The following is a 113,230-nucleotide window of genomic DNA, read 5'->3' as shown; positions in this document are numbered from 1 at the left end:
CCGATGGCACCGGGGTCCTCGCCGCCATGGCCGGCATCGATGGCGATGACGATGTCGCGCTTGCTGCTGGGCACCGCCGGCAGCTTCACCGCCGGCAGTGTCGGCGAAACAGGGGCTGCGGGCGTCGCCGCCGTGGCGGTGACCGGAGGCTCGGCGGGCCTGGATGCGGCGCTGCCCTGGTCGAACAGATCGACCACCAGGCGATGGCCGTACTGCTGATTGGGCGTCAGGCTGAAGCTCTTCGGCGACACCGGCGCATGCAGATCGACCACCACCCGCAGCGTATTGGCGTCGTGCTGCCCGGCGCGCAACGCGGCCACCGGCGTGTTCTTCAGCGGCAACTGATCGAGCCGGGCCTTGAGCGCGGCATCCGTGACATCGATGACCAGGCGATCCGGCGCGGTGAGGGTGAAGACCTTGTGCTCGACCGGCCCGGACAGGTCGAACACCAGGCGGGTGTTGTCCGGCGCACGCCACAGGCGCACGCTCTGCACATCGCTGGCGGCGAAGAGGTCCGCCGCCATGAGCGACAGCGCCAGACCACCAACCAGGGCGCGAATGCGCATACCCAACCCCATGTTATTCATAGCTCTCCATCGGTCAGGGCGGCACACCAGGCATCGCCCCGCGCGGTGTGGGGCGACAGGCGCAGCGTACGGCCGGCCTCATGCGGCGTAATGGTAATGTCCATATCGGCCTTTGGCAAAATGCCGACCCCGCGCTCCGGCCATTCCACCAGACACAGCGCATCCCCTTCGAAATAGTCGCGGATGCCGAGAAATTCCAGCTCCTGCGGATCGACCAGCCGGTAGAGGTCGAAATGGAACACGCGCAGGGCGTCGATCTCGTAGGGCTCGACCAGGGTGAAGGTCGGGCTCTTGACCTTGCCCTCATGACCGAAACCGCGAATCAGCCCGCGCGACAGCGTGGTCTTGCCGGCACCGAGATCGCCATGCAGATAGATCACGCCGCGACCACCGGTCGCCCGGGCGATGCGCGCGCCCACGGCCAGCATCCTTGCCTCGTCTTCGGCGTACAGTGTCACTTCAGGCATGGCGACTGCTCCTCGAGCAACTGACGGATCAGCGGAATCAGATCACTGGCGGCCAACCCACGGCCCTGGCTGCCGAGCCGCTCACCCGCCGCAGCGTGCAGCCAGACCGCCAGACAGGCGGCATCGAAAGGAATCAGGCCCTGCGCCAGCAGCGCACCGACGACACCGGCCAGCACGTCGCCGAGGCCGGCGCTGGCCATCGCCGGATGACCGCGATCGCACAGCGCCAGCCGGCCGTCGGGCTCGGCGATCAGCGTGCCGGCGCCCTTGAGCAGCGCCACGCAGGCGTAGCGCCTGGCCAACTCACGCACCGCGGTCGGACGATCGGCCTGGACCTCGGCCGTGGAACACTGCAGCAGCCGCGCGGCCTCGCCCGGATGCGGTGTGATCACGCAGCCGGACGGCAGTTCGACGCCGCCGCCCGCCAGCAGGTTCAACGCATCGGCGTCCCACACCTGTGGCACCTCGCGCTGCGCCGCCAGCGAAAGCAGGCTGCGCCCCCAGGGCGCCTGGCCCAGACCAGGACCAACCACCAGAACGTCGGCGCGCTCCACCAGCGCCGTGAGGCCGTAGGTCGACTCGACGCCGTGGCACATGATTTCCGGACGCCGCACCAGCGACGCCGTGACATGCTCCGGCCGGGTCGCCAGCGTCACCATGCCGGCGCCGCAGCGCAGCGCCGCTTCGGCACTGAGCAACGCGGCGCCGCCAGTGCCGAGATCGCCGCCGATCACCAGCACCTGGCCGAAGCTGCCCTTGTGGGCCACCGGCGAACGCGGCGCGACGCGGGCCAGGGATGGCCGGTCGAGACGCACAGCCTCGCTTTCGACCTGCGCAACGACCTGCGGATCGGCCTGCAGATCGTCGAACACCCGCGCGCCCGCCCGATCCGGCCCCTCGCCGGTGAACAGGCCGAGCTTGAGGCCGATGAAGGTCACGCTGAGCTCGGCACGCACGGCCTGGCCCAGCACCCGCCCGGTATTGGCGCAGAGACCGGACGGCAGGTCGATCGCCAATACCGGCAGGCCGCTTTCGTTGATCGCGGCGATGGCGCCGGCATAGGGCTCGCGTACCTCGCCGCTGATGCCGGTACCCAGCAGCGCATCCACCAGCACGCCCTGCAGCGTCGCATCCGCGCGCCAGGGCTCGATACGCACGCCGCAATCGCGCGCCTCGGCGAAGGCCCGCGCGGCATCGCCCTGCAACGCCTGCGGATCGCCCACACTCAGTACCGCCACCTGCCAGCCGGCACGCCGGGCCAGCGCCGCGACCAGGTAGCCGTCGCCGGCGTTGTTGCCGCGTCCGGCCAGTACCGTGAGCGCAGCGGCCTGCGGCCAGCGCCGCCGCAGCGCGCGCCAGGCGGCATGGGCGGCGCGCTGCATCAGTTCGAAACCGGGCGTGCCGGCGGCGATCAGGCGGGCATCGAGTTCGCGCACCTGGGCGGCGGTATACAGGGCGACGGGCAGGGAGTCGGTCATCGGGGCAGGCATCATCGCGGCGGAATGTCTGGCAGAATTATACGCACCCGCCCGCCAAGCCGCTCTCCGATGTCCAGTCCCGTTCTCGATCCATCCGCCCTCGCCCAGTCCATCAAGAAGTGGGGCCGCGAGCTGGGCTTCCAGCAGGTCGGCATCGGCGGTGTCGAGCTGGGCGAGCACGCGGCGCACCTCGAACGCTGGCTGGCGGCCGGCTACCAGGGCGAGATGGATTACATGGCCGCCCACGGCAGCAAGCGTTCGCGGCCGGACCAACTGGTGCCTGGCACCCTGCGGGTGATCTCGCTGCGCATGGACTACCTGCCCGGCGACACCGGCATGACCCGGCGCCTGGTCGAACCGGAGAAGGCCTACGTGTCGCGCTACGCCCTCGGCCGCGACTATCACAAGCTGATCCGCAAGCGCCTGCAGCAACTGGCCGATCGCATCCAGCAGGTGGTCGGCCCGTTCGGCTTCCGCGCCTTCGTCGACAGCGCGCCGGTGCTGGAGAAAGCCGTGGCCCAGCAGGCCGGGCTCGGCTGGATCGGCAAGAACACCCTGCTGCTCAACCGCCAGGCCGGCAGTTGGTTCTTCCTCGGCGAGCTGTTCGTCGACATCGCCCTGCCGGTCGACGAGCCCACCGCGCGCGAGCACTGCGGCAGCTGCCACGCCTGCCTGGAGGCCTGCCCCACCGGCGCCTTCGTCGGCGAACGACTGCTGGATGCGCGCAAGTGCATCTCCTACCTGACCATCGAACTCAAGGGGCCGATTCCCGTCGAGCTGCGCGCGCCGATGGGCAACCGCGTGTTCGGTTGCGACGATTGCCAGATCGTCTGCCCGTGGAACCGCTTCGCCCGCCCCACCGAGCAGGCCGACTTCCGGCCGCGCCACAGCCTGGACAACGCCGAACTGGCCGCGCTGTTTCGCTGGAGCGAGGAGGAATTCCTCAGCCGCACAGAAGGCTCGCCGCTGCGCCGCGCCGGTTACGAACGCTGGCTGCGCAACCTGGCGGTGGGCCTGGGCAATGCGCCGTCGAGCATTCCCGTACTGGAGGCACTGCGGGCACGCCGCGACGATCCGTCGGCGCTGGTGCGTGAACACGTCGAATGGGCGCTGGCGCAACATGAGCGACGGCGCCCGGGCGCCGTCGAAGCCTGAATCGTCTCAGACCACCGGCACCGGATCGGCACCTACGAGCGCCCGCAACTCCTCGGCTTCCAGGGTTTCCTGCTGCAGCAGACGCTGCGCGCAGCGCTCCAGCAGCTCGCGGCGCGCCTGCAACAAGCCGAGGCTGCGCTGGAAGGCGGACTGCACCAGTTCCTGCACCTCCTCGTCGATGGCCGTCGCGGTGCTCTCGGCGTAGTCATGCTGCGGCTTGAGGCCGAGCATCGCCTCGTTGCCGAGGTAGGAATTGGGCTCGCGCTCCAGCGCCAGGTGGCCGAGCCGCTTGGACATACCGTAGCGGGTGACCATGGCGCGGGCGATGTCGGTGACCTTGGCCAGGTCGTCGGCGGCACCGGTGGACAGGTGGGCGAACACCAGCCATTCGGCGGCACGCCCGCCGAGCAGCACGGCCATCTTGTTCTCCAGCTCGTCGCGGGTCATCAGGAAGCGGTCCTCGATCGGTCGCTGGATGGTGTAGCCCAGCGCGCCCATGCCGCGCGGGATGATCGAGACCTTGTGCACCGGGTCGACGCCCGGCAGCGCCATGGCCACCAGCGCATGGCCCATCTCGTGGTAGGCGACGATCTCGCGCTCGCGGGGGTTGAGCAGGCGGTTGCGCTTCTCCAGGCCGGCGATGATGCGCTCGATGGCCGAGGTGAAGTCCTCCATCGCCACCGCCTCGGCATTGCGCCGGGTCGCCAGCAGGGTCGCCTCGTTGACCAGGTTGGCCAGGTCGGCGCCGGTGAAACCGGGGGTCAGCGCGGCGATCGCCTGCGGATCGACGTCGCTGCCGAGCCTGGCTTTCTTCAGATGCACCGCGAGGATCTGCACGCGGCCAATCTTGTCCGGCCGGTCCACCAGCACCTGGCGGTCGAAGCGGCCGGCGCGCAGCAGCGCCGGGTCGAGGATTTCCGGGCGGTTGGTGGCGGCCAGCAGCACCAGGCCGCTGGAAGTGTCGAAGCCGTCCATCTCCACCAGCAGTTGGTTGAGGGTCTGCTCCTTCTCGTCGTGCCCGCCGGACAGCGGCCCGGCACCACGGGCGCGGCCGAGGGCGTCCAGTTCGTCGATGAAGATGATCGCCGGCGCCTGGGCGCGGGCCTGCTCGAACAGGTCGCGGACCCGCGCGGCCCCGACGCCGACGAACATCTCGACGAACTCGGAACCGGAAATGGAGAAGAACGGCACCTTCGCCTCGCCAGCCACGGCGCGGGCCAGCAGGGTCTTGCCGGTGCCGGGCGGACCGACCAGCAGCACGCCCTTGGGCATGCGCCCGCCGAGGCGGCCGTAGGTCTGCGGATCGCGCAGGAATTCGATGATTTCCTTCAGTTCGTCCTTGGCCTCGTCGACCCCGGCGACGTCGGCGAAGGTCACCTTCATGTCGGTCTCGACGTAGACCCGCGCCTTGCTCTTGCCGATCTGCATCATCCCGCCGCCGCCCAGGCCGCTGCCGATGCGCCGCAGCAGGAACAGCCAGATACCGAAGAACAGCGCCGCCGGGATGACCCAGGACAGCAGGTCGCGCACCAGCGTGCTCTCAACCTTGCCGGTGTAGCGCACCGGGTATTGCTGCAGATGCTCGGCCAGTTGCGGCTCGACGCGATTGGCGACGAAGCGCCGCTGGCCGCCCGGCAGCGGCTCCTTGAGCGTGCCCTCGATGCGCCGTTCGGTGATCGCCAGCTCGTCGACGCGCCCTTCTTTCAGGTGCTGTTCGAATTCGCTGTAGGGGATGGTCGCCACCTCCTGCTGTACCGACAGCAGATACTGAAGGCCGAGGAACACCACGATGGCGATCATCCAGTAATTGATATGGAATTGGGCTCGGTCTTTCACACCTGTTCTCCTTGTGGCGCAGACGCTGACTATGCCTGTTGTGCGAAGGCCCGGCCTGGACCCAGATCAGTTATGCCGCATTCGGGCGCGGTTCAGAGGCCGCCACGTACGCCGAGCCCGACACCCAACTCCGCCGCCACGGCAAAGGGCAACAGTAGGCTATCCAGCAGGGCGCTGGCAGGCAGATCCAGTGCCGGGTACTTCGGCGCCAGAGCACCGAAGCGCTCCAGCGGGCAGCAGCCACCGTTGAGGCTGTACCAGTCCAGCCGGGTGCCGGAATAGATGATCGGCGCACCGGGCTTGGCCGCATCCAGCGTGCGCACGCTGGCGCAGCCGCCCAGCAGGCCCAGGACGAGCAGAAGCAACAGGGCTCTGCCGATCATCTCACTCGTCACTGACGATATGGTGCTCGCCCCAGCGCGGCAGCATGTCCTGCGGGATATCGAGCAGGTTGAGGATGCGTGCGACGACGAAATCCACCAGATCATCGAGGGTCTGCGGCTGGTGGTAGAAACCGGGCGAGGCCGGCAGGATCACCGCCCCCAGGTTCGACAGCTTGAGCATGTTCTCCAGGTGGATGCTCGAATAGGGCGCCTCGCGCGGCACCAGGATCAGCTGGCGGCGCTCCTTGAGGGTGACATCGGCCGCACGCTCGATCAGGTTGTTGCAGGCGCCACAGGCGATCGCCGACAGCGTGCCGGTGGAACAGGGCACCACCACCATGGCCGTCGGCGCGCCGGAGCCGGAGGCCGGCGGCGCCATCCAGTCCTCCTTGGCGAACACGCGGATCTGCCCCGCCGCCGCGCCGGTGTATTCACACAGGAACGCCTGCATCGCCTGGGGCTTGGCCGGCAGCACCACGTCGGTCTCGGTGGCCATCACCAGTTGCGCCGCCTTGGAGATCAGGAAGTGCACCTCGCGGTCTTCCTGGATCAGGCAATCGAGCAGGCGCAGCCCGTATTGCGCGCCGGAGGCGCCGGTCATGGCCAAAGTGATGCGTTCCGGTCCGCTCATGAATTTGCTCCCAAAGCTGCTGCGCTTGCTTATGCCGCGTTGAAACCTTACTCGAAATGCTCACTTGCACCAGCAAGCTCCGCTTTCTCGCAAGGTTTCGCCTTGCCTAAGCTTCGCTCGCGACGCTTTGAAAACAAATTCGCCGTATGCCGAATTCTCGTAGGGTGGAAAACCGCGAAGCGTTTTCCACCGCCGCAACCATACGCGTGGAAAAGCCTTCGGCGTTTTCCACCCTACGCCAGGGCCTCGGCCAGCTTGCCGTGCAAGCCGCCGAAGCCGCCGTTGCTCATGATCACCACCTGAGTGCCGGGCGCGGCCTGGGATTTCACCCGTTCAATGATCGCCTCCAGCGAATCGCACACCGTGGTGACGACCGGCGAATCCGCCACCGCCGCGGCCAGGTCCCAGCCCAAACTGGCCGGTGCATACCAGATCGCCTGGTCGACCAGCGCGACGGATTCGGCCAGGCCCTCGCGGTGCGCGCCGAGCTTCATCGAATTGGAACGCGGCTCGATCACGGCGATGATCGGCGCATCGCCCACCTGCTTGCGCAGGCCGTCGAGGGTGGTGGCGATGGCCGTCGGATGATGGGCGAAGTCGTCATAGAGGGTCACGCCGTTGACCTCGGCGACCTTTTCCATGCGCCGCTTGACGCTGCGAAACTCGCTCAGCGCCTCGGCGCCCTGCTTCGGCAAGACGCCGACATGGCGCGCCGCCGCCAGGGTCGCCAGCGCATTGTTGACGTTGTGCCGGCCGGTCAACTGCCAGTCGACCACACCCTGCACTTCGCCCTCGAAAATCACCTCGAAACGCGAGCCGTCCTCGCTGAGCAACTTCGCCTGCCACTGCCCGTCTTCGCCAGTGGTCTGCACCGGCGTCCAGCAGCCCATGCCGATCACACGCTTGAGCGCGGCTTCCGACTGGGGATGAATGATCAGCCCCTCGCCCGGCACGGTACGCACCAGATGATGGAACTGCCGCTCGATGGCGGCGAGATCAGGGAAAATATCTGCGTGATCGAACTCCAGATTATTGAGGATGGCGGTGCGCGGGCGGTAATGGACGAACTTGCTGCGCTTGTCGAAGAAGGCGCTGTCGTACTCGTCGGCCTCGACCACGAAGAACGGCGTCTCGCCCAGGCGCGCGGAGATGCCGAAGTTCTGCGGCACGCCGCCGATGAGAAAGCCCGGACTCATGCCGGCATGTTCCAGTACCCAGGCCAGCATGCTGCTGGTGGTGGTCTTGCCGTGGGTGCCTGCCGCGGCGAGCACCCAGCGGCCCTGCAGCACATGGTCGGCCAGCCATTGCGGGCCGGAGACATAGGGCAGGCCCTTGTTCAGCACGTACTCCACCGCCGGATTGCCGCGCGACAGCGCATTGCCGATCACCACCAGGTCCGGCGCCGGCTCCATGTGCGCCGGATCAAAGCCCTGCATCAGCTCGATGCCCTGGGCTTCGAGCTGAGTGCTCATCGGCGGATAGACGTTGGCATCGGAACCGGTGACGTGATGGCCGAGCGCCTTGGCGAGCACCGCCAGCGAACCCATGAAGGTGCCGCAGATGCCGAGAATGTGGATGTGCATGGATGACCTCTGAATGCCTCATGACCAAGCCCTGAACGACCATTCTGCGCGGGTCGGCGGGCCTGACGACTGCGCCGCAGATTAGCACAGCGCAGCGCTGCCGATCGCCGCTCCTGCGGCCCTGGCGACGTCCCCGCCAGACGAATGCAGGTCGCACGCCACACGTCGCTTGGCTCGCCGACCAACGGGCCTTGATCTACGCTGAATCCACGGCAGTCCGACCACGATTACAAGACCGGAGACTCATCATGCGTTACGCCCATCCCGGCACCGAAGGTGCCAAGGTTTCCTTCAAGACCCGCTACGGCAACTATATCGGCGGCGAGTTCGTCGAGCCGGTCAGCGGCCAGTACTTCACCAACACCTCGCCGGTCAACGGCCAGCCCATCGCCGAATTCCCGCGCTCCGATGCCGCCGACATCGAGAAGGCGCTGGACGCCGCCCATGCGGCCGCCGACGCCTGGGGCAAGACCAGCGTGCAGGCGCGCTCGCTGATCCTGCTGCAGATCGCCGACCGCATCGAGCAGAACCTGGAGAAACTCGCGATCACCGAAACCTGGGACAACGGCAAGGCCGTGCGCGAGACGCTGAACGCCGACATCCCGCTGGCGGCCGACCATTTCCGCTATTTCGCCGGCTGCATCCGCGCCCAGGAGGGCACCAGTGCCGAGATCGACGAGCACACCGCGGCCTACCACTTCCACGAGCCGCTGGGCGTGGTCGGGCAGATCATCCCGTGGAACTTCCCGATCCTGATGGCCGCCTGGAAGCTCGCCCCGGCGCTGGCGGCCGGCAACTGCGTGGTGCTCAAGCCCGCCGAGCAGACCCCGCTGGGCATCAGCGTGCTGCTGGAAATCATCGGCGACCTGCTGCCGCCCGGCGTGCTCAACGTCGTGCAGGGCTATGGCCGCGAGGCCGGCGAAGCCCTGGCCAGCAGCAAGCGCATCGCCAAGATCGCCTTCACCGGTTCGACCCCGGTGGGCTCGCACATCATGAAGCGCGCTGCCGAAAGCATCATCCCAAGCACCGTGGAGCTGGGCGGCAAGAGCCCGAACATCTACTTCGAGGACATCATGCAGGCCGAGCCGACCTTCATCGAGAAGGCTGCCGAAGGGCTGGTGCTGGGCTTCTTCAACCAGGGCGAGGTCTGTACCTGCCCGTCGCGGGCACTGGTGCAGGAGTCGATCTACGCCCCCTTCATGGAAGCGGTGATGGCGAAGGTCGCGCAGATCAAGCGCGGCGATCCGCTGGACACCGACACCATGGTCGGCGCACAGGCCAGCCAGCAGCAGTTCGACAAGATCATGTCCTACCTCGAGATCGCCAAGCAGGAAGGCGCCGAGGTGCTGACCGGAGGCGCCGCCGAGAAGCTCGAGGGCTCGCTGGCGACCGGCTACTACATCCAGCCGACATTGCTCAAGGGCACCAACCAGATGCGCGTGTTCCAGGAGGAGATCTTCGGCCCGGTGATCGGCGTCACCACCTTCAAGGACGAGGCCGAGGCGCTGGCCATCGCCAACGACACCGAGTACGGCCTGGGTGCCGGCGTCTGGACCCGCGACATCAACCGCGCCTACCGCATGGGCCGGGCGATCAAGGCCGGCCGGGTGTGGACCAACTGCTACCACCTGTACCCGGCCCATGCGGCGTTCGGCGGCTACAAGAAATCCGGCGTCGGCCGCGAGACCCACAAGATGATCCTCGACCACTACCAACAGACCAAGAACCTGCTGGTCAGCTACGACATCAATCCATTGGGGTTCTTCTAGCCCACGGCCGGCGCAACACCGGCGTTGCCGTTCGGTTCGGACGGCAACGCGGCATCGTGGTGGTGCCGGCCGGGGATGCGCGGCGCCGCGCTGGTGCAGCGTCCGCATCCCCGGCAGGGGCCGCCCCGCAAACGACGCCAGGAGGACGCAGGGCACAGGGTTTGCTTGGACAATCGGCACTGTATCGACGGAGGTCGCGATGGCCCGCTTTACCCATAGTGTCGGCGGCACCACCTGGCGCTTCGACAGCCTGCGCGAACTGCTGGCCAAGGCCAGCCCGGCGCGCTCCGGCGACTGCCTGGCCGGCATCGCCGCCGGCAGCGATGCCGAGCGCGTGGCGGCGCAGATGTGCCTGGCCGAGGTGCCGCTCAGGCGCTTCCTCGACGAGGCGCTGATTCCCTACGAAACCGACGAGGTGACCCGCCTCATCATCGACAGCCACGACGCGGCCGCCTTCGCCCCGGTCAGTCACCTCACCGTGGGCGACTTTCGCAACTGGCTGCTCGGCGACGCGGCGGACGAAACGACGCTGGCCGCCCTGGCGCCGGGGCTGACGCCGGAGATGGTCGCCGCGGTGTCCAAGCTCATGCGCGTGCAGGACCTGATCCTGGTCGCGCAGAAGGTCCGCGTGGTCACCCGCTTTCGCAACACCATCGGCCTGCGCGGGCGGATGTCCACTCGCCTGCAGCCCAACCACCCGACCGACGACGGCGCCGGCATCGCCGCGAGCATCCTCGACGGCCTGCTCTACGGCAACGGCGACGCGGTGATCGGCATCAACCCGGCCACCGACAACACCCAGGGCATCTGCGAGCTGCTGAAGATGCTCGACGCCATCATCCAGCGCTACGCGATCCCGACCCAGGCCTGCATCCTCACCCACGTCACCACCTCCATCGCGGCGATCGAACGCGGCGCGCCGGTGGACCTGGTGTTCCAGTCCATCGCCGGCAGCGAGGCGGCCAACGCCAGCTTCGGCATCAGCCTGGCGACCCTGCAGGAAGGCTACGAGGCCGGGCTTTCGCAGCGGCGCGGCACCCTGGGTGACAACCTCATGTACTTCGAGACCGGCCAGGGCAGCGCGCTGTCGGCCAACGCCCACCACGGCGTCGACCAGCAGACCTGCGAGGCCCGCGCCTATGCGGTAGCGCGGCGCTTCAAGCCGCTCTTGGTCAATACCGTGGTCGGCTTCATCGGCCCGGAGTACCTCTACAACGGCAAGCAGATCATCCGCGCCGGACTGGAGGACCACTTCTGCGGCAAGCTGCTCGGCGTGCCCATGGGCTGCGACATCTGCTACACCAATCACGCCGAAGCCGACCAGGACGACATGGACATGTTGCTGACCCTGCTGGGCACGGCCGGCATCAACTTCATCATGGGCATCCCCGGCTCGGACGACGTGATGCTCAACTACCAGACCACCTCCTTCCACGACGCGCTATACGTGCGCCAGGTGCTCGGCCTCAGGCCCGCGCCGGAATTCGAGCAATGGCTGGCGAAGATGGACATCCTGCGCCAGGACGGCAACCGCCTGCGGCTCGGCCGGGAACTGCCCGAACCCTTCCGCCGGGCGTTGGAGCGGCTGGCGTGAGGTATGGAATGAAAGCGATCCGGATTCGCGCCCACCACCCAATCGGCGCACCGCACTCCGTAGGTTGGGTTGAGGAGCGGAGCGACGAAGCCCAACTCGCGCCAGTGCGCCGCCTGTGCATCGCCCTGTTGGGCTTCGCTGCGCTCAACCCAACCTACGCGGCTGCATCGAAAGAGGCGAGATTCGCGCTGATCGCCAGAGCGGTGGAAAACGCTGCGCGCTTTTCCACCCTACGCCGACGCCCCCACGGCAGCCCGTAGGGAGGAAAACGACCGCAGCTCTTTTCCACGCGGATGACCGTCCACACGACCCACCCTTGCAGGAGCGAGCCTGCTCGCGAACGAAGCACTGCACTTCGCCAGCAAGCCGGCTCCTACACCAGGCACCGAGGCCAGCATGAACGAACGGACGCCCGCCACCGAAAATCCCTGGCAGCACCTGCGCCAGCTCACCCCGGCGCGCATCGCCCTCGGCCGGGCCGGCAGCAGCCTGCCCACCGGGGCGCAACTGGACTTCCAGTTCGCCCATGCCCAGGCGCGCGACGCCGTGCACTTGCCGCTCGATTGCGCGGCGCTGGCCGGCGAACTGCAGCGGCACGATCTGCAATGCCTGCATCTGCACAGCGCCGCCGTCGATAGGCAGACCTATCTGCAGCGGCCGGACCTGGGCCGGCGCCTGGACGAAACCAGCGCCACGGTGCTCGACGCGCGTGCCGGAGAGGGCTGTGACCTCGCTCTGGTGATCGCCGACGGCCTGTCCGCCCTCGCCGTGCAGCGCCATGCGCTGCCGATGAGTCTGAAGATCGCCGAACACTGCCGCGCCGAAGGCTGGTCGCTCGGCCCGATCGCCCTCGTCGAGCAGGGCCGGGTCGCCGTCGCCGACGAGATCGGCCAGCGGCTCGGGGCACGCATGGCGGTGATCCTGCTGGGCGAGCGCCCCGGGCTCAGTTCGCCGGACAGCCTCGGCCTGTACTTCACCTGGGCGCCGCAGGTCGGTCGCCACGATGCGCAGCGCAACTGCATCTCCAACATCCGCCCCGAGGGCCTGAGCTACAACCTGGCCGCCCACCGCCTGCTCTACCTCATGCGCGAGGCCTGCCGCCGCCAGCTCTCCGGCGTGCAACTCAAGGACGAGGCCGAGGTGCCGACGCTGGACGGCGAGCCCCGCGCCGGCAACTTCCTGCTGGGCTGAAGCATGGCGAACAGGCCGTAGGAGCCGGCTTGCGGGCGATCCGTGCGGCTATCACCAGCAAGGCCTCGGCACCCCTCTGCGGCTACAAAAAGCCTCATCCGCATCGATCGACCCGCGGCGAGGACAGGCGCTGTTGCCGCCGGCGGGCGCTGCGCTTACTGTGTGGCCCTCCCGGCTGGAACCTCGCCCATGTGGTCTTTACGCGCCTGGCAACGCAAACGCATCCTCGCCCGCTTCCCCGTCGAGCCCGAACTGTGGCAAGCGGTGTTCGACAGCCTGCCAATCCTCGACGGCCTCGACGACCGCGAACTCACGCGCCTGCGCGAACGCAGCATCCTGTTCTTGCACGACAAGCGCCTGACCGCGCTGCCCGGCGTGGAGTTGCAGCCAGCCGATCGGCTGCGCCTGGCGCTGCAGGCCCAGCTGCCGCTGCTGCATCTGCCCGATTTCGGCTGGTACCAGGGCTTCCACGAGATCGTGCTCTACCCGGACGACTTCCGCAGCCCGCAGAAGCACCGTGACGCCAGCGGCGTAGTGCATGAATGGGACGCCGAGCACAGCGGCGAAGCCTGGCTGCAGGGCCCGGTGATCCTCGCCTGGCCCGGCGTGCAGGAAAGCGGTGGCTGGGAAGGCTACAACCTGGTGATCCACGAGCTGGCGCACAAGCTGGACATGCTGGGCGGTGACGCCAACGGCCTGCCGCCGCTGCACCGCGACATGCGCATCGACGCCTGGGCCAGCGCCATGCAGAGCGCCTACGACAGCCTGAACGCTACGCTGGATGCCGACCCCGGGGCGCAGACGCCGATCGACCCCTACGCCGCCGAAGACCCGGCCGAATTCTTCGCCGTCACCAGCGAATACTTCTTCAGCGCACCGGACCTGCTACACGCCGCCCACCCCGAGGTGTACCGGCAGCTCGCCGCATTCTATCGGCAGGACCCGCTCGCCCGCCTGCAGCGGCTGCAGGCCGAACATGCGGATTACAGGGAACCTGCCTGAGCCGGCGCCGTCGAAGCCGGCGTGGCAATGCAGGCGCCAATGCGCCTATAATCGCGCCCACTTTTTCTGCCCCAAGGCCGCGCTGGCCGATCACGGAGCCCATCGTTCATGAGCTACAGCAAAGTCCCGGCCGGCAAAGACCTGCCGAACGACATCTACGTCGCCATCGAGATCCCGGCCAACCATGCGCCGATCAAGTACGAAATCGATCACGACACCGACTGCCTGTTCGTCGACCGCTTCATGGCCACCCCGATGTTCTACCCGGCCAACTACGGCTTCATCCCGCACACCCTGGCCGACGACGGCGACCCGCTGGACGTGCTGGTGGTGACCCCCTACCCGGTCGCCCCGGGTTCGGTCATCCGCTGCCGTCCGGTCGGCGTGCTGAACATGACCGACGAAGCCGGCGGCGACGCCAAGCTGATCGCCGTCCCGCACGACAAGCTGAGCCAGCTGTACGTGGACGTGAAGGAATACACCGACCTGCCGACCCTGCTGCTGGAGCAGATCAAGCACTTCTTCGAGAACTACAAGGATCTCGAGAAGGGCAAGTGGGTCAAGGTCGAAGGCTGGGGCAACGCCGACGAAGCCCGCGCAGCGATCACCAAGGCGGTTGCGGCCTACCAGAAGTAAGCCAACGCCACCCCCTGAAAGCCGGCCACAAGCCGGCTTTTTTGTAGGCGCTGTCCCAATTGCGTGTTGCTCGAATGTCGAGGTGTTCTGAGCGCCCGTAGGAGCGGGCCGTGCCCGCGAAGCTTTGCGCGCTGGAATATTCGCGGGCATGGCCCGCTCCTACAGGGGGACGTCTATCCGCAACAGCCAGCTCAGACATAGCCTTTTGGTACCCCAGCAATGTGCCGAAAATATCGCCACTGCTGCTACGATTTCGGCACCGGCTACGCCTCGCTGGCCTACCTGCCGCGCTTTCGCGTCGGCGGCATCAAGATCGATCGCAAATTCGTCGCCGGCCTGCCGGACAGCGAACAGTCGGTCGCCCTGGCGCGCGGCATCCTGACCATGGCCAGCCATCTCGGCCTGCACGGGGTCGCCGAAGGCGTCGAGACCGAGCGGCAGGCGGCCTTCTGCGGCTCAATGGCTGCCCCAGCCTACGCCCGTCCGCTGCCCGCCGAACAATGCCGCTGGCGCGCCGGGGCCCGCTGTCGGTCAACCTGCAGTTGCCGCTGCACGGCTGAGCCGGGCACGCCTTGAGGCAACCGCACGATACTAGCCGAACGGCGCACTAGCCGTAACGCAACGGCTTAGATACCCTGCATCTTTTTGGTGCAGGCTTACCAATGTTCGAGATTCTGCTGCTGGTCTCCGCCGGTTTTGCCGCCGGCGGAATGAATGCCCTGGCCGGTGGCGGCACGTTCTTCTCCTTCCCCGCACTGCTCGCCATCGGCCTGCCGCCGGTGACCGCCAATGCCACCAATGCCGTGGCACTGTGGCCGGCGAGCCTCGCCGGTGCCTGGGCCGCGCGCTCCAGCCTGCGCCCCCTCGGGCCGTATCTCGTGCCACTGCTGCTGGCGGGCCTGGCCGGCGGCCTGCTCGGCGGCCTGGCGTTGCTGGCCGGCGGCGACGACCTGTTCAGCCTGCTGATTCCCTGGTTGCTGCTGCTGGCCACCGCGCTGTTTGCCGCCAGCCCCAGGCTCAGCCGCTGGCTGGCGGCGCGGCGCAAGGAGGAAAGCGCGGTGCCGCCCCATTCGGCGGGCTCGATGACGGCCCATGGACTGGTGTCGATCTACGGCGGCTATTTCGGCGCCGGCATGGGCATCCTGCAGCTGGCGGCGTTCTCCATCGAGGGCCATCAGCTGGTGCGCGCCAATGCGCTGAAGAACCTGATCTCGGCGGTGATCTACAGCGTTGCCAGCGTCACCTTCATCGTCGCCGGTCGGGTCAGCTGGTACGAGTTGCTGATCCTGCTCGGCGGTGCCACCCTCGGCGGCTATGCCGGTGGCGCGCTGAGCCGGAAACTGCCGGCCGCCTGGCTGCGCGCCTTCGTCATCCTGGTCGGCAGCGGCATGACCCTCTATTACTTCCGGGCCACCTACGCCGGCTGAACGCACTGCTGGTGGCGAACCTGGTGGCTGCGCCGGGCCTTCTTTGCTAATGTCGCGCCCGTTTCAGACTCGCCGCACACGACAGGTTCCCGCCATGGCCCGCAAGAAAGCCGCTCTCGATTTCGAACAATCCCTCGCCGAGCTCCAGCAACTGGTGGAGCGCCTGGAAAGCGGCGAGCTGTCGCTGGAAGACTCGCTGACCTGCTTCGAGCAGGGCATCGGCCTGACCCGCGACTGCCAGGCGGCATTGAGCCAGGCCGAGCAGAAGGTGCAGATCCTGCTCGAACGCGACGGCACGCTGCAGGAAGCGCCCTTCGAAACGGATCCCGAAGCATGACGATCGGCGATTACCAGAGAAGCTGCCAGCAGCGCGTCGACAGCCGCCTCGAGGCCCTCTTCGTACCGCCGCACGCGCAGCTCGAACGTCTCTACCAGGCGATGCGCTACAGCGTGATGAACGGCGGCAAGCGGGTGCGCCCGCTGCTGGTCTACGCCGCCAACGAAGCACTGGGCGGCGACAAGGCCCAGGCTGACGGCGCGGCCTGCGCGGTGGAGCTGATCCACGCCTATTCACTGGTGCACGACGACCTGCCGGCGATGGACGACGACGACCTGCGCCGCGGCCAGCCGACCACCCACAAGGCTTTCGACGAGGCCTGTGCGATTCTCGCCGGCGATGGCCTGCAGAGCCTGGCCTTCGACGTCCTCGCGGCGCCGCAGCTCAACCCCGCGGACCCGCTGCTGCGCCTGCGGATGTTCGGCGTCCTGGCCCGCGCCGCCGGCCCCGCGGGCATGGTCGGCGGCCAGGCCATCGACCTCGGCTCGGTGGGCCGCAAGCTCGACCGCGCGGCGCTGGAACTGATGCACCGGCACAAGACCGGCGCCCTGATCGAAGCCAGCGTGCAGCTCGGCGCCCTCTCCAGCGGCCATGCCGATGCCGGTAGCCTCGCCTCGCTGAGCCAGTATGCCCAGGCCGTCGGCCTGGCCTTCCAGGTGCAGGACGACATCCTCGACGTGGAAAGCGACACCGCCACCCTCGGCAAGCACCAGGGCGCCGACATCGCCCGCGACAAGCCCACCTACCCTGCCCTGCTCGGCATGGAGGCGGCCAAGGCCTATGCGCTGGAGCTGCACGACCTGGCGCTGGACGCGTTGCGCCCGTTCGCTGTCGCCGCCGAGCCGCTGCGCGAGCTGGCGCGCTATATCGTCGAACGGCGCAACTGATCTCCGTTCGGCAGGCGCCACCTGCTTCTTGTAGGAGCGGGCCATGCCCGCGATGTTCTTGTGTGGCCGAGGTTCGCGAGCATGGCTCGCTCCTACAGGAGATCGCACGCGCTTGCAGCTTCGTAGGGCGGGTTGCAACCCGCCTTGCCTGCGATCGCCGCGGGAGCGCGTCCCCCACCAGGCCCGACCGGAACGAACGGCAGCGCGCTGGACGCAGGGTCGTTCTTATCGCAGGGCCCTTCGGGTAAACTGCCGCTCTTTTTTCACAAAAACGATTCGCCCGATGCCCAAGACGTTCCATGAGATTCCTCGGGTACGCCCCGCAACGCCCCTCCTTGACCGTGCGGCCACGCCCGAGCAACTGCGCCGGCTGGGCGAGGCGGAACTCGAAGAGCTCGCCAACGAACTGCGCCAGGACCTGCTGTTCAGCGTCGGCCAGTCCGGCGGCCACTTCGGTGCCGGCCTCGGCGTGATCGAGCTGACCATCGCCCTGCATTACGTCTACGACACCCCGGACGACCGCCTGGTCTGGGACGTCGGCCATCAGGCCTATCCGCACAAGATCCTCACCGGCCGCCGTGCGCGCATGGCCAGCCTGCGCCAGAAGGACGGCCTGGCCGCCTTCCCGCGGCGCAGCGAGAGCGAATACGACACCTTCGGCGTCGGCCACTCCAGCACCTCGATCAGCGCCGCCCTGGGGATGGCCATTGCCGCCCGCCAGAAGGGCGAGAAGCGCAAGTCCATCGCAGTGATCGGCGACGGCGCGCTGACCGCCGGCATGGCCTTCGAGGCGCTCAACCACGCCCCGGAAGTCGGCGCCGACATGCTGGTGGTGCTCAACGACAACGACATGTCGATCTCGCGCAACGTCGGCGGCCTGTCCAACTACCTGGCCAAGATCCTCTCCAGCCGCACCTATTCGAGCATGCGCGAGGGCAGCAAGAAGATCCTCTCGCGCCTGCCGGGCGCCTGGGAAATCGCCCGCCGCACCGAGGAATACGCCAAGGGCATGCTGGTGCCCGGCACCCTGTTCGAGGAGCTCGGCTGGAACTACATCGGCCCCATCGACGGCCACGACCTGCCGACGCTGATCGCCACCCTGCGCAACATGCGCGACCTCGACGGCCCGCAGTTCCTCCACGTGGTGACCAAGAAGGGCAAGGGCTTCGCCCCGGCCGAGGCCGACCCGATCACCTGGCACGCCATCAGCAAGCTGGAGCCGGTGGATGCGCCGGCCGCGCCGAAGAAGGCCGCGGGGCCGAAATACTCCAACGTGTTCGGCCAGTGGCTGTGCGACATGGCCGAGGCCGATCCGCGCCTGACCGGCATCACCCCGGCGATGAAGGAAGGCTCGGACCTGGTGGCCTTCAGCGAGCGCTTCCCGCAGCGCTACTTCGACGTCGCCATCGCCGAGCAGCATGCCGTGACGCTGGCCGCCGGCATGGCCTGCGAAGGGCTCAAGCCGGTGGTGGCGATCTACTCGACCTTCCTCCAGCGCGCCTACGACCAACTGATTCACGACGTCGCGGTGCAGAACCTCGACGTGCTGTTCGCCATCGACCGCGCCGGGCTGGTCGGCGAAGACGGCCCGACCCACGCCGGCAGCTTCGACCTCTCCTACCTGCGCTGCATCCCCGGCATGCTGGTGATGACCCCCAGCGACGAGAACGAGATGCGCCGCATGCTCACCACCGGCTACCAGTTCGAAGGCCCGGCGGCGGTGCGCTACCCGCGTGGCAGCGGGCCGAACGCCCGTATCGAGCCCGGCCTCGCGCCGCTGGAAATCGGCAAGGCGCTGACGCGCCGCCAGGGCACCAAGGTCGCGCTGCTGGTGTTCGGCGTGCAGTTGGCCGAGGCGCTGCAGGTTGGCCAGACGCTGGATGCCACGGTGGTCGACATGCGCTTCGTCAAGCCGCTGGACGAGGCGCTGCTGCGCCAGCTGGCGGCCAGCCACGAACTGCTGGTGACCATCGAGGAAAACAGCATCATGGGCGGCGCCGGCAGCGCGGTGGCCGAATTCCTCGCCAGCGAAGCCATCGTCATGCCGATCCTCCAGCTGGGCCTGCCAGACCATTACGTCGAGCATGCCAAACCCAGCGAGATGCTCGCCGAATGCGGCCTCGACGAAGCCGGCATCGAGGCGGCGGTACGTATACGCCTGGCGCAGCTGCCACACTGACCCCCCTGCACGCATGGCCGGAGCGATTCCGGCCTGTTTATTGCTTACCTCTCTCGAACGCAGTTGCGCGGTTACGAGTCGTTACAGTAACGACAGGGAGGGGACATGCCGTTGCGCAGTCATCAGATGGCCTTCAAAGGCCGTGAGCGCCGCTGGCTGCCCTGGTTCGGCAAGACCGGCAAGCTGGCCATGCGCTGGTCCTGGCTGCTCAATTCAGGCCAGGCCGAACGGGTCGAGAAAACCTTCACCGGCCTGGCACAGACACGCGTCGACCTCCTGCTGGAATGGGCCGCGCAGCACTGGCAGGAACTGGAGTTGATCGGTAACGGTCTGGCACAAGCCTGGCCGACCCCCAGCCTCGACGCCCTGCAGCAGGCGCGCAAGAACATGCCGGAAGTCTCCGAGCTGTTCGTCGTAGATGCCGGCGGGCACATCCTCGTCTCCACCCACGCCCCACGCGTCGCTCAACGCCACGATGGCGAAGCCTTGAAAGCCGGTCTGGCAGGGCCTTACCTGCATGGTCCCTATGTCGACCAGCTGACCCTGCAGCTGGAGCCGACCACCTCGAAGTTCCATGACGCCGTTACCCTGATGTTCCACCAGCCGCTTCGTCATGCCGGCAAGGTCGTCGGCTGTCTGTGCGCGCGCATCCCCAACGATGTGATGAGTGACCTCATCCAGCGCGAGGCCGGCCACGTCTATCGCGACTCCGGCGACAATTACCTGTTCATGGTCGAAAGCCGCCATGACGCGCAAATCGCGCCGGGCACTGCGCTGTCACGCTCACGCTTCGAGGACGACACCTTCAGCGGTGGCGACAACCTGAAACAGGGCGTGCGCACGCCATTCGGCACGGTAAAGGTGCAAAAACACACCGAATTCGAACTGCGCTTCACCGACCCCGCCACTGACCAACTCCATCCGGGCGTGCGCGAAACCATTCGCCATGGCAGCAACCTGTTCGTGCTCTACCCGGGTTACCCGGACTACCGCCACGTGCCGGTGATCGGCGCCGGCCTGACCCTGCGCATGCCTGGCTCGCCGGATACCTGGGGACTGATGTGCGAAGGCGACTTGGAAGAGGTCTACCGCCAGCGCAGCCTCAGCTACACGCTCTCCAGCCACCTGCTGTTCGGTCTGCTGGTCCTGGCCCTGCTTCAATGGCAGCTGCAGCAGTGGCTGCCTGCCTATGCGGCGCCCCTGGGCATGGCGAGCGCCGCAGCCATGCTGCTGGGTTTCTGGGCCTTCAGCCTGCGCCCACGCACGCGCAAGCTGCAGGCGCTCTCCGACTTCTTCCTGGAAACGGCCGAATGCGGTGCGCCGCTGAGCAATCGCCTGGCCCTGGAGCGCTTCGCCAGTGACGAGGCCGGCGTCCTGGCCGGCTGGGTCAACAGCTTCGTCGACAAGATGGATCACACCATGCAGGGCATCGTGACTGCCGGCCAGGCGCTGCAGCAGACCTCCACCGGGCTCAGCAGAACCTCCGCCAATGCAGGCAAGTGCGCAGCCCAGGGTCAGGCGGCCGCGGTCTCCACCGCACGCGCCATGGTCGAGGTGAACCACAGCATCGGCGAGGCTGCCGAGCACATTCTCGACAGCGAGAAAGCCTCGCGCCAGGCACTGGCAATGACGCGGCAGGGCGGCGCAGCCGTCGCGCAGAACGCCAGAGAGGTGGCCCAGCTTGCCGAACGCGTCGAGCAGTCCAGCCAGATGCTGCAGGCGCTGAACAAGCAGACCGAAGAAATCCAGCACATCAGCGAAGCGATCCATGCCATCGCCGACCAAACCAACCTGCTCGCCCTGAATGCCGCCATCGAGGCGGCTCGAGCCGGGGAAAGCGGTCGCGGTTTCGCCGTGGTCGCCGATGAAGTGCGCAATCTGGCCCGGCGCACGGCCCAGGCCACAGAAGAGATCACCAGTACCCTCGGCGGGGTGCGCCAGCAGACGCTCGAAGCCATGAGCAGCATGCGGAGCTGCCAGGAGGCGGCCGAGCGCAGCGTGACTCGCTCCGACGAAGCGACACAGTCGCTTGAGCACATCCAGCAGGAGGTCGAAGCGATGCAGGGACGCCTTGGCCAGCTCAACCAGACCATGCAGTCGCAACTGGCCCAGGTGCATGCGGTGAGCGAACAGGCCCAGGCCATCACCGGCGCGGCAGAGCGTACCAGCCAGAGCGCCGACGAAACCCTGCAGGCAGCGCAGGCGCTGGCCCAGTTGGTGCTGGACCTGCACAAGACAGCCAATCGCCTGAGCCGACAGGATCGCCTCGACGACAAGCCCGTGTCCCGCCCACTGCCGGAAAACCTCGACCCGCGTGTACTTCCTGCCCGCACGCATTAAGACTGGTGTTGCCCTCCTCAAAAGTCTGCCGAACTTTGAGCAAAGATAATGAAACCGGCGAACTGCGCCTGTACCTGCTCTACAGTGTCGGCCAGAGCGGTGGCCATTTCGGCGCCGGCGAAGCCATCGTCATGCCGATCCTCCAGCTGAGCCTGCCCGACCACTATGTCGAGCATGCCAAACCCAGCGAGATGCTCGCCGAATGCCGGCTGGATGCCGCCGGCATCGAAGCCGCGGTGCGCAAGCGCCTGGTGTTGCTCGGCGACGCCTGAGGCGGCACTCAGCCGCCGCTGGTGGATGGTGAAGCGTCATCCACCCTACGCACGTATGCCACACCTACCTGGCAGGCGTAGGGGGCAAACTGCGAAGCATTTTCCACCTGGCGAACGGCAGCGACCATGGGCCGCCTGCATGGTAAATCCTGCACTCTTCCGGCACCGCCTCGGTGGATGGGTGAAGCGTCATCCACCCTACGCCTGGCGGTTGGCCACCGCACTCAGTTGCGCAGCAGCAGATCGCCCTCTATCGGCACGTAGCGCGTCGCGGCGCGGATCAGCGACTGTGCGGTGAGCCCCGGCACGCCGTAGGCGCTCGCCTCGGCGCCGCCGGCGCGCACCCGCTCCAGCAGCAGGTCGAAGTCGCCATCGCCGGAAGCCAGCACCACCTCATCGACCCGCCCCGCCGCGTCCAGCATGTCGATGGTGATGCCCACGTCCCAGTCGCCCTTGGCCGAGCCGTCGCTGCGCTGGATGTAGGGTTTGAGCTTCACGGTGAAGCCGAGGTTGCGCAGGATTCGCTGGAACTGCTGCTGCCGGGTATCGCCGCGCTCGATGGCATAGGCATAGGCCTCGACGATCTCGCCGCGCTGACTGACGTCCGCCCACAGCGCCGCATAGTCGAAGTGGCAGCCGTAGGCCTGGCGCACCGTGTAATAGAGATTCTGCACATCGGCGAACAGGGCGATCTTCTTCACGGGCAGCCTGCGATGGATGATGTAGGGGCTGTTCCCGTTTCGTACGCGCGCCGCGTACGAAACGGGAACAGCCCCCTAGTATGGACGGCGACATCGCGCATGTCCCGGCACTTCGGCTAAAGTGGCGCCCCGATCGAATGCACTGTCCTGAGTTGCGATGAACGTTTTTGCCATCCTGCGCGACGCCTGGTTCTTCTATTCCCGCCATTTCGCCACCATCGTCCGTCTCTGCCTGCCGTTGATCCTGCTCGAGAGTTGCACGCACCTGGCCGTCGAGCACTGGCTGGGCAAGGGCGCGCTGCCCGCCCAGGAACTGCTGGTGGGCCTGCTCTTCTACCCGCTGTACGTCGGCGCGCTGATCCTCTATCTCGACGCCCGCAGCCGCGGCCATGATCCGGCGCCGCGCACGGTCCTGGCCCGCGCCCTGCCGCTGTGGCCGGCGCTGGCGGTGCTCTCGGCGCTCGGTACGCTGCTGATCCTGCTCGGCGCCTCGCTGTTCGTGCTGCCGGGTATCTGGATCATGGTCAAGATCGCCTTCGCCGAATACCTGCTGGTGCTGCGCGGGCTCTCGCCGCTGGCCGCGCTCAAGCAGAGTTTCATGCTCACCCGCGGGCACTTCCTGCTGGTGCTCGGCTGTGTGTTGGCGGTGCTGCTGCCACTGTGGATGCTCGAAGCCTGGATCGCCGCCCAGGCCTGGGGCGGCGAGGCGCCGCAGGTGCTGCCGGCGATTCTCCTCGATGGTGCCATCGGCCTGCTGCAACTGCTGCCCACGGTGATGCTGTTCCGCTGCTTCATGCTCTGCACCGACTCGCCCGCAGGCAATCGCGGCAGCGTCTAGGCGCAAACAGCTGCCGTTCGGCCGGGACCGCCGGCAGCCCGCATCTGCCTGCTAGGCTTGCTTCGGCCAATCATCCGGAGGCTTCAGCCATGGTCGAACAGAACCCCAGCATCCTCTCGCACATTTCCCTCGGCACCGACCGCTTCGACGAGGCGGTCGCCTTCTACGACAGAGTCCTCGCCACCCTCGGCTGCAAACGCATCCTCGAACACCCCGGCGCCGTCGCCTGGGGCCGCGAGTTCCCCGAATTCTGGGTTCAGACACCGTTCGACGGCGCTGCCGCATCGGTGGGCAACGGCACCCATGTCGGCTTCTTCGCGGCGGACCAGGACGCGGTGGACGCCTTCCATCGCGCCGCCATCGCTGCCGGCGCCCGCGATGAAGGCGCCCCCGGCCCGCGCCCGGAATATGGCGAGCCCTATTACGGTTGCTTCGTGCGCGACCTGGACGGCCACAAGATCGAGGCGGCCTACTGGGACGTGGCGCTGATGCGGCAGCTCTATGGGGACAAGGGCTAGGGTCTCAGGCGACAAGCCCAACGCGTCATGCCAGTGCCTGTTGGGCTTCGCTTCGCTCAGCGCCACCTACCGGCGTGTGTCCGATCGGGCTTCGCCGGGGCTCGACCTCGGCAGCCCTACCCAACCGAAGCAACGCTAAGGCCTGTCACCGAGCAGACGCGGCAGCAGCAGGCTCTGGTAGAGCCGCGGGAAGCAGCGCGCCAGCAGTCGCGCCTTCCAGCCCAGATTGGACAGCACCAGCAGCCGGCGCCGCCGCAGCGCACCCTGGTAGATCGCCTCGGCGACGTCCTGCGCCGAGGACACCCGGCCAAGGTCCAGCATCGGCTGCGGCGCCGTGGAGCCGTCACCGACCAGCACGTTCTTGCGCAGATCGGTGGCGGTGTAGCCCGGACACACCAGCATGACGTTGACCTCGCTGCCCTCGAGTTCGCCGCGCAGCGTCTCGAACAGGCCGTGCAAGGCGTGCTTGCTGGCGTTATAGGCGGCGCGCTCGGGTATCGGCGCGTATTGCGAGAGCGAACTGAGCACGACGATCTGCCCCTGGCGGGCGATCAGGCTCGGCAAAGCGGCCTGGGTGCAATGCAGCGCCCCGTAGAAGTTCACCGCCATGACCCGCTGGAAGACCGTCAGGCTGGTTTGCGCGACGCGGCTGCGATGGGTGATCCCGGCATTGTTGATCAGCACGTCGATACCGCCATAGCGCTCGACGACCAGCGCCACCGCGCGTTGCACCGCCTCGGCATCGCTGACGTCGCAGCGCAGGCCGAGCGCCCCGGCGTTATGGTGGTCGGCCAGATGTTGCACCAGCCCGTCCAGTGCGTTCTGCTCGAGGTCGAAGATCACCAGTTGCGCACCGGCCTGCGCCATGCGTACCGCCAGGGCACGGCCAATACCGGCGCAGCCACCGGTGATCAGCACCACCTTGCTATCGAAGACCTTGCGGTCGAACACCTTGCGCTGCATGCACTCGCTCCTTCGCGTCATCATCGGCACTTCGATTTGAGCATAGGCCGATGTCCGCGGACACTTCTCTGCGCGGCAAGACGCGACATGGACAAGCGATCGTCGCTTGCCCATCCTGATACGATCAGCGCAAGGCAGCGATCCCATTGAAACCGCTTCTATTCCTCATCCTGGCCGCGGCGTTCGGTGTTCCGGCCACAGCGACGGCCGATCCGGCCCCCCAACGGGTGCTGAACGTCGGCTACTACGACTTCGCCCCGGCCATATACAGCGACTCGCGCGGTGCGGCGCGTGGTGAAGTGGCCGAGCTGACGCGCCGTGTGGCCAGGCGCGCCGGCTATGCGGTGCGCTTTCGCGCCTTGCCCAGCGCGCGCCTTTACGCGGCGCTGGAGAACGGCAGCATCGATCTCTGGCCCGGCGCCCAGGGCAAGCCCGGGCTGGCCGCGCATACGCTCGAAGGGCGGCACACGCTCAGCCGCATCAACCTCAACCTGTACTTTCGCCCGGACACCGCGCCGCCGCGAATCCCCGTCGACCTCGCCGGGCGGGCGGTGATACTCATCAGCGGCTACAGCTACTGGCCGAGCGTCAACACGATACTCGACGACCCCGCCCTGGACCTGCGCCTGCTGCGCACCAGCAACCACGTCTCGGCCCTGGAAATGCTCCGGCGCGGGCGCGGCGACTACCTTCTCGATTACCAGATCCCGGTGGAACAGGCGCGCCAACGGCTGCAGATGGAGGCGCTACCGTACGTGCGCCTGGAGCAGGTGCCGATCCGCTTCATCGTGTCCCGCCATGCCCGTGACAGCGCGACGATCGTCGCCGCGCTCGACCGAGCCTACGAGGACATGCTCGCCGCCGGCGAGGACCTCAGCCTGCCGACGGACTGAAGCACTACTGCCCGCGCGGCTTGACCCTGGCGGTGGGCTCGGCGACCAGCGGGTCGTCCGGCCAGTAGTGCTTGGGGTAGCGGCCCTTGAGGTCCTTCTTCACTTCGGCATAGGTGTTGGCCCAGAAGCTCGCCAGGTCCTGGGTGACCTGCACCGGCCGCCGCGCCGGCGACAGCAGGTGCAGCTTGACCGCCTGCCGGCCGCCGGCGATGCGCGGCGTGTCGGCCAGGCCGAACAGCTCCTGCAGGCGCACCGCCAGCACTGGCGGCGACTCGGTGTAATCCAGCCGAATCCGCGAGCCGGACGGCACCGCGAGGGCGACCGGGGCCTGTTCTTCCAGGCGCTGCGGCAGCGGCCAAGGCAACAGCGTGGCGAGCATGCCGGACAGCTCCAGTTGAGCGAAATGCGCCAGCCGCGAAACCTTGCCGATATACGGCAACAGCCAATCCTCCAGCCGCTCGAGCAGCGCCGCGTCGCTGACGTCCGGCCACTCGCTGCTGCCGCCGTTGGCCAGGTCCAATTGCCGCAGCAGACCGATGCGCGCCTGCCACTGGCGCAGCTCGGGCGTCCACGGCAGCAGTTCCAGGCCCTTGCGCCGCACCAGATCAAGCAGAGCAGCCGCGCGGGCCTGATCGTCCAGCCCGGGTAGCGGCTCGCGCGCCAGCACCAGCTCGCCGATACGCCGCTGGCGCTCGGCGCGCAGCGCACCCTCGCGTTCGTCCCACTGCAGTTCGTCGCGCTGGCTGACCTGCTCGGCCAGCACGCCGTCGAACAATGCCGGGTCCAGTGCCACGGCACGGTAGATGCGCTCCTCGCGCTGGCCCTGGTGGCTGCCGAGTTCGGCGATCACCAGCCAGGGCTCCTTCATCAGCGCGTCCGGCTCGCCGAACTGCGCCGCCCGGCCATTGGCCAGGCGGTACTCGCCACCGCCTTCGCGGCGCTGGCGGGCGACCCGGTCGGGATAGGCGAAGGCCAGCAGCGCAGCAAGGGCCTGGCGCTCCTCCAGCACGCCCGCTCCATTGCCGACCGGCCCGCGCAGCAGGCCGCGAAACTGCCGGGACAGCTGGCGTACCCGCTGCACGCCGCTGCCGCGCGCGCTCTGCAGCTGATGCAGACGCAACGCCAGGTCGGCGCCGCCGCCGCGCTGGATGTCGCGCTCCACCAGCAATGCCGCGACGTCCGCTGCCAGCGGGCCGATGTCCAGTGCCTGGCCGCGCAGCAGCATATGCGCCAGCCGCGGGTGCGCCGGCAGTTCGGCCATGGCCTGGCCATGCGCGGTCAACTGCCAGCCGCCACGGGCATTGCGCAGCAGCGCACCGAGGCGCTCGAGCAGCGCCTGGGCCTGGGCGTAGGCGGCCGCCGGCGGCTTGTCGAGCCAGGCCAGCTCGTCCGGCTCGACGCCCCAGCGCGCCAGCTGCAGGGCGACGCCAGCCAGATCAGCCTGGAGAATCTCCGCCTCGCCGTAGGCGGCCAGTTGCGCATGCTGCTCCTGCGACCACAGCCGGTAGCACACGCCCGGCTCCAGGCGCCCGGCACGCCCGGCACGCTGCGTCGCCGAGGCCCGCGAGATGCGCCGCGTCTCCAGGCGGGTCATACCGCTGCCGGGATCGAAGCGCGGCACCCGCGCCAGGCCGGCATCCACCACCACCCGCACGCCTTCGATGGTCAGGCTGGTTTCGGCGATGTTGGTGGCCAGCACCACCTTGCGCCGGCCAGCCGGTGCCGGCTCGATCGCTGCGCGCTGGGCCGACAATTCCAGCTCGCCGTGCAGCGGACAGAGCAAGACATCGCTGCGGCCGTCCAACTGCTCGGCCAGCGCCGCGTCGACCCGGCGGATCTCGGCCTGCCCGGGGAGGAACACCAGCACGCTGCCGGTTTCCTCCTCCAGCGCCTGAGCGACGGTCTGCACGACACGCGCCTCGATCCGCTCGCCGGGCTGCGCGGACCGTCCCCAGCGCAACGCCACCGGGTGCATGCGACCCTCGCTGCGCACCACCGGGGCATCGTCGAGCAGGCTGGACAGCCGCGCGCCTTCCAGCGTCGCCGACATCAGCAGCAGCTTCAGCGGTTCGTCGCGTAGCAGCAGCCGTGCATTGAGGGTCAGCGCCAGCGCCAGGTCGGCGTCCAGGCTGCGTTCGTGGAATTCGTCGAAGATCACCAGGCCGACGCCTTCCAGCGCCGGGTCGTCCTGCAGGCGGCGGGCGAGGATGCCTTCGGTGACCACCTCGATGCGGGTGCGCGGCCCGACCCTGCTGTCCAGGCGGATGCGATACCCCACGGTCTCGCCGACCTTCTCGCCCAGCTCGCTGGCCAGGCGCTCGGCCGCGGCACGTGCAGCAAGACGGCGCGGTTCGAGCATGACGATCGACTGCCCGGCGAGCCAGGGCTCGTCCAGCAGCGCCAGCGGCACGCGGGTGGTCTTGCCGGCGCCCGGCGGCGCTTCCAGCACGGCTTCGTCGCGTGCTCGCAGGGCCTGGCGCAGCGCCGGCAGGGCTTCGTCGATGGGAAGGGAATTCATGGACACTCGCTTAGCGGGCTGTTGAAAAACTACCTGCGTTGCCATCGCGGCGTTAAAAACAGGCTCGTGCGCGAGCCCGATCAAAATGCTCATTTACAGCTCGTAAACTGCGCTTTTTCGCCTATTTTTGCCTTGCGCTGGCTGCCTCGCCTACGTTTTTCAACAGTCCCCCTAGGGCCGACGACTCGACAACCGAGGCGCCCGCCCGAGGCGAAGCGAGGCGCGTCAGTTGACGCTGTAACCGCGTCCGGTCAGGCAGGCGCCGAGCGCACGCTTATAAGTGTCGGCAACCGTTGCGGCCGGTGCCGACTGTGCGCTCGCCGGGTCGAAGCCACTCTGGTTCACGGCCCAGGTATGGCACTCGTAACGGTCGCGGCTCTGCTGCTCGGCACTCTGGCCCTTGGCCGGATAGGCGATGACATCATAACGCGTGGCCTCGCTGGCCGGCAGCGGCGGCTGGCTGACCGGCTCGTAGACGTTGCGCTCGGCGTTCCACAGGTAATAGGTTCCCGCCGCGATGAAATAGAGCATGCTGCCGATCCAGATCTCGCGCGCACCGGCCGGCAGGCCGTGGCCATGGCGCGGGCCCGGCGCATGATAGCGCGGGCCGTCCGGCCTGCCATGCGCCCCAGGGCCCGGACCAGGGCCGGGCGGCGCGGCGAATGCCGGAAAGGCGAGACAGACACAGAGCACGGTGGCAAGACTTGCGCGTGACAATGACCAGGACATGATGCAGCTCCGGATGACGAGGGGATTGGCAGCGTCCATTATCCGCGCGCCCGGCAGGCGCTGACGTCAGGCCAGTGTAAGGACTTGGTAAAAGCTGCGAGTCACCGCGCCGAGGGTGCCTGGCTCAGCGAACAGCCGATTGCGCGGCGTGGTCTGATGTCGAGAAAACATCATCCAGCCCTTGTATAGTTGCGCCAGTTTTCCAGGAGGTCCTTATGCGTACTCGTTCCCGTGTCATCGGCGGCGTGTTGGCCGTGTCCCTGTTCACCCAGCTGTCGGCCTGCGGCACGCTGTTCTACCCTGACCGCCGCGGCCAGATCGACGGCCGTATCGATCCGGCGATCGCCGTGCTCAATGCCGTCGGGCTGCTGTTCTACGTGATCCCCGGCCTGATCGCCTTCGGCATCGACTTCGCCACGGGCGCGATCTACCTGCCGGACGATCGCTACTCCATCGCCCCGGAGAAACTGCAGGACGCCATCGGCGCCGACGGCCAGATCGATCAGGCCCGCCTGAAGGCCATCATCGAGAAGGAAATCGGCCGCAGCCTGCCGCTGGACGACCCGCGCCTGATCCAGCACGACGGCAGCGTCGAGCAACTGGCGGCCTTCGGCCTGCGTCCTGCGGCGTGATGACGGCTGCGAGCGCAACCCGCCGATGAGCATCGATCACGAATATGCCCGGCTCATGCGCCGGGCCAGCGCTGCAGCACTGGCAACGGCGATCCTGCTGGCGCTGAGCAAGGCCGTGGCCTGGTGGCTGAGCGGTTCGGTAAGCCTGCTGGGCGGCCTCACCGACTCGCTGCTCGACGGCGCCGCCTCGCTGCTCAACCTGCTGGCAGTGCATTACTCGCTGCGCCCCGCGGACGACGATCACCGCTATGGCCACGGCAAGGCCGAGGCCCTCGCCGGGCTCGGCCAGGCGGCATTCATCTGCGTCAGCGCGATCCTGGTCGGGGTGCAGGGCATCGACCGCCTGCTGCATCCGCAACCCTTGGGTGCCCAAGGCGTCGGTATCGCGGTCATGGTGTTCTCGCTGGCGATGACCGCCCTGCTGCTGAGCTACCAGCGCCACGTGGTCAAGGTAACCGGCTCCACCGCGATCCGCGCCGACTCGCTGCATTACCGCTCGGATCTGCTGCTCAACGCCAGCATCCTGCTGGCGCTGGTGCTCGCCGGTTTAGGCTGGGAGCGCACGGATGCGCTGTTCGGCATCGGCATCGCCTTCTACATCTTCTGGAGCGCGGTGAGCATCGTCCGGCAAGCCGGTGCGGTGCTGATGGATACCGAGCTGTCGACCGAGATCAGCGAGCATATGCAGCAGTTGGTCAACGAAGTGCCGGGGGTGCATGGCTGCCACGATTTCCGCACGCGGATCTCCGGGACGCGCTGGTTCGTGCAGATGCACCTGGAGCTGCCCGGGGAGCTGCCGCTGTCGCAGGCCCATGACGTATGCGTGGCGGCCGAGCAGGCGATCAGCACGCGCTATCCGCAGGCCGAGGTGCTGGTGCATGCCGATCCGCTGGAGGTGGCTCCGCCGCATCGCTGATCGAAAGGACGAGGGGGACGATGCCAGACGGGCATCCCCAACGAAAAAGACCACGCCAAGGCGTGGTCTCTTCGATTCGGTCTGGCCGATGATGACGGCTTCTTCGCGCGGCGCCTCGTGAGCACCGGGGGCCCGGACCGTCGGCCTGGGTAAGGCCTTCGGCGGTCACGGCGGGGATCGCGTGCCGTGCCCGTTCCTGCCGGGGGCTGAAGTTGAGGTAAAGCTTACGCCCCCACGCCCGACAGGAGATTGCGAAGATTGCTTTCAAGACCTCCTCTTGCGCAATAACTCATCTTCAAGCAATCATCTTGCGCAACATTCGTCCGGAAGCATCTCGTCATGAGCAAACTCGATCGCTACGACCTGCGCATCCTCGGGCAATTGCAGCACGACGCCCGCATTTCCAACCAGGAGCTCGCCGAACGCATCGGCCTGTCCCCCTCGCCCTGTTCGCGGCGGGTCAAGCAGCTCGAGGACGACGGGTATATCGCCCGCCAGGTGGCCCTGCTGGACCGCAAGCAGCTCGGCCTGACGCTCACCGCCTACGTGCTGATCGGCATGGACCGGCACACTCCGGAGCGCTTCGAGCACTTCGAGGATGTCATCGGCAAATGCCCGCAGGTGCTGGAATGCAGCCTGGTCACCGGGATGGACGCCGACTATCAGCTCAAGGTCGTGGTGCCGGACATGGAGCACTACCAGCAATTCCTGCTCGGCACACTGACCCGCATCGAGGGCGTCTCCAGCGTGCGCTCCAGCTTCGTACTGCGCCAGGTGGTCTCCAGCACCGAACTGCCGCTGGAACACCTGCGCGGCTGATCGGGGAGAAGCCAGGGCGTATACTACGCCCCGCTCGGGCAGCGCCGTGTAGCCAAGCCGGCTACCACGGGCCTGCCCCGCCACCCATTGTTCGGAGAATTGCATGGATCCCGAGGTGTTCGAGAAGTGGATGATGATCATCCTGGTCGGCGGCCTGATCGCCTTCATGGCTTTCATCATCTGGGACCTGGCGAAGAAATCGAAAGCCGGCCGGCTCGGCACGGCGATCCTCTTCCTGGGGCTGGGGCTGTGCCTGTTCGCCTTCCTCGCCAAGCCGATCATCGGCTACATCATCGAAGTGACCCAGGGCATTCCGCACTGACCCGACCCAGGCTGGCGGCGCTACAATTTCGCCAGCGCCTCGCGCCACTCCCCCGGCTGCAAGCCGTCCAGCGCCCAGGGCCCGATACGCACCCGCACCAGCCTTAGCGTCGGCAAGCCGACCGCGGCGGTCATGCGCCGCACCTGGCGGTTGCGCCCCTCGCGAATCACCAGCTCCAGCCAACTGGTCGGCACGCTCTTGCGAAAGCGCACCGGCGGATTGCGCGGCCACAGCACGGGTTCCTCCAGCCGCCGTGCCTCGGCCGGCAGGGTCGTGCCGTCGTTGAGCTCGACGCCTTCGCGCAGGCGCTGCAGCTGCTCGTCGCTGGCCTCGCCCTCCACCTGCACCCAGTAGGTCTTGGGCAGTTTGTGCTTCGGATCGGCGATACGCGCCTGCAACCGGCCGTCGTTGGTCAGCAGCAACAGGCCTTCGCTGTCGCGGTCCAGGCGCCCGGCCGGATAGACGCCCGGCACCGGGACGAAATCCTTCAGGGTGGCGCGGCCATCGGCATCGTTGAACTGGGTCAGCACGTCGAACGGCTTGTTCAGCAGCAACAGACGCGGTTCGGCCGGCGGTGCCTTGGCCACGCGGCGAAGCGGAGCCTTGCCGATGGTGCGCGGCTGGCGGGGGCGAGGTGGACGGGCCATGGGCGATTCGGCTGGGTTTCAGAGCGGGACATGCTAGGCGCCGGCCCCGCCTGCGGCAAGCCGGGAAAAGCAAATGCACCATAACGGTGCGAATACGTCCAGGCAACGCCTCGACCGCCAGCCCCATGCACCAGCCTGGTTCGCTGGCGAGCGCAGGCGGGTCTGAAATAAAGGAAATACTCCTTTATTTTCAATGTATTGCTTCAACTGGCACGGATGCTGCGATAGCGCTCCACGTCCCAATGGACCCACCCACAGTTGCGCACGGACAGCCAAGGAGCCACTCACAATGAAACGCCGTCCCCTACTGAAGTCCACCCTCGCCGCCAGCGCCCTGATGCTCAGCGGCCTGTTCCCGTTCACCCTGCAGGCCGCCGAGACCATCAAGGTCGGCATCCTGCATTCGCTGTCCGGCACCATGGCCATCTCGGAGACCTCGCTGAAGGACATGGCGCTGATGACCATCGACGAGATCAACGCCAAAGGCGGCGTGCTCGGCAAGCAGCTCGAGCCGGTGGTCGTCGATCCGGCCTCCAACTGGCCGCTGTTCGCCGAGAAGGGCCGCCAGTTGCTGACCCAGGACAAGGTCGCGGTGACCTTCGGCTGCTGGACCAGCGTGTCGCGCAAGTCCGTGCTGCCGGTCTATGAAGAGCTCGATGGCCTGCTGTTCTACCCCGTGCAGTACGAAGGCGAGGAGCTCTCGCCGAACGTCTTCTATACCGGCGCCGCGCCGAACCAGCAGGCGATCCCGGCCGTCGAGTATCTGATGAGCGAGGACGGCGGTAGTGCCGAGCGCTTCTTCCTGCTGGGCACCGACTACGTCTACCCGCGCACCACCAACAAGATCCTGCGCGCTTTCCTGATCAGCAAGGGCGTGCCGGAAGCGAACATCGAAGAGGTCTACACCCCCTTCGGTCACAGCGACTACCAGACCATCGTCGCCAACATCAAGAAGTTCTCCACGGGCGGCAAGACGGCCGTGGTCTCGACCATCAACGGCGACTCCAACGTGCCGTTCTACAAGGAACTGGCCAACCAGGGCCTGGAAGCCACCGACGTCCCGGTGGTCGCCTTCTCGGTCGGCGAGGAAGAACTGCGCGGCATCGACACCAAGCCGCTGGTCGGCCACCTGGCCGCCTGGAACTACTTCCAGTCGGTGGAGAACCCGGTCAACGAGCAGTTCGTCGGCAAATGGAAGGCCTACGCCAAGGCCAAGGGCCTGCCGGGCGCCGACAAGGCGGTGACCAATGACCCGATGGAGGCCACCTACGTCGGCATCCACATGTGGGCGCAGGCCGTCGAGAAGGCCGGCACCACCGACGTCGGCAAGGTGCGCGACGCGCTGGCCGGGCAGACTTTCGAAGCGCCGAGCGGCTACACCCTGACCATGGACAAGACCAATCACCACCTGCACAAGCCGGTGATGATCGGCGAGGTCCAGGAAGACGGCCAGTTCTCGGTGGTCTGGGAGACCGAAAGCCCGGTCCGCGCCCAGCCGTGGAGCCCCTACATCCCCGGCAACGACAAGAAGCCGGACTACGCGGTGAAGTCGAACTGAAGCGGCGTGTAACAAGCAACGTCGTACGGCTTTTGTAGGGTGGGCTGAAGCCCACCAGTGGATGCCCAGGCGGGCTGAAGCCCACCCTACGAACACTGGTCCTTTCGTAGGGTGGATGACGCCTTTCTCATCCACCATCCGACGCCGCAAGCTCCACCAAGAGAGCACGCGGCGCCCTTGGGGAATGCATAGATGAACACTGCCCTGCACCGAATTCTTCTGCTGCTCCTGCTCGCCCTGCCCTGGGCAGCGCAGGCCGGAGACGCGACCGACTATGCCCACGCCAGCCCGGCCAGACAGGCGAAGCTGCTGGAACACTGGGCCGCCGCGCCCGCACCGGAACGCCTGCCACTGATCGAAGCGCTGCGCGCCAACCGCGTCGCCATCGACCAGGACAAAACCCCCTTCATCGAAGAAGCCGGCGGCTATCGCGCCCTCGAAGGCGATGCCGAACCGGTCGGCACGCCGAAGAAGCTGCGCCTGAACAATCGCCTGCGTGGCCTGCTGAATACCGCACTGGCCAGCCACCAGCTGTTCGCCGACGACCCGGCGCAGCGCCTGAGCGCCGCCAAGCGCCTGCAGCGCAGCGGCAAGCCGGAGCAGTTGGCGCTGCTCGAACAGCGCCTCGAAGCCGAGGATGACCCGGCCGTGAGCGAAGCCCTGACCCTGGCACTGGCCAATCTGCAGCTGGACGCCGCCGATCCGGCCGTGCGCCTGGCCGCCGTGCGCCTGCTCGGCGAAACCGGCGCGCCCATGGCCCGTGTGCGCCTGGAAAACCTGCTCGCCGACGAAGCGGAAACCGACGCCGCCGTGCGCAAGGCCGCCGAAACCAGCCTGGCGCAGGTCAAGCGCAAGCTGCTGTTCGGCGAACTGCTCGGCCAGGCCTTCAGCGGCTTGAGCCTGGGGAGCATCCTGCTGCTCGCCGCCCTCGGCCTGGCGATCACCTTCGGCCTGCTCGGCGTGATCAACATGGCCCACGGCGAGATGCTCATGCTCGGCGCCTACACCACTTACATGGTGCAGGTGCTGATGGCCCGGCTCGCCCCCGAGGCGCTGGCCTTCTACCCGCTGGTGGCGTTGCCGGTGGCCTTCTTCGTCACCGCGGCCATCGGCATGGCGCTGGAGCGTACGGTGATCCGCCACCTCTATGGCCGGCCGCTGGAAACCCTGCTGGCGACCTGGGGCATCAGCCTGATCCTGATCCAGGCGGTGCGCGTGCTGTTCGGCGCGCAGAACGTCGAGGTGGCCAACCCCGGCTGGCTCTCCGGCGGCCTGCAGGTGCTGCCGAACCTGGTGCTGCCGTACAACCGCATGGTGATCATCGGCTTCGCGCTGTTCGTCGTGCTGCTGACCTGGCTGCTGCTGAACAAGACCCGCCTCGGCCTGAACGTGCGCGCGGTGACGCAGAACCGCAACATGGCCGCCTGCTGCGGCGTTCCGACAGGCCGCATCGACATGCTCGCCTTCGGCCTCGGCTCCGGCATCGCCGGGCTCGGCGGCGTGGCGCTCTCGCAGATCGGCAACGTCGGCCCCGACCTCGGCCAGGGCTACATCATCGATTCGTTCCTGGTGGTGGTGCTCGGTGGCGTCGGCCAGTTGGCCGGCAGCATCTTCGCCGCCTTCGGCCTCGGCATCGCCAACAAGATCCTCGAGCCACAGATCGGCGCCGTACTGGGCAAGATCCTGATCCTCGCGCTGATCATCCTGTTCATCCAGAAGCGCCCGCAGGGGCTGTTCGCGCTGAAAGGGAGGGTGATCGATTGATGTCCATCGACCGATATCCCTCGGCATACCGTAGGGCGGGTGAAACCCGCGAATACGACGCCGGCATCCGGCACGTTCGGGGGGTTTCACCCGCCCCACGCAACGGCACAGCCGCCATCCACCTTCGGCAGGAGTGCTGCGCATGAACCAGCCCCTCACGCTCACGGCCGCGCAGAAAGCCGGCCCGAAACTCACCGCCGTGGCCCTCGGCGCGGTACTGGCGGTCCTCATTGCCATGCCGCTGCTGCATCTGCTGCCGGCCGACCACGCGCTGCACGTCTCGGCCTACAGCCTGACGCTGGTGGGCAAGATCCTCTGCTACGCCATCGTCGCCCTGGCGCTGGACCTGGTCTGGGGCTATGCGGGATTGCTCTCGCTCGGCCACGGCCTGTTCTTCGCCCTCGGTGGCTATGCCATGGGCATGTACCTGATGCGCCAGAGCGCCGGCGACGGCCTGCCCGCGTTCATGAGCTTCCTCGCCTGGACCGAGCTACCCTGGTACTGGTATGGCACCTCCAGCTTCCTCTGGGCGATGTGCCTGGTGGTGCTGGCGCCGGGCCTGCTGGCCTTCGTCTTCGGCTTCTTCGCCTTCCGCTCGCGGATCAAGGGCGTGTACTTCTCGATCATGACCCAGGCGCTGACCTTCGCCGGCATGCTGCTGTTCTTCCGCAACGAGACCGGCTTCGGCGGCAACAACGGCTTCACCGACTTCAGGACCATCCTCGGCTTCCCGATTGCCGCCCCGGGCACCCGCGCCATGCTGTTCCTCGCCACCGTCGCGCTGCTGGCCGGCAGCCTGCTGCTGGGCTGGAAGCTGGCACGCAGCAAGTTCGGCCGCGTGCTCACCGCACTGCGCGACGCGGAGAACCGCCTGATGTTCTGCGGCTACGATCCGCGCGGTTACAAGCTGTTCATCTGGACCCTGTCGGCGGTGCTCTGTGGCCTGGCCGGCGCGCTCTACGTGCCGCAGGTCGGCATCATCAACCCCAGCGAGATGGCGCCGACCCAGTCCATCGAGGCCGCGGTCTGGGTCGCCCTCGGCGGGCGCGGCACGCTGATCGGCCCACTGCTGGGCGCCGGCATCGTCAACGGCATGAAGAGCTGGTTCACCGTGGCCTTCCCCGAATACTGGCTGTTCGCCCTCGGCGCGCTGTTCATCATCGTCACACTGTTCCTGCCCAAGGGCGTGATCGGCCTAGTGCGTCGGAGGGGCGAACCATGAAAGTCGTACCGACTCCCGAAGTCATCGACCCCATCGACACCCGTGGCAGCGGCCGCGACGCCATCGGCCTCGGCCGTGCAGCGGGCGAGGGCCTGGATGCGCGCCACGGCACCATCCTCAGCCTGGAAGACATCAACGTCAGCTTCGACGGCTTCAAGGCGCTGACCGACCTCAGCCTGTATATCGGCGTCGGCGAGCTGCGCTGCGTCATCGGCCCCAACGGCGCCGGCAAGACCACCATGATGGACGTCATCACCGGCAAGACCCGCCCCGACAGCGGCAGCGCCTGGTTCGGCGACACGCTGGACCTGACGCGCATGAGCGAGGTGGAGATTGCCCAGTCCGGCATCGGCCGCAAGTTCCAGAAACCCACGGTGTTCGAGGCGCTCAGTGTGTTCGAGAACCTTGAGCTGGCGCAGAAGACCGACAAGTCGGTGTGGGCCAGCCTGAAAGCGAAGCTCAACGGCGAGCAGCGCGAGCGCATCGACGAGGTGCTCGCCACCATCCGCCTCGAAGCCTCGCGCAATCGCCCGGCCGGGCTGCTGTCGCATGGCCAGAAACAGTTCCTCGAGATCGGCATGCTGCTGATGCAGGACCCGCAACTGCTGCTGCTCGACGAGCCGGTGGCCGGCATGACCGACGCCGAGACCGAGTTCACCGCCGAGCTGTTCAAGAGCCTGGCGCGCAAGCATTCCCTCATGGTCGTCGAGCACGACATGGGCTTCGTCGGCACCATCGCCGACCACGTCACCGTGCTGCATCAGGGCCAGGTACTGGCCGAGGGCTCGCTCGAAACCGTGCAGAACGATGAGCGGGTGATCGAGGTTTATTTGGGGCGCTAACAGCAGCGGCAAGCCACAAGCTGCAAGCCACAAGTAAAAGCGGCGTCGTGCCAGCTCCTACTTGCAGCTTGAGGCTTGGAGCTTGCGGCTTTGAAAATGGGGAATTGAATCATGCTGCAAGTCCAGCAACTCCACCAATACTACGGCGGCAGCCATATTCTGCGCGGCCTGACGTTCGAGGCGAAGGTCGGCGAAGTCACCTGCCTGCTCGGGCGCAACGGCGTCGGCAAGACCACCCTGCTCAAGTGCCTGATGGGGCTGATTCCGGCCAGGGAAGGCGCGGTAACCTGGGAAGGCAAGGCCATCACCGGCTACAAGCCGCATCAGCGGGTGCAGGCCGGTATCGCCTACGTGCCACAGGGGCGGGAAATCTTCGGCCGGCTGACAGTCGAGGAAAACCTGTTGATGGGCCTGTCGCGCTTTCCCGGTAGTCAGGCCAAGCAGGTACCGGAATTCATCTACGAGCTGTTTCCGGTGCTCCGGGAAATGAAGCACCGGCGCGGCGGCGACCTCTCCGGCGGCCAGCAGCAACAGCTGGCCATCGGCCGCGCGCTGGCCAGCCAGCCGCGCCTGCTGATCCTCGACGAACCCACCGAAGGCATCCAGCCCTCGGTGATCAAGGAGATCGGCGCGGTGATCCAGAAACTCGCCGCCAAGGGCGACATGGCCATCCTGCTGGTCGAGCAGTTCTACGACTTCGCCGCCGAGCTGGCCGATCAGTACCTGGTGATGAGCCGCGGCGAGATCGTCCAGCAGGGGCGCGGCGAGACCATGGAAACCGATGGGGTGCGTGGGCTGGTGGCCATCTGAGCCGCCCACAAAATGCACCAAAAATATGCATAATTTTGCAAGCGCACCAGACAGGAGCGCATCGCCTCGGCGAAATATTCCCCGCCGGCACCCGGGATGGCAGGCCAAGCCCCGGCAGCGCTGGCCTGCCACGCCACGCACCAATGCGGCGCATAACGGGCACGGCGATTGCTCTGCTCCCACGCACCGAAGGAAAAAAGCCCAGACGCCCGATGAATGCCCCCGCCCCGCTGTTCACTCCCCACTGGCACGCCGAACTGGAACTCGGCTACGCCCGCATAGGCGACGCCAGCCGGCCCGTGCTGCGCCGCCACAAGGGACCGTTGCGGGTGCAGAAGCACCTGTATGCCGAGGGGCCGGAGGTCTGCCAGCACATCATCGTGCATCCACCGGGCGGTATAGCCGGTGGCGACCGGCTGGACATCGGCGCCACGGTCGGCGCCGGCGCCTGGGCCCAGTTGACCAGCCCCGGCGCGGCCAAGTGGTATCGCGCCGCCGCCCCGGCGTTCCAGCAGTTGCAATTGCGCGTCGAAGCCGGCGCCACCCTGGAATGGCTGCCGCAGGAAACCATCGTCTATTGCGCCGCGCAGGCCGAGCTGAGCACGCGCATCGAACTCGAAGGCGATGCACGCCTGTTCTACTGGGACATCACCGCCCTGGGCCGCCCGGCCGCGAACGAACGTTTCGAAGCCGGGCATTTCCAGGCGCGGCTGGACATTCGCCGCGATGGCCAACTGCTCTGGCACGAGCGCCAGCGCGTGGCAGGCGGCGACGGCCTGCTGGACTCGCCGATCGGGCTCGACGGTCAGCCGGTGTTCGCCACCCTGATCACCAGCGGCGAGATCGACGCCGAGCTGCTGGAGCGCTGCCGCGAACTGCCGAGCCGGGTTCGCGGCGACCTGACGCAGTTGCCGGGGCTGATCGTCGGCCGCTGCCTGGCCCGCGAAGCACTGCATGCGCGCGCCTGGCTGATCGAGCTGTGGCGCCTGCTGCGCCCGGAGCTGCTGGGGCGCGAAGCCGTACCGCCGAGAATCTGGAGCACCTGAGCACGACGCTTTCATAGGAGCTGGCTTGCCAGCGATGGGATCACTGATCGCCGGCAAGGACTCGGCGTCCCCCCGGGCTCCTACCGATTGAAACGCAGCCCCGTAGAGTGGAAAACCGCGCAGCGTTTTCCACCGACAGGACCGAAGACACCTTGGTGGGCAAGGCTTTCCCGTTGCCCACCCCAGACTGGAGCCGTTATGGATTTGTCGCCAAGAGAAAAAGACAAGCTGTTGATCTTCACCGCCGGCCTGGTCGCCGAACGACGCCTGGCGCGCGGCGTGAAGCTCAACTACCCGGAGGCGATGGCCTACATCTCCGCGGCGCTGCTCGAAGGGGCGCGCGACGGCCAGACGGTGGCCGAGCTGATGCACTACGGCACCACCCTGCTGACCCGCGAACAGGTGATGGAAGGCGTGCCGGAAATGATTCCGGAGATCCAGGTCGAGGCCACCTTTCCGGACGGCACCAAGCTCGTCACCGTGCATCAACCAATTCCCTGAGAAAGGGGTCAATGTCTACCTTGACCATTTCCCGAAGGATTTTCACCGTGCTGATACGTGACGCCCAGGAAACCGACCTCCCAGGCATCCTGCAGATCTACAACGACGCCGTGCACAACAGCACGGCGATCTGGAACGACACGCCGGTGGACCTGGCCAACCGCCAGGCCTGGCTCGCCGAACGCCATGCACAGGGCAACCCGGTGCTGGTGGCGCTGGACGACGACGGCCTGGTGGTCGGCTACGCGACCTACGGCCCCTGGCGGCCGCATGAGGGCTTCCGGCACACCGTCGAACACTCGGTGTACGTGCGCGAAGGCCTGCGCGGCGGCGGCATCGGCCGCGGCCTGATGCGCGAGCTGATCGGCCGCGCCCGCGCCGCCGGCAAGCACGTGATGGTCGCGGCCATCGAGAGCGAGAACCGTGCTTCGATCCATGTGCACCAGCAGCTCGGCTTCATCCACGTCGGGCAGATGCGCCAGGTGGGCTGCAAGTTCGGCCGCTGGCTCGACCTGACCTTCATGCAACTGATCCTCAACACGGAGCGCAGGACCCCATGATTCCCGGCGAATACCAGATCCAGGACGGCGACATCGAGCTCAACGCCGGCCGCCGCACCCTGACCCTCAGCGTGGCCAACAGCGGCGACCGGCCGATCCAGGTCGGCTCGCACTACCACTTCTACGAGACCAACGACGCCCTTGCCTTCGACCGCGAACAAGCGCGCGGCATGCGCCTGAACATCCCCGCCGGCACGGCGGTGCGCTTCGAGCCGGGGCAGAGCCGCGAGGTGGAACTGGTCGAGCTGGCCGGCATGCGCCGCGTGTTCGGCTTCGCCGGGCGCGTAATGGGCGACCTCTGACGCAAGCCTGATTCGTAGGGTGGAAAACGCCGAAGGCTATTCCACCGTGACCCTGACCGGTGGATGGCTTCGGCCATCCACCCTACGCGAGACGAAACGAATGAAGATTTCACGTGCCGCTTACGCCGACATGTTCGGCCCCACCGTCGGCGACAAGGTGCGCCTGGCCGATACCGAGCTGTGGATCGAAGTGGAGAAGGACTTCACCGTCTACGGCGACGAAGTGAAGTTCGGCGGTGGCAAGGTGATCCGCGACGGCATGGGCCAGGGCCAGCTGTGCGCCGCCGACGTGGTCGACACGGTCATTACCAATGCGCTGATCCTCGACCATTGGGGCATCGTCAAGGCCGACGTCGGCCTCAAGGACGGACGCATCGCCGCCATCGGCAAGGCCGGCAACCCGGACATCCAGCCCGGCGTGACCATCGCCATCGGCGGCGCCACCGAAGTGATCGCCGGCGAGGGCATGATCCTCACCGCCGGCGGCATCGACACCCACATCCACTTCATCTGCCCGCAGCAGATCGAAGAGGCCCTGATGAGCGGCACCACCACCATGATCGGCGGCGGCACGGGCCCGGCCACCGGCACCTACGCCACCACCGTCACGCCGGGGCCGTGGCACATGGCGCAGATGCTCAAGGCCGCCGAGGCCTTCCCGATGAACATCGGCTTCACCGGCAAGGGCAACGTCTCGCTGCCCGAGCCATTGATCGAGCAGATCGAGGCCGGCGCGATCGGCCTCAAGCTGCACGAGGACTGGGGCACCACCCCGGCGGCCATAGACAACTGCCTGAGCGTGGCCGACCAGTACGACATCCAGGTGGCGATCCACACCGACACGCTGAACGAATCCGGCTTCGTCGAGACCACCCTCGGGGCGTTCAAGGGCCGCACCATCCACACCTACCACACCGAGGGCGCCGGCGGCGGCCATGCGCCGGACATCATCAAGGCCTGCGGCTTCCCCAACGTGCTGCCCAGCTCGACCAACCCGACCCGGCCGTTCACCAAGAACACCATCGACGAGCACCTGGACATGCTGATGGTCTGCCACCATCTCGACCCGAGCATCGCCGAGGACGTCGCCTTCGCCGAAAGCCGCATCCGTCGCGAGACCATCGCCGCCGAGGACATCCTGCATGACCTCGGGGCCTTTTCGATGATCAGTTCGGACAGCCAGGCCATGGGCCGCGTCGGCGAGGTGATCACCCGTACCTGGCAGACCGCCGACAAGATGAAGAAGCAGCGCGGGCCGCTGGCCGAGGATGCGCCGGGCAACGACAACTTCCGCGCCAAGCGCTACATCGCCAAGTACACCATCAACCCGGCGATCACCCACGGCATCAGCCACGAGGTGGGCTCGATCGAGGTGGGCAAGTGGGCCGACCTGGTGCTCTGGCGTCCCGCCTTCTTCGGCGTCAAGCCGACGCTGATCCTCAAGGGCGGGGTCATCGCCGCCAGCCTGATGGGCGACGCCAACGCCTCCATCCCGACGCCGCAGCCGGTGCACTACCGGCCGATGTTCGGCAGCTACGGCGGCAGCCTGCATGCGTCGAGCTTCACCTTCATCAGCCAGGCGGCGCTCGCGGCCGGCGTGCCGGAACAGCTGGGGCTGAAGAAGAAGATCGGCGTGGTCAAGGGCTGCCGCAGCGTGCAGAAGAAAGACCTGATCCACAACGACTACACGCCGACCATCGACGTCGACCCGCAGAACTACCAGGTCAGGGCCGACGGCCAGTTACTCTGGTGCGAGCCGGCCGAAGAATTGCCGATGGCGCAGCGCTATTTCCTCTTCTGAAGGCCGCCCCGCCGCCCCGCCGCGCCCCGAGCGGCGGGCAGTATCTCGGCGCTACTGGGCCGGCTCGGCCTCACACTCCTTCAGCCTGCCCATGCTGTGACGGTGGGTCCAGCCATGGAGCACCACGATGGGTCGAAAGCACGCGCCGTGCCGCTCGATGGTGCATCCGGGCACCGGCAGGCGCAGCCGTCCGTCGCGTTACCCCGGTCTTTGTATACAAAAATCCAGTCCAAGCCCCCCGGCAGCGCCTACGCTCCAAGAGGGGTTCGCCACCGAATCGGCCGGTCGCTCCCCTGAGATGTGCGCGGGCAATACGGTACGCGGAACAGTAACTGCATACAAATGACACCCTGCCTTGAGCAAGAGCATCACCATGACCGAACACAACTTCCGTGTCCCCCAGGCTGACCCTTCACTGCACAACGCCGACCTCGCGCCACTGCCGCCCGGCGAACGCAAATGGGGCTGGTTCGAGATCTTCAACGTTTGGTCCAACGATATCCAAAGCCTGTTCGGCTACACCCTGGCCGCCACCCTGTTCATCAGCTACGGCCTGAACGGTTGGGCGGTGCTGGCCGGTATCGTCCTGGCCGGTTTCATCGTCATGGGCCTGGTGCAACTCACCGGCAAGCCCAGCGTCAAATACGGCATCCCCTTCCCGGTCATGGCCCGAGCCAGCATGGGCGTGCGCGGGGCGAACTTCCCGGCCATGGTGCGCGGCATCGTCGCGATTTTCTGGTACGGCGTGCAGACCTATTTCGCCTCGACCGCCGTCGCCCTGCTGCTCAAGACACTTCTCAACAGCGATGGTGCAACCGCGACCCTGCTCGGGCTGAGCGCCATCGACTGGCTCGCCTACATACTCGTCTGCGCCTTCCAGGTCGCGCTGTTCGTCCGTGGCGTGGACTGGGTGACGCGCTTTCTCAACTGGGCCGGCCCGCTGGTCTATCTGGTGATGATCGTGCTGATGATCGCCATCTGGTACCAGGCCGGGCCGAGCCTGCTCGGCGCCCTGGGTAGCATCTTCAGCGGCAGCGGCGAGTACGCCGGCGGCCCGCTGGCTGCCTTCGCCGCCGTGGTCGGGACCATGGTCGCCTACTTCGCCGCGGTGGTGATCAACTACGGGGACTTCGCCCGCTTCGTCAAGGACGAGCGGCAGATGCGCATCGGCAACTTCCTCGGCCTGCCGGTGAGCCTCGCGGTCTTCTCGGTCATCGCGCTGGTGATCACCGCCGGAACCGTGGTGGTGTTCGGCGAGACCCTTACCAACCCAACGGACATCGTCGCGAGGATCGACAACGTCACCCTGACCATCGTCGCCGCCATCACCTTCTTCGCCGCCACCGTGGGCATCAACCTGGTGGCCAACTTCATCCCGCCAGCGTACGACATCGCCAACCTAGCGCCGGCGCGCATCAGCGCCCGCACGGGCGGCTTCATCACCGCCGCCATCGCCTTCTTCATCGGTGCCTTCTGGGTGGCCTTCATCAGCAGCATGGGCATCGCCGCCTTCGTCGACACCCTCGGGGCGGTGCTCGCACCGCTGTACGGCATCATCGTCGCCGACTACTACCTGGTGCGCCGCCAGCAACTGGACCTGCAGGCGCTGTTCAGCGCCGAAGCGGGCGCCCCCTACTACTTCAACGCCGGCTGGAACCGCAGGGCGGTGATCGCCTTCGGCATTGCCTCGGTCTTTTCCGTGGCCTCGGTGTGGACGCCGGGCCTCGAGGCGCTGTCCGGTTTCGCCTGGCTGCTCGGCGCGCTGTTCGGCGGCCTGCTGCACTGGCTGTTGATGCGCCGTCAGGCACAGTCGGTCAGCGCCGCGATCGGCACACGGTAAGCCATCGAGCCGTTCCTGCCCGCCCATTCCCAGGCGGACATCGGCCTCGACAGCGGACACTAGGGATTTGAGGTTCAGCTCGCGGCGAGCGCTCAGCGCAGTTGGCTGTCCTTGCTGCCGCGACGGTTGTAGCCGCTGAACTTGGCTTCGTGCCTGTCCTGTTCGTTCTGACAGGCGATGCACAGTCGCACGCCCTTGACCGCCTGGCGGCGCGCCTCGGGAATCTTCGCGCCGCATTCCTCGCAGTGCGTCAGGCTCTCGCCCTGCCCCAGCTTGCTGCGCGCACGCTGAATGGCGTCCTCGATGGTGCTGTCGATCTGCTCCTGTACCGCGCCGTCGTTCGCCCAACCTGTGGCCATGGTTGCCTCGCTTGCCGGCCGCTCGGGGGCCGGCGCTCAGATGCCGATGTTCATTCGAACCCTTGCCCAGCGTGCGGGTTCAGCCGGGCGAAATCCAGTACGCCGGAGATCGCGCATGCCGGCGGCATTCATCCTCATCCAGCGATCCTGCACAGAGCGACGCCGCCTGTCGAGAGAGACCGGGCAAGCGACGGATGGGCCTCGCCGACGGATGTCGCTGGTTATGCTTGCCGAGGCCCTGCACCGAGGCCCGGCGCCGCCAGCCATCCACCCATGTGCGAAGCCCATGACGCTCAAGACCATCCTGCTACCGCTCCTGCTCGTTGCTGGCTGCGCCACGGAAACCAAGGTGCTTGAGCGCGAGCTGGGCGCCTTCGACCTCAAGCTGGGCTCCGCCCCCACGCGCAGCATGGCCCATGGGCTGGTGCAGCCGACGACCGCCGGGGTCTTCCATGGCGGCCTCGACCTGACCCATGCCAGCGGCTGGTACGTCGGCCAATGGTCGCCCAACGTCGGCCTCGTCGACGACGGTCAGCTGGAGATGAATTCCTACCTGGGCTTCGCCCGCCAGCCCTTCGACGAAGCGCCGGGCTACGAGCTGGGGCTGATCCACTACAGCTTCCCGGAAATCGATGGCCGGGACCGCGATGAATACTATGCCGGGCTGAATTTCGCCGGCACCCGCCTGGGCGCGGCGCTGAGCAGCAAGCCGCAACGCACCGACAGCACGCTGTACCTCGATTTCGGCTCGGTGACGCCGTTCGGCGTCGGCCTGCGGATGAAGTACGGCACCTACACCCTGGACCAGCCGCGCTTTCTCGGAGACGGCAGCAGCGTCCGGGTGTTCAACGACTGGTCGCTGAACCTGTCGCGCCCCTGGCTCGGCATCCAGCTCGACTTTTCCTACACCGATTCGGACCTGCAGGGCCCCGAGTGCGGCGCCTACTCCGGGCAGAACGCCCAGTGCGCCAGCCTGCTGATGCTCAGGGCCGAGCGACCGCTGTATTGAGCGTCGCGCGGCGGGTCACTCCTTGACCTGCATGTATTCCTCGGCCCAGACCACGTACTCGTCGGCGGTGGAATATTTCACCGACAGTTGCGAGGCGTTCAGGTCCAGCGCATCGACCTGGCGCTGCTCGCGCAGGCAGTCGTAGGTGGCCTTGATCGCGGCGAAGTAGGCGGCATGGCCGTTGACCACGATGCGCACGCCGAGCGCGGCCAGGCGGGCGTTGTCGCGCAGGTTCGGGTTGCCGTAGGTGACCAGCATCAACGGCGTGCTGAGCTGGCTGGCGATGCTTTCCAGGTGGTCGAAGTCCTCGATGCCGACCAGGCAGATGGCGTCGGCACCGGCCTTCTCGTAGGCCTGGGCGCGGGCGATCACCTCCTCGAAGCCGATCACGCCGGCATTGGTGCGGGCGATGATGGCCATTTCCTGATCGACGCGCGCCTCCAGCGCCGCGCGGATCTTGCCGACCGCCTCGAACATGCCGATCAGGTCGGTGGACTTGCGGCCGAATTTCGGCGGCAGCAGGGTGTCCTCGATGGTCAGCGCGGAAATCCCGGCGCGCTCCAGTTCGGTCACGGTACGCATCACGTTGAGTGCGTTGCCATAGCCATGGTCGGCATCGGCGAGCACCGGCAGCTGCGCCACCCGGCAGATGCGCGTGGCCTGCTCGACGAACTCGCTGAGGGTGATGAGGTTGAAGTCCGGCGCGGCCAGCACCTGCAGGGAGGCGACCGAGCCGCCGAGGATACCGACCTCGAAGCCGAGATCGGCGGCGATGCGCGCCGACATCGGGTCGAACACCGAGGCGGTGTGGTAGCAGCGGTCGGAGGTCAGGAGCTGGCGGAAGTTGCTGCGCAGGGTGTGGTGGGAAAGTCGTTGCATGGTGGTTACCTGAGTTAAGCGGGCACGCAAGGGTCGAAACGCCCTGTCGAATCAGATTGTTGGAAGCGGACCAGGGGGTCAAACGACACACCGGCCGCCGAAAAAAAACTGCCCTGGCAGGTTACCGGTGCAATCACGGGGCCAGGCCGGCGGACCATTACAGCGAGGCGCCCTGCCGGCGCTGCACGTAGGCCATGAACAGGCCGCTGGCGATGATCACCGCCATGCCGAGCAAGGCCCCGGCGTCCGGCGCATGGTCGAAGGCGACGTAGCCGACGATACCGGCGAAGACTATCTGCCCGTAGGTGAACGGCGCCAGCGTGGCCGCGCTGGCGAAGCGGAAGGCATTGGTCAGTAGCAGGTGGCCGAGCATGGCCATGCCGCCGAGGGCGGCCATCAGCATACCGTCGTGCAGCGTCGGCGTGCGCCAGTTGAAGATCACCAGCACGCTCATCGTCACGCAGCCGACCAGGCTGGTGAGGTAGTTGCTGGTCACCGGGTGGTCGGTACCGGCGAGGCGCCGCGTGATCAACTGGTACAGGGTGAACGACAGCGCCGCGCCGAACGGCAGCAGCACCGCCGGGGTGAACAGCGCGCTGCCCGGGCGCACGATGATCAATACCCCGACCAGGCCGAAGCCCACGGCAATCCACTGGTTGCGACTCACCCGCTCGCCCAGCAGTGCCGAGGCGACGGTCACCAGCAGCGGCGTCAGGAAGATCACCGCGGTGGCCTCGGCCAGCGGGATGAAGTGCAGACCGTTGATGAACAGCAGGCTGACGCTGACCAGGCTCAGCCCGCGCAGCAACTGCGGCCAGGGGCGCAGCGTGCGGAACACGCGCTGCCCCATGCGCGGCACGAACAGGGCGGTCATCAGCACCGTCTGCGCGACGTAGCGCGCCCAGATGACCAGGAATACCGGGTAGAGCTCGGAGAGATGTTTGGCCAGCCCGTCATGGCTGGCCAGCAGCACGCCCGAGAGCAATATCAGCAGAACGCCGTAAAGCGGGTGGTGGTGGTCGTTCAAGGAAAGCCCCAAGCGGCTTGTTAGCGAGCTAATGATTATGCCTGCAATTGCCGTCCCAGTCAGGCGAAGCGGCGAATGGCTGGCACCTCGCTTTTGGCGCGCACTGGCGGGACGATCGCATGAAGCCCCGTTCTTGCCTGCCCTCCCGGCGCCCCTTTTCCGCAGGTGGAAGAGGGGGAGCCGCCGTCCGGAAAGCCCGGCTTTCAGGTATGATGCCCGGCTTTTGCCGAGCCGCGCCGCATGACGCGGCGTCCGAGTAGTCGAGATGTACCAGCTGAGACCGATGCAGGAGCGCGATATTCCTGCCGTACTGGCGATCCAGGAACAGTCCTATGCCGCCGAAGTCCTGGAAGAGGAGGCGGTGATCCGCTCACGCCTGGCCGCCTGCCCGCAGCTCGCCTGGGTCGCGGAAGATGCGCAGGGCGTCTGCGCCTACCTGTTCGCCTACCCTTCGCGACTGGGCAAGGTGACGCCGCTGGATGGCGAGTTCCAGCCGCATGACGAGGCGGACTGTCTTTACCTCCATGATCTGGCCGTAGCCGGCCGGGCCGCTGGCCGCGGCATCGGCCCGGCGCTGGTGCAGCACAACCTGCAACAGGCCAGGGGTGCGAAGCTGCGCTACTCGGCATTGGTGTCGGTACAGGATTCGGCAGGCTTCTGGTCGCGCCTGGGTTATGCCGCCCACGACGAACTGGAACCCCGGCAGGCCGACAACCTGGCGAGCTATCGCATGCCTGCGGTGTATATGGTGCAAAGCCTGCACCATTAGCGTGCGCACCCCGGGCACCCAGCCGTATTGCGCACCATATAGGTGCTTAAAAGCCCCATTATCTGGCACGGTTGTGCCGTAGAGCGGCAGTACGCGCGTTCTGGGCCAGGGTTGGCAAGCACCTTGCTCGGAATCCAGTGACTATCCGACCGGAACGCTGCAATGCTGGTGATACGCCAACGCATCGAGGCCCGCCCAGACTGGCAGGCCGAACTCGAACTGACCTACGACGCGCGCAGCAAGAGCCGCCTGCGCTGCTTCAGCACCACCGGCGAAGAGGTGGGCCTGTTTCTCGAACGCGGCCAGCCGCCGCTGCACGACGGTGAATGCCTGCTGGCTGGCGATGGCCGCGTGGTGCGGGTGCGTGCTCGCCCCGAACAGTTGCTGCACGTCACCTGCGCCAGCGCTTTCGAGCTGACCCGCGCCGCCTACCACCTGGGCAACCGCCACGTCGCCCTGCAGATCGGCGACGGCTGGCTGCGCCTGCTCGACGACTACGTACTCAGGGACATGCTGCTGCAACTGGGCGCCACGGTGCAGGCCGTCGAGGCGCCGTTCCAGCCCGAGCATGGCGCCTATGGCGGCGGCCATCATCATTCCCATGCCGGCGAGGCGGAGTTCAGCTACGCGCCGCGCCTGCACCAGTTCGGCGCACGCAAGTGAGTGCAAGCGGCCCCGTCGCGCCGCCTGCCAGCGGGCCGAATCCCGCCTGGGCGCTGCTGCGGCTCGCCAGCCCGCAGTTGCCGATCGGCGGCTACAGCTATTCCCAGGGCCTGGAAATGGCGGTCGAGACCGGCCTGGTAGCCGATCCGGACAGTGCCCGGCGCTGGCTGCACGATCAGTTGCTGCTCAACCTGGCCCGCTTCGAGGCGCCGCTGCTGCTGGCCCATTGCGAAGCCGCCGCGCGGAACGACTGGCAAAGCCTTCTGTGGCTGGCCGCCGAGCACCGCGCCAGCCGGGAAACCCGCGAACTGCAACTGGAAAGCCGGCAGATGGGCTATTCGCTGGCCCTGCTGCTGGACGGCCTGCCGGAACTCGATGCTGCCGCGCGCCGCTGCCTGGCCGATGCCGGCGAACCCGGCCTCGCCCTGGCCTGGGCGCTGGCCGCCCGCGCCTGGAACATCACGCCCACCGACGCACTCGCCGCCTGGCTCTGGGGCTGGCTGGAGAATCAGTTGGCGGTGCTGATGAAGACCCTGCCGCTGGGCCAGCAGGCCGCGCAGCGGCTTACCTCCCAGTTGCTGCCGACGCTGACGCAGGCACAGCGCCAGGCCAGCGAGCTGCCGGCGGATGCCTGGGGCAGCGCGCCGTTCGGGCTGGTGCTGACCAGCATGGCGCATGAGCGGCAGTACAGTCGGTTGTTCAGGTCGTGAGGGCCTTTTCCAGCCTCGCCATGGGATCGTGCACGGAGCCGCGGACGTCGCCTGTAGGCATACGTTGTCGCGCAGCGAATACATCGTGGTGCAAGACCGCCGTAGGAGCGGGCCATGCCCGCGAAAGACGGTCACGCGGTGTACGGGGTTTGTTCGCAGGCATGGCCTGCTCCTACAGGCCTACCCATTGCCCGGCCCGACACAATCCAGCCCGGCGCCAATCCCGTTCACCAGCAAGCTCGCCCCCACGCTCGAGCGATGCAACCATCTACACAGGGCCTGTGCCCGACTACCCGCTTTCGTCAAGAGGAGACCACCCATGACCACCCAACCCCTGCGCGTCGGCATCGGCGGGCCGGTCGGCTCCGGCAAGACCGCCCTGACCCTGGCGCTGTGCCAGGCGCTACGCGAACGCTACAACCTCGCCGTGGTGACCAACGACATCTACACCCAGGAAGACGCCCAGTTCCTGGTGCGCAACGAAGCCCTGGCGCCCGAGCGCATCATCGGTGTGGAAACCGGCGGCTGCCCGCACACGGCGATCCGCGAGGACGCCTCGATCAACCTTGAGGCGGTCGAGCAGCTCAACCGCCGCTTTCCCGGCCTCGACCTGATCATCGTCGAGTCTGGCGGCGACAATCTCTCGGCCACCTTCAGCCCGGAACTCTCCGACCTGACCATTTATGTGATCGACGTCTCCGCCGGCGACAAGCTGCCGCGCAAGGGCGGCCCGGGCATCTGCAAGTCCGACCTGCTGGTGATCAACAAGATCGACCTGGCGCCCATGGTCGGCGCCTCGCTGGAAGTCATGGACCGCGACGCGCGCAAGATGCGCGGCGACAAGCCTTTCGTGTTCAGCAACCAGAAGGTCGGCCAGGGCCTCGACGAGATCATCGCCTTCATCGAGAAACAGGGAATGCTCAACGCAGCCTGAGCGGAATCGTTCCTGTGGGCACGAGCTTGCTCGCGAAATGCTCGAAGCGCTTCGCCAGCAGGACTCGACGTCCCCAGGCCCCTTACACGACAAACCGCGATCCGCGCTTTACGAATCGCCTTCGCCGAATCATGACCGCCCTGCAAAACCAGAGGAATACCGCATGAACCTGCACAGAAAACTCGTCTTCGCCTGCGCACTGCTGCTCAGCCCGGCCCTGGCCTTCGCCCATGCCGGCCACGATCATTCCGGCCTCATGGCCGGCATCGCGCATCCGATATTCGGGCTCGACCACCTGCTGGCGATGCTCGCGGTCGGGCTTTGGGCTGCACAGCAACAGGGCAAGGCGCGCTGGGCGCTGCCGCTGACCTTCGTCGCGACCATGCTGCTCGGCGGCCTGTTCGGCTTCGCCGGGATCGAAATGCCGCTGATGGAAACCGGGATCGCCGGGTCGGTGCTGGCCCTGGGGCTGCTGGTAGCGCTGGCGGTGCGTCCGCCGCTGGCGATCGCAGCGGCGCTGACCGCCCTGTTCGCCCTCAGCCATGGCGTCGCCCACGGCCTGGAGCTGCCGGAGCTGTCCAGCCCATGGGGCTACGCCGCCGGCTTCGTCGCCGCCACCGCTGCCCTGCATGCCGCCGGCTATGCGCTGGTGCGCTACCTGCCGCAGGCCGCCGCGCCCCTGGTGCGCATCGCCGGCGCCGCCGCGGCGCTCACTGGCGCCTGGCTGCTGGCCGCCTGAGCGTCGCTCAACCGGCATGGCGTCGTGCACGCCATGCCGTCGCCTCAGATACGTCCCTGGCGCAACGCCAGGCTGAGCCGGTCGACCACCTCGGCCCAGTCGGCATCCTCGAGAATCTCGTCGCGCAGGAAGGCCGCCTGGGCCGGACTCCAGAACGGCGCATCGGCCAGGTACAGGCCTTCCGGCAGGGGCGAATGGGTCTCGATGAAGCGCCTGATCGAGGCATCGTCATTGGGCAGGCCCAATTGTTCGAACAGATTGTGGAAGGCGTGGATCGACTGTTCCATGTGAATCTCCGGTACTGGAAGCGGGAATGAACGACTTGAGTATCGTCCATTCCCATGAATGCGATGGCGGCAACGGGACGCTCAGCGGAACGGCGGCTCGTCGAAGCTGCGCAGCTTGCGCGAGTGCAACGAGTTGAGCTGGCTGCGCAACAGATCCAGCGCGGTGATGCCGATCTTCAGGTGCTGGCTGACCGCCCGCTCGTAGAAGGCATTGGCCGAACCCGGCAGCTTGATCTCGCTGTGCAGCGGCTTGTCCGACACGCACAGCAGCGTCCCGTAGGGCACCCGCAGGCGATAGCCCTGGGCGGCGATGGTGCCGCTCTCCATGTCTACCGCCACCGCCCGCGAGAGATTGATCAGCGGCCGCTCCTGCGCCCAGCGCAATTCCCAGTTGCGGTCGTCGTAGGTCAGCACGGTGCCGGTGCGCAGGCGCTTCTTCAGCGCCTCGCCCTGCTCGCCGGTCACCTTCGCGGCCGACTCCTGCAGCGCCTGCTGCACCTCGGCCAGTGCCGGCAGCGGGATATGCGGCGGCAGCACGCGGTCGAGGATGCCGTCGCGGCGCATGTAGGCGTGCGCCAGCACGTAGTCGCCGATCGACTGCGACTGCCGCAGCCCGCCGCAATGGCCGATCATCAGCCAGCAGTGCGGGCGCAGCACGGCGAGGTGGTCGGTGATGTTCTTCGCGTTGGACGGGCCGACGCCGATGTTGACCAGGGTAACGCCGTGGCCGTCCTCGGCGATCAGGTGATAGGCCGGCATCTGGTAGCGGTGCCACATCACCCCGCCGATGATTGCCTGGGCCTCGCCCTCCTCCATGCCGCGCTCGATCGCCACGTTGCCCGGCAGCACCATGCGCACGAAGCGGGTGTCGTCACGCAACTGATCGAGGCCGTGGCGGATGAACTGGTCGACGTAGCGGTGATAGTTGGTCAGCAGGATCCACGGCTGCACGTGGCGCCAGTCGCTGCCGGTGTAATGCACCAGGCGGCGCAGGGAGAAGTCCACGCGCGCGGCGTCGAACAGCGCCAGCGGATAGGGATCGGCATGCTCCCAGTCGTACAGGCCATCGGCGATGTCGTCGGTGGCGGCGGACAGGTCGGTGCTGGGGAATACCCGCGCCAGCTCGGCCGCGGTCACCCCGCTGCCGGCCAGCTCGTCGCCCTGCTCGATGACATAGGGGTAAGGAATGTTGCGCTCGCTCATGCCGACTTCCACCTTGACGTTGAAGTCGTGCATCAACGGCCGCAGTTGGTCGAGCAGGTAGGCGCGAAACGCCGCCGGGTGAGTCACCGTGACGCTGTAGACGCCAGGCGCCTGGACCTTGGCGTAGGCGCGGGTGGAAGCCGGCACTTCGCCGTGGCATTCGTAGGTCAGGCGCAACTGCGGATAGCGGAACAGGCTGCGCTCGTCGGCACCCGGTTCGGTGCGGCTGGCGACGTAGCGCTTGAGCGCCAGGTTGAGCGCCGCGGTGGCGCGCTGGTGGAGTTCGGCAAGGTAGTCCACGGCAGCTTCGGCGCTGGTGGCAATGCGAAAGGTATCACCGGCTGGATTCATGCTGGATTTCCTTGTTCAGTCGTTGGAAACATCTTGCCTGTTCGGCGATGACAGCGATAGCGCTGCAGCTTCGGCATGCGTCTGCCGCGCCGGCGCGAGCCGCCCGGCCAGGGCCTGCAGAGCGCTCTTCAGCGCTACCAGCCCGGGGGCCGCGGTCAGGCTCAGGCGCACCGCATCCGGCGCGCCGGGGCCGACGGCGAATGCCTGCGCGGCCGCCGCTTCGATGCTGGCCGAACGACAGGCGCTCAGCAGCTCGGTCTCGTTCGCCTGCGCGGTCAGCCACAGATGCGGCGAGGGGATCGCCGGCACCCGGGGCCCAAGGACCTTCCGCGCCATGCGCCAGCGCTGGGCGATCTGTTGGCGCTGCCAGTGCACCCGCCGCACGGCCGTGCCGTCCTCGATCCATTGGCAAGCGATGCGCAGGCACAAGGGCGACAGTGTCCAGCCGGTGCCCTGGGCCTCCGGGTCGATGCGCGCCAACCAGTGCTCGGCCGCGGCGATGAAACCGAAACGCAGCCCGGGGGCAACGGTCTTCGACAGGCTGCCGACCAGTACGCAGCGCTCGGCGAGCAGCGCAGCGAGCGGCGCCTCATCGCCGAGCGCACCGTAGACATCGTCCTCGATGATCAACAAATCATGCCGACGCGCCACCGCGGCGATCGCCTCGCGGCGCCGGGCGTCCATGCTGACGCCCGTGGGGTTCTGCATGCACGGCGTCAGCACCACCACACGGGCGGCCGTGGCGCGGGCCAGGCGGTCCAGTTCGGTCGGCAGGATGCCCCGCTCGTCCATCGCCACGCCGTGCAACGGCAAGCGCAACTGGCGGCCGGCGGCCTTGATGCCGGGCGAGGTCAAGGCCTCCACCAGGATCGGCTCGCCCGGCGCGCACAACCCCAGCAGCGCGGCGAAAAGCCCCTGTTGCGCACCGGCGCAGAGCATCAGTTGCCGCGGCGGCAGTTCCAGTCCGCGGCCACGTAGCCAACTGCTCGCCGCCAGGCGCCCACGTTGCATGTCGGATGCCGCGGCATAGCCCTGCAGCCCGGCGAGATCGGCCGCCGCGCCGAGTTCGAGCACGCTGCGCGGCAGGTCGCGATCCTCCGCATCGATCACCGGCAGGTTGGTCGACAGGTCGAGCAGCGCCGGCAGCGCATCGGCCTGCTTGAGCAGAAACAGGCTGGCCTCGCGGCTGCTGGCCAGCACATAGGTTCCGCGCCCGACTTCGCCGCCGACCAGATGCCGCCGCGCCGCCTCTCGATACGCCTGCATGGTGGTGCTTGGATTGAGGCCGAGCGCCCAGGCCAGGCGGCGCTGCGGCGGCAGGCGATCGCCGGGCTTCAGTTCGCCCTGTTCGATCGCCCGTGAAATGGCATCCACGAGTGCCAGATAGCGGGGCTGGTTGTCATCGGCGAGTCGGGGAAGCCACATTGTCTGCCATGCAATATAACGATTTACCCATACAATGCGCGGCTCTAGGATCTTCGTCAAACCCGCCGAGGAGCCGCCCATGTTCGATCTCACCGCACTGCGCCAGGCCGCCGAGCTGATCGGCCGGCATGTTCCGCCGACGCCCCAGTACAACTGGCCTCTGCTGGCGCGGCGCCTGGGCTGCGAGGTCTGGGTGAAGCACGAAAACCACACCCCCGCCGGCGCCTTCAAGATTCGCGGGGGCCTGCTCTACGTTCATGAGCTGCTCGAGCGCGAGCCGCAGCTGCGCGGCATGATCAGCGCCACCCGCGGCAACCACGGCATCAGCCTGGCCATGGCCGCGCACAAGGCCGGCGTACCGCTGAAGGTGCTGGTGCCACTGGGCAATTCGGCGGAAAAGAACGCGGCGATGCGCGCCTGCGGGGCCGAAGTCATCGAATTCGGCCAGGACTTCGATACGGCCCGCGAGCGGGCGGCAGAGCTTGCCGCGCAAAGCGGCTGGCACTTCGTTCCCGCCCTGCACCCGGACCTGATCCGCGGCGTCGCCACCTACGCCCTGGAGCTGCTCGAGGCCGCGCCGCCGCTACGCCGGGTCTACGTCCCCATCGGCATGGGCTCGGGCATCTGCGGCATGATCCGCACCCGCGACCTGCTGGGCCTGCGGACCGAGATCGTCGGCGTGGTGTCCAGCGCCGCGGATGCCTACGCGCAGAGTTTCGAACAGGGCCGCATCGTCTGCACCGAAACCGCCGAGACCTTCGCCGACGGCCTGGCCTGCCGCATGCCTGCGCCCGAGGCGCTGGAGATCATACGAACGGGCGCGGCGCGCATCCTGCGCGTCGAGGACGAAGCCATCCGCGAAGCGATCAGGGCGCTCCACGAAGACACCCACAACACCGCCGAAGGCGCCGGCGCCGCCGCGCTGGCCGCCGCCATGCAGGAACGCGAGCGCAACCGCGGCGAACGCATCGCGGTGATCCTCAGCGGCGCCAATATCGACCGCCAGCGACTTGCCGGCATTCTTGGCGGCTAGGCGGTCAGCTGGGATCAACCAGAACAGGCCGCTCCTGGGTATTCCGCATCCTGCAGAGAACAATGCACCACGGTCGCAGGAACATACCCATCGTCTCATCAGACACTGATCGAGAGCCCCATGCCCGCCAAGGAAGGTCGGTCTCCAGATAGGTCTCCGCCGAGATTCCGGGCGATGCTTTCGCTGTCGTCGAGCAGCGCCTCGATCTCCGCGAGCCGTTTGCGCGAGTCCGGATCGTCCGTTGCGTGGACGCCTTTCACCAGGGCCAGCATAGCCTTGAGCCGACGCACCACGTCCTCGATCAGCTCCGCATCATCGCGGCGCTGGCGTGCGTCGTCGGCGGTCGGTCGCTCGTCCTGCTTCGCCTGTTCCAGGTTTTCCAGATACAGGCCCAGCGTCACGGCCGTCTGCGCCATCACGTCGTCATCGATGTTCTGCCGTTGTTCTTCAGGCGGTTGTTCGCCGGCTTCTCCAGAAGCGGCGTCCTGGCCCGAGGGTGCCGCGGTCGTTTCCTGTTGCCCGACCTCCGCTTCGCCCGATGTTTGTCCCGAAGCCGATGCCGCGGACGCCGTGTTTTCTCCGCTACTCGCATGACCTGCGGCACCACCCGATCCGGCGAGCACCTTGGCGGCCTGGCCGAGCGCCTGCGCCAACTGGCGGATCTCCCGCAGGACGCCCTTGGACACCAGCCCACCGCTTGCCAACATTCTCAGCATCTTGATGCGTTGCTTGATCTCTTCGATGCGCCGGCGGGCCGCTTCCTTTTTCGAGTTGTCGGCCTCGCGCAGTGCATTCGACAACGAGCGGGTAGCCTTGCCGGCCGAGAGCAGACGCTCGCTGAACGATACCCGGGTCGACGACTCGGGCGCCTCTTGCGCGGCCTCGTCCGCAGCCCCGGACGGGACGCCGGTACGCGAGACAGGGCGCGCAAAGGCGGCGGAAGCGGATACGGGATGCACCATCATGGACTCCTGACTGACGCCAGGCTGTCGGCCAGGTGCCGTGCAAACTTGAGCCGCGCCCGGCCAGAAGCGGCAGCACGCTACGCCAGCAAGGCGCTGTTCATCCATCCCCGCGGGCGCGGGGGAACACTACCAGCCAGCAGCCATCGCGACCGTTGAGCGCGGTTCATCCCCGCGGGCGCGGGGAACACGTAGACGAATCCAACACCTGGGAGAAGCGCGCCGGTTCATCCCCGCGGGCGCGGGGAACACGCCTCCAGCCAGGACTGGCTCAACGTCGACGACGGTTCATCCCCGCGGGCGCGGGGAACACGGTGCAGGCTTCGGTGGTGGCGGGTTGGCTGCCGGTTCATCCCCGCGGGCGCGGGGAACACCATCGGAGCCAACTTGGCGTAGTACGGCAGGCCGGTTCATCCCCGCGGGCGCGGGGAACACATCCCGAACCCTGACAGCCCGCCCCGCGCGGGCGGTTCATCCCCGCGGGCGCGGGGAACACGGCTTGCGCAGGGTGATCTCGGTGATGGTGGTCGGTTCATCCCCGCGGGCGCGGGGAACACAACGGTACTGAACACCCAATATCGCGTGCGTACGGTTCATCCCCGCGGGCGTGGGGAACACTGACAGGGCCGTCCATGCCAGCGCCACGGAAGCGGTTCATCCCCGCGGGCGCGGGGAACACCGGAAGATATCGACAGCCGCACCGAAGAACGACGGTTCATCCCCGCGGGCGCGGGGAACACTAGATGTCCGATCTCAACGAAATGGCCGAAGCCGGTTCATCCCCGCGGGCGCGGGGAACACTAGATGTCCGATCTCAACGAAATGGCCGAAGCCGGTTCATCCCCGCGGGCGCGGGGAACACGCACTGGGATGGCATTCAGGCCGTAACTCCTACGGTTCATCCCCGCGGGCGCGGGGAACACGATGCAGCCGCATCACTGGAACGCTCTCGTCGCGGTTCATCCCCGCGGGCGCGGGGAACACATCGAATCGACGGCAGAGGGCAGGGCCGGCTACGGTTCATCCCCGCGGGCGCGGGGAACACATGCGGCTGCCGCCCATCGTTTCCTCTGCCATCGGTTCATCCCCGCGGGCGCGGGGAACACGTGCGCAGCTTGGTAAACATCTGCCGCTTGCGCGGTTCATCCCCGCGGGCGCGGGGAACACTACCAACGCAAAGAGAACATCCGCAACACCGTCGGTTCATCCCCGCGGGCGCGGGGAACACATCGAGCATGCCCGGCATCGCCGCGATGATCGCGGTTCATCCCCGCGGGCGCGGGGAACACGCGAAGCCATCAGCACCAGTTAAACGAACAAGCGGTTCATCCCCGCGGGCGCGGGGAACACTCGAGCTCGGTCCCGTACTTCGCCTCCCTGGTCGGTTCATCCCCGCGGGCGCGGGGAACACCGGGAAGACTGACGCTCTGCGACTGCTTGTTACGGTTCATCCCCGCGGGCGCGGGGAACACGTCACCATTTGTTGCTCCAGGCCAGCCATAAACGGTTCATCCCCGCGGGCGCGGGGAACACCTGAAAACCACCGACGACGTGAGCCTGCGCGGCGGTTCATCCCCGCGGGCGCGGGGAACACCCTGCCAGCTCCGGCCTGTTCACGCGCTTTCCCGGTTCATCCCCGCGGGCGCGGGGAACACTCCTTGAGGGACAACGCCTGGGCGACCCAGCCCGGTTCATCCCCGCGGGCGCGGGGAACACGTGGCGTAGGACTGCTCGAGCTGTTCGGATGCCGGTTCATCCCCGCGGGCGCGGGGAACACAACATCGAAAACTCTGCCCAGCTCGGTGTGCGCGGTTCATCCCCGCGGGCGCGGGGAACACATGTTGTTCGCCGGCCTTATTGCATCTTTACACGGTTCATCCCCGCGGGCGCGGGGAACACGGCGCGTAGAACTGGTAGGTTTCGCCACCCAACGGTTCATCCCCGCGGGCGCGGGGAACACCCCGTCCCGGTCACTGCATGCCCGCGGCTCGGCGGTTCATCCCCGCGGGCGCGGGGAACACTTGCAGACGTAGGTTCCGCCGTATCGCCCGGCCGGTTCATCCCCGCGGGCGCGGGGAACACATCAAGGCGCCCACTCACCAAAGTAAAGCAGCCGGTTCATCCCCGCGGGCGCGGGGAACACCGCGATGCGCGCCGGCTCGCCACTCAGCCTGGCGGTTCATCCCCGCGGGCGCGGGGAACACACCCCCTCCGGCGCTTCGCCAAACGGGTAAAACGGTTCATCCCCGCGGGCGCGGGGAACACGAGGGTGTCGAAATCGCATTCCATGGCTATCTCGGTTCATCCCCGCGGGCGCGGGGAACACTCACCCCCAGGGGGCTGGCCAAATTGGCCACCCGGTTCATCCCCGCGGGCGCGGGGAACACGGCAGGCCGTCGTAGCGGGGTCGCACGTGCAGCGGTTCATCCCCGCGGGCGCGGGGAACACATGCAATGATCGCCCTGCTGAAGAATTACAAGCGGTTCATCCCCGCGGGCGCGGGGAACACGCGTTGGTGCCCCTGGCGGCCTCGAACTCTGCCGGTTCATCCCCGCGGGCGCGGGGAACACGAGCCGGCGCCACCGACGACAGCATCCAGGCCGCGGTTCATCCCCGCGGGCGCGGGGAACACCTCACGGCAGCTCGCGTCGTTTGCCTCGAATCCGGTTCATCCCCGCGGGCGCGGGGAACACGTCGGATCAAAGGGTTCCGTCGTAGCAGCAAGCGGTTCATCCCCGCGGGCGCGGGGAACACCCGAGGAGGAAGAGGTGTGGCATGAGCTGGTCCGGTTCATCCCCGCGGGCGCGGGGAACACTCAGGCGGCGGTGACGGCGCCGGTCACGAAAGCGGTTCATCCCCGCGGGCGCGGGGAACACCCCCGTCCGCATCCATCCACGGAATGCTCGCCCGGTTCATCCCCGCGGGCGCGGGGAACACTCGCCGGTCGAGAAATCGCACCAGACGCCGGCCGGTTCATCCCCGCGGGCGCGGGGAACACCCGATGACCATCGCGGCTGTATTGAGCAAATCCGGTTCATCCCCGCGGGCGCGGGGAACACTTGCAACTGGTCGTTTAGCGAACTGCCGATATCGGTTCATCCCCGCGGGCGCGGGGAACACGCATAGCGTTTCGTGATTTTCAGTTCGTACCGCGGTTCATCCCCGCGGGCGCGGGGAACACCCGAAGGTCCGCCGCGCGCGGATGTGATTAGGCGGTTCATCCCCGCGGGCGCGGGGAACACATCGTGCCGCCGAAAGAAACCGTCCTGCAAGTCGGTTCATCCCCGCGGGCGCGGGGAACACTCAAAGACGCGCTGCTCTTCGTTGTCGAGCATCGGTTCATCCCCGCGGGCGCGGGGAACACGAGGATGCGGAACCGGCAGACGCTGCCGAAACCGGTTCATCCCCGCGGGCGCGGGGAACACACGCCGCTGATCGGCCCGGATGGCGTCGAGAACGGTTCATCCCCGCGGGCGCGGGGAACACCGCCGCCACCCGAAGCCCCGCCCCGTGCGGGGCGGTTCATCCCCGCGGGCGCGGGGAACACCGCTGTACCGCATCGCCCAGTATTGCGACGAACGGTTCATCCCCGCGGGCGCGGGGAACACACAAGCGAGCCCATGCCGCCTACCTGAAGGGGCGGTTCATCCCCGCGGGCGCGGGGAACACTCAGGCAAAGCATTTATAAAATTAATTGCTGTCGGTTCATCCCCGCGGGCGCGGGGAACACATCACCAGCGCGCCGGACCTGTACAGCAACAACGGTTCATCCCCGCGGGCGCGGGGAACACGTTCGTTCGCCTGTCTGCGTGATCCGGCCGTACGGTTCATCCCCGCGGGCGCGGGGAACACCCAACACAACCCGCCTCAACGCCGCCCAGGCCCGGTTCATCCCCGCGGGCGCGGGGAACACCTCTACCGCATCCACCCCCAGGCCGGCATGAACGGTTCATCCCCGCGGGCGCGGGGAACACCGGTCGAGATCGCCAAGCTGCGCGCCGGCGACCGGTTCATCCCCGCGGGCGCGGGGAACACGGTCGGGCGCAGATAGGGCGCAAACTGTTGCGCGGTTCATCCCCGCGGGCGCGGGGAACACGAATTATTGCCGTCACGACCAGAACTATCGTCCGGTTCATCCCCGCGGGCGCGGGGAACACATGCCGGTATGCGCCAGGAAAACGATTCCCATCGGTTCATCCCCGCGGGCGCGGGGAACACTTGCGTGGGGCGTAGGGCGTGCCGTCCGGGTTCGGTTCATCCCCGCGGGCGCGGGGAACACGTTTCTACGTCCTGGCCGATGACTACGAAGCCCGGTTCATCCCCGCGGGCGCGGGGAACACGCTGATGCGCTGTGGGAGGCTTGCTGCGAGTACGGTTCATCCCCGCGGGCGCGGGGAACACCGCGCCAGATGGTCAAGGAGTACCGACGCGCGCGGTTCATCCCCGCGGGCGCGGGGAACACCTCAAAATCGCAGCCCCCTGCGCTATTGATCACGGTTCATCCCCGCGGGCGCGGGGAACACTGCTTGAGGTCGGCGCGCACCTTGGCGTTGAGCGGTTCATCCCCGCGGGCGCGGGGAACACTTGCCCGACAACAGCCACCAACCGGTTCATACCGGTTCATCCCCGCGGGCGCGGGGAACACGCGCCCAGGTAGGCGCGGGCCTCGACCAGCTCCGGTTCATCCCCGCGGGCGCGGGGAACACCAGTGCGGCCAGATCGCTGACCGTCTTGTCGCCGGTTCATCCCCGCGGGCGCGGGGAACACGCTCCGGTCATCAAAGCTGTCTGGATGGAGTGCGGTTCATCCCCGCGGGCGCGGGGAACACTTTTTGGGTCGAAGGCAGAGTTGCGCCGCCATCGGTTCATCCCCGCGGGCGCGGGGAACACAACGTCGAGCTTTCCGGGCGCCTTCGACTCGTCGGTTCATCCCCGCGGGCGCGGGGAACACACTTAGCGTAACCAATTAATCTTCAAGGGAAAAATTGGCTGCTAAAAATCTACCAACTTTTCCTTGTTAAAGATCGGGATTTTCCAGCGGATGGAAGGCGACCAGACGCAGACCATCGAATTTCACGGGTAAGCGGCGGTTAGGCCCCAGGGTCTGGAATTCGTAGCCGGACTCATGGTTGCTGGCCCAGGCCATGACCACGTTGCCGTCCTCGTGCCCCTCGCGCAGTTGTTCCCAGATCATTTCGCGGGTGCGTTTGGAGACATCGCCTATGTAAACCCCGGCACGAACCTCCAGCAGCCAGATGGCCATACGGCCACGCAGGCGCGGCGGTACGTTTTCGGTGACCACGACGAGGAAGCTCATCACTGCGTCCTGTGCCCGGCTTCGCCGATGCTTTCAGGGTTGGGGATGGCAGGCGGTACGGATTCGGGTGGTGCTTCGGGTGGCGAGATGCCGCCGGCGGACAGCACCTCTTCGATGGTAGGGATGATCTTCGCGAGGATCTTGCTGGAGCGGAACAGGTCGCGGCAGCCCAGGCGCACTTCCCGCTCGGGCTGTGGTGGTGTCTTGGCGGCGATCCGAAAAGCCAGCGGCACCACGGTCTCGAACTTGAACAGATCGGCGATATCGTAGACGAAGGACAACGGCTTTCCCGTGTGGATAAAACCCACCGCGGGTGCATAGCCTGCCGCCAGCACGGCGGCTTCGGCGATACCGTACAGGCAGGACGTGGCCGCCGATAGGCAGCGGTTGGGAATATCCGCCGCATCCCATTGCTGTCGGTCGTAGTTGCGCGCCCGCCAGTCGACGCCGTACTGCCTGGCCAACAGTTTGTAGGTTTCGCGCACCCGCGCCCCTTCGATGCCACGCAGTTGTTCGACGCTGCGGCGTGCCGGTGCCGGTTCCTGGAAACGCAGTTCGTACATCTTGCGCACCACCTTCAAACGCAGGTCGTCGTCCAGCGCCAGCTTGGCCTGATACAGCAGACGATCCGCCCGCGCCCCGCCCGGCTGGCCACTGGCATACAAACGCACGCCGGATTCGCCCACCCATACCAGCAGGGTGCCCACGGTGGAAGCCAGGTGCACGGCGGCATGGGATACCCGCGTGCCGGGTTCGAGCATGATGCAGGCCACCGAGCCGACCGGGATGTGCATGCGCACGCCGGTCTTGTCGATCACCACAAAGGCGCCGTCCAGCACGTCGATCTGCCCGTACTGGACGAAGATCATCGACACCCGATCCTTCATCGGCAGGGGTTTGAGCGGGGGCAGCAGCGTACCGGCCATGCTCAGTTCCCCTCGCTCGCCAATGGCAGCCGCGGCAGGTCGATCCATTGTCTGGACGCCCAGGTGAAGTCGGCCTGTTTTCTACTCCCGTCCAATCCGATGGGTTTGAAATCAGGGTTGTCCAGCTGCGCCCGGCTCCTCGCGAACTCGATGGTGTTACGGTTGCGCAGCCAGCTTCCGATGATAGCACCGGTACGGCCAGGGCTCTTGTAGCGGGCGATGTCGGCGATGCAGATGTGCTTGATATCACCTTGGGAGAGGTGGCGATGTCCCGCTCCAAAACCTGCAGCTTGGCTTTCATGAGCCGCCTCCCTCCCTGTGCTCACCTTCATACCCGCCTGACCAGCAGCAGGCCGCAGCCAAAGCCCTTGCTGTGACCGACGCCCTCCAACAGTGCCTGATGCAAACGTTCCGGGTCAGTCACCTGGGCCATGCCTTGATAATCCAGGCTGGAATATTCGATATTGCGCCCCTTGCGCCTGAGCCGGTGCTGGCGATAGCCGTTTTGCAGCACGCTGCCCTCTCGAACGTCCAGCCCCCAGCGTTCGGCTCGCGACAGCAACCAGTCCTTCCCGGCAGCATCCAGCACCTCTCCCAGATGCTCACGCTGTTCGGCAGGCACTCGATACTTGGCATGCATCAGTACATCGTGCCGGCGGGAACGCCCGTCCTCCTGGCGCAAGCTGACCGTGGGATTGGCGCGCAGATCGAAACGCAGCCACTCCCCCCGCTCCAGTCGTGGCGCGTAGGGTTTGCTCTGGATCTGGAACAGCCCCGAGTCCGGTCGTGGTGGGCGAGCGGACACCACATAGAAGCTGCGCTCGTCCTCCAAACGGCGGAACAGGAAATCCCGCTCCATGCCATCGCCGGGAAACAGCCGCCAGATCAACGCGTGGTCGCGATACGGCTCACCATGCCGCGCCAGATCACGCAGCCAGTCGTTCTGCCTCAGGCTGGCCAGCAGGCGGACGTGGGAAAAATAGTGGCTCATCGCTGCTCTCCCTCGCCCAACGCCACCCACTCGCGGCGCGGTGCGAACTGCCAGCGGCTGCGTGACAGCGGCTGGTCATGCCGTACCGTTTCGAAACTCGGTTGCAGGCCCGCCAGCATCCCATCCTCCCAGTAGTAGCGCACCTGTTTTGCGCGGAACGCCTGGCGATCCTCCCGAGTGGGCCATGCCTGTTGCGGCGGAGTTTTTTCGAGCAGCCCCAGCAATGAAGGCCACTGCACGCCATCCAGCGCCTCGCGCAGGTTGGCTGCCGCCACCCGTTGCGGCAGCAGTGGCAAGGCCAGCGGGCAGGATTTGCGCCCGAGATAGAGAGGGAAGTGCGGCTGACGCAACGCCTGCGCCAGCTCATCCAGCTCGGCAGGCGCATTCGGCAAGGCCTCCACGGCCACCAGTGCCAGGCTGTCGCAGCGATACTCCCGGGCGGACAGAATGGTATCCACCTTGTCCGCCGCCAACTCCTGGCGACGCGAGCGGAACTGGAACTTGCGCGGCGGCACACCGACCTGAACGGTGTGGTAATCGCGCAGCGGCGAACCAGCGCACTCCAGCTTGATGCCAAAACGATAGCCGCCAATCAACGCCCGCTGGCCCGCTTCGTCAGCCCGCTCGACCCCCAGCGCGGCGCCCAGCAGGCCCAGCAGCGCCGAGCGCGCGGGATGCACCGCCGAGTGCCGCGACTCGCCCACCGCGATCTCGCCCCAACTGGCCAGGGGGCCATAGAGGCGCAACAGCAGATAATCGGTCATGGCTCACTCCGCCGCGACAAAGTCGAGCAGCTCGGCCAACGAGCCTTCTCCGGTCAGCACATTGAACTGCTTGCGACTGTCGGCGCAGGCACCGTAGACCTTGTCCATGTTGTCGCGCACACGTTCGAGCGCCTCCACGGCCTCGCCGGCATAGTCGCCACCGCTGACCGGCTTGACGAAGGCCAGCGACAGCGAACGCGGTTGCTGCGGCCCCTTTTCCGCCAGGGCGTAGTGGGCGTAGGCGCGGCTGGCGAAGCTGTTCTGCTTGCCGCTGGGGCCGACAGTCAAGGCTGCCTGGACCAAGGCACGAAGCGCCTTTTGCGTGAGTTCTTCGTCGCCGCCAAGGTTGTGCTTCAGCAGGTCGCGATCGATGCACAGGTACTGGTAGAACACCGCGGCGGCAAAGCCGGATTCGCCGATATGCGCAGCGCCCGGCTCGCTCTGATTGAGGTCGTCCACGGCTGTGAAATAGTCATCTTCGATAGCCGAAGCATGCACGCCAATGGCGTGGGCCACCTGCACCGCCGCCTCGCCATTGAACCGGGTTTTGGAAGCCAGCATGCGACCGAACATGGCAATGTCTACCGCGGCCTGCGGGTGCAGCAGGACATCCAACTCGTCGTCCGTCGGTCCACGCTTTTCCTGTGCCAGGATGGCGACCAGTGTATCCAGCGAATCGCGCTCCTCGGGAGCGATATGGACCAGTTGCTCGATTTCCAGCGGACTGTCCTTCTTCACCGCACCGTAGACCTTGGCGATCTGCCCGGCCCAGTCGGCGGCCTGCTTTTCGCCGATGCCAGCCTTGGTCAGGGCCTCGAAGGCCTCCACGCCCAGGCGCTTGGTGCGCGTACCGATGCTGCCGGCCAGCACCTGCTGGAACAACTCCGAGGTACGCCAGGCCCGCTTCAGGCTCTGCGACGACACGCGCAGGCGCTCGACGCCGCCCATGCGCGCGCTCTTCGGGTTGCCCAGGTCATCGCGGTTGAGGTTGGCCGGCGGATAGGAAATCAGCAGGTGCAATTGGACGAAACGGGTCATGCGCTCAACTCCTTGTTGGATACGGGGCCCTCGGCGGCAGCCTGTTCCCGCTTGCTCAGGTAATAGTCATAGGCCCAGCGAAACTTCACACCATCGCTGGCACGGCCTGGCGGCTGTTCGAGTTCGATCAGCCAGGCCAGCAGGTCGTCGGCCAGTTGCCCGACATCGACCTTGCCGCCCAACTGCTTCACCGCGCGCAGCCATTGCAGGTACAGATCATCCAGGTCACGCGCACGCTGCAGACGCTTGAAACGTGACTCGCTCATGACCCGTCGCTCGTTTCCAACCAGCTTGCCCAGATGCTCGGCCAAGCTCAGGCCGTCGTGGCTGTCCTCGCGGACTTGCGCCAGCACCCCGCCGATCAACGCCAGGTGGACATAGGCCTCGGATTCATCGGTCAGGCAGCGCCAACTCTTGTGACGATCCAGTTCGATCAAGTGATCCACCAGCAGGTGATTGGCCCATTCCAGCAGCAGATCATCGAGGCTGCTGCAACGACGCAGCCTGGCGCGGCCGCCCCGTCCCAAGCCCGCCAGCATGGCGGGCAAAGGTTTGTCATCCGCTGAACGTGGCTGCAGCGCACGCCACCAGTTGCGTACCCACTGTCGCTGCGCATCGTCCAGGTAATTCCGGGCTTTCATGCACGCTCCTTGAGCTGAGAGTTGACGGTCTTCCACAACGCCTTCATCGCCTTGGCATTGTTGAGTTCCTTACCCAATCCGGCACGTGCCTTGGTCACACGCTCCAGGTTCAAATCCTCGATGGGCGCCGCCATGGCCCACTCGTCGAACAGTTCCAGCGCCAGGCTGCGAGTGCGCAACAGCCAGCGCCGGTACAGCGACGCGAGTGCCGCCGGGCTTTCCAGATCGCAGGCACTGAGCTGCTCCAGCAGGCCATAGAACTCGGCCTCCGAACGCTGCCAGAAGCTCTGCGCGATGGCCGGCTCGCTGCCGGTATCGCCGGGGCGCTTGAACCAGGCAGCCTTGACTTGCTGATGCAGCAGCTTGGCGGTATCGCTGGCGACATCCAGCAACTGCTTGGCGCTATGGGCGAACGACTTCTGCAAGTCGTCATCCTCGAGCGCATGCACCGGCAAGGTGCTGTCGTACCAGCAGCGGGCTTTCATGTTGTCCATGTCATAGCCGAAGCACCACAGGCGCACCGCTGGCCGCTTGATGTTGCGGGTGAAATGACGCACCACCCGAGCGGCCTCCGGCTGCTTGTCTTCGTTGCCGAGGGTCAGGCCCAGCCAGTGACGGTAAGCGATGCCGCCGCGCTGGCCCTTGATCGACAGCGGCGGCTTTTCCCCCTTGGCATCGAGGCTGTAGGGCGTCAGCGGATGCACCCAGGCGCCGGTGTAGTTGGTGCCGCCGTAGCGGGTGCGGTAATGACGGACCAAGCGCACATCGCCAGCACCGCACAGGGTGCAATCGCCCTGGCCGGCGGTGGAGTCGTCCAGGCGGATACGCCTTGGCATGCTCCAGTAGGCCTGCAAGGGGTGTACGGTTTCCGGCGTGGTGTCGCCGACTCCGGCGGCATCGCTGGTACGGGTCGGCTGCAACCAGGGCAATACGTCGCCACGGTTCTTCACCTTGGGATAACCGAGGGCGTCCACCGGCAATACATTGAGCCAGAGCCGCTGCCAGAGCGTGGCCCGCTCGCCGGCCGGCACCAGCAAGGTGGTCAGCGGGCCGCCACCACGCAACGAGGTGCGGGTGCCACGACCACCCGGCGGGGCATTCAGTTGCAGAGTCAGCAGCGCCTGGGTGAAACAGCTGGCGCACAGGCCATGGTCGGCGGGCTTGTTGAAAAACTGGTTGCTGTCGGAACCGGCGTCGATCAACAGGTTGAGCACCGGCAACTGGTTGGCGTCCGCCGGCAATTGCAGATCCTGCATGAAGGCCGGGCCATCACCTTCCAGCACGAACGCATCGCGATAGGGAGCGAAGGCGGCCTCCAGCTCGGCGGCAGACGGGGGATTGGCCCAACGTTCGCGCCACGCGCGATTGTCCTGCGGCGCATAGGCGGTCTGCAGCAGGCCGATCAGGAACTGGTAGAGCGCGCCACGGAAGTCGGGGCGGGGGGCGTGCAGATCATGCCAGGCGCTCTCGCCGATCTGGAAAGGTGAAATCCAGGCTAGGCCTCCGTCACCTTGCCTGACAAACATCCAGGCGCTTTGCAATAAGTCCATTCAGCTTGCTCCTATGGGTGCCCAGAGAACGAAACTATAGCCAGTAGCCATCACTCGTCAAATGTAGGAAACCCCGAACCCCATCCTTTACAGTTATCTATACTTGCAAAGCTTCCCTGGCTGACCGGGATGGACCGTGCAAAGGATGCGGTAGTCATCGTTCCCCGCACTGCGGGGATTAGCCGATCACCAAAATGTGGCGGAAATTGGGCGTTTGGGTTCTCCCCGTAGCAGTGGGTGTGAACAAAGGCAAGGATGCCGATAACCGCTAGAACGACCAAAGCGATCTCAGGCACATCGACCACGTACTACCCTGCACTGGCCGTGTAACACAAGACAGTGGCCACCCAGTCGTTAGGCTCTCACCACCGCAGCCCCTGCACCGGGTCATAACGCATCTCCAGCTCCTTACCGTTCTTGTCCAGCACCCTGCCAAGCAGTTCCTCACCGGCTTCCTGCAACGGCAGGACAAAGGCTGGCTCCTCCAGCAACCGATAACGGCTGCGCAGGGCTTGCAGTGCCAGATCGAAGCGCTGCAGCCAGGCGGGCGCCAGCGCCTCGGCCTTGCGCGCATCGATGCGCACCGCCGATTGCTCCCAAGCATTGGCCACGCCATCGAGCAGCGGGCGCAGCTCTCCGCCCTGCTCACGCGCCAGGTACAGCGTCAGGCTCTCGTCGCCCAGGCGCGTCGGCACGCGCGCGTCCTCGTACCAGCGACCACTGCTGTCGATGCAATAGCCCTTGTCCAGGTTGAGCGAGTTGAAGCTGGCCTGGCTTTGTTCTGCCAGATCCTTGCCCATTTGCTCACGAGTGGCGCCTTGCAGCGACTCCGGAACAGACTCCGCCTCGTCCCCGTAAACAGCCTCCACCAGCTCACGCACCGCGCCAGGTTGGCCGGCCTTCCCAGGACTATGGATACACCCCGCCCGCAGCAACGCCCTGGCCCCCAGCCAGAGCTGGCCAATATTCGGGTAGACATAACAGGCCCTGGGAAACAGCGCGGCATACCAGTCGGCGGCAGGCTCATCATCGACAGGGGGACACAACACATGCAGCACCGGTGCGGGCCTGCGCTCGACACTGTCGGAGGCAGGCGAGCCATCGGCCTGCCGCGCGTGCCGCTGCAAGCGCCCGGCCCGCTGGATCAGCAGGTCGATGGGGGCCAGGTCACTGACCATGGCATCGAAATCCAGGTCGAGGGACTGCTCCACCACCTGGGTGGCGATCAACACCTGACCCCGGCGCATATCGGCCGTGGAGCGCTTGCCGAAGCGACGCAGGGCAACTTCCTCGATGTCCAGCCGGTCACCCATGGCGAAGCGGCTATGGAACAGCAGCAACTGCTCTGCCGGCAAAACCTTGGCCAGCTCGCCAAAAGCCCGACGGGCATCCTCCACGGTATTGCGTATCCAGCATACGCAACGCCCCGCGCGGGCCTGCTCGACGACCAGAGCCAGCACCGCCGCCTCCTCATGCAGGAAGCTGACCTGCACCTGGCGCACCAGTTGTTCACGCGTCGCGCACTCATGGCTGGCCACATGCTGCCCCACCTGGGTCGCCAGCGGATAGCGGCGATCCATCGGCAGCTCGTCGCGCACCACGTCCAAGCCGAAACGATAGGCCTCCAGCAGTTCCTCACGCATCCGCGCCGGTAGGGTGGCCGATAGCAGAATCACGCTGCCGCCCTGGCGAGCATGGGCCGTCAGCAGCTTCTTCAGCAGGGTGACCATATAACTGTCATAGGCATGTACCTCATCGACCAGCAGCACCTTGCCCGCCAGCCCCAGCAGGCGAAGCGACTGATGCCGCGCCGGCAATACCGCCAGCAGCGCCTGGTCGAGGGTACCAACCCCCACCTCGGCGAGCAGCGCCTTCTTGCGGTTGTCCGCCAGCCAGGCATTGCACTGTGCGCTGGCCGAGGCATCGCCACGCTGGTAGTTGTGATCACTCGGCTGCTCGCCGGCCTGAACGATGCTCTGGCGAAAGCCCTCCATCAACTGCCGGGCACCGTGGGCGAGAATCAGAGAAGGCTCGGCCTGCGCCTGGTAAAGCCGCCGATAGACCTGGCCAACCCGCTGGTACATCTGGTTGGCGGTAGCCATGCTCGGCAGAGCGAAATACAAACCCTGAGCCACACCTTGCTGCATAAGCCGCTGCGCCAGGATCAGCGCCGCCTCGGTCTTGCCGGCCCCGGTCACGTCCTCCAGCAGAAACAGTTGCGGCCCTGGCTCCAGTTCCACCTCGGCGGCGTAGCACTGCAATGGTGTGGGTGGTTGTAGATAGTCGAACAGTTGCACAGGAGACGCCCAGTGGCGGATCGGCTGGGCCAGCAGGCCGGCTGCCTGCAGCGCCTGACGCGCTTGCGGCAGCGCCGTATCCTGCCAGTAGTCCCGCATGTCCCTGGGCTGCGTGGCATATGCGAAGAACGCCTGATTGGAACCCAGCCAATCGGCCAGCACCGCCAGCCCGGCCAGTTTCCAGGCATGCCGACGCAGCACCTCGATCTGCCGACGCCCCGGTTCGGGAACCCCCTCCGGCAATAGCCAGGCCGCCAGCGACTCGACGAACTCCCGTGTGGCGCGGAAATCTTCACGCACGAAGAATTCCGCAGCCTGCAAGGAAAACAGGCCGCCATCCTGGTCTTCTTCAGGTGGTTTGCCATGATGACCGACCGCCGTGCGTATCCAGGTCTCCCAGAACTCATCGTCAGGCACCGGCAGACGGTCATCTGGAAAGGTCTCCGCCAGCTTTTCCTGCCACAGCACCCAGCCAAGGGTATCGTGACGACGGCCATAGACCTTGCCGGCATCGTTGCGCACCAGATCCGGCGAGAGATCCGGCACCAGCCCCTGGAACGCGCGGGCGAACTTGCCCAGATCGTGCAGGGCCAGGAAGAACACGAACAAATTCTCGACCACCGGCAGCGGCCAATCCAGCGCCTGGGCCAGAGGACGCAGCGAGAACTGCGGCAACGTCAGCAGAGCCTGCCCGCAGGCCGCTACGTCCAGGCTATGAAACGCCAGCAGATGATAACGGGCCGAGCTGTCCTGCTCCGGGGACGCCTTGCCCCAGTAGGCGAAATATCCAGGCGTGGTCGGTTCACTCATGTCGCACTCCCTGCAAGGCAACCGTGGAGCAAACAAGGCTAACAAAGTGCCACTACAGAAGGTGCCAGATCAACTCAACCGCCAAACTCCCAAGGGTTGAGCAGCGCAACCCCGGTCGAGGCGAAATCGACAGTATTGCGCGTAGCCACCGCCATGCCGTGCACCAGCGCCGTCGCGGCGATCAGGGCGTCGCGTTCGGCGCGCGGGTCGGGGACGTGCAACTGGGCGCAACGCTGCGCCACGGCACTGTCGACAGGCAGGATGCGCCCGGCAAAGCCCGGCAGCACATGGCCGTCGAGCCAGGCGCGCAGCAGGGCACCCTGCTGCGGGTCGCGGCGCTCCACCAGCAGCACGCCGGTCTCCAGCTCCAGCACGGTGATCGCGGAAATGAACAATTGCCCGGGCAGCAGACGTTGCGCCCAGGCCACCAGACGCGGATCGGCCTTGCCGCTTTTCGCCTTGCGCAATTCGGAAACGACGTTGGTATCGAGCACGAACATCAGGACAGATCCGCCGGGCGCGACAATCCCTGTGCACGCGGCGCCTCGAACTCGACTTCCTCGACCCCCGGCATGGCCAGCAGGTCGATGATGCTGCCCGGGCCGCCAGTCAGGCGCTGGTACTCCTCGATGCTGAGCAACACATGGGCAGGCCTGCCGCGGTCGGTGATGAACACCGGACCTTGTTTGGCGGCGCGCTTGGCACCGCTGGCGTCCTGGTTGAATTCACGACTGGTGAGTATGGTTTGCATGATACCCCTCGCAAAAGTAGATATGTAGACACATACTACTCCTGGCGTTCATTCAGACAAGGTCTTGTTCGTCTCCTGCCGATACAGCAGCCCCAACTCGTCATCCAGGCGCACCGTCAACCGCCCGATCCGCAGGCAGCCATCGGCCAGACGTAGTGGCTTCAAGTGACGCAGCAGCGGGTGCTCGGCGAAGGCCTGTGGCACCTCGGCCTGGCAGTGCCTCGCGCGAGGTCTTCAGTTGCCGGACATGGGGCTTTTTCGCCAACGCATCGGGCCGCAGTTGCTCGGAGTCGCGCCATCCTCGATAAAGGCCCGGTCCGCCTCGGCAAGATCGGCCGGTAATTGGTCATCGCCATACACCGCCTGCACCAGGTGGTCGATATCCTGCGGCAGATGCAGTTCGCGCTCGCGCGACCGGCCGGGTGCACGTCGGTGCCAAGACTGGCATCGCGTTCCCCTCACCTGCGGGGTTGAACCGGGAGACACCTACAAGGTTCGCAAGACGTGCTCCCTTCTCCCGCGGGGATGCGCGCGGTGACCGGGACCGTTCGCGCTCATACAAGGTAACGCCAAGTTGCCGGCTCCCGCTCAAGCCAGATGCGGCGCGCTGCGCTCCAGCAAGGCTCCGATATCCAGCCCCCGCGGCAGCGTGCCGTAGGCCCGACCGCAACCTTCCAGACGGCTGGCGATGAAGGCGTCGCTCACGGCGGTGTTGCCCGCTTCCAGCAGCAGCTTGGCCTGCAGGCCGACGGCGATGTCTTCGGTGAGTTGGCGGGCACGGTACTGGATGTCGTCGGTATCGCGGAAGGCGCTCTGCAGCCGCTGGATGTGCGTCTGAAGTCGGGCATCGCCATGACCGTCGCCGAGCTCGGCGAACAGCGCTTCGAGCACGCCGGGCTCTTTCGACAGGGCGCGCAGTACGTCCAGGCACTGCACGTTGCCGGAGCCTTCCCAGATGGAGTTGACCGGCGCTTCGCGGTACAGCCGCGGCAGGATGGTCTCCTCGACGTAGCCGGCGCCACCCAGGCATTCGCTGGCCTCGGCGATCATGTCCGGCGCGCGCTTGCAGATCCAGTACTTGCCGATGGCGGTGACCAGGCGGGCGAATTTGTCTTCCTGCTCGTCGTGGCGATTGTCCTGGGCGCGGCCCATGCGCAGGGTCAGCGCCAGTGCCGCTTCGCTCTCCAGGGCGAGATCGGCCAGTACGTTGCGCATCAGCGGCTGTTCCAGCAGCACGCGGCCGCCGACCAGCCGGTGCGCGCAATGGTGCATGGCCTGGGTCAGCGCCTGGCGCATCAGCGAGCTGGAGCCGATCATGCAGTCGAAGCGGGTCGAGGAGACCATCTCGATGATGGTCGGCACGCCGCGGCCTTCCTCGCCGACCATCCAGGCCAGCGCGCCGCGATACTCCACCTCGCTGGAGGCGTTGGCCCAGTTGCCCAGCTTGTTCTTCAAGCGCTGGATGTAGAACTGATTGCGCGTGCCGTCCGGCCGATGGCGCGGCAGCAGGAAGCAGGACAGCCCCTTGTCGGTCTGCGCCAGGGTGAGGAAGGCGTCGCACATCGGCGCCGAGCAGAACCACTTGTGCCCGACCAGTTCGTAGGGCTGGCCCGGCCCGCCGGCGCCGACCGGGTGGGCGCGCGTGGTATTGGCGCGCACATCGGTGCCGCCCTGCTTCTCGGTCATGGCCATGCCGATGGTGACGCCGGCCTTTTGCTCCATCGGCACGTTGCGCGGGTCGTAGTCACGGGCGAGGATTTTCGGCAGCCAGCGTTCGGCGAGGTCCGGCTGCAGGCGCAGCGCCGGCACGCTGGCGTAGGTCATGGTCAGCGGGCAACTGCTGCCGGCCTCGGCCTGGTTGTGCAGGTACATCAGCGCCGCGCGCGCCACCTGCGCGCCGGGTTGCGGGTCGGCCCAGGGCAGCGACGGGATGCCATGTTCGATGGCCGTGCGCATCAGCTCGTGATAGGCCGGATGGAAGTCCACCTGATCGATGCGATGGCCGTAGCGGTCGTGGCTCCTGAACACCGGCTTGTTCTCGTTGGCGAGAAAGCCCGCCGCCATCAATGGTCCGCCGGCGAGCCTGCCGTAGGCATCGAGCCGCTGCTCGGCCCAGCCGCCCTGGTAGCGCCGCACCCATTGCTGCAACGGCAGGTCGAGGCGGTAGAGGTTGGTGCCGTCGAGCGGTGGCACCTGGTTGGTGACTTCGTGGGTTTCGGCGCAGTGCGGCAGATTCATCTCGGGGCTCCTCGATCGGGTGCGGCTGGCACAGGCTGCGTGTGTCAGCAAGCTTAGTCGGGCCTTCCGGGCACGGACCTGGAACGGAATACGAGGGCTGCCCGGCGACGCTACGAGGGGGTAGTGGAGCACGCTTCGAGGCGATGGCTGAAGCGTGGTTTCGGCCAAAAGGCCAGCGCCTCAGGCAATCTTCCCGGAGAGCCGATCGCCGCTAGCGGTGCCGGGCGCTTGTCCGTTGCCGTCGAGCAATGCCAGGCGCACGCTGACCCGGAAGCAGCTACCCAGGCCCGGTCGCGACTGCTGATCGAGCTGGCCACCGAGCACCTCGGTCAGCCCGCGGCTGATCGCCAGGCCGATGCCGAGGCCGCCATAGCGGCGGGTCATGGAACCATCCACCTGGCGGAACTGGTGATAAAGGAAGGCTTCATCGGCATCGCTGAAACCGATACCGGTGTCGATGACCTCGACCTGCAGCATCAGCTGCCGCGGCACCACCAGATAGCCGCCGAAACGCAGCGTCACGCCCCCTCGCGCCGTGAACTTGAGGGCGTTGTCGAGCAGGTGGGCAATACTCTGTTCGAGCTTTTCGCCATCGCCGAACACCCCGTCCGGCAGGTTGTCGGCGAACTCCAGCTCGAAGCCCAGGCCCTTGTCGCGAGCCCGCGGGGCGAATCGCTGCTGCAGGCGCTCGCCGGTTTCGCGCAAGCTGAAGGCGATGTCGTGCGGCCGCAGCTTGCCGGCGCGCATCTCACTGAGCACGAGGATATTGTTGACCAGCCGCATCATGTCCCGTGCCGAGCCGCTGGCGATGCGCTGGTACTGCTGCCGTTCCTCGGGCGTTTCCGAGGCCGGCAGCAGTTCGAGCGCGCCCATCACACCCATCATCGGCGTGCGCAGCTCATGGCTGATGTTGGAGAGGAACTCGTCCTTGAGTCGGTTGCTCTCGGCCAGTTCGCGGTTCAGTTGTTCCAGTTCGGCGCGCGCGGTTTCGAGAATCCTGGCGCGTTCGTCCTTGAGGGTATTGATGCGATCGGCCAGCGCCATCGACAGCAGCACCACTTCCAGCGCCGCCCCCAATTGGCTGGCATACATCGTCAGAAAGGTGTTGGGCAGATAGCCCAGCACCATCAGGCTGTTGATCTGCCCGCCGATCAGCAACGCGCTCCAGGCGATGATGAAGTAGCGCGCCACGCGCATGCCGCGCAGCCAGGCGAGAATGCCGGCGGCGAACACCACCAGCGTGAACAGCAGCGCCAGGGCGGTGGCCAGGCGCAGCGCCATGCCATAACCCACCGTCAGCGAAAGTACGATCACCACCACGGCAGAGCCGATCATCAACCGCAGCAGCCAGTCGATCCAGCGACTGTGCTCGGCCGTGCGCAGGAAGCTGCGCGTGAACAGGCAACCGAACAGCGCCGCGGCACCGATCAGCAAGGGCGTCGCGGCGTTGGTCCACCAGGGCCGGTCCGGCCAGAGAAACTGCACGCCGGCGCCGTTCACCGAGACCTGATAGAGGCCGAACGCGGCGATGTAGAGGATGTAGTACAGGTAGCTGGGGTCGCGGATGCTGATATAGATGAACAGGTTGTAGACCAGCATCGCCAGCAACACGCCATAGATCATGCCCAGCACGTAGAGGCGTCCGGGCTGGGCTTCGAGGTAGGCGTGATGCGACCAGAGGCTCAGCGGCACCTGGATCGAACCCTCGCTCTGCACCCGCAGGTACACCCGCTGCACGCGATCGGCCGGCAGTTCGACCTCGAACAGGTAGTTGCCCTGGCCGATCTCGCGGCTGGCCCAGGGCCGGGTGTCGCCGGTATCGCGCACCAGCCGGTAACCGCCCTGGTCATCGGGCAGGTAGAGCTGCAGGCTGTCCAGCGGCGGATAGGCCACTTCCAGCAACCAGCGCCGCGCGCCCTGCGCGGTCAGCGGCCGATAGTGCAGGTCGACGCGCAGCCAGTGCACGGAACGGGAATAGCCGGCATTGAGCACGGCCGTGCGATGAGGCTGGAAACGGTTAGCGAACGCTGGCGACGCGACGTCGTCGATCAGCGCCTCGCCGAGCGGGTCCTCGAACACCTGCATGTGCTGCCCGAGAGGCAGGTGGCGGGTTCGTTCGTCGAGCTCGACGGCAGCGGCCAGGGCGGGCAAAAGCGCCAAAATGAACAGAAGAACGTGCCGCATGGTGCCTCGTGCAGGCCTGGCGGCGATCGCAAGCGCTTCACGAATCGCACTACGCAGTCCAAAATCAAATTGCCAGCAATCTACCACAGCGACCCGGCAGCCGGAAAAGCGGGCAGCGGCCAAAGAACGCATTCCGATGGCCGGGCGGGAAGCCGGCGGCGGTAGGACGCACAACTGCGCGTCCCGTCGTCATCGTTTGGTGATAAGCTCGCACGCCATGAAAAAGCCTACTTCCCGCCCCGTCGTCCTCTGTCTTTCCGGCCACGATCCCAGTGGCGGCGCCGGCCTGCAGGCGGACATCGAAGCCCTGCTCGCCCAGGGCTGCCATGCCGCACCGACGGTCACCGCGCTGACCGTGCAGGATACCGTCGACGTCTCCGATTTCCGCGTGCTCGACCGCCAATGGGTGCTGGCCCAGGCCCATGCGGTGATCGCCGACCTGCCGATCGCGGCGGTCAAGCTGGGCATGCTCGGCTCGGTGGAGATGGTCGAGACCGTCCTCGAAATCATGCGCGAGCTGCCCGGCGTGCCGCTGGTCTGCGATCCGGTACTGCGTGCCGGCGGCGGCGGTGCGCTGGGCAAGGACGACGTCGGCTATGCCATGCGCGAGCGGCTGTTCCCGCTGGCCGCCATCGCCACGCCGAACCTGCCGGAAGCACGCATCCTCGCCGAACTGCCCGAAGGCAGCGCCGACGAGTGCGCCGAACGCCTGCTGCCGCATATCCGCCATCTGCTGATCACCGGCGGCCACGGCGATGAAAGCGAAGTGCACAACCGCCTGTACTGCCGCGATGGCAGTCGCCACGATTTCACCTGCGCGCGCCTGCCCGGCAGCTATCACGGCTCCGGCTGCACCCTGGCCAGCACCCTCGCCGGCCGCCTGGCGCTGGGCGAAGCGCTGACCAGCGCGGTCAAGTCCGCGCTCGATTACACCTGGCGCACCCTGCGTGACGCCGAAGCCCCAGGCCACGGCCAGTACATCCCGCGGCGCCTGCCGCTGGACCTGGCCTGACGGGAGAGCTGAGCATGAAGGAAACCATCCGGCTTCGCGGCCTCTACGCGATCACCGACAGCCAGCTACTGGCCGAGGGGCGCCTGCTGTCCTATGTCGAAGCCGCGCTCAAGGGTGGCGCCCGTCTGCTGCAATACCGCGACAAGTCCGGCGACGACGCCCGTCGCCTGCGCGAAGCCGACGCCCTGCAGGAACTCTGCGCCCGTCATGGCGCGCGGCTGATCATCAATGACGACGCCGAACTGGCCGCACGCCTGGGCGTCGGCCTGCACCTGGGCCAGGAAGACGGCTCGCTGTCCGCCGCGCGCGCCCTGCTCGGGCGCCAGGCGATCATCGGCGCCACCTGCCATGCGCAACTGGCGCTGGCCGAGCAGGCGATCGCCGAAGGCGCCAGCTACATCGCCTTCGGCCGCTTCTTCGATTCCCGGACCAAGCCCGGTGCGCCGGCCGCCAGCGCCGAGCTGCTGCAGCAGGCCCGCGCGCGCTTCAGCCAGCCGATCGCCGCCATCGGCGGCATTACCCTGGAGACCGCGCCGCAGCTGATCGCCCAGGGCGCCAGCCTGATCGCCGTGATTCACGCGCTGTTCGCCGCCGACTCCGCCGCCGAGGTGCAGCGCCGCGCCGAAGCCTTCGCCCAGTTGTTCGCCACCCCCTGATTTCCAACGGCGGACCGCACCGACGCGGGCCCGCCCCATGTATTCGCGAGGCCCCGCATGTCCCGTTCCGAAACCCTCTTCGCCAGCGCCCAGACCCACATCCCCGGCGGCGTCAACTCACCGGTGCGCGCCTTCCGCAGCGTCGGCGGCACGCCGCTGTTCCTCAAGCACGCCGCCGGCGCCTATGTGATCGACGAGGACGACAAGCGCTACGTCGACTACGTCGGCTCCTGGGGTCCGATGATCCTCGGCCACAGCCATCCGCAGGTGCTCGACGCGGTACGCCGCCAGCTCGAGCACGGACTGTCCTATGGCGCCCCGACCGCAATGGAAACCGAAATGGCCGAGCGGGTCTGCAGCCTGGTGCCGTCGATGGAGATGGTGCGCATGGTCAGCTCCGGCACCGAGGCGACCATGAGCGCGATCCGCCTGGCCCGCGGCTACACCGGCCGCGACGCCATCATCAAGTTCGAAGGCTGCTACCACGGCCATTCCGACAGCCTGCTGGTCAAGGCCGGTTCCGGCGCGCTGACCCAGGGCGTGCCCAGCTCGGCGGGCGTGCCGGCGGACTTCGCCAAACACACCCTGACCCTGGCCTACAACGACCTCGCCGAAGTCGAAGCCACGCTCAAGGAAAAAGGCCAGCAGGTGGCCTGCATCATCGTCGAGCCGGTGGCCGGCAACATGAACTGCGTGCCGCCGGCGCCGGGCTTCCTCGAAGGTCTGCGCAGCCTGTGCGACGCGCACGGCGTGGTGCTGATCTTCGACGAGGTGATGACCGGTTTCCGCGTCGCCCTCGGCGGCGCTCAGGCTTACTACGGCGTGACGCCGGACCTGTCGACCTTCGGCAAGATCATCGGTGGCGGCATGCCGGTCGGCTGTTTCGGCGGCAAGCGCGCGATCATGGAGCGGATCGCGCCGCTCGGCCCGGTCTACCAGGCGGGCACCCTGTCGGGCAATCCGCTGGCCATGGCCGCCGGCCTGACCACCCTCGAGCTGATCAGCCGCCCCGGCTTCCATGCCGAGCTGAGCGACTACACCAGCCGCATGCTGCAGGGCCTGCAGGATCGGGCCGATGCCGCCGGCATTCCCTTCGTCACCACCCAGGTGGGCGGCATGTTCGGCCTGTATTTCAGCGGCGCCGACGACATCGTCACCTTCGCCGATGTGATGGCCAGCGATGCCGACCGCTTCAAGCGCTTCTTCCACCTGATGCTCGAGGGCGGCGTCTACCTGGCGCCGAGCGCCTTCGAGGCCGGCTTCACCTCCATCGCCCACGGCGAGACCGAACTTGCGATCACCCTGGAGGCGGCCGAGCGCGCCTTCGCCAGGCTCAAGTGAACCCGATGGAGCTGCTGCAGGCCCTCCTGCTGACCCTGACCGCCGGCGCCAGCGCGGCGTGCGTCGGCCGCGCCCGCCGTGCCCATGGCGAAGCCGACCAGCCGGCGTTGTTCAGCGCCCTGCTGGGTTTCGTCCTCATCGCGGCCAGCGGCGCCCTCGGCGTGGCCGGCTCCGCGGGGATGGCCGCGCAGGAGGCGCAGCAATGGCTGGAGCGCGCCAGTACGCTGCTGGGCCTGCCATTGATCGGCCTGGCCATGCTGACCCTGGCGCGCGGCTGGGCCTGGAGCCGGCCGAACTGGGGGCGCGTGGTGATCGGACTCTGCGTATTCTTCGAACTGGCGCGACTGCTCGGCTGGAGCACGCCGTATGCGCTCGGCCTGATACTGGCCAGCGCCCTGCTGGCATTCCATGCCGGCCTGCTGCAGTGGCCGGCCCGCCTGCCGAGCGCGGCGGGACTGGGCGCGGCCATCCTGCTGCTGGCCGGCATGCCCATGGAGGGCATGGCGCTGGAGAACCCATTGAGTGCCTATCGGCCGCTGCTGCTGGCACTGGCCAGCCCGCTGGCGGCCTGGCTGTTGCTCCGATTGCCGGGTAGCGCACGCGAGGCTCCGGGCAGCGCTGCATAATAAGGCGCTTGTCCGAGCAAGCTGTTGCGGGTGCACGTACCGCCGTAGGAGCGGGCCATGCCCGCGAATGTTCAGTGCGCAAAAGCTTCGTGGGCATCGACTCGGCGTCCCCGCCCGTTCCTACGAACGCTCAGAACGCCGCCGTACTTCGAGCAATCGGGCGCTCGCGGGTAGGTTGGCGCTGAGCGCAGTGAAGCCCAACTGGCATGGACATGAAACGTGTTGGGCTTCGTCGCTTCGCGCCTCAACCCAACCTACGGCGTATGGCGCCCATGCAACACGCAAGTGGGACATAGCCCTAATAAAGGCCTCTAAAGGCTTTGTAAGCGGACTGCAGCTTATCCATAATGTGACAGCTGCCTCGTTTCGCAGTCCAAACTCATTATCGCCCTGATTCCCGAGGCGCCAGATTTCATGACCCGCACCGGCCGCATCCTGTCTTTGGGCTGTCTGCTGCTTCTCTCGCCTCTGGCGGCCTTGGCCGGCGGCAATACCCTGCTGATCCCGGCAACGGCCCGCTGTGCGCTCAACACCGTTCCCGAAGAACTCCCCGAAGCCCTGCGCGCCTGCCAGCAGGCCGCCAGCGAAGGCGACCTGCAAGCCGCCTACGAGCTGGGCGAGTTCCACTACGACGGGCGCCGCGCGCCGCGCGATCTGGCTCAGGCGCTGCACTGGTTCGAGCAGGCCTCGCTGGGCGGCCATGCCGCGGCACAGCACCGGCTCGGGGTGATGTTCTTCCGCGGCGAAGGGGTCAAGGCCAACAACGTGCAGGCCTATATCGTCCTGAAGATGGCCGCGGTCAACGGCGAGGAAGACGCGCTGGATACCGCCGACCGGGTCTCCGCGCAGATGCGCCGCGACGAGCTGGAAATCGCCACCCAGGTGCTCGGGCAGATTTTCCGCGACTACCTGATGGAGCTGCAGGCCGCCGAAGGCCGCGGCCCGTTCCGCCCGTAGCGTGAGCGGGGCCGCCTCTCGCCAGACGAGACGTAGACCGGGCGGGGCCGCCGAGGTTGAGCGCAGCGAAAGCCCGGCAAGCGGGGCGTCGCGTCGCGGCCGGGTCGTTGGGCTCCGGCGTCATGCGCCTCGACCCAACTGCGCATCGGTGCGGGACGTCCTCCCAAGGCCGCCTCTCTCGCCCTGCCCTCCAGCCTCCAGCGCTTTTATCGACCGCCCACGCTTTTATCGGCTTATCCCTGGCCCTATAATCCCCGGTCATTTTTTGCACAACGCCGGCCCGTAACATGACCCGCAAGCTTTTCATCGAAACCCATGGCTGCCAGATGAACGAGTACGACAGCTCGCGCATGGTGGACCTGCTGGGCGAACACCAGGCCATGGAAATCACCGAGAACCCGGCCGAAGCCGACGTGATCCTCCTCAATACCTGCTCGATCCGCGAAAAGGCCCAGGAAAAGGTCTTCTCGCAACTGGGCCGCTGGCGTGAACTGAAACAGGACAACCCGCAACTGGTGATCGGCGTCGGCGGCTGCGTGGCCAGCCAGGAAGGCGCGGCGATTCGCGATCGCGCACCCTATGTCGACGTGGTCTTCGGCCCACAGACGCTGCACCGCCTGCCGGAAATGATCGACGCCGCGCGCACCACCAGGAAGCCGCAGGTGGACATCTCCTTCCCCGAGATCGAGAAGTTCGACCGCCTGCCCGAGCCACGTGTCGACGGCCCCAGCGCCTTCGTCTCGGTGATGGAAGGCTGCAGCAAGTACTGCACCTTCTGCGTGGTGCCCTACACCCGCGGCGAGGAAGTCAGCCGGCCGCTGGCCGACGTGCTGGCGGAGGTCGTCCACCTGGCCGAGAACGGCGTGAAGGAGGTCACCCTGCTGGGGCAGAACGTCAACGGCTATCGCTTCGACGGCCACGACTTCGCCGACCTGCTGCACGCGGTGGCGGCCATCGACGGCATCGGCCGCATCCGCTACACCACCAGCCACCCGCTGGAATTCTCCGACGCCATCATCCAGGCCCATGCCGACATCCCGCAGCTGGTGAAATACCTGCACCTGCCGGTGCAGGCCGGCTCCGATCGGGTGCTGGCGGCGATGAAACGCAACCACACCGCGCTGGAATACAAGTCGCGCATCCGCCGGCTGAAGGCGGCGGTGCCGGACATCCTGATCAGCTCGGACTTCATCGTCGGCTTCCCCGGCGAGACCGACCGGGACTTCGAGCAGACCATGAAGCTGATCGAGGACGTCGGCTTCGACTTCTCCTACTCCTTCGTCTACAGCGCGCGCCCCGGCACCCCGGCGGCGGATCTCGTCGACGACACCCCGGACGAGGTGAAGAAGCAGCGCCTGGCGATCCTGCAGCAGCGCATCAACCAGCAGGGCTTCGAGAACAGCCGACGGATGGTGGGCACCACCCAGCGCATCCTCGTCAGCGACTACTCGAAGAAGGACCCCGGCATGCTCCAGGGCCGCACCGAGCACAACCGCATCGTCAACTTCCGCTGCGACACCCCGCGCCTGATCGGCCAGTTCGTCGACGTGCACATCGACGACGCCCTGCCGCACTCCCTGCGTGGCACCTTGCTGGGCTAGGCTGCACGCGAGCCTAGGGTGGATGTCGTCTTCTACATCCACCGTGACCCCGCTCGTCGGGTCGGTGAAGCGCGACCCGACCTACAGCTGCAAGCGGATCAGCGTGCGGGCCGGAGCCCAAAGTCCGTCAGGCTTTTTCTTGCAGCTTATGGCTTGCAGCTTCAAGCTGCTTTTTTCGCTATTCTTTCTTCCATCATTTCGCCGAACCCGGCCATACATAAAAGCCCTTGAACGCACCCATAGAACCTCATCGTTTCACCCTCGAACCCTTTGAAGCCCGTCGCTTCGCCAATCTCTGCGGCCAATTCGACGAGCATCTGCGCCTGATCGAACAGCGCCTGGAGCTGGAAATCCGCAACCGCGGCAACCAGTTCGAGCTGATCGGCCCGGCCAACGTGGCCAAGTCCGCGGAAAACCTGCTGCGCCGCCTGTACCGGGAAACCAAGACCACCGAGCTGTCCCCGGACATGGTGCACCTGTACCTGCAGGAATCCGGGATGGAAGACCTGGCCAACCCGAACGCCCACCAGGGCGTCACCCTGCGCACCCGCAAGGGCAACATCCGTCCGCGCGGCGCCAACCAGCAGCGTTACGTCAAGGCCATCCTCGACAACGACATCAACTTCGGCGTCGGTCCTGCCGGCACCGGCAAGACCTACCTGGCCGTGGCCTGCGCGGTGGACGCGCTGGAGCGCGAGCAGGTGCGCCGCATCCTGCTGGTGCGTCCGGCGGTGGAAGCCGGCGAGAAGCTCGGCTTCCTGCCCGGCGACCTGGCGCAGAAGATCGACCCCTACCTGCGCCCGCTGTACGACGCGCTCTACGAAATGCTCGGTTTCGAGCACGTGGCGCGGCTGATCGAGAAGCAGGTGATCGAGATCGCGCCGCTGGCCTACATGCGCGGGCGCACCCTGAACAACAGCTTCATCATCCTCGACGAAAGCCAGAACACCACCCAGGAACAGATGAAGATGTTCCTCACCCGCATCGGCTTCGGCTCCACCGCGGTGATCACCGGCGACATCACCCAGGTCGACCTGCCACGCGGCACCAAGAGCGGCCTGGCCCACGTGATCAAGGTACTCAAGGACGTCAACGGCATCAGCTTCACCCACTTCAAGCCCAAGGACGTGGTACGCCATCCGCTGGTGCAGCGCATCGTCGAGGCCTACGAGTCCTTCGAAGCCAGCCCGGCCCAGGCGGGCAAGCGCGGCGGCCAGGAAAACGCCGGTGATTGAGCTCGACCTGCAACGTGCCAGCGGCGCCGCCGCCCCTGACGAAACGGATTTCCAGCGCTGGTGCGAACTGGCGCTGCGCCAGCGCAGCGGCGATTCCGAGCTGACCATCCGCCTGGTGGACGAGGCCGAAGGCCGCGAATTGAATCGCACCTGGCGGCACAAGGACTACGCTACCAACGTGCTGTCGTTTCCTGCGGATGTCCCGGACGAATTGCTCGACATCCCCCTGCTCGGCGACCTGGTGATCTGCGTACCGGTGGTCGAACGCGAGGCGGCCGAACAGGGCAAGGCGCCGGCGGCGCACTGGGCGCACCTGGTCATCCACGGCTGCCTGCATCTGCTCGGTTACGACCATATCGAAGATGCCGAGGCCGAGGAAATGGAAGACCTGGAACGCCAGTTGCTGGCCGAACTGGGGCATCCCGATCCCTACACCGACGAACAGCCCGAAACGGGCACCGCAAGGACTCCCGAGTCAAACACATGAGCGAAGACCGATCGATCAGCGGGCAGAAGACCTGGCTGGAAAAAATCACCCAGGCTTTTGCCCATGAGCCGAAAAATCGCCAGGAATTGCTGGAAATCCTGCGCGAAGCCCATCAGAACAAGCTGCTCGACAACGAGGCGCTGGCCATCGTCGAAGGCGCCATCCAGGTCGCCGACCTGCAGGTACGCGACATCATGGTGCCGCGCTCGCAGGTGATGAGCATCAAGGCCGACCAGTCGCCGAAGGAGTTCCTCCCGGCGATCATCTCGGCCGCGCACTCGCGCTACCCGGTGATCGGCGAGAGCCTCGACGAGGTGATCGGCGTGCTGCTGGCCAAGGACCTGCTGCCGCTGATCCTCAAGGACGACCAGCAGAACTTCGACATCAAGGACCTGCTGCGCCCGGCCACCTTCGTGCCCGAATCCAAGCGTCTCAACGTGCTGCTGCGCGAATTCCGCGCCAACCACAACCACATGGCCATCGTCATCGACGAGTACGGCGGCGTGGCCGGCCTGGTGACCATCGAGGACGTGCTGGAGCAGATCGTCGGCGACATCGAGGACGAGCACGACGTCGAGGAAGACAGCTACATCCGTCCGCTGCCCAGCGGCGACTTCCTGGTCAAGGCGCTGACGCCGATCGACAGCTTCAACGACTACTTCGGCAGCGCCTTCCCCGACGACGAGTTCGACACCGTCGCCGGTCTGGTGATGAGCACCTTCGGCCACCTGCCCAAGCGCAACGAAATCACCGAGATCGACGGTTTCCGCGTGCGCGTGCTCAATGCCGACAGTCGCCGCGTGCACATGCTTCGCTTCAGCCGGCTCGGCGACTGAGCGGCCCATCAGCCTGGGCGGCTTCGGTGAGCTTTTCGCTTTTAGTTGCAGCTTGACGCTTGCGGCTTGAAGCTTGCCCCTCCTCTCCTAGCATGAGTGATCGCATGAAGTTGCTGTTTCGCCCCGGCTGGCCGGGCAACCTGCTGGCGCTGGCCGCCGGCGCGCTGACCACCCTGTCGCTGGCGCCGTTCGACTTCTGGCCGCTGGCGCTGCTGTCCATCGCCCTGCTCTACCTCGGGCTGGGCGAAGCCACACCGAAGCAGGCGGCGCAACGCGGCTGGTGCTACGGCTTCGGCCTGTTCGCCTCCGGCGTCAGTTGGGTCTACGTCAGCATCCACGACTTCGGTGCAGCCTCGCCGGCACTGGCGGGCCTGCTGACGCTGGGCTTCGTCGCCGGGCTGGCGCTGTTCTTCGCCCTGCTCGGCTGGCTCTGGGCACGCCTGCTGCGCAACCGCCACACACCGCTGGGCGATGCCCTGGCCTTCGCCGCGCTCTGGCTGGCGCTCGATGCGCTGCGCGGCTGGATCCTCACCGGCTTTCCCTGGCTCTACAGCGGCTACAGCCAGCTCGACGGCCCGCTGGCAGGGCTGGCGCCGATCGGCGGAATCTGGCTGCTGACCTTCGTCATCGCCCTCAGCGCCGCGCTGCTGGTCGCGCTGCCGCGGCTGCTGGCCGACAAACCGCGCCTGGTCGCAGGCATCGTGCTGCTGATCGCACCGTGGCTCGCGGGCCTGGCGCTGCAGGGGCATGCCTGGACCACCGCCAAGGGCGAAGCGCTGAGCGTCGCCGCGGTGCAGGGCAACGTCGAGCAGAGCATGAAGTGGGACCCGAAGAAGCTGGAAATGCAGCTGCTGCTCTACCGCGACATGACTTTCCGCAGCCGCCCGGCGCAACTGATCGTCTGGCCGGAAACCGCGGTGCCGATCCTCAAGGAACATGCCGAAGGCTACCTGTCGATGATGGCCGGCTTCGCCGAACAACGTGATGCGGCGCTGATCACCGGCGTGCCGGTGCGCCAGCCGAACGCGGACGGCGAACTGCGTTACTACAACGGCCTGACCACGGCCGGAGACGGCGCCGGGGTCTATCTCAAGCAGAAGCTGGTGCCCTTCGGCGAATACGTGCCGCTGCAGGACCTGCTGCGCGGGCTGATCGCCTTCTTCGACCTGCCCATGTCCGACTTCGCCCGCGGCGAGCCGGGCCAGCCGCTGCTGCAGGCCAAGGGCCTGCAGATCGCGCCCTACATCTGCTACGAGGTGGTCTATCCGGAGTTCGCCGCCGGGCTGGCGGCGCAGAGCGACCTGCTGCTGACGGTGAGCAACGACGCCTGGTTCGGCCGCTCCATCGGCCCGCTGCAACACCTGCAGATGGCGCAGATGCGCGCCCTGGAAGCCGGCCGCTGGATGATCCGCGCCACCAACAACGGCATCACCGTGCTGATCGACCCCCAGGGGCGGATCACCGAACAGATCCCGCAGTTCGAGCAGGCCGTGCTCTACGGCGAAGTCACGCCGATGCAGGGCCTGACGCCCTACCTGCGCTGGCGTTCGTGGCCGCTGATCGCGATCTGCACCCTGCTGCTCGGCTGGGCGCTGCTCAGGCGCAAGGCGTAGGTTGGGTTGAGCTGCGAAGCAGCGAAGCCCAACATTGCAGGGCCGAGCCCGGCAGAGAGGCCCCACGACGCAACGAATCCGTCGCCTGTGGCCTCGTCCGTTGGGCTTCGCGGAGCTCAACCCAACCTACGGCCAGGACACGCATCGAGCGCGCCGTTCCCTCACTCGCCTTCCGCACCATAGACGAGCGGGTACACCAGCATCCCGACGGCTTCGTTGAGCAGCATGCCGTTCTGCCAGAAGGCCTTGGCTTCCGGCAGCCAGCCGCCCAGGGGGCGCGCATTGTGTCCGCCCATGAAGCCCATCGGCGCGGCGATCACCTCGAGACCGTTCTGCTCGAAGCACCAGCGCGAACGCGGCATGTGCGCCGCCGAAGTCACCAGCACCACCGTCTCGATACCGGCGCCACGGAGCATCTCGGCGCTGAATACGGCATTTTCCCAGGTGGTGCGGCTGCGCTCCTCGAGCCAGCGGGTCGGCACGCCGAAATCCCGCTGCAGCACCTCGGCGCCGAGCATCGCCTCGCTCGGCGGCTGGCCGTAGTGCAGGCCGCCACTGGTGAGGACCGGCAGGCCGGTTGCCTTCGCCAGGCGCGCGGCATAACGCAAGCGTTCGAGAGCGACATGGCTCGGCTGATCGCCGCCCCACGCCGGATCGGCCTGCTCTCGCCCGCCCCCCAGCACCACGATGGCGCCTGCTCGCTCGCGCAGGCCCGGCCATTGCGCCGCGCTCAGCGCCGGCTCGCCTTCGATCGCCCGCGCCGCCCATTCCACGGTGACCGGCAAGCTCATCAGCCACAGCCCGCCGAATCCCGTGACGAAACACAATGCCGCCAACCGCGGCGCCCGCCGGCGCAGCCACCAGCCCAGCAGCAACAGCAGCAACAGGCCGCCCGGCGGCAGCAGCAATTGCTTGAAAAAATAACGAATCGGCATCCCGCCTCCCGCTGTCAAAACCGCAACTCTAACGGCAGCGGTGGCATTTGTCGGGAGTTCGTTCAGTGACCATCGCGCTATGGCGCTACTGTGCAACGGTCATTCGATAAAAAGCGCTGGAGGCTGGAAAGCTGGACGAAAAAACGCCCGTTTTCACTCGGACCGCTTGTCCCCCAGCCTTCCAGCGCTGTTTTCGGCTCTTTGCGCGCATAGCGCGATCGCCCCGGTTCAGTGACGCGGATAGGTATGCAGGCGTTGCCGCGCGCGCAGCAATTGCGATCCGCAGGCCGGGCACCTGGCCGGTCCCGCCCCTTCGGGCCAGGGCACCTCGGTGTCGCACAGGGCGCAGCTGAGCGCCTGCTTCAATGCCAGCGGCGCGTGCTTGCGCCCATTGTGGCGCGGGCGACTGGCGCCCCGCACGCCGGGACGCAGCGCCTGCCGCGACAGATGCGCCTGTTCCTCGGCCGCCGCGTGCCAGCCCGACAACCATTGGGAGTCGCGCTGCAGATAGGCCCTGATCAACTCGAACTCCGCCGGGGTCAGCCCGCGAACCTCCAACTCGCCGCCATGGCTGCTGCTTCGCTCCGCCTCCTGCAGCGCCAGGCTCAAGCGCTGCAGCACCCGCGCATAGAGATTGCTGTCCTCCGCTTGCGGCTCTCTGTCCATCAAACTCACCTCGTATTCATCCCGCCCCCTGAACCAAGCGTAGCTCAGCCTGGGCGCCTCGAACCCGGCACGACGGACGGAGCCCCGGCGCGGCGGCAAATCGGGTTTCCCTAGGCCGCGGGGGGTCATGTATGCTACGGCGCTTCCATGCCCTCCGCCCGCCGCCCACCGGCAACGGTTCGCGCCAGGTCCACAGGACCCGCCCACCGAGCCTGTGCCGCCGCACCCGTGGAGAGCCAGCCCTCTTTTCCAACGCCAGTAGCCATGCACGAACAGTATCAGCCCCGCGAAATCGAAGCCGCCGCGCAGTCCCACTGGGATGCGAACAAATCCTTTGAAGTGAGCGAGCAGCCCGGCAAGGACACCTTCTACTGCCTGTCGATGTTCCCCTACCCCAGCGGCAAGCTGCACATGGGCCACGTGCGCAACTACACCATCGGCGACGTGATCGCGCGCTACCAGCGCATGCAGGGCAAGAACGTGCTGCAGCCGATGGGCTGGGACGCCTTCGGCATGCCGGCGGAAAACGCTGCGATGAAGAACCAGGTGGCGCCGGCCAAGTGGACCTACGAGAACATCGCCTACATGAAGGCCCAGTTGAAGAGCCTGGGGCTGGCGGTCGACTGGACGCGCGAAGTCACCACCTGCAAGCCCGATTACTATCGCTGGGAACAGTGGCTGTTCACCCGCCTGTACCAAAAGGGCGTGATCTACCGCAAGAACGGCACCGTCAACTGGGACCCGGTCGACCAGACCGTGCTGGCCAACGAGCAGGTCATCGACGGCCGCGGCTGGCGCTCCGGCGCGCTGATCGAGAAGCGCGAAATCCCGATGTACTACTTCAAGATCACCGCCTATGCGGACGAACTCTTGAGCAGCCTGGACGAGTTGGACGGCTGGCCTGAACAGGTCAAGACCATGCAGCGCAACTGGATCGGCAAGTCGCGCGGCATGGAAATCAGCTTCCCCTATGACGTCGCCAGCATCGGCAGCGACGGCGTGATGAAGGTCTTCACCACCCGTCCCGACACGCTGATGGGTGCCACCTACGTCGCTGTTGCAGCCGAGCACCCGCTGGCCACCCTGGCCGCGCAGAACGACCCCGAACTGCAGGCCTTCATCGACGAGTGCAAGCGCGGCGGCGTCGCCGAAGCCGACATCGCCACCCAGGAAAAGAAAGGCCTGCCCACGTCCCTGCGCGTGCAGCACCCCCTGACCGGCGAGCTGCTGCCGGTGTGGGTCGCCAACTACGTGCTGATGAACTACGGCGAGGGCGCGGTGATGGCCGTGCCGGCGCACGACGAGCGCGATTTCGAGTTCGCCGGCAAGTACGGCCTGCCGATCAAGCCGGTGGTGCGCACCCGCTTCGGCGACCAGACCCCGGCACCCTGGCAGGACGCCTATGGCGAACACGGCGAGCTGATCAACTCCGGCGTCTTCGACGGCCTCGACTTCGAAGGCGCCTTCGATGCCATCGAGGTGGCGCTGCAGAAGAAAGGCCTCGGCCAGGCGCGCACCCAGTTCCGCCTGCGCGACTGGGGCATCAGCCGCCAGCGCTACTGGGGCTGCCCGATCCCGATCATCCACTGCCAGACCTGCGGCGACGTGCCGGTCCCGGAAGACCAGTTGCCCGTCGTGCTGCCCGAAGACGTGGTACCGGACGGCGCCGGCAGCCCGCTGGCGCGGATGCCCGAATTCTACGAATGCAGCTGCCCGAAATGCGGCGCGCCAGCCAAGCGCGAGACCGACACCATGGACACCTTCGTCGAGTCGTCCTGGTACTTCGCCCGCTACGCCAGCCCGAACTACGCACAGGGCATGGTCGACCCGGCCGCCGCCAACCACTGGCTGCCGGTGGATCAGTACATCGGCGGCATCGAGCATGCCATCCTGCACCTGCTCTACGCGCGCTTCTTCCACAAGCTGATGCGCGACGAGGGCCTGCTGAGCTCCAACGAGCCGTTCAAGAACCTGCTGACCCAGGGCATGGTGGTTGCCGAGACCTACTACCGCACCCTGGAAAACGGTGGCAAGGACTGGTTCAACCCCGCCGACGTGATCGTCGAGCGTGACGCCAAGGCCAAGGTGATCGGCGCGAAGCTGGCCAGCGACGGCCTGCCGGTGGAAATCGGCGGCACCGAGAAGATGTCCAAGTCGAAGAACAACGGCGTCGACCCGCAGGCGATGATCGATGCCTACGGCGCCGACACCTGCCGCCTGTTCATGATGTTCGCTTCGCCGCCGGACATGAGCCTGGAGTGGTCCGACTCCGGCGTCGAGGGCGCCAGCCGCTTCCTGCGCCGCGTCTGGCGCCTCGCCCAGGCCCATGTCAGCGCCGGCCTGCCGGGCACGCTGGACGTTACCAGCCTGAGCGACGAACAGAAGGCCGTACGCCGTGCGATTCACCTGGCCATCAAGCAGGCCAGCGTCGATGTCGGCCAGCACCACAAGTTCAATACCGCCATCGCCCAGGTGATGACACTGATGAACGTGCTGGAAAAGGCCGCTGCCGCCACCGACCAGGACCGCGCCCTGCTGCACGAAGGCCTGGAAGCCGTCGCCCTGCTGCTGGCACCGATCACCCCGCACATCTGCCACGAACTCTGGCAGCGACTGGGCAACAGCGGCGCGATCATCGACGCCCAGTGGCCGCAGGTGGATGAATCCGCCCTGGTGCAGGACAGCCTGACGCTGGTGGTGCAGGTCAACGGCAAGCTGCGCGGCCAGATCGAAGTGCCGGCCAGTGCCAGCCGCGAAGAGGTCGAGGCCACCGCGCGCGCCAACGAAAACGTACTGCGCTTCACCGAGGGCCTGGCGATCCGCAAGGTCATCGTGGTGCCGGGCAAACTGGTCAATATCGTCGCAAACTGATCCAGCCCGGCGCATGCGCCGGGACAGCAAGGGGATAACAAGATGATCAAGCGGAATCTGGTGGTACTGGGCCTGTCCCTGCTGCTGAGTGCCTGCGGCTTTCAGCTGCGCGGCACCGGCGACGTGGAATTCGGCCTCAAGGAAATCGACCTGCAGGCGCGCAACAGCTACGGCGAGACGGTGCAGCAGCTCGAGGCCCTGCTCGAAAGCAATGACGTGCGCGTTCACCCCGGCGCCAAGTACAGCCTCAACCTCGCCAACGAGCAGACCCGTCGGCGCACCGCCAGCTACACCAGTTCGGCCCGCAGCGCCGAATACGAGCTCACCAGCGTGCTCGACTACGAATTCCGCGGCCCGCAGAACCTGCTGCTGCTCGAAGACAGCGTCGAAGTGCAGAAGGTCTACGTGCACGACAGCAACAACCTGATCGGCTCGTCCCAGGAAGGCGACCAGCTGCGCCAGGAAATGCGTCGTGAAATGCTGCAGCAACTGGTCATGCGCATCCAGCGCATCACCCCGGCCCAGCTCGACAGCCTGCAACAGGAGGCCGAAGCCAGGGCCCGCGCCGAAGCCGAAGCGCTGGAGGCCGCACGCCGCGCCCAGGACGCGCAGCCGCAACAATCGCCCATCCAGCTGCCCATCCAGTGATGCGCACGGGGGCCGCCAGGCCCCCGTCATCCTTTCCATGAAGCTTTCTCCCGCCCAGCTCGGTAAACACCTGCAAGGCACCCTGGCGCCCGTCTACGTCGTGTGCGGCGACGAGCACCTGCTCTGCCAGGAGGCCTGCGACGCCATTCGCGGCGCGACTCGCGCGCAGGGCTTCAGCGAGCGCCAGGTGTTCAACGTGGACAGCGGCTTCGACTGGAACCAACTGATCGAGGCCGGTGCCAGCCTTTCCCTGTTCGCCGAGAAGCGCCTGCTCGAACTGCGCATCCCCAACGGCAAGCCCGGCGACAAGGGCGCCGCGGCGCTGCTGGAATACCTGGCCAGGCCCGCGGAAGACACCGTGCTGCTGATCAGCCTGCCCAAGCTCGACGGCAGCACGCAGAAGACCAAATGGGCCAAGGCGCTGATCGATGGCAAGGACGTGCAGTTCCTGCAGATCTGGCCGGTGGATGCCGCGCAGCTGCCGCAGTGGATTCGCCAGCGTCTGTCCCAGGCCGGGCTGTCCGCCGACCAGGAAGCGGTGGAACTGATCGCCGCCCGGGTCGAAGGTAATCTGCTCGCAGCCGCCCAGGAAATCGAGAAACTCAAGCTGCTCGCCGAGGGCGGCCAGGTCACCGCCGATACCGTGCAGGCCGCAGTGGCCGACAGCGCGCGCTATGACGTCTTCGGCCTGATCGACGCCGCCTTGCACGGCCAGGCGGCCCATGCCCTGCACATGCTCGATGGCCTGCGCGGCGAGGGCGTCGAGGCACCGGTGATTCTCTGGGCGCTGGCCCGCGAGCTGCGCCTCTTGGCCAACATCGCCCAGCAGTACGACCAGGGCATTGCGCTGGAGCGCGCCTTCAGCCAGGCCCGCCCGCCAGTCTGGGACAAGCGTCGCCCACTGGTCTCCAAGGCCCTGCAACGCCACAGCGCCGCGCGCTGGAGCCAGCTGCTGACGGATGCGCAGCGCGTCGATGCGCAGATCAAGGGCCAGGCCGAAGGCGATCCCTGGATCGGCCTGGCCAATATCTGCCTGCAGCTGAGCGGGCGGCGGATCGGAGTCTAGCTTGGAGCTACGAGCTTGCGGCTCCAGAGCGATCGCGCTGTGGCGTTATTCCGCAACGGTCTTCGATGAAAGCGCGGGAGGCCGGAAAGCTGGACGAAAAAACGCCGGTTTTCGCTCGGACTCGAGCCGTTTGACGTTCAGCCTCCTGGCCGTAGGGCGGGTGCAACCCGCCGATTCGGAGTTGATTTTGGCACCGTCCGCGCGGGTTTCACCCGCCCTACAGTTCTGCCGAAGCTTGAAGCTTGAAGCTTGAAGCTTGAAGCTTGAAGCCTAAGAGCATCGCCCCGCAGAGCCCATTTCAAGCTTGCGTTTCTACATCTGGACATTTTTTGCACAACGCCTATGATGCCCTCGCCCGATCCCAGGCAAGCCAGAGGGTAATCGCATGAGCAAGAGTCGAAAACGGCCGAACAAGGCCAAGCACCTGGTGACGCAGCCACTGTTTCGCAGTCGCCGGGAAACGCCGAAAAAAGGCAAAGGCAGCTACCGCCGCGAAGCCTCCCAGTCCACCCACTGGGAGGCTTCGGTCCATCTGGCGGCCTAAAAAGCCAAGAGAATCAAAGCGTGGTAAGGTCAGCGGCCGACGACCAACCCGAGACCGGTGCATGTATCACACCTTCGTTCCCGTTCTGCTGCTGCGCATCCTGGTTGCCGGCTCGGCGATGAGCCTGATGGTCGCTTGTGCGGCGGAACCCCTTGCCCAATCCAACCTGGTCGACAGCGCATCCGTCGCGGGTCAGCGCAGCGCGACTGCCGTCGTCGACGCACTTGTCGAACCCAGCCGGCCCAGCTTCGAACAGTGGCGCGAACAGTTTCGCGGCGAAGCGCTGGTGGCCGGTATTTCCGCTGCGACCTTCGACCGGGCCTTTGCCGGAGTTCTTCCCGACCCCGGCGTGATCGAGGCCGATCGCAGCCAGCCGGAGTTCACCCGGCCGGTCTGGAAGTATCTGGAAGGGGCCATCTCAGCGCAGCGCGTGCGCACCGGCCGGCGCCTGCTCAACGAACACGCCGCCACCCTGGACCGCATCGAGGCCCGCTACGGCGTCGATCGCGAAGCGCTGGTGGCGGTCTGGGGACTGGAAAGCAGTTTCGGCCAGATCATGGGCGACAAGTCGGTGATCCGCTCGCTGGCCACCCTCGCCCACGAGGGCCGCCGTCCCGCGTTCGCCAAGAGCCAGTTGCTCGCCGCGCTGGACATCCTGCAGCACGGCGACATCCGCCCGGAACAGATGCGCGGCTCCTGGGCCGGCGCCATGGGCCAGACCCAGTTCATCCCGACCACCTATAACACCCATGCGGTGGACTTCGACGGCGACGGTCGGCGCGACATCTGGAACAGTTCCGCCGACGCACTCGCCTCGGCCGCGCACTACCTGCAGGCGTCCGGCTGGAAACAGGGCCAGCCCTGGGGTTTCGAAGTGCAGTTGCCGACGGGCTTCGACTACGCCCTGGCCGACAACGAGATACGCAAGCCGCTGGCCGACTGGCGCAGCCTCGGCCTGCGCGGCCTGCCCAGCGACAGGGACGAGGCCAGCGCCAGCCTGCTGCTGCCGGCCGGCCACCGCGGCCCGGCGTTCCTGATCCTCGACAACTTCCGCGCCATCCTGCGCTACAACAATTCCTCGGCCTACGCGCTGGCCATCGGGCTGCTGGCGGAGAGTTTCCAGGGCAAGGGCCAGGTGGCCGGGAGCTGGCCGCGCGGCGAACAGCCGTTGAGCCGCACCGAGCGCCTGGAACTGCAGGAGCGCCTGCTGGCCCAAGGGTTCGATGCCGGCATGCCGGACGGCATCATCGGCGCCAATACGCGCAGGGCCATCCGGGGTTTCCAGCAGCGCCTGGGCTGGCCGGCCGACGGGCACCCCACCCAGGAACTGCTGGGGCAGTTACGCGCCCAGCCCCTCGACGAACCCAGCCGAAGCCCTTGAAGAGGCACGCGTCCGAGTGGCTATCGGTGTCATGACTCATGGGATCGGCGGCGGGGACGAAAGCAGAAGTACCAGCACGTTCGGTGGTCGGTTTTGCCAACCCGCTAGCAGCGACACCAACGCACCCACAAAAAAGCCCCGGCAGACCATGCCGGGGCTTTTTCTTCCATCCATAGCGCAGGCCTGAAGACCATCAATGCTTGACGGCTACCTCGTAGAGGTAATCCGGCAGCGGGTCGATGACCACCTGCTGGCCCTTGTAATGGGCCTGTACCGCCTCGCGCGGCACCACGCCGTGCGGTACCCGCTGGTCGCCGCCCAGACGCTGGCGCGCCCGGTAGTCGATCACGCAACCATCGGCCTCGACCCAGAAATGCGGCGACAGCACCTTACCGTCCAGCTCCACCTGCCCCAACATCGCTTGGTACGGGATATGCTGCTTGGCCAGACGCGTCACCACCAGGCGGCTCATCGCGTCGCATTCGACCTTCGCGGCATCCAGATCATCAAGCAAGTTCTTTAACTGGGGTTCGTTCATCTGCAGTGGCCCTCGGTTGGCCTCGTGGTGTAAACGGAGCCACTATAGACCAAAGTCTAATGCGGTGAAATGCCGCAATTTTCTTGCCAACCCCATCACAATCTGCGCCCCACCGATCAGCCGATGCCTTGCCTCGCGGTTCAGTGAATGGCGCACATCAGCTCGAAACGCGACTGCGTTCCGTAGGAGCGGGCCATGCCCGCGAAGATAACCACGCTTGTGCATGGGCCTTGTTCGCGGGCATGGACTCGGCGTCCCCGCCCGCTCCCACAAGGGTACGTACATCCGCAACAGCCAACTCAGGCAGAGCCAAAAAGAAAAACCGCGCGAACAACCTGGGCTGTCCGCGCGGTTTCTCAAAGAGTTCGGCCTGGCTTTGGCCATGCCGGAGCGGCGCTCAGTCCTGCTTGGCGCCGTGCGCCTGCTGATCGGCGTGGTAGGACGAACGCACCAGCGGGCCGGAGGCGATGTTCTTGAAGCCCATCTTCATCCCTTCCTCGGCGAACCAGGCGAAGGTGTCGGGATGGACGAAGCGCTGCACCGGCAGATGACTGCGCGAGGGCTGCAGGTACTGGCCGAGGGTCAGCATGTCGATGTCGTGCTCACGCATGCGCTGCATGACCTCGATGACTTCCTCGTCGGTCTCGCCCAGCCCGAGCATCAGCCCAGACTTGGTCGGCACCCCCGGCACGCGCTGCTTGAACTTCTCCAGCAGGTCCAGCGACCACTCGAAGTCCGAACCCGGGCGCGAGGACTTGTACAACCGCGGCACGGTTTCCAGGTTGTGGTTGAACACGTCCGGCGGCTCGCTGGCGGTGATCTCCAGGGCGATTTCCATGCGCCCGCGGTAGTCGGGCACCAGGGTTTCCAGCTGGATGCCCGGCGACAGCTTGCGGATCTCGCGCAGGCAGTCGGCGAAATGCTGGGCGCCGCCGTCGCGCAGGTCGTCGCGGTCCACCGAGGTGATCACCACGTATTTCAGGCGCATGTCGGCGATGGCCTGGGCGAGGTTCTTCGGCTCGTTGGGGTCCAGCGCATTGGGCCGGCCGTGGCCGACGTCGCAGAACGGGCAACGGCGGGTGCAGATGTCGCCCATGATCATGAAGGTGGCGGTGCCGCTGGAGAAGCATTCGCCCAGGTTCGGGCAGGAGGCTTCCTCGCAGACGCTGTGCAGCTTGTGCTTGCGCAGTGTCTGCTTGATCTGATCGACCTCGGGCGAAACCGGAATGCGCACCCGGATCCAGTCGGGCTTCTTCGGCAGCTCGTCGGTGGGAATGATCTTCACCGGAATCCGCGCGACCTTCTCCGCTCCGCGCAGCTTGACGCCTGCCTCTACCTTGGCCGGACGCTTGCCCGCTGTTTCTACACTACTCATATGCTTCGATTCCGCCCGCGAGGGTCTTCTGTTGCGCGTATCCGAGCTGCCGAACCAGTTGCGCTCGCAGTCGGCCGAGGACTTCAGAGAAGTCGACCGGGCCGATCAGGTCACGCAACTGGGTCATGGGCAGCCCTGCATAACCGCAGGGGTTTATGCGCCGGAAAGGTTCGAGATCCATGTCCACGTTCAGCGCCAGGCCGTGGAAGGAGCGGCCGTTGCGAATGCGCAGGCCCAGGGAGGCGATCTTCGCGCCGTCGACGTAGACACCCGGTGCATCCGGCTTGGCCACGGCCTCGACGCCATAGCCGGCCAGCAGCGCGACCAGGCTCTGCTCGATACGGCTGACCAGTTCGCGCACGCCGATGCCGAGCCGGCGCACGTCCAGCAACAGGTAGCCGACCAACTGGCCCGGCCCGTGATAGGTCACCTGCCCGCCACGGTCGACCTGCACCACCGGAATATCACCGGGGAACAGCACGTGTTCGGCCTTGCCCGCCTGGCCCTGGGTAAACACCGGGGGGTGCTGCAGCAGCCAGATCTCATCGCCGCTGTCGGGGCCGCGGGTGTTGGTGAAATGCTGCATGGCCTGCCAGGCAGTCCGATAGTCGATCAGACCGAGCTCACGCACACCCACGTCGTGGGTCATCACAGCACCATATGGACACGGCCAGTGGCGCGCAGGTCGATATGAATGGCCTGCAGCTGCTCGACGCCGGTAGCAGTGATCAGCACCTGCAGCGACAGGAAGCGCCCGTTGCGGCTGTCGCGCGTGACCACCGTGGTTTCGTCGAAGCCCGGTGCGTGACGCTGGATCACCTCGATCACGGCCTCGCGGAAGCCCTCGCCGGCGTCGCCGATCACCTTGATCGGGTAACGCTCGCAGGGGAAGTCGATCTTGGGCGCGGGAATATCGTTTTGGCTATCGGTCATGGCGTAACGGACTCGTGATCCGCAGGCGCGCCGAGGCCGGATGGGCCAGGACGCGCTCGAGCGTGGTCAGTTGAACAGGCTGTAGAAGAACAGGCGAATGCTATCCCAAAAACGCCGGAACAGCCCACCTTCTTCGACGGCCTCCAGGGCAACCAGATCGGTGCTGCGCACCACCTTGTCGCCCAGCTTGACCTCGACCTTGCCGATCACGTCGCCCTGCTGGATCGGCGCGGTCAGGGTGCCGTCGAAGCTCATCACCGCCTCCAGCTTCTCCACCTGGCCACGCGGCAGGGTCATGGTGAGGTCCTGGGCCAGGCCGGCCTTGAGCGTGTCCTGCTGGCCCTTCCAGACCTGCGCCTGCGCCAGTTCCTGGCCCTTCTGGTAGAAGGTGCGGGTCTCGAAGAAACGGAAGCCGTAGGTCAGCAGCTTCTGCGTCTCGGCGGCGCGCGCCTGCTCGCTGGCGGTGCCGAATACCACGGAAATCAGGCGCATGCCATCGCGCACCGCGGACGCCACCAGGCAATAGCCGGCTTCCTCGGTGTGCCCGGTCTTCAGGCCGTCGACGGTCTTGTCGCGCCACAGCAGCAGATTGCGGTTGGGCTGCTTGATGTTGTTCCAGAAGAATTCCTTCTGCGCGTAGATGGCGTAGTGCGCCGGGTCCTCGTAGATGATCGCGCGGGCCAGCTTGGCCATGTCGTGGGCCGAGGAGTAGTGCTCCGGGTGCGGCAGGCCGGTCGCATTGACGAAGTGCGTGTTGCTCATGCCCAGGCGCTGCGCGGTGCTGTTCATCAGGTCGGCGAAGGCTTCCTCGCTGCCGGCGATGTGCTCGGCCATCGCCACGCTGGCGTCGTTGCCGGACTGGATGATGATGCCGTGCAGCAGATCGTCCACCGACACCTGGGTATCGACCTGGATGAACATCCGCGAACCGCCGGTGCGCCAGGCCTTCTCGCTGACGTTGACCATGTCGCGGTCGCTGATCTGGCCTTTCTGGATTTCCAGGGTGGCGATGTAGGCGGTCATCAGCTTGGTCAGGCTGGCCGGCGGCAGGCGCTCGTCGCCGTTGTGCTCCACCAGCACCTCGCCGCTGGCCGCGTCCAACAGCATGTAGGACTTGGCCGCCAGTTGCGGGGCGGACGGCACGATCGGGGCCGCCCAGGCGGCCGGGGCGAGCGTCAGCAGGGCGAGGACTACGAAGCGGTTAACGAAGCTGGTGATATTCATCCGAATCTCAAGTTGGTCAGGTAAAACAGGGGGTCGATAGTACGGATCAGTCGGCTGCCACGCGCCTGGGTTGCCCCAGGTTGGCCAGGCGGACACTCTGTTCGAGCCGCACGGCTTCGTCCGGCGTGTCGATGGGCCCCAGCCGTACCCGGTGCAGGGTCTGCTGGTTGAGCACCACCGAGCTGATGAATACCGGGGCGGAAACCACGCCGCTCAGCTTGTCCTTGAGCAGTTGCGCCGCATCCGGATTGGCGAAGGCGCCCACCTGGAGAAACAGGCCGGCGGCCGCGGACGAAGCGTTTGCGTTTGCCGCTACCTCGACCGGCACGGTGGCCGCGGCGTGCTGCTGGGGCGGTGGCGTGTACTGCTCGATGGGCTGCGCCATGCTGCTGGCCGCCGGCCTGGCCGCGGCCACCTGCGGCTGCGCCAGCACGGTGGGCACCGGACGGCCCTGTTCGGCCCACCAGGCGTGAGGGTCGATACCCTCGACCTTCACTCGCGCCGTGCCGCTTTCAGCGTAGCCGAGCTTCTTCGCCGCCGCGAAGGAAAGATCGATGATGCGATCGGAATAGAACGGCCCGCGGTCGTTGACCCGCAGCGTCACGCTTTTGCCGTTGTCCAGGTTGGTCACCTTGACATAGCTCGGCAGCGGCAAGGTCTTGTGCGCCGCGCTCATACCGTACAGGTCGTACTTCTCGCCGTTGGCGGTCGGCTGGCCATGGAACTTGGTGCCGTACCAGGAAGCGGTCCCGGTGGCCGAATAGCGGCGACCGTCGTTGATCGGGTAGTAGGTCTTGCCCAGCACAGTGTAGGGGTTGGCCTTCACCGGGCCGTAATGCGGCATGGGTATCGCGTCCGGGATCTGCGAAACATCCACGTCCCACCAGGGCGCGCCATCCTTGTGCGGGCGCGCATAGTCGCCGGGGCCGCTGATACCGCTGCCCTTGCCCGCCGAGACGGTTGGCGTGGGTGCCGACGAGCAGCTCGCCAACAGCGCAGCGGTGATGCCCAGTGCCACCAGCCTGGAGCAGGGAGTCATCATTGTGCGCCTCGTGCTTCGGCCAGTCGCTGAGACAGTTGGTGAACCGCCATGGCATACATCACGCTGCGGTTGTAGCGCGTGATGACATAGAAATTCGGCAGCCCCAGCCAGTATTCGTCGCCCTCGGCGCCTTCCAGGCGGAACGCCGTCACGGCCGTCTCATCGGCCACCGGCTGCCGGGTTTTCCAGCCCAGGCTGCGCAATTGGGCGGCATTCTTCAGCGGCTCCAGGCCGACCGTCAGGCCTTCCTCGTAACGCTCGCCGGACACTTCGGCGCGCGCCACCACGGGCTCGCCCGCCACCCAGCCGTGCTGCTTGAAGTAGCTGGCGGCACTGCCGATGGCATCCACCGGGTTGTTCCAGATGTCGATGTGGCCATCGCCGTCGAAATCCACCGCATAGGCGCGGAAACTGCTCGGCATGAACTGCGGCAGGCCCATGGCGCCGGCATAGGAGCCCTTGAGCGTGAGCGGATCGACCTGTTCTTCGCGGGCGAGCAGGAGGAATTCCTTGAGCTGCTGGCGGAAGAAGGGCTGGCGCGGCGGATAGTCGAAGCCCAGCGTGGACAGCGCGTCGATGACCCGGTAGTTGCCGGTGTTGCGTCCGTAGAAGGTTTCCACGCCGATGATGGCGACGATCACCTCGGCCGGCACGCCGTATTCGGCCTCGGCGCGCCCCAGCGCCTCCTGGTTTTCGCGCCAGAAGTCGACGCCCTGGGCGATGCGCGAGTCGGTGATGAAGATCGGCCGGTATTCCTTCCACGGCTTGACCCGTTCGGCCGGCCGCGAAATGGCATCGAGAATGACCTGCTTGCGCTCGGCCTGGGCGAACAGTTCGAGCAACTGTTCGTCGGCGAAGCCGTAGTCGCGGGTCATCTCGGCGACGAACTCGTGCACGTTGGGCCCCGCGTAATCGGCCGCCAGCAGCGGTTGAGCCCCCATGACCGCGCCAGCCAAGCCCATGCCCCCGAACATCCGTGCCACCCAGCCACGCCGTAATGCAATCAACGAATTCACTCTCAAACCTGCGCGATCCACTTGCGATGGGTGTGGATCGACATCAAAACCCCGAACCCTGACAGCAGGGTCACCAACGAAGTTCCACCATAGCTGATGAAGGGCAACGGCACCCCCACCACCGGCAGCAGCCCACTGACCATACCGATATTGACGAAAACGTAAACGAAGAATGTCATCGTCAACGCACCGGCTAACAATTTTCCGAACAGCGTCTGCGCCTGCACGGTGATCACCAGCCCGCGGGTGATCAGCAGCAGGTACACCAGCAACAGCAGGCAGACGCCCACCAGGCCGAACTCTTCGGCGAGCACCGCGATGATAAAGTCGGTATGGCTTTCCGGCAAAAAATCCAGGTGCGACTGGGTGCCGGCCAGCCAGCCCTTGCCAAAGACCCCGCCCGAGCCGATCGCCGCCTTCGACTGGATGATGTTCCAGCCGGTGCCCAGCGGATCGCTCTCCGGATCGAGGAAGGTCAGCACGCGCTGCTTCTGGTAGTTGTGCAGCACGAAGAACCACATGCCCACCGCGATCGGCACCACCGCTGCCACCGCCCCGACGATCCAGCGCCAGCGCAGGCCGCCGATGAACAGCACGAAGGCGCCTGAGGCGAGGATCAGCAGAGCCGTGCCGAGATCGGGCTGCTTGAGGATCAGCACGAAGGGAATCAGGATCAGCGCCAGGCTGATGGCGGTGTGCTTGAGGCTCGGCGGCAGGCTGCGCGTGGAGAGATACCAGGCGATGGTCATCGGCATGATGATCTTCATGAATTCGGACGGCTGGAAGCGGATCAGCCCCGGGATGTTGATCCAGCGCGTCGCGCCCATCGCGGTATGCCCCGCGACTTCCACCGCGACCAGCAGCGTCACCACGCCCAGGTAGCCCAACGGCACCCAGCGCGCCATGAAGCGCGGCTCGAACTGGGCGATCACCAGCATTGCGCCGAGACCGATGCCGAAGGACGTCGCCTGCTTGATCACCAGGTCCCAGTTCTTGCCGCTGGCCGAATAGAGGATGAACAGGCTGCCGGCGGCCAGGATCAGCAACAGCAACAGCAACAGGCCGTCGATATGCAGGCGCAGCAACAGGCTGGCGCGACGCCGCAGGGTGTCGCGCGACAGGACGCGATCGAAGTTGCCGCTCATGGCTTTTCCCCGTCCGCGGTCAACGGCGGAGCGAACTCGGCCTTCAGTTTGCCGTCCTCGTCCAGCAGCCAGGCATCCATCACCATCTTGGCCACCGGCGCGGCGACGCCCGAGCCGGATTCGCCGTTCTCGACCATCACCGCCACGGCGATCTGCGGATCGTGCACCGGCGCGAACGCGACGAACAGCGCATGGTCGCGATGTCGCTCGGCCAGCTTGGCACTGTCGTACTTCTCGCCCTGCCTGATCGCCACCACCTGCGCGGTACCGCTCTTGCCGGCGATGCGGTAGGCCGAGGCGTCACCGACCTTGCGCGCCGTGCCACGCGGGCCATGCAGGACCTGCTCCATGCCGTGCGCGGCGTAATCCCAGTAGCGCGGGTCGCGCAGCTCGATGTCCGGCAGCGGATTGGGGTCTCGCGGCGGCTCGCCAGCGATGCTGCGTGCCAGGTGCGGGCGAATCCACTTGCCGCGGGTCGCCACCAGGGCGGTGGCCTGGGCCAGCTGCAGCGGCGTGGCCTGCATGTAGCCCTGGCCGATGCCGAGAATCACCGTTTCGCCGGGATACCAGGATTGGCGGTAGCGCGCCCGCTTCCATTCGCGCGACGGCATCAGCCCCGCGGTTTCCTCGAACATGTCCAGCGAGACCCGCTGCCCCAGGCCGAAGCGGGTCATGTAGTCGTGCATGCGATCGATGCCCAGTTTGTGCGCCATGTCGTAGAAGTAGGTGTCGTTGGAACGGGCGATGGCCAGATCCAGGTTCACCCAGCCATCGCCGCTGCGGTTCCAGTTGCGGTACTTGTGCTGGACATTGGGCAACTGGAAGAAGCCCGGATCGAACACCCGGCTGGTCGGCGTGATCACGCCGGCATCGAGCCCGGCGACGGCCATCATCGGCTTGATGGTCGAGCCCGGCGGGTAGAGCCCGCGCAGCACCCGGTTGTACAGCGGGCGGTCGATGGAGTCGCGCAGCTCGCCATAGTCCTTGAAGCTGATGCCGGTGACGAACAGGTTGGGGTTGAAGCTCGGCTGGCTGACCATCGCCACCACCTCGCCGGAATTGGGCAGCAGCGCGACGATTGCGCCGCGGCGCCCGCCCAGGGCCTGCTCCGCGGCTTCCTGCAGGTCGAGATCCAGCGACAGGGTGATGTCCTTGCCGGGCACCGGATCGGTCCGCTTGAGCACGCGCAGGACCCGCCCGCGGGCATTGGTCTCCACCTCCTCGTAGCCGACCTGGCCGTGCAGCACGTCCTCGTAGAACTTCTCGATGCCGGTCTTGCCGATATGGTGCGTGCCGCTGTAGTTGACCGGGTCGAGCTGCTTGAGCTCCTGCTCGTTGATCCGCCCGACGTAGCCCACCGAATGCGCGAAATGTGCCCCCTGCGGGTAATGGCGGACCAGTTGCGCCGCCACCTCGACGCCGGGCAGACGGAACTGGTTCACCGCGACGCGCGCGATCTGCTCTTCGGACAGCTCGTACAGGATCGGCACCGGCTCGAACGGCCGGCGCCCCTGCAGCACGCGCTTCTCGAACAGCACGCGGTCTTCCTCGCTCAGCCCCAGCACTTCCACTACCGAATCCAGCACCCGCTTCCAGTCGCCGGCCCGCTCGCGGGTCACGGTCAGGCTGAAGCTCGGCCGGTTGTCGGCAATGACCCGTCCCTGGCGATCGAAGATCAGCCCGCGGTTGGGCGGAATCGGCTGCACGTGAACGCGGTTGTTCTCCGAGAGCGTCGAGTGGTACTCGAACTGCACCACTTGCAAGTAATACATCCGCGCCGCCAGCACGCCGATCAGCAGCAACACGAGAACGAGGCCCACCAGGACACGACGGCGCACCAGAATGGCGTCCTTTTCGTGATCCTTGAGCTGAATCGGTTGCGGCATCTTGAAGGGGTTCGCGTACTACTTGTGATAGGGATGACCGGACAGCAGCGTCCAGGCGCGGTAGATCTGTTCGCCGATCAGGATACGCACCAGCGGGTGCGGCAGGGTCAGCGGCGACAGCGACCAGCGCTGCTCGCTGCGCGCGCAGACCTCGGGCGCCAGCCCTTCCGGGCCGCCAACCATCAGGTTGACGTTGCGCGCATCGAGGCGCCAGCGTTCCAGCTCCGCCGCCAGCTGTTCGGTGCTCCAGGGCTTGCCGTGCACCTCCAGCGTGACGATACGCTCGCCGGGCTGGACCTTGCCCAGCATGGCCTCGCCTTCCTGGCGAATCAACCGCGCCACGTCGGCATTCTTGCCGCGGGTGTTGAGCGGGACCTCGTGCAGCTCCAGCGGCAGCTCGGACGGCAGCCGCTTGGCATATTCCTGCCAGCCGTCCTCGACCCAGCGCGGCATCTTCGAGCCGACCGCAATCAGCTTGATTCGCACGGCTTATTCCGGGTCTTGAGCGTGCTGCGCGCGACTCTGCTCGGCGCCCTGCCAGAGGCGCTCGAGGTCGTAGAACTGGCGGGTCGGCACCTGCATCACGTGGACGACCACATCACCCAGGTCGAGCAGCGCCCACTCACCGCCTTCGAGACCTTCGCTGCCCAGCGGGCGAACGCCCTGCTCCTTGACCTTCTCCAGCACGTTTTCGACGAGCGATTTGACGTGCCGGCTGGAACTGCCGCTGGCGATGATCATGTAGTCGGTGACGCTGGTCTTGCCGCGGACATCGATGGTGGTGATGTCCTGGCCTTTCAGGTCTTCCAGCGCGGCGACCGCCAGCTGGACCAAAGCTTCATTTTGCATAACGTGAAAACAACCTCAGTTCGACGCCCGGTACAGTCCGTGCGCGTTGATATAAGCCAGTACGGCGTCGGGAACCAGGAACCGGATCGACTTGCCGCTGGCCAGCAATTGGCGAATCTGTGTGGCGGACACCTCCAGCGGCGTCTGCCAGACGAAGGCGATCTGTCCGCTGCCACCGGAGAGCGCCTGTGGATCGGGCACGCTGCGCGCCGCGAGCAGATCGCGCAGCGCCTGCGGCGCCTCGCTGCCGGCATCCGGCCGCTGCAGCACGAGGATATGGCAGTAGTCGAGCAGCTCCTCCCAGCGATGCCAGGTGGGCAGCCCGCAGAAGGCATCCCAGCCCACCACCAGCAGCAACTGATCGTCCGCGTCCAGCTCGGCGCGCAGGGAAATCAGCGTATCGATGGTGTAGGACGGCTTTTCCCGCTCCAGCTCGCGCGCGTCCACGCACAGCGGCGGCAGGTCCTGCACCGCCAGGCGCACCATGGCCAGGCGGTCCTGCGCCGAGCAATTGGGGGTATCGCGATGCGGCGGCCGGGCATTGGGAATCAGCCGCAGCTCGTCGAGCCCGAACATCTCGGCCACCTCCAGCGCGCCGCGCAGATGGCCGATGTGCACCGGATCGAAGGTGCCGCCGAGAATGCCGATGCGTCGGGCGCCGCTGCGTCGCGCCATCAAGTGCGAACGTGACCGTCGCCGAAGACCACGTACTTCTCGCTGGTCAGCCCTTCCAGGCCGACCGGGCCGCGGGCATGCAGCTTGTCGGTGGAGATGCCGATCTCGGCGCCCAGGCCGTACTCGAAACCATCGGCGAAACGCGTCGAGGCATTGACCATCACCGAGGCGGAATCCACCTCGGTGATGAAGCGCCGGGCATCGGTGAAGTTCTCCGTCACGATCGCGTCGGTGTGCTGCGAACCGTAACGGTTGATGTGCTCGATGGCCGCATCCAGCGAATCGACGATGCGGATCGAGAGGATCGGCGCGTTGTACTCGGTCGACCAGTCTTGCTCGCTGGCCTCCAGTACGCCGCTGCCGAGCTGTTCACGGGTACGCGGGCAGCCACGCAGCTCGACGCCCTTGTCGCGGTAGATGGCGGCCAGCGGCGGCAGTACCTGCGCGGCCAGCGCACCATGCACCAGCAGCGTTTCCATCGTGTTGCACGGCGCGTAGCGCTGGGTCTTGGCGTTGTCGGCTATGCGGACGGCCTTGTCCACATCGGCGGCGACGTCGATGTAGACGTGGCAGATGCCGTCCAGGTGCTTGATCACCGGCACCCTGGCGTCACGGCTGATGCGCTCGATCAGGCCCTTGCCGCCGCGCGGCACGATCACGTCGACGTATTCCGGCATGCCGATCAGCGCGCCGACGGCGGCGCGGTCGGTGGTTTCCACCACCTGCACGGCGGCGGCCGGCAAGCCGGCCTCGGCCAGGCCGAGCTGGATGCAGCGGGCGATCGCCTGGTTGGAATGGATCGCCTCGGAACCACCGCGCAGGATGGTCGCGTTGCCCGACTTCAGGCACAGGCTGGCGGCATCGATGGTCACGTTGGGACGCGACTCGTAGATGATGCCGACCACGCCCAGCGGCACACGCATCTTGCCGACCTGGATGCCCGACGGCATGTAGCGCATGTCGCGGATCGCGCCGATCGGGTCCGGCAGCGCGGCAACCTGGCGCAGCCCTTCGATCATGCCGTCGATCACCTTGGGCGTCAGCGCCAGGCGATCGAGCATCGCCGCGTCCAGGCCGTTGGCGCGACCACCGGCCAGATCCTTCTGGTTGGCGGCCACCAACTCGTCGCGAGCGGCATCGAGCGCGGCCGCGGCGGCCTGCAGGGCACGGTTCTTCTGCGCGGTGCTGGCACGCGCGAGCACCCGCGAGGCCTCGCGCGCGGCGCGGCCCAGGCGGGTCATGTAGTCGAGCACGGACTCGGTCATGGTCTTGCTGGCCTGACTGAAGGGAAAGCCGCTGATTATAGCCACCCCGGCTGCCCGCGCACAGCGGCGCCGGGTTAAGAACATGCGAAACCCGGCAGCCGGTCACCGTCCCGACAGCCGAGCAGACGGACGGCGGCGTATCATTCGCGGACGAAACCCATGACCCTTTCGCCAGTCGAAAGGCGACCCCGATCCAAGGAAAACCGAATGAGCCAGTGGCTCGACACCCTCACCAGTTGGCTCGCCGTCAATCCGCAATGGCTGGGCCTGGTGCTGCTCATCGTCACCTGCATGGAATGCCTGGCCGTGATCGGCCTGCTCATCCCGGGCACCGTGCTGCTCTTCGCCATCGCGGTGCTGGCCGGCAGCGGCGTGCTGAGCCTCGGCGAAACCCTGCTGATCGGCTTCGTCGGCGGCCTGCTCGGCGACCTGGCGTCCTACGCCCTCGGCCGCCGCTACCATCAGGGCATTCGAAGCCTGCGCGGCCTGCGTGACCATCCCGAATGGCTGCTGCGCGCCGAGCACTATTTCCAGCGCTACGGCGTCGCCAGCCTGCTGGTCGGGCGCTTCATCGGCCCATTGCGGCCCATGCTGCCGATGACCGCCGGCATGCTCGACATGCCGTTCGGGCGTTTCCTGCTGGTCAGCCTGTGCGCTACCGCCGGCTGGTCGATGGCCTATCTGCTGCCCGGCTGGGCTACCGGCGCCGCCTTGCGCCTGCCGCTGGCCGAAGGCTTCTGGAGCGAGGCCGCGATGGTCGCCGGGGCGCTGCTGGCGCTGATCGCGGCGACGGTGCTCGGCAGCCTGCGACAGCTGCGCTGGGTCAGCGCGCTGGCGGCCGGGCTGAGCGGCGCGATCCTGCTCGGCCTGTTCCTCGGCTGGCCACACCTGAAGGAACTCGACGAGGGCCTGCTCGCGGTCATCCAGGGCGAACGCAGTGCGGCGCTCGACCGGGTGATGGTGCTCATCACCCGGGTCGGCGACTTCCACACCCAGCTATGGGCCGGGGTGCTGCTCAGCGTGCTGTTGCTGCTGCTGCGGCAATGGCGCGCGGCGCTGTTCGCCATCCTCACCCTGCTCGGCACCGCGCTGGCCAACGGCGCGTTGAAGGCGGCGTTCGCCCGCGTCCGCCCGGAGGTGCTGATGGAACCGCTGAGCAGCTACAGCTTTCCCAGCGGGCACAGTTCGGCGGCCTTCGCCTTCTTTCTCACCCTCGGCGTGCTCGCCGGACGCGGCCAGCCGCCCCGCCTGCGCCTGACCTGGCTGCTGCTGGCCAGCCTGCCGGCGATCGCCATCGCCCTTTCGCGGGTCTATCTGGGGGTGCATTGGACCACCGACGTCACCGCCGGCGCACTGCTGGCCGCCGGTATCTGCGCAGCCAGCCTGACGCTGGTGCAATGGCGCAGCCCGCTGCTGGCGCTGGCACCCAAGGTGTGGTGGCTGGTCCTGCCGGCCTGTCTCGGCCTGCTCGGGGCGTTCAGTGTCTGGGCGTTGCCGACGGCGATGCAGATGTATCGCTATCAGTAGATCTGGCGCGTCATGGATGCGTCCGGGCATTCGCGAGCAGGTTGGCGCCGAGCGCAGCGAAGCCCAACAGGGATTGGGCACGAACGTGTTGGGCTTCGTCGCTGCGCTCCTCAACCCAACCTACCTTCTCAAGCTACGCGCTGGTATCAAACGCCAACGCCCCCTAACCCTCCTGCAACCGCTCGAGCAGAGCCTGGATCTGCTCCAGCTGCACCTCCGGCTCGTCCAGCCCCAGCAATGCGATCTTCTGCTCGGCCTCGAACGGCAACAGATAGGCCAGTTGGCTGGCCAGCGCCCGCTGCCCAGCGGCCGGCCGGGCCATGCCGAGGCTCTCGACCATCGGATGCTGGCCGAGCGCTTCGAGCAACACCGCAAGATCGGCATGCTGCCCGGCCAGCGGTCGCTCGGCGGCCTCGTCGCGCCAGCTCACCTGGGCCACGGTCAGTTGGTCGCGCAGCACCTCGGATGACTGCACATCGAAACGCCGCCCGCCTTCCACGCGAATGCCGAGCAGGCCATTGGCAAGCTGCTGCCAGTCGCGAATCAGCGCCTCGCAGCCGATAGCGGCGAACGCCGCCGGCGCCGTGCCGACCTCGCGGCCTTCGAGGATGCGCACCACGCCGAAGCCATGCCCGGCCTTCAGGCACTGGCTGACCATGTCCAGGTAACGTGCCTCGAAAATCTGCAGGTCGAGGATGCAACCGGGAAACAGCACGGTATCCAGCGGAAACAACGGCAATCTCATGCAAGCTCCATCACAGCAACAGGGCCACGGCCAGCGGCAGCAGCACCGCGGTCATCACCCCCATCAGGCTCATGGCCAACGCCGCGAAGGCACCGCACTCGTCGCTTTCCTGCAGCGCCTGCGCAGTGCCCACGGCGTGGGCGGTCAGGCCCAGGGCAATACCGCGGGCCGCAGGATGCTGAACCCCGAAACGGCGCAACAGTTCCGGACCGAGAATTGCCCCGAGCACGCCGGTGATCATCACGAACACAGCCGCCAGCGCCACCACGCCGCCGATCTGCTCGGCCACCAGCATGGCGATCGGCGAGGTGACCGACTTCGGCGCCAGCGTCATCAGGATCATTTCGTCCGCGCCGAACGCCCAGGCCAGCGCCATGCCCAACGCGGTGGCGAAGGTCCCGGCGACCAGCAGGGTGATCACGATCGGCCCGAACAGCTCGCGGATCCGCCGCAGGTTCAGGTACAGCGGCACCGCCAGCGCCACCGTGGCCGGCCCCAGCAGGAGCGTCAGCCATTGCGCGCTGATGCGGTATTCCGCGTAGTCGAGACCGCAGAGCAACAGCACGCCGACGATCAGTATCATCGATACCAGCACCGGCTGCAGGAAGACCCAGCGGGTCTTCTCGTAGGCCGCATAGGCCAGCTGGAAGATCACCAGGGTGATGCCGACACCGAACAGCGGGTGATGAATCAGCGCCTGCCAGGCCGCATACCAGTGCAATTCCATCATGCGCCCTCCCGGCGGCCCTGCTTGCGCCTGATCAGCAGTTGCATCAGCCAGCCGGTGAATACCAGCGAGATCAGCAGCGAAATCACCAGCACGCCGACGATCGCCCAGAAGTCCGCGAGAATCGCCTCGGTATAGGCCATCACGCCCACTGCCGGCGGCACCAGCAACAGAGGCAGGTAGCGCAGCAGGCTGCTCGCCGCCAGCTGCAGGGACTCGCTGGCCCGACCACGCGCCAGCAGGCCGGCGAACAGCAGCACCAGGCCGATGATCGGCCCCGGCAGCATGGGCAGGAACAATACGTTGAGCATGGTGCCGAGCAACTGGAACACGACCAGCCAGGTCAAGCCTCTAAGCAGCATGGGAGCCTCCGGCAAAAGTTCGCCATTATATGCCGCAACGCCAGCAGACGCCCGCGCCGCGCTATGACGGGCCATTCGCGCCACCGATGCAGCTTGCTCCGACGCTCGCCGCACGCTGATCTAGGACCAAGCCCCAACCGGCGCCCATGCCCAATCACAAGAAAAATCAGGAGGCCGCATGCCACAGGTACCCGTCGCACAGCTCAAGGACCATATCGGCAAGGCGCTGGGCCGCTCCGCCTGGTTCACGGTCGACCAGCAGCGCGTCGACCAGTTCGCCGACTGCACCGGCGACCACCAGTTCATCCACGTCGACCCCGAGAAAGCCGCGCAGACACCATTCGGCGGCACCATCGCCCACGGTTTCCTCTCGCTGTCGCTGATGCCGATGCTGATGGGCGATCTGCTGGTGGTGCCCGAAGGCACGCGGATGGGTGTCAACTATGGCCTCGACAGCCTGCGTTTCATCCAGCCGGTACGCGTCGGCTCGCGGGTGCGCCTGGCGCTGACGCTGCTCGACGCCTACGAGAAGAATCCCGGCCAGTGGCTGCTCAAGGCCCGCGCCGAGATGGAGATCGAGGGCTCGGAAAAACCCGCCTATATCGCCGAAACCCTGGCGCTGTGCATCCTCTGAACTGCGCTCGAATGCCGCAGCCCGCTTTGTTTGCGGCATACTGCGGGCGTCCTGCCTGAGCGGATGCCCGCATGCTTCGCCTTCTCCCGCTACTGCTGACCTGCCTGCTCGCCGCCTGCGGCGAGGGCGAGCCGCTCGCCCCGCCGAATGCCGTGCTGCCCGACGGCGGACGCTACCGCGGCGAGGTCGTGAATGGCCTGCTGCAGGGCAGCGGCCGCATCGACTACCCCAACGGCAGCTACTACCTCGGGCAGTTCAAGGACGGCCAGTGGCACGGCCAGGGCAGTTGGCTCGGCGCCAACGGCGACCGCTACGAGGGCGAGTTCAGGCACGGCCTGTTCGACGGCCTCGGACGCTTCAGCTATGCCGAGGGCGGCGTCTACGAAGGCCAATTCCAGCGTGGCAGCATGCACGGATACGGGCGCTTCAGCCAGGACGGCACGACCTACGAAGGCGAGTTTCGCGACAACCTCTACCATGGCCAGGGCAGCCTGGAATATGCCGACGGCCTGCGCTACCAGGGACACTTCAGCAAGGGCCAGCCGCAGGGCCCGGGCACCCGCAGCGACGCCGACGGCGTGTTCGCCGGGGAGTTTCGCGACGGCAGCCTGAGTGGCGAGGGCCGCTACCTGGCCAGCAGCGGCGAGCGCTACAGCGGCCAGTTCGAGCACGACCAGTTCCACGGCCAGGGACGCTACGAGGATACCCAGGGCAACATCTGGAGCGGCACTTTCGAGTACGGCGAGCTGAACGGCACCGGCACGCACCTCGCCAGCGACGGCAGCCGCTATGCCGGCCAGTTCCAGCGCTGGCGCTATCACGGCCAGGGCCGCCTCGACCGCCCGGACGGCAGCTTCTACACCGGCGGCTTCCGCCAGGGCCGCTTCGTCGGCGAAGGCGTGCTGACGCTCGCCGACGGTACCCGGCAGCGCGGCGTCTGGCGCAACGACCGGCGCATCCGCGACGAACACGACCGAGCGCTGCCGGACCCGCTGGAACTCGCCCTGCTCGACCAGGGCCGCCTGCTCGACGAGGCCATCGCCGCCCTGCCCGCCTCCACCGCGGCGGCGGAGCTCTACTCGCTGGCGGTCGCCGGCGACGGCCGCCAAAGCGTGTTCCTGCGCGAAACCGACTATGTGCAGCGCTTGCTGGCCCAACGCTTCGCCGCCCACGGGCAGCTCAGCCTGGTCAATCACCGCGCCCACCTCGCCGACCGCCCGCTGGCCACCCGCGAAAACCTGGCACGGGCGATCCAGGCGCTGGCCGAGCGCAGCGGCGAGGAAGACCTGATCTTCCTCTACTTCACCAGCCACGGTTCGGCGGATCACCAGTTGGTGCTCGAGCAGCCGCGCCTGAGCCTCGACGATCTTTCCGCGAAGGATCTCGCGCAGCTACTGGAACCGCTCGCGGCGCGCGATACCCTGGTGGTGATTTCCGCCTGCTATTCGGGCGGCTTCATCGAGCCGCTGAAAGGTCCGCGCACCCTGGTGATGACCGCCGCGCGCGCCGACCGCGTATCCTTCGGCTGCTCGGAGGAAAGCGACTTCACCTATTTCGGCCGCGCCCTGTTCGCCGAGGCGCTGCAAGAGACCGACGACATCGTGCAGGCCTTCACGCTGGCGAAGGCAAAGGTTGCCGAACGCGAGCGCGCCGACGACTATCAGGCTTCGGAACCGCAGCTATGGGCGCCCGAAACGGTTGTCGAACGCTGGCGGCACGTGCTGCGGCAGCGAACCGCGACCACTCAATGATCGCCACAGGAGCGAAACCATGTATCTGACGCCACAACGCATTCTGCTTGCCGGCGCCACCGGACTGACTGGCGAGCACCTGCTCGATCGCCTGCTCAACGAACCCACCGTCGAGCGCGTACTGGCCCCTACACGCAGGCCGCTGGCCGCCCACCCGCGCCTGGAGAATCCGGTCGGCGAACTGCGTGCCTTGCTGCCGCAACTGTCCGGCGACATCGACACCGCCTACTGCTGCCTCGGCAGCACGCGCAAGCAGGCCGGCAGCGAGGAGGCCTTTCGCGCCATCGACCATGACCTGGTGGTGGACTTCGCGCACCGCGCCCGCGAAATGGGCGCACGTCACCTGCTGGTGATCAGCTCGCTGGGCGCCGATCCGGACAGCTCGATCTTCTACTGCCGTGTGAAAGGCGAGATGGAGACGGCGCTGCAACGGCAGGGCTGGCCGCAACTGACCATCGCCCGCCCCTCGCAGCTGCTCGGCCCCCGTCTGGAGCTGCGCCTGGCCGAGCGCATCGCCGCGCCGCTGTCGCAGTTGCTGCCGGGCAAGTACCACGGTATCGAGGCCTGCACCCTGGCCCGCGCCCTCTGGCGCCTGGCGCTGGAGGAAGGCGACGGCGTGCGGATCGTCGAATCGGATGAATTGAGGAAGCTCGGGAAATAGGCTGCAAGCTGCAAGCTGCAAGCTGCAAGCTGCAAGCTGCAAGCTGCA

At 66.8% G+C, this 113,230-nt stretch carries 106 protein-coding genes, 1 pseudogene and 1 CRISPR repeat array (1 of these 108 running past the window's edge); of the genes and pseudogenes, 57 read left to right on the top strand and 50 right to left on the bottom strand.

Features of this window, described 5'->3' with window-relative positions; translation table 11 throughout:
- The 3 genes in view from IN820_RS20650 to IN820_RS20640 are tightly spaced (at most 17 nt apart) and all read right to left on the bottom strand, a layout consistent with a single transcriptional unit that may run on beyond the window.
- On the bottom strand, positions 1–566 hold the 5' portion of the coding sequence (locus tag IN820_RS20650) for an N-acetylmuramoyl-L-alanine amidase (RefSeq protein WP_193682760.1). It extends 850 nt beyond the left edge of the window; only the first 566 of its 1,416 coding nucleotides appear in the window; the start codon lies at positions 564–566; its stop codon lies off the left edge, out of view.
- 17 nt (positions 567–583) lie between these two features.
- Positions 584–1,054: a tRNA (adenosine(37)-N6)-threonylcarbamoyltransferase complex ATPase subunit type 1 TsaE gene (tsaE, locus tag IN820_RS20645; protein WP_193682759.1), complete on the bottom strand. Its 471-nt coding sequence runs from the start codon at positions 1,052–1,054 to the stop codon at positions 584–586.
- On the bottom strand, positions 1,042–2,532 hold the full coding sequence (locus tag IN820_RS20640; protein ID WP_193682758.1) for an NAD(P)H-hydrate dehydratase: 1,491 nt from the start codon (positions 2,530–2,532) through the stop codon (positions 1,042–1,044). Before IN820_RS20640 ends, tsaE begins: the two co-directional genes overlap by 13 nt.
- 69 nt (positions 2,533–2,601) lie before the next feature.
- Here IN820_RS20640 and queG point away from each other — a divergent pair, with 69 nt between their 5' ends.
- On the top strand, positions 2,602–3,687 hold the full coding sequence (queG, locus tag IN820_RS20635; RefSeq protein ID WP_193682757.1) for a tRNA epoxyqueuosine(34) reductase QueG: 1,086 nt from the start codon (positions 2,602–2,604) through the stop codon (positions 3,685–3,687).
- Positions 3,688–3,693: 6 nt separating this feature from the next.
- Here queG and ftsH read toward each other — a convergent pair whose 3' ends face one another.
- The 4 genes from ftsH to mpl all read right to left on the bottom strand — a co-directional run bounded on the left by ftsH (position 3,694) and on the right by mpl (position 8,120).
- Positions 3,694–5,523, bottom strand: a complete 1,830-nt coding sequence (ftsH, locus tag IN820_RS20630) for an ATP-dependent zinc metalloprotease FtsH (RefSeq protein ID WP_193682756.1) — start codon at positions 5,521–5,523, stop codon at positions 3,694–3,696.
- 92 nt (positions 5,524–5,615) lie between these two features.
- Positions 5,616–5,906 carry a YceK/YidQ family lipoprotein gene (locus IN820_RS20625; protein WP_193682755.1) on the bottom strand — a complete coding sequence of 97 codons (291 nt, stop codon included), beginning with the start codon at positions 5,904–5,906 and terminating at the stop codon, positions 5,616–5,618.
- A gap of 1 nt (position 5,907) precedes the next feature.
- Positions 5,908–6,537, bottom strand: coding sequence for a flavin prenyltransferase UbiX (ubiX, locus tag IN820_RS20620; protein WP_193682754.1), 630 nt, complete (start codon positions 6,535–6,537; stop codon positions 5,908–5,910).
- Positions 6,538–6,770: 233 nt separating this feature from the next.
- Positions 6,771–8,120 carry a UDP-N-acetylmuramate:L-alanyl-gamma-D-glutamyl-meso-diaminopimelate ligase gene (gene mpl, locus IN820_RS20615; protein WP_193682753.1) on the bottom strand — a complete coding sequence of 450 codons (1,350 nt, stop codon included), beginning with the start codon at positions 8,118–8,120 and terminating at the stop codon, positions 6,771–6,773.
- A gap of 248 nt (positions 8,121–8,368) precedes the next feature.
- Here mpl and exaC point away from each other — a divergent pair, with 248 nt between their 5' ends.
- From exaC to IN820_RS23070, 12 genes and pseudogenes are all read left to right on the top strand, one after another.
- Positions 8,369–9,889 (top strand): acetaldehyde dehydrogenase ExaC, encoded by a 1,521-nt coding sequence (exaC, locus tag IN820_RS20610; RefSeq protein WP_193682752.1) that lies wholly within the window; start codon positions 8,369–8,371, stop codon positions 9,887–9,889.
- Between the two features lie 199 nt (positions 9,890–10,088).
- Positions 10,089–11,483, top strand: a complete 1,395-nt coding sequence (locus IN820_RS20605; RefSeq protein WP_193682751.1) for an ethanolamine ammonia-lyase subunit EutB — start codon at positions 10,089–10,091, stop codon at positions 11,481–11,483.
- 396 nt (positions 11,484–11,879) lie between these two features.
- On the top strand, positions 11,880–12,674 hold the full coding sequence (eutC, locus tag IN820_RS20600) for an ethanolamine ammonia-lyase subunit EutC (protein ID WP_193682750.1): 795 nt from the start codon (positions 11,880–11,882) through the stop codon (positions 12,672–12,674).
- Between the two features lie 189 nt (positions 12,675–12,863).
- On the top strand, positions 12,864–13,676 hold the full coding sequence (locus IN820_RS20595) for a M90 family metallopeptidase (RefSeq protein ID WP_193682749.1): 813 nt from the start codon (positions 12,864–12,866) through the stop codon (positions 13,674–13,676).
- 108 nt (positions 13,677–13,784) lie between these two features.
- A complete protein-coding gene (gene ppa / locus IN820_RS20590; RefSeq protein WP_193682748.1) occupies positions 13,785–14,312 on the top strand; it encodes an inorganic diphosphatase in 528 nt (175 codons plus the stop codon).
- 219 nt (positions 14,313–14,531) lie between these two features.
- Positions 14,532–14,888, top strand: a complete 357-nt coding sequence (locus IN820_RS20585) for an EAL domain-containing protein (RefSeq protein WP_235989214.1) — start codon at positions 14,532–14,534, stop codon at positions 14,886–14,888.
- Between the two features lie 86 nt (positions 14,889–14,974).
- The gene (locus IN820_RS20580; protein WP_193682747.1) at positions 14,975–15,739 is read left to right on the top strand and encodes a sulfite exporter TauE/SafE family protein; all 765 of its coding nucleotides are present in this window, start codon (positions 14,975–14,977) and stop codon (positions 15,737–15,739) included.
- Positions 15,740–15,833: 94 nt separating this feature from the next.
- On the top strand, positions 15,834–16,076 hold the full coding sequence (locus IN820_RS20575) for an exodeoxyribonuclease VII small subunit (RefSeq protein ID WP_193682746.1): 243 nt from the start codon (positions 15,834–15,836) through the stop codon (positions 16,074–16,076).
- A complete protein-coding gene (locus tag IN820_RS20570) occupies positions 16,073–16,963 on the top strand; it encodes a polyprenyl synthetase family protein (RefSeq protein WP_193682745.1) in 891 nt (296 codons plus the stop codon). Before IN820_RS20575 ends, IN820_RS20570 begins: the two co-directional genes overlap by 4 nt.
- Before the next feature lie 283 nt (positions 16,964–17,246).
- Positions 17,247–19,142 carry a 1-deoxy-D-xylulose-5-phosphate synthase gene (gene dxs / locus IN820_RS20565; protein WP_193682744.1) on the top strand — a complete coding sequence of 632 codons (1,896 nt, stop codon included), beginning with the start codon at positions 17,247–17,249 and terminating at the stop codon, positions 19,140–19,142.
- Positions 19,143–19,247: 105 nt separating this feature from the next.
- The gene (locus IN820_RS20560) at positions 19,248–21,482 is read left to right on the top strand and encodes a methyl-accepting chemotaxis protein (protein WP_235989213.1); all 2,235 of its coding nucleotides are present in this window, start codon (positions 19,248–19,250) and stop codon (positions 21,480–21,482) included.
- A gap of 134 nt (positions 21,483–21,616) precedes the next feature.
- A pseudogene (locus IN820_RS23070) lies at positions 21,617–21,754 on the top strand (hypothetical protein); the annotation flags it as partial.
- A gap of 224 nt (positions 21,755–21,978) precedes the next feature.
- On the opposite strand, the gene IN820_RS20550 reads toward IN820_RS23070, so the two are convergent.
- Positions 21,979–22,455 carry a LabA-like NYN domain-containing protein gene (locus IN820_RS20550; RefSeq protein WP_193682743.1) on the bottom strand — a complete coding sequence of 159 codons (477 nt, stop codon included), beginning with the start codon at positions 22,453–22,455 and terminating at the stop codon, positions 21,979–21,981.
- A gap of 157 nt (positions 22,456–22,612) precedes the next feature.
- Here IN820_RS20550 and IN820_RS20545 point away from each other — a divergent pair, with 157 nt between their 5' ends.
- Together IN820_RS20545 and IN820_RS20540 are read left to right on the top strand one after the other, a co-directional pair.
- Complete coding sequence (locus tag IN820_RS20545) at positions 22,613–23,293, top strand: YciC family protein (RefSeq protein ID WP_193682742.1); 681 nt, start codon at positions 22,613–22,615, stop codon at positions 23,291–23,293.
- Positions 23,294–23,382: 89 nt separating this feature from the next.
- Positions 23,383–23,811, top strand: coding sequence for a VOC family protein (locus IN820_RS20540; protein WP_193682741.1), 429 nt, complete (start codon positions 23,383–23,385; stop codon positions 23,809–23,811).
- A gap of 135 nt (positions 23,812–23,946) precedes the next feature.
- Here the strand turns inward: IN820_RS20540 and IN820_RS20535 are convergent, their stop codons facing one another.
- Positions 23,947–24,774 carry an SDR family oxidoreductase gene (locus IN820_RS20535; protein WP_193682740.1) on the bottom strand — a complete coding sequence of 276 codons (828 nt, stop codon included), beginning with the start codon at positions 24,772–24,774 and terminating at the stop codon, positions 23,947–23,949.
- A gap of 146 nt (positions 24,775–24,920) precedes the next feature.
- On the opposite strand from IN820_RS20535, the gene IN820_RS20530 reads away from it, so the two are divergent.
- Entirely contained in the window at positions 24,921–25,667 is a 747-nt protein-coding gene (locus IN820_RS20530; RefSeq protein ID WP_193682739.1) for a substrate-binding periplasmic protein, read from the top strand.
- 4 nt (positions 25,668–25,671) lie between these two features.
- Here the strand turns inward: IN820_RS20530 and hrpB are convergent, their stop codons facing one another.
- Together hrpB and IN820_RS22735 are read right to left on the bottom strand one after the other, a co-directional pair.
- Entirely contained in the window at positions 25,672–28,185 is a 2,514-nt protein-coding gene (hrpB, locus tag IN820_RS20525) for an ATP-dependent helicase HrpB (protein WP_193682738.1), read from the bottom strand.
- A gap of 225 nt (positions 28,186–28,410) precedes the next feature.
- The gene (locus IN820_RS22735; RefSeq protein ID WP_235989212.1) at positions 28,411–28,914 is read right to left on the bottom strand and encodes a hypothetical protein; all 504 of its coding nucleotides are present in this window, start codon (positions 28,912–28,914) and stop codon (positions 28,411–28,413) included.
- Positions 28,915–29,129: 215 nt separating this feature from the next.
- Here IN820_RS22735 and IN820_RS20515 point away from each other — a divergent pair, with 215 nt between their 5' ends.
- From IN820_RS20515 to IN820_RS20500, 4 genes are all read left to right on the top strand, one after another.
- Positions 29,130–29,546, top strand: a complete 417-nt coding sequence (locus tag IN820_RS20515; protein WP_193682737.1) for a polyribonucleotide nucleotidyltransferase — start codon at positions 29,130–29,132, stop codon at positions 29,544–29,546.
- A gap of 25 nt (positions 29,547–29,571) precedes the next feature.
- Entirely contained in the window at positions 29,572–30,462 is an 891-nt protein-coding gene (locus IN820_RS20510; RefSeq protein ID WP_193682736.1) for a cation diffusion facilitator family transporter, read from the top strand.
- Between the two features lie 339 nt (positions 30,463–30,801).
- Positions 30,802–31,281, top strand: a complete 480-nt coding sequence (locus IN820_RS20505; protein WP_193682735.1) for an Lrp/AsnC family transcriptional regulator — start codon at positions 30,802–30,804, stop codon at positions 31,279–31,281.
- Between the two features lie 103 nt (positions 31,282–31,384).
- Complete coding sequence (locus tag IN820_RS20500) at positions 31,385–31,603, top strand: DUF2788 domain-containing protein (protein ID WP_193682734.1); 219 nt, start codon at positions 31,385–31,387, stop codon at positions 31,601–31,603.
- Positions 31,604–31,623: 20 nt separating this feature from the next.
- On the opposite strand, the gene IN820_RS20495 is transcribed toward IN820_RS20500, so the two are convergent.
- Positions 31,624–32,190 carry a pseudouridine synthase gene (locus IN820_RS20495; protein ID WP_193682812.1) on the bottom strand — a complete coding sequence of 189 codons (567 nt, stop codon included), beginning with the start codon at positions 32,188–32,190 and terminating at the stop codon, positions 31,624–31,626.
- Positions 32,191–32,539: 349 nt separating this feature from the next.
- Here IN820_RS20495 and urtA point away from each other — a divergent pair, with 349 nt between their 5' ends.
- The 11 genes from urtA (at position 32,540) to IN820_RS20440 (ending at position 44,496) form a co-directional block, all read left to right on the top strand.
- Entirely contained in the window at positions 32,540–33,808 is a 1,269-nt protein-coding gene (gene urtA, locus IN820_RS20490; RefSeq protein WP_193682733.1) for an urea ABC transporter substrate-binding protein, read from the top strand.
- A gap of 192 nt (positions 33,809–34,000) precedes the next feature.
- Positions 34,001–35,572: an urea ABC transporter permease subunit UrtB gene (gene urtB, locus IN820_RS20485; RefSeq protein ID WP_193682732.1), complete on the top strand. Its 1,572-nt coding sequence runs from the start codon at positions 34,001–34,003 to the stop codon at positions 35,570–35,572.
- 142 nt (positions 35,573–35,714) lie between these two features.
- Entirely contained in the window at positions 35,715–36,794 is a 1,080-nt protein-coding gene (gene urtC / locus IN820_RS20480) for an urea ABC transporter permease subunit UrtC (RefSeq protein WP_193682731.1), read from the top strand.
- Positions 36,791–37,636 (top strand): urea ABC transporter ATP-binding protein UrtD, encoded by an 846-nt coding sequence (gene urtD, locus IN820_RS20475; RefSeq protein WP_193682730.1) that lies wholly within the window; start codon positions 36,791–36,793, stop codon positions 37,634–37,636. The genes urtC and urtD overlap by 4 nt, the downstream gene beginning before the upstream one ends.
- A gap of 111 nt (positions 37,637–37,747) precedes the next feature.
- The gene (gene urtE, locus IN820_RS20470) at positions 37,748–38,446 is read left to right on the top strand and encodes an urea ABC transporter ATP-binding subunit UrtE (protein ID WP_193682729.1); all 699 of its coding nucleotides are present in this window, start codon (positions 37,748–37,750) and stop codon (positions 38,444–38,446) included.
- 212 nt (positions 38,447–38,658) lie between these two features.
- Complete coding sequence (locus IN820_RS20465; protein WP_193682728.1) at positions 38,659–39,492, top strand: urease accessory protein UreD; 834 nt, start codon at positions 38,659–38,661, stop codon at positions 39,490–39,492.
- Positions 39,493–39,690: 198 nt separating this feature from the next.
- Positions 39,691–39,993 (top strand): urease subunit gamma, encoded by a 303-nt coding sequence (gene ureA, locus IN820_RS20460; protein WP_102894691.1) that lies wholly within the window; start codon positions 39,691–39,693, stop codon positions 39,991–39,993.
- A 47-nt stretch (positions 39,994–40,040) separates the two neighbouring features.
- Positions 40,041–40,553 (top strand): GNAT family N-acetyltransferase, encoded by a 513-nt coding sequence (locus IN820_RS20455; protein WP_313026250.1) that lies wholly within the window; start codon positions 40,041–40,043, stop codon positions 40,551–40,553.
- Positions 40,550–40,855: an urease subunit beta gene (locus IN820_RS20450; RefSeq protein WP_193682726.1), complete on the top strand. Its 306-nt coding sequence runs from the start codon at positions 40,550–40,552 to the stop codon at positions 40,853–40,855. The genes IN820_RS20455 and IN820_RS20450 overlap by 4 nt, the downstream gene beginning before the upstream one ends.
- A 100-nt stretch (positions 40,856–40,955) precedes the next feature.
- Complete coding sequence (ureC, locus tag IN820_RS20445) at positions 40,956–42,656, top strand: urease subunit alpha (protein WP_193682725.1); 1,701 nt, start codon at positions 40,956–40,958, stop codon at positions 42,654–42,656.
- A 373-nt stretch (positions 42,657–43,029) separates the two neighbouring features.
- Positions 43,030–44,496, top strand: a complete 1,467-nt coding sequence (locus tag IN820_RS20440; RefSeq protein WP_193682724.1) for an NCS1 family nucleobase:cation symporter-1 — start codon at positions 43,030–43,032, stop codon at positions 44,494–44,496.
- Between the two features lie 92 nt (positions 44,497–44,588).
- Here the strand turns inward: IN820_RS20440 and IN820_RS20435 are convergent, their stop codons facing one another.
- Positions 44,589–44,855: a DksA/TraR family C4-type zinc finger protein gene (locus tag IN820_RS20435; protein ID WP_193682723.1), complete on the bottom strand. Its 267-nt coding sequence runs from the start codon at positions 44,853–44,855 to the stop codon at positions 44,589–44,591.
- Between the two features lie 286 nt (positions 44,856–45,141).
- Here IN820_RS20435 and IN820_RS20430 point away from each other — a divergent pair, with 286 nt between their 5' ends.
- Positions 45,142–45,864 carry a TorF family putative porin gene (locus IN820_RS20430; RefSeq protein WP_193682722.1) on the top strand — a complete coding sequence of 241 codons (723 nt, stop codon included), beginning with the start codon at positions 45,142–45,144 and terminating at the stop codon, positions 45,862–45,864.
- A gap of 15 nt (positions 45,865–45,879) precedes the next feature.
- On the opposite strand, the gene IN820_RS20425 is transcribed toward IN820_RS20430, so the two are convergent.
- Positions 45,880–46,743 carry an isocitrate lyase/PEP mutase family protein gene (locus IN820_RS20425; protein ID WP_193682721.1) on the bottom strand — a complete coding sequence of 288 codons (864 nt, stop codon included), beginning with the start codon at positions 46,741–46,743 and terminating at the stop codon, positions 45,880–45,882.
- Positions 46,744–46,900: 157 nt separating this feature from the next.
- A complete protein-coding gene (locus IN820_RS20420) occupies positions 46,901–47,770 on the bottom strand; it encodes a DMT family transporter (RefSeq protein WP_193682720.1) in 870 nt (289 codons plus the stop codon).
- A gap of 283 nt (positions 47,771–48,053) precedes the next feature.
- On the opposite strand from IN820_RS20420, the gene IN820_RS20415 reads away from it, so the two are divergent.
- The 5 genes from IN820_RS20415 (at position 48,054) to IN820_RS20395 (ending at position 51,585) form a co-directional block, all read left to right on the top strand.
- Positions 48,054–48,539 (top strand): GNAT family N-acetyltransferase, encoded by a 486-nt coding sequence (locus IN820_RS20415; protein ID WP_193682811.1) that lies wholly within the window; start codon positions 48,054–48,056, stop codon positions 48,537–48,539.
- Positions 48,540–48,701: 162 nt separating this feature from the next.
- On the top strand, positions 48,702–49,202 hold the full coding sequence (ureE, locus tag IN820_RS20410; protein ID WP_193682719.1) for an urease accessory protein UreE: 501 nt from the start codon (positions 48,702–48,704) through the stop codon (positions 49,200–49,202).
- On the top strand, positions 49,199–49,912 hold the full coding sequence (locus IN820_RS20405; protein ID WP_193682718.1) for an urease accessory protein UreF: 714 nt from the start codon (positions 49,199–49,201) through the stop codon (positions 49,910–49,912). Before ureE ends, IN820_RS20405 begins: the two co-directional genes overlap by 4 nt.
- Before the next feature lie 319 nt (positions 49,913–50,231).
- A complete protein-coding gene (gene ureG, locus IN820_RS20400; RefSeq protein WP_193682717.1) occupies positions 50,232–50,846 on the top strand; it encodes an urease accessory protein UreG in 615 nt (204 codons plus the stop codon).
- A 163-nt stretch (positions 50,847–51,009) separates the two neighbouring features.
- Positions 51,010–51,585 (top strand): HupE/UreJ family protein, encoded by a 576-nt coding sequence (locus IN820_RS20395; protein WP_193682716.1) that lies wholly within the window; start codon positions 51,010–51,012, stop codon positions 51,583–51,585.
- Positions 51,586–51,629: 44 nt separating this feature from the next.
- Here IN820_RS20395 and IN820_RS20390 read toward each other — a convergent pair whose 3' ends face one another.
- From IN820_RS20390 to IN820_RS20380, 3 genes are all read right to left on the bottom strand, one after another.
- A complete protein-coding gene (locus tag IN820_RS20390; protein WP_193682715.1) occupies positions 51,630–51,872 on the bottom strand; it encodes a DUF2789 domain-containing protein in 243 nt (80 codons plus the stop codon).
- 81 nt (positions 51,873–51,953) lie between these two features.
- Entirely contained in the window at positions 51,954–53,426 is a 1,473-nt protein-coding gene (gene amn, locus IN820_RS20385) for an AMP nucleosidase (RefSeq protein ID WP_193682714.1), read from the bottom strand.
- Positions 53,427–53,441: 15 nt separating this feature from the next.
- Complete coding sequence (locus tag IN820_RS20380) at positions 53,442–54,851, bottom strand: aminotransferase-like domain-containing protein (protein WP_193682713.1); 1,410 nt, start codon at positions 54,849–54,851, stop codon at positions 53,442–53,444.
- A 79-nt stretch (positions 54,852–54,930) separates the two neighbouring features.
- Between IN820_RS20380 and IN820_RS20375 the strand changes: the two genes are divergently transcribed.
- Positions 54,931–55,884, top strand: coding sequence for a threonine dehydratase (locus IN820_RS20375; RefSeq protein WP_193682712.1), 954 nt, complete (start codon positions 54,931–54,933; stop codon positions 55,882–55,884).
- A 98-nt stretch (positions 55,885–55,982) separates the two neighbouring features.
- On the opposite strand, the gene IN820_RS20370 is transcribed toward IN820_RS20375, so the two are convergent.
- The 14 genes from IN820_RS20370 to IN820_RS20305 all read right to left on the bottom strand — a co-directional run bounded on the left by IN820_RS20370 (position 55,983) and on the right by IN820_RS20305 (position 76,352).
- Entirely contained in the window at positions 55,983–56,846 is an 864-nt protein-coding gene (locus IN820_RS20370) for a hypothetical protein (protein ID WP_193682711.1), read from the bottom strand.
- Between the two features lie 162 nt (positions 56,847–57,008).
- Positions 57,009–61,796: a CRISPR direct-repeat array (repeat unit 29 nt; unit sequence CGGTTCATCCCCGCGGGCGCGGGGAACAC).
- Positions 61,797–61,862: 66 nt separating this feature from the next.
- The gene (gene cas2e / locus IN820_RS20365) at positions 61,863–62,162 is read right to left on the bottom strand and encodes a type I-E CRISPR-associated endoribonuclease Cas2e (RefSeq protein WP_193682710.1); all 300 of its coding nucleotides are present in this window, start codon (positions 62,160–62,162) and stop codon (positions 61,863–61,865) included.
- Positions 62,162–63,088: a type I-E CRISPR-associated endonuclease Cas1e gene (gene cas1e / locus IN820_RS20360; protein WP_207793718.1), complete on the bottom strand. Its 927-nt coding sequence runs from the start codon at positions 63,086–63,088 to the stop codon at positions 62,162–62,164. Before cas1e ends, cas2e begins: the two co-directional genes overlap by 1 nt.
- A gap of 2 nt (positions 63,089–63,090) precedes the next feature.
- On the bottom strand, positions 63,091–63,420 hold the full coding sequence (locus IN820_RS20355) for a hypothetical protein (RefSeq protein ID WP_193682709.1): 330 nt from the start codon (positions 63,418–63,420) through the stop codon (positions 63,091–63,093).
- Entirely contained in the window at positions 63,417–64,079 is a 663-nt protein-coding gene (gene cas6e, locus IN820_RS20350) for a type I-E CRISPR-associated protein Cas6/Cse3/CasE (RefSeq protein ID WP_193682708.1), read from the bottom strand. Before cas6e ends, IN820_RS20355 begins: the two co-directional genes overlap by 4 nt.
- Positions 64,076–64,843 carry a type I-E CRISPR-associated protein Cas5/CasD gene (gene cas5e, locus IN820_RS20345; protein WP_193682707.1) on the bottom strand — a complete coding sequence of 256 codons (768 nt, stop codon included), beginning with the start codon at positions 64,841–64,843 and terminating at the stop codon, positions 64,076–64,078. Before cas5e ends, cas6e begins: the two co-directional genes overlap by 4 nt.
- 3 nt (positions 64,844–64,846) lie before the next feature.
- Complete coding sequence (cas7e, locus tag IN820_RS20340) at positions 64,847–65,881, bottom strand: type I-E CRISPR-associated protein Cas7/Cse4/CasC (protein ID WP_193682706.1); 1,035 nt, start codon at positions 65,879–65,881, stop codon at positions 64,847–64,849.
- A complete protein-coding gene (casB, locus tag IN820_RS20335) occupies positions 65,878–66,522 on the bottom strand; it encodes a type I-E CRISPR-associated protein Cse2/CasB (protein WP_193682705.1) in 645 nt (214 codons plus the stop codon). Before casB ends, cas7e begins: the two co-directional genes overlap by 4 nt.
- Positions 66,519–68,072 carry a type I-E CRISPR-associated protein Cse1/CasA gene (gene casA, locus IN820_RS20330; RefSeq protein WP_193682704.1) on the bottom strand — a complete coding sequence of 518 codons (1,554 nt, stop codon included), beginning with the start codon at positions 68,070–68,072 and terminating at the stop codon, positions 66,519–66,521. Before casA ends, casB begins: the two co-directional genes overlap by 4 nt.
- A gap of 362 nt (positions 68,073–68,434) precedes the next feature.
- Complete coding sequence (cas3, locus tag IN820_RS20325) at positions 68,435–71,179, bottom strand: CRISPR-associated helicase Cas3' (RefSeq protein ID WP_193682703.1); 2,745 nt, start codon at positions 71,177–71,179, stop codon at positions 68,435–68,437.
- 74 nt (positions 71,180–71,253) lie between these two features.
- Entirely contained in the window at positions 71,254–71,679 is a 426-nt protein-coding gene (locus IN820_RS20320) for a type II toxin-antitoxin system VapC family toxin (protein ID WP_193682702.1), read from the bottom strand.
- Positions 71,679–71,930 carry a type II toxin-antitoxin system Phd/YefM family antitoxin gene (locus IN820_RS20315; RefSeq protein ID WP_193682701.1) on the bottom strand — a complete coding sequence of 84 codons (252 nt, stop codon included), beginning with the start codon at positions 71,928–71,930 and terminating at the stop codon, positions 71,679–71,681. The genes IN820_RS20320 and IN820_RS20315 overlap by 1 nt, the downstream gene beginning before the upstream one ends.
- 588 nt (positions 71,931–72,518) lie before the next feature.
- Positions 72,519–74,168, bottom strand: coding sequence for an acyl-CoA dehydrogenase family protein (locus tag IN820_RS20310; RefSeq protein ID WP_193682700.1), 1,650 nt, complete (start codon positions 74,166–74,168; stop codon positions 72,519–72,521).
- Positions 74,169–74,348: 180 nt separating this feature from the next.
- A complete protein-coding gene (locus tag IN820_RS20305) occupies positions 74,349–76,352 on the bottom strand; it encodes a sensor histidine kinase (protein WP_193682699.1) in 2,004 nt (667 codons plus the stop codon).
- 217 nt (positions 76,353–76,569) lie between these two features.
- Between IN820_RS20305 and IN820_RS20300 the strand changes: the two genes are divergently transcribed.
- The 10 genes from IN820_RS20300 (at position 76,570) to lnt (ending at position 86,716) form a co-directional block, all read left to right on the top strand.
- On the top strand, positions 76,570–77,364 hold the full coding sequence (locus IN820_RS20300) for a hydroxymethylpyrimidine/phosphomethylpyrimidine kinase (protein WP_193682698.1): 795 nt from the start codon (positions 76,570–76,572) through the stop codon (positions 77,362–77,364).
- Between the two features lie 26 nt (positions 77,365–77,390).
- Entirely contained in the window at positions 77,391–78,020 is a 630-nt protein-coding gene (thiE, locus tag IN820_RS20295) for a thiamine phosphate synthase (RefSeq protein ID WP_193682809.1), read from the top strand.
- A gap of 57 nt (positions 78,021–78,077) precedes the next feature.
- Positions 78,078–79,361, top strand: a complete 1,284-nt coding sequence (gene hemL / locus IN820_RS20290; protein ID WP_193682697.1) for a glutamate-1-semialdehyde 2,1-aminomutase — start codon at positions 78,078–78,080, stop codon at positions 79,359–79,361.
- Between the two features lie 5 nt (positions 79,362–79,366).
- Positions 79,367–79,987: a hypothetical protein gene (locus tag IN820_RS20285; RefSeq protein WP_193682696.1), complete on the top strand. Its 621-nt coding sequence runs from the start codon at positions 79,367–79,369 to the stop codon at positions 79,985–79,987.
- Positions 79,988–80,401: 414 nt separating this feature from the next.
- Positions 80,402–80,944: a tetratricopeptide repeat protein gene (locus IN820_RS20280; RefSeq protein ID WP_193682695.1), complete on the top strand. Its 543-nt coding sequence runs from the start codon at positions 80,402–80,404 to the stop codon at positions 80,942–80,944.
- A gap of 287 nt (positions 80,945–81,231) precedes the next feature.
- Positions 81,232–82,545, top strand: a complete 1,314-nt coding sequence (miaB, locus tag IN820_RS20275; RefSeq protein WP_193682694.1) for a tRNA (N6-isopentenyl adenosine(37)-C2)-methylthiotransferase MiaB — start codon at positions 81,232–81,234, stop codon at positions 82,543–82,545.
- A gap of 227 nt (positions 82,546–82,772) precedes the next feature.
- Entirely contained in the window at positions 82,773–83,780 is a 1,008-nt protein-coding gene (locus IN820_RS20270) for a PhoH family protein (RefSeq protein ID WP_193682693.1), read from the top strand.
- Positions 83,773–84,267, top strand: coding sequence for an rRNA maturation RNase YbeY (ybeY, locus tag IN820_RS20265; protein ID WP_193682692.1), 495 nt, complete (start codon positions 83,773–83,775; stop codon positions 84,265–84,267). The genes IN820_RS20270 and ybeY overlap by 8 nt, the downstream gene beginning before the upstream one ends.
- Complete coding sequence (locus IN820_RS20260) at positions 84,264–85,103, top strand: HlyC/CorC family transporter (protein ID WP_193682691.1); 840 nt, start codon at positions 84,264–84,266, stop codon at positions 85,101–85,103. Before ybeY ends, IN820_RS20260 begins: the two co-directional genes overlap by 4 nt.
- A gap of 104 nt (positions 85,104–85,207) precedes the next feature.
- Positions 85,208–86,716 carry an apolipoprotein N-acyltransferase gene (gene lnt, locus IN820_RS20255; protein ID WP_193682690.1) on the top strand — a complete coding sequence of 503 codons (1,509 nt, stop codon included), beginning with the start codon at positions 85,208–85,210 and terminating at the stop codon, positions 86,714–86,716.
- Positions 86,717–86,877: 161 nt separating this feature from the next.
- Here the strand turns inward: lnt and IN820_RS20250 are convergent, their stop codons facing one another.
- Both IN820_RS20250 and IN820_RS20245 read right to left on the bottom strand, forming a co-directional pair.
- On the bottom strand, positions 86,878–87,651 hold the full coding sequence (locus IN820_RS20250; RefSeq protein WP_193682689.1) for a YdcF family protein: 774 nt from the start codon (positions 87,649–87,651) through the stop codon (positions 86,878–86,880).
- Between the two features lie 228 nt (positions 87,652–87,879).
- Positions 87,880–88,317 (bottom strand): hypothetical protein, encoded by a 438-nt coding sequence (locus IN820_RS20245; RefSeq protein WP_193682688.1) that lies wholly within the window; start codon positions 88,315–88,317, stop codon positions 87,880–87,882.
- 264 nt (positions 88,318–88,581) lie between these two features.
- Between IN820_RS20245 and leuS the strand changes: the two genes are divergently transcribed.
- The 5 genes from leuS (at position 88,582) to IN820_RS20220 (ending at position 94,827) form a co-directional block, all read left to right on the top strand.
- The gene (gene leuS / locus IN820_RS20240; protein ID WP_193682687.1) at positions 88,582–91,188 is read left to right on the top strand and encodes a leucine--tRNA ligase; all 2,607 of its coding nucleotides are present in this window, start codon (positions 88,582–88,584) and stop codon (positions 91,186–91,188) included.
- Positions 91,189–91,230: 42 nt separating this feature from the next.
- On the top strand, positions 91,231–91,836 hold the full coding sequence (locus tag IN820_RS20235; protein ID WP_193682686.1) for an LPS-assembly lipoprotein LptE: 606 nt from the start codon (positions 91,231–91,233) through the stop codon (positions 91,834–91,836).
- A 37-nt stretch (positions 91,837–91,873) separates the two neighbouring features.
- Positions 91,874–92,902, top strand: coding sequence for a DNA polymerase III subunit delta (holA, locus tag IN820_RS20230; protein WP_193682685.1), 1,029 nt, complete (start codon positions 91,874–91,876; stop codon positions 92,900–92,902).
- A 385-nt stretch (positions 92,903–93,287) separates the two neighbouring features.
- Entirely contained in the window at positions 93,288–93,446 is a 159-nt protein-coding gene (arfA, locus tag IN820_RS20225; protein ID WP_193682684.1) for an alternative ribosome rescue factor ArfA, read from the top strand.
- Positions 93,447–93,507: 61 nt separating this feature from the next.
- Positions 93,508–94,827: a lytic murein transglycosylase gene (locus IN820_RS20220; protein ID WP_193682683.1), complete on the top strand. Its 1,320-nt coding sequence runs from the start codon at positions 93,508–93,510 to the stop codon at positions 94,825–94,827.
- Positions 94,828–95,020: 193 nt separating this feature from the next.
- Here the strand turns inward: IN820_RS20220 and IN820_RS20215 are convergent, their stop codons facing one another.
- The 13 genes from IN820_RS20215 to IN820_RS20155 all read right to left on the bottom strand — a co-directional run bounded on the left by IN820_RS20215 (position 95,021) and on the right by IN820_RS20155 (position 106,775).
- On the bottom strand, positions 95,021–95,365 hold the full coding sequence (locus tag IN820_RS20215; protein WP_193682682.1) for a hypothetical protein: 345 nt from the start codon (positions 95,363–95,365) through the stop codon (positions 95,021–95,023).
- Positions 95,366–95,762: 397 nt separating this feature from the next.
- Positions 95,763–96,740, bottom strand: a complete 978-nt coding sequence (lipA, locus tag IN820_RS20210) for a lipoyl synthase (protein ID WP_193682681.1) — start codon at positions 96,738–96,740, stop codon at positions 95,763–95,765.
- Positions 96,733–97,389: a lipoyl(octanoyl) transferase LipB gene (gene lipB, locus IN820_RS20205; RefSeq protein WP_193682680.1), complete on the bottom strand. Its 657-nt coding sequence runs from the start codon at positions 97,387–97,389 to the stop codon at positions 96,733–96,735. The genes lipA and lipB overlap by 8 nt, the downstream gene beginning before the upstream one ends.
- Positions 97,389–97,673 (bottom strand): DUF493 domain-containing protein, encoded by a 285-nt coding sequence (locus tag IN820_RS20200; protein WP_193682679.1) that lies wholly within the window; start codon positions 97,671–97,673, stop codon positions 97,389–97,391. The genes lipB and IN820_RS20200 overlap by 1 nt, the downstream gene beginning before the upstream one ends.
- 66 nt (positions 97,674–97,739) lie before the next feature.
- A complete protein-coding gene (locus IN820_RS20195; protein WP_193682678.1) occupies positions 97,740–98,897 on the bottom strand; it encodes a D-alanyl-D-alanine carboxypeptidase family protein in 1,158 nt (385 codons plus the stop codon).
- A 46-nt stretch (positions 98,898–98,943) separates the two neighbouring features.
- Positions 98,944–99,936: a septal ring lytic transglycosylase RlpA family protein gene (locus tag IN820_RS20190; RefSeq protein WP_193682808.1), complete on the bottom strand. Its 993-nt coding sequence runs from the start codon at positions 99,934–99,936 to the stop codon at positions 98,944–98,946.
- Positions 99,936–100,913, bottom strand: coding sequence for a lytic murein transglycosylase B (gene mltB / locus IN820_RS20185; RefSeq protein WP_193682807.1), 978 nt, complete (start codon positions 100,911–100,913; stop codon positions 99,936–99,938). The genes IN820_RS20190 and mltB overlap by 1 nt, the downstream gene beginning before the upstream one ends.
- A 44-nt stretch (positions 100,914–100,957) precedes the next feature.
- The gene (rodA, locus tag IN820_RS20180) at positions 100,958–102,061 is read right to left on the bottom strand and encodes a rod shape-determining protein RodA (protein ID WP_193682806.1); all 1,104 of its coding nucleotides are present in this window, start codon (positions 102,059–102,061) and stop codon (positions 100,958–100,960) included.
- Positions 102,062–102,096: 35 nt separating this feature from the next.
- Positions 102,097–103,986 (bottom strand): penicillin-binding protein 2, encoded by a 1,890-nt coding sequence (gene mrdA, locus IN820_RS20175; RefSeq protein ID WP_193682677.1) that lies wholly within the window; start codon positions 103,984–103,986, stop codon positions 102,097–102,099.
- 18 nt (positions 103,987–104,004) lie between these two features.
- Positions 104,005–104,472, bottom strand: a complete 468-nt coding sequence (gene rlmH, locus IN820_RS20170) for a 23S rRNA (pseudouridine(1915)-N(3))-methyltransferase RlmH (RefSeq protein ID WP_193682676.1) — start codon at positions 104,470–104,472, stop codon at positions 104,005–104,007.
- Positions 104,473–104,475: 3 nt separating this feature from the next.
- The gene (gene rsfS / locus IN820_RS20165) at positions 104,476–104,835 is read right to left on the bottom strand and encodes a ribosome silencing factor (RefSeq protein WP_193682675.1); all 360 of its coding nucleotides are present in this window, start codon (positions 104,833–104,835) and stop codon (positions 104,476–104,478) included.
- A gap of 15 nt (positions 104,836–104,850) precedes the next feature.
- Positions 104,851–105,510, bottom strand: a complete 660-nt coding sequence (nadD, locus tag IN820_RS20160) for a nicotinate-nucleotide adenylyltransferase (protein ID WP_193682674.1) — start codon at positions 105,508–105,510, stop codon at positions 104,851–104,853.
- Entirely contained in the window at positions 105,510–106,775 is a 1,266-nt protein-coding gene (locus tag IN820_RS20155; protein WP_193682805.1) for a glutamate-5-semialdehyde dehydrogenase, read from the bottom strand. The genes nadD and IN820_RS20155 overlap by 1 nt, the downstream gene beginning before the upstream one ends.
- 207 nt (positions 106,776–106,982) lie before the next feature.
- Here IN820_RS20155 and IN820_RS20150 point away from each other — a divergent pair, with 207 nt between their 5' ends.
- Entirely contained in the window at positions 106,983–108,302 is a 1,320-nt protein-coding gene (locus IN820_RS20150; protein ID WP_193682673.1) for a bifunctional DedA family/phosphatase PAP2 family protein, read from the top strand.
- A 163-nt stretch (positions 108,303–108,465) separates the two neighbouring features.
- Here the strand turns inward: IN820_RS20150 and IN820_RS20145 are convergent, their stop codons facing one another.
- From IN820_RS20145 to IN820_RS20135, 3 genes are read right to left on the bottom strand one after another with little or no spacing between them, the layout of a single operon-like run.
- Positions 108,466–109,047, bottom strand: a complete 582-nt coding sequence (locus IN820_RS20145; protein WP_193682672.1) for an LON peptidase substrate-binding domain-containing protein — start codon at positions 109,045–109,047, stop codon at positions 108,466–108,468.
- Between the two features lie 10 nt (positions 109,048–109,057).
- Complete coding sequence (locus tag IN820_RS20140) at positions 109,058–109,768, bottom strand: LrgB family protein (RefSeq protein ID WP_193682804.1); 711 nt, start codon at positions 109,766–109,768, stop codon at positions 109,058–109,060.
- 5 nt (positions 109,769–109,773) lie between these two features.
- Positions 109,774–110,136 (bottom strand): CidA/LrgA family protein, encoded by a 363-nt coding sequence (locus IN820_RS20135; protein WP_193682671.1) that lies wholly within the window; start codon positions 110,134–110,136, stop codon positions 109,774–109,776.
- A gap of 178 nt (positions 110,137–110,314) precedes the next feature.
- Between IN820_RS20135 and IN820_RS20130 the strand changes: the two genes are divergently transcribed.
- The 3 genes from IN820_RS20130 to IN820_RS20120 all read left to right on the top strand — a co-directional run bounded on the left by IN820_RS20130 (position 110,315) and on the right by IN820_RS20120 (position 113,182).
- Complete coding sequence (locus IN820_RS20130; RefSeq protein WP_193682670.1) at positions 110,315–110,770, top strand: MaoC family dehydratase; 456 nt, start codon at positions 110,315–110,317, stop codon at positions 110,768–110,770.
- Between the two features lie 71 nt (positions 110,771–110,841).
- Positions 110,842–112,521 carry a C13 family peptidase gene (locus IN820_RS20125; RefSeq protein WP_193682669.1) on the top strand — a complete coding sequence of 560 codons (1,680 nt, stop codon included), beginning with the start codon at positions 110,842–110,844 and terminating at the stop codon, positions 112,519–112,521.
- Between the two features lie 19 nt (positions 112,522–112,540).
- Positions 112,541–113,182, top strand: coding sequence for an oxidoreductase (locus tag IN820_RS20120; protein ID WP_193682668.1), 642 nt, complete (start codon positions 112,541–112,543; stop codon positions 113,180–113,182).
- Positions 113,183–113,230 lie beyond the last annotated feature (48 nt).

This window comes from Pseudomonas lopnurensis (assembly GCF_015070855.1).
GTDB classification, from domain to species: Bacteria; Pseudomonadota; Gammaproteobacteria; order Pseudomonadales; family Pseudomonadaceae; genus Stutzerimonas; species Stutzerimonas lopnurensis.
The sequence above is the reverse complement of the archived record's forward strand: the minus strand, read 5'-3'. Positions and strand labels throughout refer to the sequence as shown.

What these genes read in the sequence shown, in the direction of transcription:
- IN820_RS20575 (WP_193682746.1), top strand. Translation starts at nt 15,834, where the DNA reads ATGGCCCGCAAGAAAGCCGCTCTCGATTTCGAACAATCCCTCGCCGAG.
- rsfS (WP_193682675.1), bottom strand. Translation starts at nt 104,835, where the DNA reads ATGCAAAATGAAGCTTTGGTCCAGCTGGCGGTCGCCGCGCTGGAAGAC.
- amn (WP_193682714.1), bottom strand. Translation starts at nt 53,426, where the DNA reads ATGAATCCAGCCGGTGATACCTTTCGCATTGCCACCAGCGCCGAAGCT.
- cas5e (WP_193682707.1), bottom strand. Translation starts at nt 64,843, where the DNA reads ATGACCGATTATCTGCTGTTGCGCCTCTATGGCCCCCTGGCCAGTTGG.
- ureC (WP_193682725.1), top strand. Translation starts at nt 40,956, where the DNA reads ATGAAGATTTCACGTGCCGCTTACGCCGACATGTTCGGCCCCACCGTC.
- IN820_RS20200 (WP_193682679.1), bottom strand. Translation starts at nt 97,673, where the DNA reads ATGACCGATAGCCAAAACGATATTCCCGCGCCCAAGATCGACTTCCCC.
- IN820_RS20605 (WP_193682751.1), top strand. Translation starts at nt 10,089, where the DNA reads ATGGCCCGCTTTACCCATAGTGTCGGCGGCACCACCTGGCGCTTCGAC.
- IN820_RS20150 (WP_193682673.1), top strand. Translation starts at nt 106,983, where the DNA reads ATGAGCCAGTGGCTCGACACCCTCACCAGTTGGCTCGCCGTCAATCCG.
- hemL (WP_193682697.1), top strand. Translation starts at nt 78,078, where the DNA reads ATGTCCCGTTCCGAAACCCTCTTCGCCAGCGCCCAGACCCACATCCCC.
- urtA (WP_193682733.1), top strand. Translation starts at nt 32,540, where the DNA reads ATGAAACGCCGTCCCCTACTGAAGTCCACCCTCGCCGCCAGCGCCCTG.
- IN820_RS20465 (WP_193682728.1), top strand. Translation starts at nt 38,659, where the DNA reads ATGAATGCCCCCGCCCCGCTGTTCACTCCCCACTGGCACGCCGAACTG.
- IN820_RS20355 (WP_193682709.1), bottom strand. Translation starts at nt 63,420, where the DNA reads ATGAAGGTGAGCACAGGGAGGGAGGCGGCTCATGAAAGCCAAGCTGCA.
- IN820_RS20415 (WP_193682811.1), top strand. Translation starts at nt 48,054, where the DNA reads ATGCAGGAGCGCGATATTCCTGCCGTACTGGCGATCCAGGAACAGTCC.
- cas7e (WP_193682706.1), bottom strand. Translation starts at nt 65,881, where the DNA reads ATGACCCGTTTCGTCCAATTGCACCTGCTGATTTCCTATCCGCCGGCC.
- IN820_RS22735 (WP_235989212.1), bottom strand. Translation starts at nt 28,914, where the DNA reads ATGTCCTGGTCATTGTCACGCGCAAGTCTTGCCACCGTGCTCTGTGTC.
- IN820_RS20195 (WP_193682678.1), bottom strand. Translation starts at nt 98,897, where the DNA reads ATGAATATCACCAGCTTCGTTAACCGCTTCGTAGTCCTCGCCCTGCTG.
- IN820_RS20500 (WP_193682734.1), top strand. Translation starts at nt 31,385, where the DNA reads ATGGATCCCGAGGTGTTCGAGAAGTGGATGATGATCATCCTGGTCGGC.
- IN820_RS20595 (WP_193682749.1), top strand. Translation starts at nt 12,864, where the DNA reads ATGTGGTCTTTACGCGCCTGGCAACGCAAACGCATCCTCGCCCGCTTC.
- IN820_RS20540 (WP_193682741.1), top strand. Translation starts at nt 23,383, where the DNA reads ATGGTCGAACAGAACCCCAGCATCCTCTCGCACATTTCCCTCGGCACC.
- IN820_RS20280 (WP_193682695.1), top strand. Translation starts at nt 80,402, where the DNA reads ATGACCCGCACCGGCCGCATCCTGTCTTTGGGCTGTCTGCTGCTTCTC.
- IN820_RS20510 (WP_193682736.1), top strand. Translation starts at nt 29,572, where the DNA reads ATGAGCATCGATCACGAATATGCCCGGCTCATGCGCCGGGCCAGCGCT.
- IN820_RS20435 (WP_193682723.1), bottom strand. Translation starts at nt 44,855, where the DNA reads ATGGCCACAGGTTGGGCGAACGACGGCGCGGTACAGGAGCAGATCGAC.
- hrpB (WP_193682738.1), bottom strand. Translation starts at nt 28,185, where the DNA reads ATGAATTCCCTTCCCATCGACGAAGCCCTGCCGGCGCTGCGCCAGGCC.
- casB (WP_193682705.1), bottom strand. Translation starts at nt 66,522, where the DNA reads ATGAAAGCCCGGAATTACCTGGACGATGCGCAGCGACAGTGGGTACGC.
- IN820_RS20305 (WP_193682699.1), bottom strand. Translation starts at nt 76,352, where the DNA reads ATGCGGCACGTTCTTCTGTTCATTTTGGCGCTTTTGCCCGCCCTGGCC.
- IN820_RS20390 (WP_193682715.1), bottom strand. Translation starts at nt 51,872, where the DNA reads ATGGAACAGTCGATCCACGCCTTCCACAATCTGTTCGAACAATTGGGC.
- cas1e (WP_207793718.1), bottom strand. Translation starts at nt 63,088, where the DNA reads ATGGCCGGTACGCTGCTGCCCCCGCTCAAACCCCTGCCGATGAAGGAT.
- IN820_RS20145 (WP_193682672.1), bottom strand. Translation starts at nt 109,047, where the DNA reads ATGAGATTGCCGTTGTTTCCGCTGGATACCGTGCTGTTTCCCGGTTGC.
- IN820_RS20235 (WP_193682686.1), top strand. Translation starts at nt 91,231, where the DNA reads ATGATCAAGCGGAATCTGGTGGTACTGGGCCTGTCCCTGCTGCTGAGT.
- IN820_RS20545 (WP_193682742.1), top strand. Translation starts at nt 22,613, where the DNA reads ATGAACGTTTTTGCCATCCTGCGCGACGCCTGGTTCTTCTATTCCCGC.
- exaC (WP_193682752.1), top strand. Translation starts at nt 8,369, where the DNA reads ATGCGTTACGCCCATCCCGGCACCGAAGGTGCCAAGGTTTCCTTCAAG.
- IN820_RS20135 (WP_193682671.1), bottom strand. Translation starts at nt 110,136, where the DNA reads ATGCTGCTTAGAGGCTTGACCTGGCTGGTCGTGTTCCAGTTGCTCGGC.
- lipA (WP_193682681.1), bottom strand. Translation starts at nt 96,740, where the DNA reads ATGAGTAGTGTAGAAACAGCGGGCAAGCGTCCGGCCAAGGTAGAGGCA.
- IN820_RS20155 (WP_193682805.1), bottom strand. Translation starts at nt 106,775, where the DNA reads ATGACCGAGTCCGTGCTCGACTACATGACCCGCCTGGGCCGCGCCGCG.
- IN820_RS20625 (WP_193682755.1), bottom strand. Translation starts at nt 5,906, where the DNA reads ATGATCGGCAGAGCCCTGTTGCTTCTGCTCGTCCTGGGCCTGCTGGGC.
- IN820_RS20380 (WP_193682713.1), bottom strand. Translation starts at nt 54,851, where the DNA reads ATGTGGCTTCCCCGACTCGCCGATGACAACCAGCCCCGCTATCTGGCA.
- eutC (WP_193682750.1), top strand. Translation starts at nt 11,880, where the DNA reads ATGAACGAACGGACGCCCGCCACCGAAAATCCCTGGCAGCACCTGCGC.
- IN820_RS20315 (WP_193682701.1), bottom strand. Translation starts at nt 71,930, where the DNA reads ATGCAAACCATACTCACCAGTCGTGAATTCAACCAGGACGCCAGCGGT.
- IN820_RS20395 (WP_193682716.1), top strand. Translation starts at nt 51,010, where the DNA reads ATGAACCTGCACAGAAAACTCGTCTTCGCCTGCGCACTGCTGCTCAGC.
- IN820_RS20585 (WP_235989214.1), top strand. Translation starts at nt 14,532, where the DNA reads ATGTGCCGAAAATATCGCCACTGCTGCTACGATTTCGGCACCGGCTAC.
- IN820_RS20560 (WP_235989213.1), top strand. Translation starts at nt 19,248, where the DNA reads ATGCCGTTGCGCAGTCATCAGATGGCCTTCAAAGGCCGTGAGCGCCGC.
- IN820_RS20580 (WP_193682747.1), top strand. Translation starts at nt 14,975, where the DNA reads ATGTTCGAGATTCTGCTGCTGGTCTCCGCCGGTTTTGCCGCCGGCGGA.
- ureE (WP_193682719.1), top strand. Translation starts at nt 48,702, where the DNA reads ATGCTGGTGATACGCCAACGCATCGAGGCCCGCCCAGACTGGCAGGCC.
- IN820_RS20570 (WP_193682745.1), top strand. Translation starts at nt 16,073, where the DNA reads ATGACGATCGGCGATTACCAGAGAAGCTGCCAGCAGCGCGTCGACAGC.
- ppa (WP_193682748.1), top strand. Translation starts at nt 13,785, where the DNA reads ATGAGCTACAGCAAAGTCCCGGCCGGCAAAGACCTGCCGAACGACATC.
- IN820_RS20640 (WP_193682758.1), bottom strand. Translation starts at nt 2,532, where the DNA reads ATGACCGACTCCCTGCCCGTCGCCCTGTATACCGCCGCCCAGGTGCGC.
- IN820_RS20450 (WP_193682726.1), top strand. Translation starts at nt 40,550, where the DNA reads ATGATTCCCGGCGAATACCAGATCCAGGACGGCGACATCGAGCTCAAC.
- IN820_RS20120 (WP_193682668.1), top strand. Translation starts at nt 112,541, where the DNA reads ATGTATCTGACGCCACAACGCATTCTGCTTGCCGGCGCCACCGGACTG.
- leuS (WP_193682687.1), top strand. Translation starts at nt 88,582, where the DNA reads ATGCACGAACAGTATCAGCCCCGCGAAATCGAAGCCGCCGCGCAGTCC.
- IN820_RS20285 (WP_193682696.1), top strand. Translation starts at nt 79,367, where the DNA reads ATGGAGCTGCTGCAGGCCCTCCTGCTGACCCTGACCGCCGGCGCCAGC.
- IN820_RS20220 (WP_193682683.1), top strand. Translation starts at nt 93,508, where the DNA reads ATGTATCACACCTTCGTTCCCGTTCTGCTGCTGCGCATCCTGGTTGCC.
- cas2e (WP_193682710.1), bottom strand. Translation starts at nt 62,162, where the DNA reads ATGAGCTTCCTCGTCGTGGTCACCGAAAACGTACCGCCGCGCCTGCGT.
- miaB (WP_193682694.1), top strand. Translation starts at nt 81,232, where the DNA reads ATGACCCGCAAGCTTTTCATCGAAACCCATGGCTGCCAGATGAACGAG.
- lnt (WP_193682690.1), top strand. Translation starts at nt 85,208, where the DNA reads ATGAAGTTGCTGTTTCGCCCCGGCTGGCCGGGCAACCTGCTGGCGCTG.
- IN820_RS20535 (WP_193682740.1), bottom strand. Translation starts at nt 24,774, where the DNA reads ATGCAGCGCAAGGTGTTCGACCGCAAGGTCTTCGATAGCAAGGTGGTG.
- cas3 (WP_193682703.1), bottom strand. Translation starts at nt 71,179, where the DNA reads ATGAGTGAACCGACCACGCCTGGATATTTCGCCTACTGGGGCAAGGCG.
- ureG (WP_193682717.1), top strand. Translation starts at nt 50,232, where the DNA reads ATGACCACCCAACCCCTGCGCGTCGGCATCGGCGGGCCGGTCGGCTCC.
- IN820_RS20250 (WP_193682689.1), bottom strand. Translation starts at nt 87,651, where the DNA reads ATGCCGATTCGTTATTTTTTCAAGCAATTGCTGCTGCCGCCGGGCGGC.
- arfA (WP_193682684.1), top strand. Translation starts at nt 93,288, where the DNA reads ATGAGCAAGAGTCGAAAACGGCCGAACAAGGCCAAGCACCTGGTGACG.
- IN820_RS20190 (WP_193682808.1), bottom strand. Translation starts at nt 99,936, where the DNA reads ATGACTCCCTGCTCCAGGCTGGTGGCACTGGGCATCACCGCTGCGCTG.
- casA (WP_193682704.1), bottom strand. Translation starts at nt 68,072, where the DNA reads ATGGACTTATTGCAAAGCGCCTGGATGTTTGTCAGGCAAGGTGACGGA.
- mpl (WP_193682753.1), bottom strand. Translation starts at nt 8,120, where the DNA reads ATGCACATCCACATTCTCGGCATCTGCGGCACCTTCATGGGTTCGCTG.
- IN820_RS20375 (WP_193682712.1), top strand. Translation starts at nt 54,931, where the DNA reads ATGTTCGATCTCACCGCACTGCGCCAGGCCGCCGAGCTGATCGGCCGG.
- IN820_RS20130 (WP_193682670.1), top strand. Translation starts at nt 110,315, where the DNA reads ATGCCACAGGTACCCGTCGCACAGCTCAAGGACCATATCGGCAAGGCG.
- urtC (WP_193682731.1), top strand. Translation starts at nt 35,715, where the DNA reads ATGAACCAGCCCCTCACGCTCACGGCCGCGCAGAAAGCCGGCCCGAAA.
- cas6e (WP_193682708.1), bottom strand. Translation starts at nt 64,079, where the DNA reads ATGAGCCACTATTTTTCCCACGTCCGCCTGCTGGCCAGCCTGAGGCAG.
- mltB (WP_193682807.1), bottom strand. Translation starts at nt 100,913, where the DNA reads ATGTTCGGGGGCATGGGCTTGGCTGGCGCGGTCATGGGGGCTCAACCG.
- ubiX (WP_193682754.1), bottom strand. Translation starts at nt 6,537, where the DNA reads ATGAGCGGACCGGAACGCATCACTTTGGCCATGACCGGCGCCTCCGGC.
- IN820_RS20505 (WP_193682735.1), top strand. Translation starts at nt 30,802, where the DNA reads ATGAGCAAACTCGATCGCTACGACCTGCGCATCCTCGGGCAATTGCAG.
- IN820_RS20310 (WP_193682700.1), bottom strand. Translation starts at nt 74,168, where the DNA reads ATGAATCTGCCGCACTGCGCCGAAACCCACGAAGTCACCAACCAGGTG.
- urtE (WP_193682729.1), top strand. Translation starts at nt 37,748, where the DNA reads ATGCTGCAAGTCCAGCAACTCCACCAATACTACGGCGGCAGCCATATT.
- IN820_RS20430 (WP_193682722.1), top strand. Translation starts at nt 45,142, where the DNA reads ATGACGCTCAAGACCATCCTGCTACCGCTCCTGCTCGTTGCTGGCTGC.
- ureA (WP_102894691.1), top strand. Translation starts at nt 39,691, where the DNA reads ATGGATTTGTCGCCAAGAGAAAAAGACAAGCTGTTGATCTTCACCGCC.
- IN820_RS20125 (WP_193682669.1), top strand. Translation starts at nt 110,842, where the DNA reads ATGCTTCGCCTTCTCCCGCTACTGCTGACCTGCCTGCTCGCCGCCTGC.
- mrdA (WP_193682677.1), bottom strand. Translation starts at nt 103,986, where the DNA reads ATGCCGCAACCGATTCAGCTCAAGGATCACGAAAAGGACGCCATTCTG.
- IN820_RS20320 (WP_193682702.1), bottom strand. Translation starts at nt 71,679, where the DNA reads ATGTTCGTGCTCGATACCAACGTCGTTTCCGAATTGCGCAAGGCGAAA.
- IN820_RS20515 (WP_193682737.1), top strand. Translation starts at nt 29,130, where the DNA reads ATGCGTACTCGTTCCCGTGTCATCGGCGGCGTGTTGGCCGTGTCCCTG.
- IN820_RS20245 (WP_193682688.1), bottom strand. Translation starts at nt 88,317, where the DNA reads ATGGACAGAGAGCCGCAAGCGGAGGACAGCAATCTCTATGCGCGGGTG.
- nadD (WP_193682674.1), bottom strand. Translation starts at nt 105,510, where the DNA reads ATGGCGCGACGCAGCGGCGCCCGACGCATCGGCATTCTCGGCGGCACC.
- IN820_RS20425 (WP_193682721.1), bottom strand. Translation starts at nt 46,743, where the DNA reads ATGCAACGACTTTCCCACCACACCCTGCGCAGCAACTTCCGCCAGCTC.
- queG (WP_193682757.1), top strand. Translation starts at nt 2,602, where the DNA reads ATGTCCAGTCCCGTTCTCGATCCATCCGCCCTCGCCCAGTCCATCAAG.
- holA (WP_193682685.1), top strand. Translation starts at nt 91,874, where the DNA reads ATGAAGCTTTCTCCCGCCCAGCTCGGTAAACACCTGCAAGGCACCCTG.
- tsaE (WP_193682759.1), bottom strand. Translation starts at nt 1,054, where the DNA reads ATGCCTGAAGTGACACTGTACGCCGAAGACGAGGCAAGGATGCTGGCC.
- IN820_RS20300 (WP_193682698.1), top strand. Translation starts at nt 76,570, where the DNA reads ATGAAAAAGCCTACTTCCCGCCCCGTCGTCCTCTGTCTTTCCGGCCAC.
- IN820_RS20370 (WP_193682711.1), bottom strand. Translation starts at nt 56,846, where the DNA reads ATGGTGCATCCCGTATCCGCTTCCGCCGCCTTTGCGCGCCCTGTCTCG.
- IN820_RS20440 (WP_193682724.1), top strand. Translation starts at nt 43,030, where the DNA reads ATGACCGAACACAACTTCCGTGTCCCCCAGGCTGACCCTTCACTGCAC.
- IN820_RS20260 (WP_193682691.1), top strand. Translation starts at nt 84,264, where the DNA reads ATGAGCGAAGACCGATCGATCAGCGGGCAGAAGACCTGGCTGGAAAAA.
- lipB (WP_193682680.1), bottom strand. Translation starts at nt 97,389, where the DNA reads ATGACCCACGACGTGGGTGTGCGTGAGCTCGGTCTGATCGACTATCGG.
- IN820_RS20215 (WP_193682682.1), bottom strand. Translation starts at nt 95,365, where the DNA reads ATGAACGAACCCCAGTTAAAGAACTTGCTTGATGATCTGGATGCCGCG.
- dxs (WP_193682744.1), top strand. Translation starts at nt 17,247, where the DNA reads ATGCCCAAGACGTTCCATGAGATTCCTCGGGTACGCCCCGCAACGCCC.
- urtD (WP_193682730.1), top strand. Translation starts at nt 36,791, where the DNA reads ATGAAAGTCGTACCGACTCCCGAAGTCATCGACCCCATCGACACCCGT.
- urtB (WP_193682732.1), top strand. Translation starts at nt 34,001, where the DNA reads ATGAACACTGCCCTGCACCGAATTCTTCTGCTGCTCCTGCTCGCCCTG.